The 114579-nt window shown below is 67.2% G+C and carries 95 protein-coding genes and 1 riboswitch (2 of these 96 running past the window's edge); of the genes, 52 read left to right on the top strand and 43 right to left on the bottom strand.

Annotation, left to right across the window (positions count from 1 at the left end; translation table 11 throughout):
• On the top strand, positions 1-1061 hold the 3' portion of the coding sequence (locus ACEN9H_RS07835) for a PLP-dependent aminotransferase family protein (protein ID WP_413674316.1). It extends 133 nt beyond the left edge of the window; 1061 of the gene's 1194 nt are visible here — the last part of the coding sequence; the start codon falls outside the window, past its left edge; its stop codon occupies positions 1059-1061.
• Between the two features lie 188 nt (positions 1062-1249).
• Positions 1250-2590: a diguanylate cyclase gene (locus ACEN9H_RS07830; RefSeq protein ID WP_371768162.1), complete on the top strand. Its 1341-nt coding sequence runs from the start codon at positions 1250-1252 to the stop codon at positions 2588-2590.
• A gap of 34 nt (positions 2591-2624) precedes the next feature.
• On the opposite strand, the gene ACEN9H_RS07825 is transcribed toward ACEN9H_RS07830, so the two are convergent.
• The 4 genes from ACEN9H_RS07825 to ACEN9H_RS07810 are packed head-to-tail and all read right to left on the bottom strand — an operon-like array spanning position 2625 to position 7963.
• On the bottom strand, positions 2625-3182 hold the full coding sequence (locus ACEN9H_RS07825; RefSeq protein ID WP_413674315.1) for a GNAT family N-acetyltransferase: 558 nt from the start codon (positions 3180-3182) through the stop codon (positions 2625-2627).
• Positions 3183-3238: 56 nt separating this feature from the next.
• Positions 3239-4816 (bottom strand): FGGY-family carbohydrate kinase, encoded by a 1578-nt coding sequence (locus ACEN9H_RS07820; protein ID WP_413674314.1) that lies wholly within the window; start codon positions 4814-4816, stop codon positions 3239-3241.
• Positions 4806-6374, bottom strand: coding sequence for an FAD-dependent oxidoreductase (locus tag ACEN9H_RS07815; protein WP_413674313.1), 1569 nt, complete (start codon positions 6372-6374; stop codon positions 4806-4808). Before ACEN9H_RS07815 ends, ACEN9H_RS07820 begins: the two co-directional genes overlap by 11 nt.
• Positions 6371-7963 carry an FAD-binding oxidoreductase gene (locus ACEN9H_RS07810; RefSeq protein WP_413674312.1) on the bottom strand — a complete coding sequence of 531 codons (1593 nt, stop codon included), beginning with the start codon at positions 7961-7963 and terminating at the stop codon, positions 6371-6373. The genes ACEN9H_RS07815 and ACEN9H_RS07810 overlap by 4 nt, the downstream gene beginning before the upstream one ends.
• Before the next feature lie 95 nt (positions 7964-8058).
• On the opposite strand from ACEN9H_RS07810, the gene ACEN9H_RS07805 reads away from it, so the two are divergent.
• Both ACEN9H_RS07805 and ACEN9H_RS07800 read left to right on the top strand, forming a co-directional pair.
• Positions 8059-9072 carry an AraC family transcriptional regulator ligand-binding domain-containing protein gene (locus ACEN9H_RS07805; RefSeq protein WP_413674311.1) on the top strand — a complete coding sequence of 338 codons (1014 nt, stop codon included), beginning with the start codon at positions 8059-8061 and terminating at the stop codon, positions 9070-9072.
• Positions 9073-9175: 103 nt separating this feature from the next.
• The gene (locus tag ACEN9H_RS07800; protein WP_413674310.1) at positions 9176-11449 is read left to right on the top strand and encodes a glycoside hydrolase family 31 protein; all 2274 of its coding nucleotides are present in this window, start codon (positions 9176-9178) and stop codon (positions 11447-11449) included.
• Between the two features lie 8 nt (positions 11450-11457).
• On the opposite strand, the gene ACEN9H_RS07795 is transcribed toward ACEN9H_RS07800, so the two are convergent.
• Positions 11458-12261, bottom strand: a complete 804-nt coding sequence (locus tag ACEN9H_RS07795; RefSeq protein ID WP_056137200.1) for a YoaK family protein — start codon at positions 12259-12261, stop codon at positions 11458-11460.
• Between the two features lie 106 nt (positions 12262-12367).
• Between ACEN9H_RS07795 and dapC the strand changes: the two genes are divergently transcribed.
• The 8 genes from dapC (at position 12368) to ACEN9H_RS07755 (ending at position 21184) form a co-directional block, all read left to right on the top strand.
• Positions 12368-13588 carry a succinyldiaminopimelate transaminase gene (dapC, locus tag ACEN9H_RS07790; RefSeq protein ID WP_413674309.1) on the top strand — a complete coding sequence of 407 codons (1221 nt, stop codon included), beginning with the start codon at positions 12368-12370 and terminating at the stop codon, positions 13586-13588.
• Between the two features lie 25 nt (positions 13589-13613).
• Positions 13614-14453 (top strand): 2,3,4,5-tetrahydropyridine-2,6-dicarboxylate N-succinyltransferase, encoded by an 840-nt coding sequence (dapD, locus tag ACEN9H_RS07785; protein ID WP_160410062.1) that lies wholly within the window; start codon positions 13614-13616, stop codon positions 14451-14453.
• Positions 14454-14613: 160 nt separating this feature from the next.
• Positions 14614-15756 (top strand): PilT/PilU family type 4a pilus ATPase, encoded by a 1143-nt coding sequence (locus ACEN9H_RS07780; protein ID WP_413674308.1) that lies wholly within the window; start codon positions 14614-14616, stop codon positions 15754-15756.
• A gap of 73 nt (positions 15757-15829) precedes the next feature.
• Positions 15830-16438: a hypothetical protein gene (locus ACEN9H_RS07775; RefSeq protein WP_413674307.1), complete on the top strand. Its 609-nt coding sequence runs from the start codon at positions 15830-15832 to the stop codon at positions 16436-16438.
• A gap of 237 nt (positions 16439-16675) precedes the next feature.
• Entirely contained in the window at positions 16676-17038 is a 363-nt protein-coding gene (locus tag ACEN9H_RS07770) for an ArsC family reductase (protein WP_056137195.1), read from the top strand.
• A complete protein-coding gene (gene dapE / locus ACEN9H_RS07765; protein WP_413674306.1) occupies positions 17035-18186 on the top strand; it encodes a succinyl-diaminopimelate desuccinylase in 1152 nt (383 codons plus the stop codon). Before ACEN9H_RS07770 ends, dapE begins: the two co-directional genes overlap by 4 nt.
• A gap of 15 nt (positions 18187-18201) precedes the next feature.
• Positions 18202-19089, top strand: a complete 888-nt coding sequence (gene prmB, locus ACEN9H_RS07760; RefSeq protein ID WP_413674305.1) for a 50S ribosomal protein L3 N(5)-glutamine methyltransferase — start codon at positions 18202-18204, stop codon at positions 19087-19089.
• 127 nt (positions 19090-19216) lie between these two features.
• A complete protein-coding gene (locus ACEN9H_RS07755; protein WP_371764465.1) occupies positions 19217-21184 on the top strand; it encodes an ATP-binding cassette domain-containing protein in 1968 nt (655 codons plus the stop codon).
• Positions 21185-21401: 217 nt separating this feature from the next.
• Here the strand turns inward: ACEN9H_RS07755 and ACEN9H_RS07750 are convergent, their stop codons facing one another.
• Entirely contained in the window at positions 21402-21866 is a 465-nt protein-coding gene (locus ACEN9H_RS07750) for a chemotaxis protein CheW (protein WP_056137447.1), read from the bottom strand.
• Positions 21867-22018: 152 nt separating this feature from the next.
• On the opposite strand from ACEN9H_RS07750, the gene ACEN9H_RS07745 reads away from it, so the two are divergent.
• A complete protein-coding gene (locus ACEN9H_RS07745; protein WP_413674304.1) occupies positions 22019-23056 on the top strand; it encodes an HDOD domain-containing protein in 1038 nt (345 codons plus the stop codon).
• Here the strand turns inward: ACEN9H_RS07745 and ACEN9H_RS07740 are convergent.
• The 3 genes from ACEN9H_RS07740 to ACEN9H_RS07730 all read right to left on the bottom strand — a co-directional run bounded on the left by ACEN9H_RS07740 (position 23053) and on the right by ACEN9H_RS07730 (position 27378).
• Positions 23053-24921 carry a M2 family metallopeptidase gene (locus ACEN9H_RS07740; protein WP_371768151.1) on the bottom strand — a complete coding sequence of 623 codons (1869 nt, stop codon included), beginning with the start codon at positions 24919-24921 and terminating at the stop codon, positions 23053-23055. The genes ACEN9H_RS07745 and ACEN9H_RS07740 overlap by 4 nt on opposite strands.
• Before the next feature lie 75 nt (positions 24922-24996).
• Positions 24997-26880 (bottom strand): flagellar assembly protein A, encoded by a 1884-nt coding sequence (locus ACEN9H_RS07735; RefSeq protein ID WP_413674303.1) that lies wholly within the window; start codon positions 26878-26880, stop codon positions 24997-24999.
• A 117-nt stretch (positions 26881-26997) separates the two neighbouring features.
• Positions 26998-27378: a hypothetical protein gene (locus ACEN9H_RS07730; protein ID WP_202114494.1), complete on the bottom strand. Its 381-nt coding sequence runs from the start codon at positions 27376-27378 to the stop codon at positions 26998-27000.
• Positions 27379-27597: 219 nt separating this feature from the next.
• Here ACEN9H_RS07730 and ompR point away from each other — a divergent pair, with 219 nt between their 5' ends.
• From ompR to ACEN9H_RS07705, 5 genes are all read left to right on the top strand, one after another.
• The gene (ompR, locus tag ACEN9H_RS07725; protein ID WP_056137191.1) at positions 27598-28362 is read left to right on the top strand and encodes a two-component system response regulator OmpR; all 765 of its coding nucleotides are present in this window, start codon (positions 27598-27600) and stop codon (positions 28360-28362) included.
• 29 nt (positions 28363-28391) lie between these two features.
• A complete protein-coding gene (locus ACEN9H_RS07720; protein ID WP_056137190.1) occupies positions 28392-29738 on the top strand; it encodes an ATP-binding protein in 1347 nt (448 codons plus the stop codon).
• Between the two features lie 107 nt (positions 29739-29845).
• Positions 29846-30205, top strand: coding sequence for a YXWGXW repeat-containing protein (locus ACEN9H_RS07715; protein WP_056137188.1), 360 nt, complete (start codon positions 29846-29848; stop codon positions 30203-30205).
• A 250-nt stretch (positions 30206-30455) separates the two neighbouring features.
• Complete coding sequence (locus ACEN9H_RS07710; RefSeq protein WP_413674302.1) at positions 30456-31184, top strand: AraC family transcriptional regulator; 729 nt, start codon at positions 30456-30458, stop codon at positions 31182-31184.
• Positions 31177-31629 carry a hypothetical protein gene (locus tag ACEN9H_RS07705; protein WP_413674301.1) on the top strand — a complete coding sequence of 151 codons (453 nt, stop codon included), beginning with the start codon at positions 31177-31179 and terminating at the stop codon, positions 31627-31629. Before ACEN9H_RS07710 ends, ACEN9H_RS07705 begins: the two co-directional genes overlap by 8 nt.
• Positions 31630-31700: 71 nt before the next feature.
• Here ACEN9H_RS07705 and ACEN9H_RS07700 read toward each other — a convergent pair whose 3' ends face one another.
• The 3 genes from ACEN9H_RS07700 to ACEN9H_RS07690 are packed head-to-tail and all read right to left on the bottom strand — an operon-like array spanning position 31701 to position 34319.
• On the bottom strand, positions 31701-32261 hold the full coding sequence (locus ACEN9H_RS07700; RefSeq protein ID WP_413674300.1) for a TadE family protein: 561 nt from the start codon (positions 32259-32261) through the stop codon (positions 31701-31703).
• Between the two features lie 49 nt (positions 32262-32310).
• Positions 32311-32805 carry a TadE/TadG family type IV pilus assembly protein gene (locus ACEN9H_RS07695; RefSeq protein WP_371768145.1) on the bottom strand — a complete coding sequence of 165 codons (495 nt, stop codon included), beginning with the start codon at positions 32803-32805 and terminating at the stop codon, positions 32311-32313.
• Entirely contained in the window at positions 32802-34319 is a 1518-nt protein-coding gene (locus ACEN9H_RS07690; RefSeq protein WP_413674299.1) for a TadE/TadG family type IV pilus assembly protein, read from the bottom strand. Before ACEN9H_RS07690 ends, ACEN9H_RS07695 begins: the two co-directional genes overlap by 4 nt.
• Before the next feature lie 296 nt (positions 34320-34615).
• Here ACEN9H_RS07690 and ACEN9H_RS07685 point away from each other — a divergent pair, with 296 nt between their 5' ends.
• From ACEN9H_RS07685 to ACEN9H_RS07670, 4 genes are all read left to right on the top strand, one after another.
• Positions 34616-35227 (top strand): hypothetical protein, encoded by a 612-nt coding sequence (locus tag ACEN9H_RS07685; RefSeq protein ID WP_413674298.1) that lies wholly within the window; start codon positions 34616-34618, stop codon positions 35225-35227.
• 72 nt (positions 35228-35299) lie between these two features.
• Positions 35300-35941, top strand: a complete 642-nt coding sequence (locus ACEN9H_RS07680) for a hypothetical protein (RefSeq protein ID WP_413674297.1) — start codon at positions 35300-35302, stop codon at positions 35939-35941.
• Between the two features lie 107 nt (positions 35942-36048).
• Positions 36049-37002 (top strand): DMT family transporter, encoded by a 954-nt coding sequence (locus ACEN9H_RS07675; protein ID WP_413674296.1) that lies wholly within the window; start codon positions 36049-36051, stop codon positions 37000-37002.
• A gap of 62 nt (positions 37003-37064) precedes the next feature.
• Positions 37065-37406 (top strand): DUF4124 domain-containing protein, encoded by a 342-nt coding sequence (locus tag ACEN9H_RS07670; protein WP_413674295.1) that lies wholly within the window; start codon positions 37065-37067, stop codon positions 37404-37406.
• Here the strand turns inward: ACEN9H_RS07670 and ACEN9H_RS07665 are convergent.
• The 4 genes from ACEN9H_RS07665 to ACEN9H_RS07650 form a co-directional block, all read right to left on the bottom strand.
• Positions 37403-40363 carry a putative bifunctional diguanylate cyclase/phosphodiesterase gene (locus ACEN9H_RS07665; RefSeq protein WP_413674294.1) on the bottom strand — a complete coding sequence of 987 codons (2961 nt, stop codon included), beginning with the start codon at positions 40361-40363 and terminating at the stop codon, positions 37403-37405. The genes ACEN9H_RS07670 and ACEN9H_RS07665 overlap by 4 nt on opposite strands.
• Positions 40364-40463: 100 nt before the next feature.
• Entirely contained in the window at positions 40464-41237 is a 774-nt protein-coding gene (locus ACEN9H_RS07660) for a hypothetical protein (protein WP_056137164.1), read from the bottom strand.
• 129 nt (positions 41238-41366) lie between these two features.
• On the bottom strand, positions 41367-42218 hold the full coding sequence (locus tag ACEN9H_RS07655) for a PhzF family phenazine biosynthesis protein (protein ID WP_413674293.1): 852 nt from the start codon (positions 42216-42218) through the stop codon (positions 41367-41369).
• 25 nt (positions 42219-42243) lie between these two features.
• On the bottom strand, positions 42244-43140 hold the full coding sequence (locus tag ACEN9H_RS07650) for a LysR family transcriptional regulator (protein WP_413674292.1): 897 nt from the start codon (positions 43138-43140) through the stop codon (positions 42244-42246).
• 193 nt (positions 43141-43333) lie between these two features.
• Here ACEN9H_RS07650 and ACEN9H_RS07645 point away from each other — a divergent pair, with 193 nt between their 5' ends.
• Both ACEN9H_RS07645 and dkgB read left to right on the top strand, forming a co-directional pair.
• Positions 43334-44542 (top strand): MFS transporter, encoded by a 1209-nt coding sequence (locus tag ACEN9H_RS07645; protein ID WP_413674291.1) that lies wholly within the window; start codon positions 43334-43336, stop codon positions 44540-44542.
• 16 nt (positions 44543-44558) lie between these two features.
• Positions 44559-45365 (top strand): 2,5-didehydrogluconate reductase DkgB, encoded by an 807-nt coding sequence (gene dkgB / locus ACEN9H_RS07640; protein WP_413674290.1) that lies wholly within the window; start codon positions 44559-44561, stop codon positions 45363-45365.
• 1 nt (position 45366) lies between these two features.
• Here dkgB and ACEN9H_RS07635 read toward each other — a convergent pair whose 3' ends face one another.
• Positions 45367-46074: a glutathione S-transferase gene (locus ACEN9H_RS07635; RefSeq protein WP_413674289.1), complete on the bottom strand. Its 708-nt coding sequence runs from the start codon at positions 46072-46074 to the stop codon at positions 45367-45369.
• A gap of 250 nt (positions 46075-46324) precedes the next feature.
• Here ACEN9H_RS07635 and ACEN9H_RS07630 point away from each other — a divergent pair, with 250 nt between their 5' ends.
• From ACEN9H_RS07630 to ACEN9H_RS07620, 3 genes are all read left to right on the top strand, one after another.
• On the top strand, positions 46325-47281 hold the full coding sequence (locus ACEN9H_RS07630; RefSeq protein WP_371764443.1) for a DUF535 family protein: 957 nt from the start codon (positions 46325-46327) through the stop codon (positions 47279-47281).
• Positions 47282-47356: 75 nt separating this feature from the next.
• Positions 47357-48514: an iron-containing alcohol dehydrogenase gene (locus ACEN9H_RS07625; RefSeq protein ID WP_413674288.1), complete on the top strand. Its 1158-nt coding sequence runs from the start codon at positions 47357-47359 to the stop codon at positions 48512-48514.
• 72 nt (positions 48515-48586) lie between these two features.
• A riboswitch (TPP riboswitch) is annotated at positions 48587-48686 on the top strand.
• Between the two features lie 85 nt (positions 48687-48771).
• Positions 48772-50904 (top strand): TonB-dependent siderophore receptor, encoded by a 2133-nt coding sequence (locus ACEN9H_RS07620; protein ID WP_413674287.1) that lies wholly within the window; start codon positions 48772-48774, stop codon positions 50902-50904.
• 55 nt (positions 50905-50959) lie between these two features.
• Here the strand turns inward: ACEN9H_RS07620 and ACEN9H_RS07615 are convergent, their stop codons facing one another.
• Together ACEN9H_RS07615 and pnuC are read right to left on the bottom strand one after the other, a co-directional pair.
• Positions 50960-51568, bottom strand: a complete 609-nt coding sequence (locus ACEN9H_RS07615; protein ID WP_413674286.1) for an AAA family ATPase — start codon at positions 51566-51568, stop codon at positions 50960-50962.
• Complete coding sequence (pnuC, locus tag ACEN9H_RS07610; RefSeq protein WP_160410051.1) at positions 51565-52182, bottom strand: nicotinamide riboside transporter PnuC; 618 nt, start codon at positions 52180-52182, stop codon at positions 51565-51567. The genes ACEN9H_RS07615 and pnuC overlap by 4 nt, the downstream gene beginning before the upstream one ends.
• A gap of 170 nt (positions 52183-52352) precedes the next feature.
• Between pnuC and ACEN9H_RS07605 the strand changes: the two genes are divergently transcribed.
• Genes ACEN9H_RS07605 through ACEN9H_RS07580 form a run of 6 tightly spaced genes read left to right on the top strand, consistent with a single transcriptional unit; the run spans position 52353 to position 59531 of the window.
• Positions 52353-53615 carry an efflux RND transporter periplasmic adaptor subunit gene (locus ACEN9H_RS07605; protein ID WP_413674285.1) on the top strand — a complete coding sequence of 421 codons (1263 nt, stop codon included), beginning with the start codon at positions 52353-52355 and terminating at the stop codon, positions 53613-53615.
• Positions 53616-53634: 19 nt separating this feature from the next.
• Positions 53635-54318 (top strand): ABC transporter ATP-binding protein, encoded by a 684-nt coding sequence (locus ACEN9H_RS07600; RefSeq protein ID WP_056330580.1) that lies wholly within the window; start codon positions 53635-53637, stop codon positions 54316-54318.
• Positions 54308-55561: an ABC transporter permease gene (locus tag ACEN9H_RS07595; protein WP_413674284.1), complete on the top strand. Its 1254-nt coding sequence runs from the start codon at positions 54308-54310 to the stop codon at positions 55559-55561. Before ACEN9H_RS07600 ends, ACEN9H_RS07595 begins: the two co-directional genes overlap by 11 nt.
• A complete protein-coding gene (locus ACEN9H_RS07590; RefSeq protein ID WP_413674283.1) occupies positions 55561-56757 on the top strand; it encodes an ABC transporter permease in 1197 nt (398 codons plus the stop codon). The genes ACEN9H_RS07595 and ACEN9H_RS07590 overlap by 1 nt, the downstream gene beginning before the upstream one ends.
• A 9-nt stretch (positions 56758-56766) precedes the next feature.
• Entirely contained in the window at positions 56767-58158 is a 1392-nt protein-coding gene (locus ACEN9H_RS07585) for a sigma-54-dependent transcriptional regulator (RefSeq protein WP_413674282.1), read from the top strand.
• Entirely contained in the window at positions 58155-59531 is a 1377-nt protein-coding gene (locus tag ACEN9H_RS07580) for a sensor histidine kinase (protein ID WP_413674281.1), read from the top strand. The genes ACEN9H_RS07585 and ACEN9H_RS07580 overlap by 4 nt, the downstream gene beginning before the upstream one ends.
• 4 nt (positions 59532-59535) lie before the next feature.
• On the opposite strand, the gene ACEN9H_RS07575 is transcribed toward ACEN9H_RS07580, so the two are convergent.
• The 4 genes from ACEN9H_RS07575 to ACEN9H_RS07560 all read right to left on the bottom strand — a co-directional run bounded on the left by ACEN9H_RS07575 (position 59536) and on the right by ACEN9H_RS07560 (position 64424).
• Positions 59536-61674, bottom strand: a complete 2139-nt coding sequence (locus ACEN9H_RS07575; protein ID WP_413674280.1) for a S46 family peptidase — start codon at positions 61672-61674, stop codon at positions 59536-59538.
• A gap of 145 nt (positions 61675-61819) precedes the next feature.
• A complete protein-coding gene (locus ACEN9H_RS07570) occupies positions 61820-62476 on the bottom strand; it encodes a hypothetical protein (protein ID WP_413674279.1) in 657 nt (218 codons plus the stop codon).
• 11 nt (positions 62477-62487) lie between these two features.
• Positions 62488-64206, bottom strand: a complete 1719-nt coding sequence (locus tag ACEN9H_RS07565) for a rhamnogalacturonan lyase B N-terminal domain-containing protein (RefSeq protein ID WP_413674278.1) — start codon at positions 64204-64206, stop codon at positions 62488-62490.
• Between the two features lie 50 nt (positions 64207-64256).
• Positions 64257-64424, bottom strand: coding sequence for a hypothetical protein (locus tag ACEN9H_RS07560; RefSeq protein WP_413674277.1), 168 nt, complete (start codon positions 64422-64424; stop codon positions 64257-64259).
• On the opposite strand from ACEN9H_RS07560, the gene ACEN9H_RS07555 reads away from it, so the two are divergent.
• Entirely contained in the window at positions 64423-65418 is a 996-nt protein-coding gene (locus ACEN9H_RS07555; protein ID WP_413674276.1) for a bile acid:sodium symporter family protein, read from the top strand. The two genes, ACEN9H_RS07560 and ACEN9H_RS07555, sit on opposite strands and share 2 nt — an antisense overlap.
• Before the next feature lie 211 nt (positions 65419-65629).
• Here ACEN9H_RS07555 and ACEN9H_RS07550 read toward each other — a convergent pair whose 3' ends face one another.
• The 10 genes from ACEN9H_RS07550 to ACEN9H_RS07505 form a co-directional block, all read right to left on the bottom strand.
• Positions 65630-66028, bottom strand: a complete 399-nt coding sequence (locus ACEN9H_RS07550) for a hypothetical protein (protein WP_413674275.1) — start codon at positions 66026-66028, stop codon at positions 65630-65632.
• Between the two features lie 4 nt (positions 66029-66032).
• Entirely contained in the window at positions 66033-67463 is a 1431-nt protein-coding gene (locus ACEN9H_RS07545) for an efflux transporter outer membrane subunit (protein WP_413674274.1), read from the bottom strand.
• An 8-nt stretch (positions 67464-67471) separates the two neighbouring features.
• Positions 67472-70711: an efflux RND transporter permease subunit gene (locus ACEN9H_RS07540; protein ID WP_413674273.1), complete on the bottom strand. Its 3240-nt coding sequence runs from the start codon at positions 70709-70711 to the stop codon at positions 67472-67474.
• Entirely contained in the window at positions 70708-73824 is a 3117-nt protein-coding gene (locus tag ACEN9H_RS07535; RefSeq protein WP_413674272.1) for an efflux RND transporter permease subunit, read from the bottom strand. The genes ACEN9H_RS07540 and ACEN9H_RS07535 overlap by 4 nt, the downstream gene beginning before the upstream one ends.
• Positions 73825-73972: 148 nt before the next feature.
• Positions 73973-75313 carry an efflux RND transporter periplasmic adaptor subunit gene (locus ACEN9H_RS07530; RefSeq protein WP_413674271.1) on the bottom strand — a complete coding sequence of 447 codons (1341 nt, stop codon included), beginning with the start codon at positions 75311-75313 and terminating at the stop codon, positions 73973-73975.
• 289 nt (positions 75314-75602) lie between these two features.
• Positions 75603-77474, bottom strand: a complete 1872-nt coding sequence (gene sppA, locus ACEN9H_RS07525; protein ID WP_413674270.1) for a signal peptide peptidase SppA — start codon at positions 77472-77474, stop codon at positions 75603-75605.
• Positions 77475-77485: 11 nt separating this feature from the next.
• Positions 77486-78961, bottom strand: coding sequence for a sodium:solute symporter (locus tag ACEN9H_RS07520; protein ID WP_413674269.1), 1476 nt, complete (start codon positions 78959-78961; stop codon positions 77486-77488).
• A 45-nt stretch (positions 78962-79006) separates the two neighbouring features.
• Positions 79007-79435: a hypothetical protein gene (locus ACEN9H_RS07515; RefSeq protein ID WP_371768117.1), complete on the bottom strand. Its 429-nt coding sequence runs from the start codon at positions 79433-79435 to the stop codon at positions 79007-79009.
• A 214-nt stretch (positions 79436-79649) separates the two neighbouring features.
• Complete coding sequence (locus ACEN9H_RS07510; protein WP_413674268.1) at positions 79650-81143, bottom strand: NYN domain-containing protein; 1494 nt, start codon at positions 81141-81143, stop codon at positions 79650-79652.
• A gap of 93 nt (positions 81144-81236) precedes the next feature.
• Positions 81237-81659 (bottom strand): DUF1810 domain-containing protein, encoded by a 423-nt coding sequence (locus ACEN9H_RS07505; protein ID WP_413674267.1) that lies wholly within the window; start codon positions 81657-81659, stop codon positions 81237-81239.
• 52 nt (positions 81660-81711) lie between these two features.
• Here ACEN9H_RS07505 and ACEN9H_RS07500 point away from each other — a divergent pair, with 52 nt between their 5' ends.
• Both ACEN9H_RS07500 and ACEN9H_RS07495 read left to right on the top strand, forming a co-directional pair.
• Positions 81712-81921 (top strand): DUF3820 family protein, encoded by a 210-nt coding sequence (locus tag ACEN9H_RS07500; RefSeq protein ID WP_056137110.1) that lies wholly within the window; start codon positions 81712-81714, stop codon positions 81919-81921.
• A 64-nt stretch (positions 81922-81985) separates the two neighbouring features.
• Positions 81986-82399, top strand: a complete 414-nt coding sequence (locus ACEN9H_RS07495) for an ester cyclase (RefSeq protein ID WP_371764416.1) — start codon at positions 81986-81988, stop codon at positions 82397-82399.
• A 12-nt stretch (positions 82400-82411) separates the two neighbouring features.
• Here the strand turns inward: ACEN9H_RS07495 and ACEN9H_RS07490 are convergent, their stop codons facing one another.
• A complete protein-coding gene (locus ACEN9H_RS07490; RefSeq protein WP_413674266.1) occupies positions 82412-82849 on the bottom strand; it encodes a MarR family winged helix-turn-helix transcriptional regulator in 438 nt (145 codons plus the stop codon).
• A gap of 155 nt (positions 82850-83004) precedes the next feature.
• On the opposite strand from ACEN9H_RS07490, the gene ACEN9H_RS07485 reads away from it, so the two are divergent.
• The 7 genes from ACEN9H_RS07485 (at position 83005) to ACEN9H_RS07455 (ending at position 92355) form a co-directional block, all read left to right on the top strand.
• Complete coding sequence (locus ACEN9H_RS07485; RefSeq protein ID WP_056137105.1) at positions 83005-83706, top strand: pirin family protein; 702 nt, start codon at positions 83005-83007, stop codon at positions 83704-83706.
• A gap of 134 nt (positions 83707-83840) precedes the next feature.
• On the top strand, positions 83841-84221 hold the full coding sequence (locus ACEN9H_RS07480; RefSeq protein ID WP_056137104.1) for a response regulator transcription factor: 381 nt from the start codon (positions 83841-83843) through the stop codon (positions 84219-84221).
• Between the two features lie 10 nt (positions 84222-84231).
• On the top strand, positions 84232-85326 hold the full coding sequence (locus ACEN9H_RS07475) for a HEAT repeat domain-containing protein (RefSeq protein WP_413674265.1): 1095 nt from the start codon (positions 84232-84234) through the stop codon (positions 85324-85326).
• A complete protein-coding gene (locus ACEN9H_RS07470) occupies positions 85323-86747 on the top strand; it encodes a glycosyltransferase family 2 protein (protein ID WP_156404005.1) in 1425 nt (474 codons plus the stop codon). Before ACEN9H_RS07475 ends, ACEN9H_RS07470 begins: the two co-directional genes overlap by 4 nt.
• Positions 86747-88372: a hypothetical protein gene (locus tag ACEN9H_RS07465; RefSeq protein ID WP_413674264.1), complete on the top strand. Its 1626-nt coding sequence runs from the start codon at positions 86747-86749 to the stop codon at positions 88370-88372. Before ACEN9H_RS07470 ends, ACEN9H_RS07465 begins: the two co-directional genes overlap by 1 nt.
• Positions 88373-88474: 102 nt before the next feature.
• Positions 88475-90106 (top strand): family 43 glycosylhydrolase, encoded by a 1632-nt coding sequence (locus tag ACEN9H_RS07460; protein ID WP_413674263.1) that lies wholly within the window; start codon positions 88475-88477, stop codon positions 90104-90106.
• Positions 90107-90186: 80 nt separating this feature from the next.
• Positions 90187-92355: a putative bifunctional diguanylate cyclase/phosphodiesterase gene (locus ACEN9H_RS07455; RefSeq protein WP_413674262.1), complete on the top strand. Its 2169-nt coding sequence runs from the start codon at positions 90187-90189 to the stop codon at positions 92353-92355.
• Here the strand turns inward: ACEN9H_RS07455 and ACEN9H_RS07450 are convergent.
• Positions 92328-94613, bottom strand: a complete 2286-nt coding sequence (locus ACEN9H_RS07450) for an ATP-binding protein (RefSeq protein ID WP_413674261.1) — start codon at positions 94611-94613, stop codon at positions 92328-92330. The genes ACEN9H_RS07455 and ACEN9H_RS07450 overlap by 28 nt on opposite strands.
• Before the next feature lie 215 nt (positions 94614-94828).
• Between ACEN9H_RS07450 and ribA the strand changes: the two genes are divergently transcribed.
• The 4 genes from ribA to ACEN9H_RS07430 are packed head-to-tail and all read left to right on the top strand — an operon-like array spanning position 94829 to position 98571.
• The gene (gene ribA, locus ACEN9H_RS07445) at positions 94829-95476 is read left to right on the top strand and encodes a GTP cyclohydrolase II (protein ID WP_056137096.1); all 648 of its coding nucleotides are present in this window, start codon (positions 94829-94831) and stop codon (positions 95474-95476) included.
• Between the two features lie 38 nt (positions 95477-95514).
• Positions 95515-96939, top strand: a complete 1425-nt coding sequence (locus tag ACEN9H_RS07440; RefSeq protein ID WP_413674260.1) for a S1C family serine protease — start codon at positions 95515-95517, stop codon at positions 96937-96939.
• On the top strand, positions 96936-97904 hold the full coding sequence (locus ACEN9H_RS07435; protein ID WP_056137095.1) for an FHA domain-containing protein: 969 nt from the start codon (positions 96936-96938) through the stop codon (positions 97902-97904). Before ACEN9H_RS07440 ends, ACEN9H_RS07435 begins: the two co-directional genes overlap by 4 nt.
• 19 nt (positions 97905-97923) lie before the next feature.
• On the top strand, positions 97924-98571 hold the full coding sequence (locus ACEN9H_RS07430; RefSeq protein ID WP_371764405.1) for a dihydrofolate reductase family protein: 648 nt from the start codon (positions 97924-97926) through the stop codon (positions 98569-98571).
• A gap of 55 nt (positions 98572-98626) precedes the next feature.
• Here ACEN9H_RS07430 and ACEN9H_RS07425 read toward each other — a convergent pair whose 3' ends face one another.
• Complete coding sequence (locus ACEN9H_RS07425; RefSeq protein ID WP_371764404.1) at positions 98627-98938, bottom strand: hypothetical protein; 312 nt, start codon at positions 98936-98938, stop codon at positions 98627-98629.
• A gap of 90 nt (positions 98939-99028) precedes the next feature.
• On the opposite strand from ACEN9H_RS07425, the gene ACEN9H_RS07420 reads away from it, so the two are divergent.
• Together ACEN9H_RS07420 and ACEN9H_RS07415 are read left to right on the top strand one after the other, a co-directional pair.
• Positions 99029-100102 (top strand): sensor histidine kinase, encoded by a 1074-nt coding sequence (locus ACEN9H_RS07420; RefSeq protein WP_413674259.1) that lies wholly within the window; start codon positions 99029-99031, stop codon positions 100100-100102.
• Between the two features lie 7 nt (positions 100103-100109).
• Positions 100110-100826: a LytR/AlgR family response regulator transcription factor gene (locus tag ACEN9H_RS07415; protein WP_413674258.1), complete on the top strand. Its 717-nt coding sequence runs from the start codon at positions 100110-100112 to the stop codon at positions 100824-100826.
• Here the strand turns inward: ACEN9H_RS07415 and ACEN9H_RS07410 are convergent, their stop codons facing one another.
• A complete protein-coding gene (locus ACEN9H_RS07410) occupies positions 100827-102434 on the bottom strand; it encodes a protease pro-enzyme activation domain-containing protein (RefSeq protein ID WP_413674257.1) in 1608 nt (535 codons plus the stop codon).
• Positions 102435-102600: 166 nt separating this feature from the next.
• Between ACEN9H_RS07410 and ACEN9H_RS07405 the strand changes: the two genes are divergently transcribed.
• Positions 102601-103713: a Gfo/Idh/MocA family protein gene (locus ACEN9H_RS07405; protein ID WP_413674256.1), complete on the top strand. Its 1113-nt coding sequence runs from the start codon at positions 102601-102603 to the stop codon at positions 103711-103713.
• 41 nt (positions 103714-103754) lie between these two features.
• Here the strand turns inward: ACEN9H_RS07405 and ACEN9H_RS07400 are convergent, their stop codons facing one another.
• The 3 genes from ACEN9H_RS07400 to ACEN9H_RS07390 form a co-directional block, all read right to left on the bottom strand.
• Positions 103755-104690, bottom strand: a complete 936-nt coding sequence (locus tag ACEN9H_RS07400; RefSeq protein ID WP_413674255.1) for an SMP-30/gluconolactonase/LRE family protein — start codon at positions 104688-104690, stop codon at positions 103755-103757.
• Between the two features lie 44 nt (positions 104691-104734).
• The gene (locus tag ACEN9H_RS07395; protein ID WP_413674254.1) at positions 104735-106864 is read right to left on the bottom strand and encodes a hypothetical protein; all 2130 of its coding nucleotides are present in this window, start codon (positions 106862-106864) and stop codon (positions 104735-104737) included.
• Positions 106865-107124: 260 nt separating this feature from the next.
• Positions 107125-108078, bottom strand: coding sequence for an IS1595 family transposase (locus ACEN9H_RS07390; RefSeq protein WP_413674253.1), 954 nt, complete (start codon positions 108076-108078; stop codon positions 107125-107127).
• 200 nt (positions 108079-108278) lie between these two features.
• On the opposite strand from ACEN9H_RS07390, the gene ACEN9H_RS07385 reads away from it, so the two are divergent.
• Positions 108279-109811 carry an alpha-L-fucosidase gene (locus ACEN9H_RS07385; RefSeq protein ID WP_413674252.1) on the top strand — a complete coding sequence of 511 codons (1533 nt, stop codon included), beginning with the start codon at positions 108279-108281 and terminating at the stop codon, positions 109809-109811.
• 113 nt (positions 109812-109924) lie between these two features.
• Positions 109925-111148, top strand: a complete 1224-nt coding sequence (locus ACEN9H_RS07380) for an acyltransferase family protein (protein ID WP_413674251.1) — start codon at positions 109925-109927, stop codon at positions 111146-111148.
• Positions 111149-111168: 20 nt separating this feature from the next.
• On the opposite strand, the gene ACEN9H_RS07375 is transcribed toward ACEN9H_RS07380, so the two are convergent.
• The 3 genes from ACEN9H_RS07375 to ACEN9H_RS07365 all read right to left on the bottom strand — a co-directional run.
• Positions 111169-111732 (bottom strand): phasin family protein, encoded by a 564-nt coding sequence (locus ACEN9H_RS07375; RefSeq protein WP_056137077.1) that lies wholly within the window; start codon positions 111730-111732, stop codon positions 111169-111171.
• 186 nt (positions 111733-111918) lie between these two features.
• Positions 111919-113832 (bottom strand): EAL domain-containing protein, encoded by a 1914-nt coding sequence (locus ACEN9H_RS07370; RefSeq protein WP_413674250.1) that lies wholly within the window; start codon positions 113830-113832, stop codon positions 111919-111921.
• A gap of 84 nt (positions 113833-113916) precedes the next feature.
• Positions 113917-114579 carry the 3' portion of an ion transporter gene (locus ACEN9H_RS07365; protein WP_413674249.1) on the bottom strand. 240 nt of this gene lie beyond the right edge of the window, so the window shows 663 of its 903 coding nt (coding positions 241-903); its start codon lies beyond the right edge, outside the window; the stop codon is at positions 113917-113919.

The following is a 114579-nucleotide window of genomic DNA, read 5'->3' as shown; positions in this document are numbered from 1 at the left end:
CTTCGCCCGCCACCTTCCCCGTCGAACGCATGAAGGCGGCCTACGACAAAGTACTGTCGGAGAATGGTAAACAGGCGCTGCAATACGGCCCGACGGACGGCTACGCGCCGCTGCGCGAATGGATTGCGGATTATCTGTCCACGGAAGGCAGCAAGATCGTGCCGGAACAGATCCTGATGGTGTCCGGCTCCCAGCAGGCCCTCGACCTGCTCGGCAAGGTCCTGATCGACGAAGGCTCGCGCGTGCTGGTGGAAACCCCCAGCTACCTCGGCGCGTTGCAAGCCTTCTCGGTCTACCGTCCGGAGTTCCAGTCGGTCGACACGGACGACCACGGCCTGGTGCCGTCGTCGATCGAGCCGCTGGCCAAGGGTGCACGCCTGCTGTACTCGCTGCCGAACTTCCAGAACCCGACCGGCCGCTCGCTGTCGATCGAGCGCCGCCGCGAACTGGTGGAAACCTGCGCCCGCCTCGGCCTGCCGCTGATCGAGGACGATCCGTACGGCGCGCTGTCGTACAAGGGCGAGCCGATGCCGCGCATGCTGTCGATGAACCCGGACGGCGTCATCTACATGGGCTCGTTCTCGAAAGTGCTGACGCCGGGCATCCGCCTGGGCTATGTCGTCGCCCCGCTGCCGCTCGTGCGCCGCCTCGAGCTGGCCAAGCAGGCCGCCGACCTGCACACCGCGACCCTGACGCAGATGGTCGTGCACGAAGTCGTCAAGGACGGCTTCCTGAACGAACACATCCCGACCATCCGCAACCTGTACGCCAACCAGTGCCAGGTGATGCTGGATGCGATGGCCGAGCAGTTCCCGGAAGGCGTGACGTGGACCCGTCCGGAAGGCGGCATGTTCATCTGGGTCACGCTGCCGAAGCACATCGACGCAATGAAACTGCTGGACCAGGCGATCGCCGCCCGCGTCGCGTTCGTCCCGGGCGCCCCGTTCTACGCCAACAAGCCGGAAACGAACACGCTGCGCCTGTCGTTCGTGACGGTGCCGCCGGAGCGCATCCGCGAAGGCATTGCGACCCTGGGCAAGCTGATCAAGGACCAGATGTAAGCCCCTGTTCCAGCCCGGCGGCAGCAATGCCGCCGGGTATCAACAATTGTTGAACAGATCAGACAATTGTCAGTTGCGCAAAAGTTACAGATTTTTCCACTTGTAAAAGAAGTTGTTGCCCCACGTCAGTGCTGCGAGGTGTATGATTTTGGACGCAATATCAACGTGCAGTCCTCGCAAAGCACCGTATGACCAACCCAGTGCCCGTGCCGCTTGCCGACCCACGCAAGCCCGCCATCCTCATCGTCGACGACGCGCCCGACAACCTCGGCACGCTGCGTTCGATGATGCTGCGTCAAGGCTACCAGACGTTCGTCGCCACTTCCGGCGACCGCGCGCTGGACATCGCCCAGCGCGTCAAGCCGGACCTGATCCTGCTGGACGTCGTCATGCCCGGCATCGACGGCCTGGAGACGTGCCGCCGCCTGAAGGCGCATCCGGCCACGACGCGCATCCCCGTGATCTTCATGAGCGCGCGCGGCGAGACGGAAGACATCGTCGCCGGTTTCGACACGGGCGCCGCCGACTACATCCCGAAACCCCTGCGCCTGGAAGAAGTGTGCGCCCGCGTGCGCGCCCAGCTGCGCCTGCGCAGCGGCAGCGACACCCAGTCCGAGCAGACCGACCGCCTGCGCATGATCGTCAACAGCATGGACCAGGGCCTGCTGATCGTCGAGAGTTGCGGCCGCGTGCAGTATGCGAACCCGGCATGCGACCGCTACCTGGGCTATGCGCCGGAGGAACTGGTCGGGCAGTCGCTGAAGGATCTGCTGGACTGCAAGGAACCCGGCTGCTGTGCAGGCCTCGATGCAATGACGTACGGCACGCGCGAAGTCGAGATCCGTCACCGCGACGGCAACCTGCGCGCGATGGACCTGACGATGACGCCGATGCACGCGGCGGACGGCCTGTTCGTCGTCCTGCTGCACGACATCACGCACCACAAGCAGTCCGAGGACGCGCTGCAGCGCGCCGCGATGCTGGACCCGCTGACCAAGATCGCCAACCGCCGCCACTTCGACGCCTTCCTGGACAAGGAATGGCACCGCGCCATCCGCACCGCCCAGCCACTGTCGCTGGTCGTGCTGGACGTCGACCACTTCAAGCTGTACAACGACACGCTGGGCCACGCGGCGGGCGACGTCTGCCTGCAGAAGGTCGCGCAGACGCTGCAGGACCACGCCGCGCGCCCGACCGACCTGGCGGCCCGCTATGGCGGCGAGGAATTCGTGCTGCTGTTCGCCGAGACGCCGGCGGAAAACGCGGCGCGCCTGGCAGAGATGATCCGCGCGGCCGTGGCAGCGCTGGAAATCCCGAATCCGGGTTCGACGACGTCGACCTGGCTCACGGTGTCCGTGGGCGTGGCGACGATCGTGCCGACGCAGCTCGATGCGATCGACAACCTGTTCGTGTGCGCGGACCGCGCCATGTATGCGGCCAAGGCCGGGGGGCGCAATCGGGTGGAGTCGACCATTGTCGGGGCGGCATGGGACGTGGTGCACGACGCGGCTGTTCTGACCGCGCCCTGAACGCCCGTGGGCAGTTCCATGTAGTCCTGCAGGCCTAAACGACCGGGCCTCCCCGCGTTCGCACATGAATGCCGACCGCTTTGCCGTATATCTCGGTGTCCGCTTCGTAAGCCAGGCCAAGGCGTTTGGCGACGCGCAGCGACGATTCATTGGCCGCAGCGATGACAGCGCGGACTTTCGGTTCGCGCCGGACCTCGAGCGCATGGTGCATGGCCGCCGCCGCCGCTTCGTTCGCGAATCCGCGGCCCCAACATGCGCGATAGGTATTCCAGCCAAGCTCCATCACGGCGCAATCCTCGCGAAAGAACGCGCCGACGTTGCCGACGAGCCGACCCGTCGCCTTTTCCTCGACAGCCCACCACCCAGCACCGTGGATGAGCCACAGGCCCGCTTGCGAACAGAAGATGCGCCAGGCGGCATGGCGGTCGGCCGGGATCAGGTGGGCCGCGCTGACCGGGTCGGCCAGGTGGGCCGCGAATGCGTCGAAGTCCTCGCGCCGGTATTCGCGCAGGAGGAGCCGTTCCGTGTGAAGGTAGGGAACAGCAGTGATGAAGTCGCTATTCTCCGGGGAATCGGTCGGGTCGTCGTTCACAGCCACTCCACAGGGTAACTCGGAAGGCCCAGTGTATGAGCCAGGGCTGACGCCCGTCAACGCTGCGGATACCCGGTAATCTCCGCAATCTCCCGATACAACGGCTGCAACTGCCGATACATCTTCAAATAGACCTGCCGATACAGCCGCTCGTACACGTCGCGATGCGCCGGCACCGGCTCGAATACCCGCCCCACGCGCGTCATCGCGCCGATCGCCGTCGCGAAATCGCGGTGCAGCCCCAGCCCCACGGCCGCGTCGATGGCGGCCCCCAGGCCCGACGTCTCGTACACGTGCGGCCGCGACGTCGGCAGGCCGAAGATGTCGGCCGTCAGCTGCATCGCGCAATCGCTCTGAGAGCCGCCGCCGGACACGCGCAGTTCCGTGATCGCCACGCCGCTTCGCTTCTCGATGCGTTCCTTCCCCTCGCGCAGCGCGTACGCGAGCCCTTCCAGGATCGCGCGGTACACGTGCGCCCGTGTGTGCACGTCGCCGAAACCGACGATGGCGCCCTTCGCTTCGCGGCCCGGCACGCGGATGCCGGGCGTCCAGTACGGCTGCAGCATCAGCCCCATCGATCCGGGCGGGACGGAACGCGCCAGCTGGTCGAACAGCTGTTCCGGCGCCACGTCTTCCGCCAGCGCGCGCTGCTGCTCGCGGTGGCCGAACTGCTCCTTGAACCAGTTGACCATCCAGTACCCGCGGAACACCTGCACCTCGCTGCTGTACGCGCCGGGAATCGCGGCCGGATACGGCGGCAGAAACGGCGTCACCTCGACATAGCGCGTGCCCGTCGTGTTGATGGTCGCCGTCGTGCCGTAGCTCAGGCATCCCACGTGCGGTTCGCGGCAGCCGGCGCCGATCACCTCGCAGGCCTTGTCGGCCGCCGCGGCCAGCAGCGGCGTGCCGGCCGGGATGCCGGTCGCGTCGGATGCATCCGGGCCGATCTCGCCCAGCCGCTCGCCCGGCTCGACGAGTTCCGGCAGCATGCGCGGCTCGACGGCGAGCGCCTGCCACTTCCAGTCGCGCGGACCGGCCCAGCGGCGGCGCTTGTAATCGAACGGGACGTACGCGACCTGCGAGCCGGACGAATCCGCGAAGCGCCCGCACAGCCGCCAGTTCAGGTAGCCGGACAGCAGCAGGAATTTGTCCGTCGCGGCCCACACGTCCGGCTCGTGCGCGCGGATCCAGTTGATCTCCGCCTCGCCTCGAAAATAATCGATGGTGCCGTCCACGCGCGCCAGCTTGAACGCCGTGCGCCACCACCACGAGATCGGCGGAACGGTGTCCGTGTGGCGCTGGTCGAGCCATGTGATCGCGGGCCGCAGCGGCCGGCCGTTGCGGTCGAGGTTCACCACCGTCCCGCGCTGCGTCGTCACGGCCACGCCGGCGATGGCGTCGCGCCGGACGCCGGGCTGCGTCCACAGGCCCTGGCATGCGCGGCACAACGCCTGCCAGTAATCCTCCGGATCGTGCTCGGCCCAGCCGGGCTGCGTGGAGAAATACGGGTCCAGCATCACCTGCGATTTCGCGACGATGTTCCCGGCGAGGTCGAACAGCAGCGCGCGCACGCTCTGGGTGCCGTTGTCGATGGCGAGGATCGTCGTCGCATCACAGTTCTTTCTAGTCTTCATGTGGCAAACCGTGGTGAAGGGTCCAGTGCGCGCGATACGCCGCGTCCTCGTGCGCCCAGCGTGCGTCATCCCAGCCGAGTTCCGGCTGGCAGATCGCGCGGATGCGGTCCAGGTGCGCCGTGCCGCCGTCGCGCAGCAGCAGGCCGAGGCGCGTGCGGCGCAGCAGCAGGTCGTCCAGGTGGTGTACGGCTTCGCTGCGCGCGGCCCAGCGCAGTTCGGCCCACGCGGTCTCCGTGCCGGGGATGCGTTCCAGTTCGCCGGGCCGCGCGGCGTCCAGCAGCGCGGCCGCGCAAGCGCCATAGCGGCCGTGGAGGCGCCGCGGCACACCCGCGCCGGCGCAGGACACGGGCGCGAACACGGCGCGGGCATCGAGCGGATCGTCCCAGCCGGGCAACTGCTGTTTTACCAGCCGCAACGCATCGAGCGCGATGGCGCGGAACGTCGTGAGCTTGCCGCCGACAATCGCCACGAGGCCGGCCGAACTCCACGCGGCATGTTCGCGCCCCTCCCGCGACGGCGCCCCGCCCTCCTTGCCCGCGATGACGGGGCGCACGCCCGCGTACGTCGCCACCACGTCCTCGTCGGTTAGTTGCAGGCCAGGGAACTGCGCCTGCAGCGCCACCATCAGGTAATCGACTTCCGCGCGCGTGATGCGGGCCGCGCGGTCCATGCCCTCCGTGTGGTCGAGGTCCGTCGTGCCGACCAGCGTGGCGCCCTCCCACGGAAATGCGAACACGGGCCGGCCGTCGTGCGGATGCATCAGGCTCACCGCGCGCGCCAGCGGCAGCCGCCACGCGGGCAGCACGAGATGGCTGCCGCGCAGCGGACGCAGACGCGGGCCGGCGCCGTGCAGAGGGCCGGACCACGCGCCCGTCGCATCGACGACGACCCGGGCACGCACCGGGTAGTCCGTGCCGTCGCCGGCGAGCAGCGCCCCGCACACGCGGCCATCCGAGGCGCGCAGCAACTCGCGCACACCGAGATAATTGACGGCCGCCGCGCCATGATCGAGTGCCTCGCGCAGTACGCGCAGCACGAGGCGGGCATCGTCCGTGCGCGCGTCCGTGTAGACGATGCCGCCCGCGAGTCCGTCCCGCTTCACGTTCGGCGCCGCCAGCAGAAAATCGTCGGCATCGAGCCAGTGCCGCTCGCGCCGACCCGCCATCACGTCGTAGAGCGCGAGGCCGGCCAGGAAGCTGCGCCGGCCGCGCGCGCCCCCGTACTGCGCGAACGCGAAGCCCTGCGGTTCGACGAGGCCCGGCGCGCAGGCGAGCAGCATCTCGCGCTCGCGCACGGATTCCGCCGTCAGCCGCACGTGGCCATTCTTCAGGTAGCGCAGGCCGCCGTGCACGAGCTTCGACGAGCGGCTCGACGTGCCCCACGCGAAATCGCGGCGTTCGACGAGCAGCGCCTTGAGTCCCCGCCGTGCGGCCTCCAGCAGCACGCCGGCGCCGCTGATGCCGCCGCCGATCACGAGCACATCCCAGTCGCGCGCCAGCACGTCCGCCAGGCCCGCGCGGCCGCCCCGCTGCCACAGCGCGGCGAAGGCGCCGCTCATGGCGTCACCAGCTTGCCCGGGTTCATGCGGCCGTCCGGATCGAATGCGCGGAACAGGGTGCGCAGCGCGGCCATGCCCAGCTCTCCCTTTTCGTACGCGAGCCACGGCGCGTGGTCGCGGCCCACGCCGTGCTGGTGGCTGATGGTGCCGCCGCTCGCGACGATGGCTTCCGACACCGCCGTCTTCAGCAGCCGCCAGCGCGCGAGGTCCGCGTCGTAGTCCCCGGCCAGGCGCCAGATGAACGTCGAGTAGACGCTCGCTCCCTGCGGATACAGGTGCGACAGGTGCGTGTACGCGTGCACCCGCTCTCCGTCGCGCGCGAGCGCATCGTGCGCGGACCGTTCGATGGCGCGCATGGCGGGCGTGACGCGCGGCCAGTCGAGCGCCGTCTCCACCGTGTCGATCGCATAGCCGTGCGTCCAGGCGCTGTTGCGCAGGTAGACGTTGCGGAAGCGGTTGCGCTTCCACCGCTCGCCCAGTCCCTGGCCGACGTGCACACCGCCATCCGGACGTGCCAGCGCCAGCGCCGCCTTCAGCGCGGCGCGTGCCTGCGCCTTTTCTCCGCTCGCGCCCACGAGCAGCATGCATTTATCGGAGCCCGCGCCGCGCAGCTTCAGCCATGTCTCCAGCAGCGCCACCTGGCGGCCGTGGCCGGCCAGCGTGAGCATCGTCGCCGTCTCCGCCGCATTCGACAGGCGCAGCATCGACAGGCCGAGTCGCGCCTGCACGATGGTGCGCACGGCCCGCTCAGCCGCCGTCCAGTCGGGGAAGAACACGGCGTGGAACGCTTCGTACGCCGGCAGGCGGCTGATGCGCACGGCGGCTTCCGTCAGGATGCCGAGCCGGCCCTCCGACCCGAGCACCAGTTCGCGCAGGTCGGGCCCGGCGGCGGACGCGGGAAAGGTGGGGATGGCGAGCGGGCCGGCGGGCGTCTCCACGCGGCCGCCGGCGAACATCTGTTCGATGCGGCCGTAGCGCAGCGATTGCTGGCCCGAAGAGCGCGTGACGACCCAGCCGCCCAGGGTCGAATAATCGAACGATTGCGGGAAGTGGCCCAGCGTATGGCCGTGCGCGCGCAGCTGCGCTTCCAGGTCCGGGCCGGCCACGCCGGCTTCGAACACGGCCAGCTGCGCCTCCGCGTCGATGGATACGAGCGCACGCATGCGCGCCATGTCGACGCACAGCGTGGGCCGAGCGCCGACGGCGTCCAGGTGCCCGGCGACGCTCGTGCCGCCGCCGTACGGGACGACGGCCGCGTCGTGGTCCGCGGCCCAGCGCAGCAGCGTGCGCACGTCGGCGCCGCTCTCCGGGAACGCGACGCCATCCGGCGCCGTGCCGATGCGGCCGTAGCGCAGGCGCAGCCAGTCCTGCAGGCTCTGGCCCGCCGCATGCGTCAGGCGGCTCTGCGGCGTCGCATCGACCAAGGGATGCGCCGGCAGCCTGCCCGGCGGCAGGGAAGCGCACAGCGCGTCGAACCCGGCGTCGCGCGGGGCCGTGCCCGCGCCGATCTGCCCGCGCAGGAAATCCAGCGCGGACTCGCCCAGCGCCACCTCGATCGTATCGTCTCCCCAGCCGTTCCAGCGTCGCATTCTATTTTTCTCCGTACGCAGTGTTCACCCTGCCGCTATACTGCCTGGGGTCATCACGACCGTATTGCGGATTCATGCCAAGCGCTTGTTCGAACATGCCAGCCACGCCGCCCCGGGTCACCGCGGCCTATCTGCAGCCGCTGCTGGAGACGGCCGCCGCGCGCGGCCTCGACCCGGCCGCGCTCGCGGCGGGCGCCGGTCTCGCGGACATCGCATCGGATCCGCTGCCGGCCGCCGACTACATCGCCCTGCTGGACGCGGGCAGCCGCCTCGCGAACGATCCGCATTTCGGCCTGCACGTGGGCGAGCGCGTACGGCCCGGCACGTACAGCGTGTACGGCCTCGTGCTGCTGGCCTGCCGCGACATCGGCCAGGCGTTGGATCAGACGCAGCGCTACGAACGGCTCGCGCACGACCTCGGACGCTCGCGCCTGGAACCGCGCGGCGCGCTCGCCCGCTACACGTGGACGAGCCACTATCCGCATGCGAGCCGCCACCTGGCGGAGAGCGTGTTCGCCGGCATCCGCACGTTCGGGTCGTGGCTCGCGGGACGTCCGCTCGCGCCGCACGCGCTCGCGTTCGCGCATGCCCGTCCGTCCGATGCCGACCCGGCCGAGTACGCGCGCGTGCTGGGCACGATGCCGGACTTCGGCGCGCCCGCGCATACCGCCGACTTCGACGCCGCCCTCCTCGCGCTGCCGCTGCCCGCCGCGGACATCACCATGTACCCGCTGCTGCAGCAGCACGCCGAACGCCTGCTGCGCGAACGGGAACAGACGCCCGGCGGGATCGTCGCGCAGGTCCATGCGGCCATCGTCGACGCGCTCGCCCGCGAACCCGTGCGACTGGCCGGCATCGCGGCCGCGCTGGACCTGTCCCCGCGCACCTTGCAGCGCAAGCTGGCCGACGCCGGCGCGACGTTCCAGCAGGCGCTCGACGCGGCCCGTTACGCGCTGGCGATGGATTACCTGCGCCGGGACGGGCTGTCGCTCGTCGACATCGCCTTCCTGCTCGGCTTCCAGGAACAGAGCGCGTTCACGCACGCGTTCCGCGAATGGTCGGGCATGAATCCCGGCGCGTGGCGCGAGCGCGTGGCCGGTAAAAAATAGATGGCGCCCTGGGTGTTTTCATAAACGATGCCGCGGACGCATTTGCTATAACGACAGGTTGACCCGGCCGCTGGGCTGGACTACACACAGAGAGTCAATACAAATGTGGAAATCGTTATTCATTGGAGGCCTGTCCGCGTGCGCACTGGCGGCACATGCCGCGCCGCCGACCATGCAGCGCGTGGGCACGGGCATGGAGGTGCGCACGGACCAGGGCGTGCTGACGATCGAGCCGGTGGCGCCGCGCGTCGTCCACGTCCGCTTCGGCCCCGCGGGCTACGCGGGCAATTACAACCCGGCCGTCATCGCGCAGCCGCAAAAGATCGCGTTCGAGATCGGTGAATCCACGGACGCGTGGACGCTGTCCACGGCCGGCCTGAAGGTGCGCGTGGGACGCCAGGACGGCAACGTCTCGTTCCAGACGCCGGACGGCAAGGAGATCGTCAAGGAAGGCGGCCGCGACCTGTCGCACGGCGTCGTGCAGCGCTTTTATAACGACGACCATGGCACGGTCCTGTACGGCCTCGGCCAGCACCAGAACGGCCTGCTCGACTACGGCGGCAACATCGTGCGCCTGCAGCAGGCGAACCGCGACGTGGCCGTGCCGATGCTGGTCTCGCCCAAGGGCTACGGCATCCTGTGGAACAACGCGGCCGTCACGGACGTCGAGGTCGACATCCCGTCCGGACCTCCGATCCTGATCCGTTCGGAAGCGGGCGGCGGCGTCGATTACCATTTCATGTACGGTCCCGGGCTGGACGACGTGATCAAGGGCTACCGCCGCCTGACGGGCACGGCGCCCATGATGCCGCGCTGGACGTGGGGCCTGTGGCAGTCGAAGGAACACTACAAGACACAGGACGAGCTGCTGTCGGTCGCGGCGCGCTACCGCGCGATGAAGGTACCGCTCGACGCGGTCATCCAGGACTGGCAGTACTGGCTGCCGGGCCAGTGGGGCAGCCACGAATTCGACAAGGCGCGCTTCCCCGATCCGGCCGCGATGGTCAGGAAGCTGCACGACCAGAACGTCCACACGATCATCTCCGTGTGGGCCCGCCTCGACCCGGACACCGCCAACACGAAGGCGCTGGACGCGATGGGCGGCCTGTACCCGCCCACCTATTCGAACGTCTACCCGGCCGGCAAGGGCCGCTGGTACGACGCGTACAACCCGCGCGCCCGCGACCTGTACTGGCGCCAGGTCATGCGCGGCCTCGGCACGCTCGGCTTCGACGGCTGGTGGCTGGACGCGTCGGAAGCGGAACTCGGCGGCTGGTGGGGCCAGATGCGCGAACTGCAGACCGGTGCCGGTCCGGGCAGCGTCGTCTACAACGCCTATCCGCTGCTGCACACGACGGCCGTGCATGACGGGATGAAGCGCGACCAGTCCGGCAAGCGCGCGTTCATCCTGACCCGCTCCGCGTACGCGGGCCAGCAGCGCAACGCGGCCATCACGTGGTCGGGCGACACGATGGGCAACTGGGACGTGTTCCGCCGCCAGATCCCGGCCGGGTTGAATTTCATGCTGAGCGGTATCCCGTACTGGTCGGCCGACATCGGCGGCTTCTTCGGCGGTTCGCCGAAAGATCCGGCGTACGCGGAACTGTTCACGCGCTGGTTCCAGTTCGGCGTGTTCAACCCGATGTTCCGCGTGCACGGCACCGGCGACGGCAAGGAGATCTGGCAGTTCGACGACGCCACGCAGAAGATCATGCGCGACTACATCGACCTGCGCTACCGCCTGCTCCCGTACATCTATTCGGCGTCGTGGGACGTCACGCACAACGACGGCACGATGATGCGCGCCCTCGCCTTCGACTTCCGCGAGGACGAACACGCGCTCCACATCCCGGACCAGTACATGTTCGGCAAGGCCCTGCTCGTGGCGCCCGTCGTGCAGGCGAAGGCACAGGAGCGCGACGTCTACCTGCCCGGCAAGGACGCATGGTACGACTTCTGGAGCGGCGCGCGGCTGGCGGCCGGCCAGGTCGTGACGGCGAAGGCCGACATCGCGACCATTCCCCTCTACGTCCGCGCCGGCAGCATCCTGCCGCTGGGCCCCGTGAAGCAGTTCGCGGACGAGAAATCGGATGCGCCGGTGGACCTCGTCGTCTTTCCGGGCAAGGATGGCGCTTATGAACTGTACGACGACGGCGGCGACGGTTACGCCTACGAGAAAGGCGCGTATGCGGTCGTGCGGATGACGTGGAACGACGGCGCCAGGCGCCTCGACATCGCGCCGCGCCAGGGCCGCTACGACGGCATGCCGGCCCGCCAGGCGTTCGCGGTGCGTTGCGGTCCCAAGCCCGGCGCCATCGTCAAGGTCGTCTATGACGGCAAGGCGGCTTCCGTCGCGCTGCCGCACTGCGGCGGCTGACGCGCCGCTCAGCGCGCGCGCCTGCCAGCACGGAGGCGTGCGCGCAGGCGCGCGCGGGCGCCGGCCCGCAAATCGTCCAGCGCCGGCACGATGGCGAGGCCGCACAGCAGCAGCGCCAGCGGCACCGTCACCACGTAGCCGAAGATCTTGAAGCCGAGCGCGCCCGCGACGCCGCCGCAGAAGAAGGCCCCCAGCAGGCCGCACAGCAGGACGAGGCGCCCGCGGTTCGCGGTCACGCGCGGGTGCGGAGGGCTGGTCAAGCCATCGTCCACGTTCCAGTACATCATCTTGCCGAGTTCGATGCCGATGTCGGTGACGATGCCCGTCATGTGCGTCGTGCGGATCTCCGCATGCGAGATCTTCGTCACGAGCGCGTTCTGCAGGCCCATCGTAAAGCACAGCAGCATCACCGTGGCCGGCACGAACAGGCCCCGCACGCTGGACAGCTGGGCGCCCAGCACGCCGAAGGCGAGCAGCAGCATGGCTTCGCACAGCAGCGGCAACGCGTATTCGCTGGCCAGCGCACGGCGCCGGCCGTAGTTGACGAGGATCGCCGTGGTGGCCGCGCCCAGCAGGAACGAGACGATGGCGCCGAGCGCGTCGAGCACGAGGTCGAAGGCGCCCAGCGCGAGATTGTCGGCGGCCGAGGACACGATGCCCGTCATGTGCGACGTGTACTGTTGCACGGCGAGGAAGCCGCCGGCGTTCACGGCCCCGGCCACGCCGGCCAGTGCATAGCCGAGGTGGCGGTTGGCCCGGGCGCTGCGCGCCTGCGCGGTCAGGGTGCGGACATAGTCGACGGAGCGCTGCATGATGATGGGTCCGATTGGGATTCCTTACGTCAATACTAACGCACCCGGGGTCACGTGGCTATAATTGCCCTTCTCACCTCGAATATCGCCAGGAAAACACATCGCCGTGAATCCACATCTCGACCGCCTGCACCCGTACCCGTTCGAAAAGCTGCGCCAGCTGTTCGCCGGCGTCACGCCGAATCCCGACTACAACGCCATCAGCCTCGGCATCGGCGAGCCCAAGCACCCGACGCCCGCGTTCATCCAGAAAGCGCTGACGCACGCGATGACCGGCCTCGCCACGTATCCGACGACGCACGGCAACGAGCCGCTGCGCGCCGCGATCGCCGGCTGGCTGGAGCGCCGCTACGGGATTCCGGCGCTGGATGCGGCCACGATGGTGCTGCCGGTGAACGGCTCGCGCGAGGCGCTGTTCGCGATCGCGCAGACCGTGATCGACCCGCGCCAGCCGGGCGCGCTCGTCGTCAGCCCGAATCCGTTCTACCAGATCTACGAAGGCGCGGCCTACCTGGCGGGCGCCGAGCCGTATTTCGTGAATTCCCAGCCGGCCCGCAACTTCGCCTGCGATTACTCCAGCGTGCCGGACGACGTATGGTCCCGTGTGCAGCTGCTGTACCTGTGCTCCCCGGGCAATCCGACGGGCGCCGTGCTGTCGCTGGACGACTGGCGCGAACTGTTCGCGCTGGCCGACCGCCACGGCTTCGTGATCGCGGCCGACGAGTGCTATTCCGAGATCTATTTCGGCGCCACGCCGCCGCTGGGCGCGCTGGAAGCGGCGCACCAGCTGGGCCGGAGCAGCGGCGCGCGTCCGTACGCGAACCTGATCGTGTTCTCGAGCCTCTCGAAGCGCTCGAACGTGCCGGGCATGCGCTCGGGCTTCGTCGCCGGCGATCCGGAACTGATGAAGAAATTCCTGCTGTACCGCACCTACTGCGGCGGCGCGATGTCGCCGCCGGTGCAGGCCGCGTCGATCGCCGCGTGGAACGACGAGGCCCACGTGCAGGAGAACCGCACGCTGTACAAGGAAAAGTTCAACCTCATCACCCCGCTCCTGAAGCAGGTGATGGACGTCGAGCTGCCGGACGCCGGCTTCTACCTGTGGGCCGACGTGCGCCGCACGGGCCTGTCGGACACGGAGTTCGCACGCGGCCTGTACGCCGAATATAATGTGACGGTTTTGCCCGGCAGTTACCTGGCGCGCGACGCGCACGGCAGCAATCCGGGCCGCAACCGCATCCGCATGGCGCTCGTCGCCGAAGTGGACGAAGGACTGGAGGCGGCGAACCGCATCGTCCAGTTCTGCAACGATCTCAAGGCTTCCTGAATCACCACCTGTATAGACCAATATCATGACCCAACAACTCCAGACCATCATCGACACCGCGTGGGAACAGCGCGCGGACATCAGCCCGACCAGCGCCAGCGCCGAAGTGCGCGACGCCGTCGCCCACGTCCTGGCCGGCCTTGACGACGGCAGCCTGCGCGTCGCCCAGAAGGACACCGGCAGCTGGGTCGTGAACCAGTGGATCAAGAAGGCCGTCCTGCTGTCGTTCCGCCTCGAGAACAACACCCCAATGGGCTCGGCGGCGGGCCTCGGCGGCAGCCTGCAGTTCTACGACAAAGTGCCGACCAAGTTCGCCAACTACTCGGCCGAAGATTTCGCCAAGGGTGGCTTCCGCGTCGTCCCGCCGGCCGTTGCCCGCCGCGGCTCGTTCATCGGCAAGAACGTCGTGCTGATGCCGTCGTACGTGAACATCGGCGCCTACGTCGACGAAGGCGCGATGGTCGACACGTGGGCCACGGTCGGCTCGTGCGCCCAGATCGGCAAGAACGTCCACCTGTCGGGCGGCGTGGGCATCGGCGGCGTGCTGGAACCGATGCAGGCCAACCCGACCATCATCGAAGACAACTGCTTCATCGGCGCCCGCTCGGAAATCGTGGAAGGCGTGATCGTCGAAGAGAACTCGGTGATCTCGATGGGCGTGTACATCGGCCAGTCGACCAAGATCTACAACCGCGAGACCGGTGAAGTGAGCTATGGCCGCATCCCGGCCGGTTCCGTCGTCGTGTCGGGCAGCCTGCCGTCGGCCGACGGCAAGTACAGCCTGTACTGCGCGGTGATCGTCAAGCAGGTCGACGCCAAGACCCGCGCCAAGACGGGCATCAACGAGCTGCTGCGCGGCGTCTGATCCGTCATTCCCGCGGAAGCGGGAATCCATACTGGGCATCAGACATCGCACAGCCGAACGCACGTCGGCAGTGCAAGATGCGGCGTCGGTGCCTCAGCATGGGTTCCCGCCTTCGCGGGAACGACGTTGGGGGTATTAGCGCAAAGCAAGGAGAGAGTCCATGATGATGGAACGCCTGTTCCAGTTGATGAAGGAAAAGAACGCGTCCGACATGTTCTTCGCGGTCAATTCCCCAGTCCACATCAAGATCAACGGGAACCTCATCCCGATCAACCAGAACAAGCTCGAGCCGGACAATATCCGCGTGCTGCTGGCCGAAATCGCGTCGCCGGAGCAGATGGACGAGCTGGACCGCGAAAACGAGCTCAACATGGGCATCTCGGTTCCGAACCTGGGCCGTTTCCGTCTCTCCGCCTTCCGCCAGCGCGGCAGCATTTCCGCCGTGTTCCGTTTCGTTCCCGCCACGATCCCGCCGCTGGCCGAGCTGGGCCTGCCGTCCGCGCTGTCCGAACTGATCATGGAGAAGCGCGGCCTGCTCTTGATCGTCGGCGCGACGGGCTCCGGCAAGTCGACGACGATCGCCTCCATGCTCGACCACCGCAACGAGCAGCGCCACGGCCACATCCTCACGCTGGAAGACCCGATCGAGTACCTGTTCAAGAATAAAAAATCTATCGTCAACCAGCGCGAGATCGGCAGCGACGCGAAGAGCTTCGACGTCGCCCTGCGCAATTCGATGCGCCAGGCGCCGGACTGCATCCTGATCGGCGAGATCCGCGACAAGGACACGATGGCCGCCGCCCTCGCCTATGCCCAGTCCGGCCACCTCGTGCTGGCGACCCTGCACGCGAACAACAGCTACAACGCGCTGAACCGCATCATCAGCTTCTACCCGATCGAGAACCGCCCCGCGCTGCTGCAGGACCTGTCGTCCGCCGTCAAGGCGATCGTGTCGCAGCGCCTCGTGCGCGCGAAGGCCGGCGGGCGGCGCCAGGCGGCCGTCGAGATCATGGTCAACACGCGCTACGTCGCGGACCTGATCGAAAAGGGCGAGATCGGCCAGATCAAGGAAGCGATGGACAAGAGCCTGTCGCCGGGGTCGCAATCGTTCGAGAAGGCGTTGCTGGAACTCGTGCAGGCCGACCTCATCACGCAGGACGAGGCACTTGCGAATGCCGACTCGGCCACCAATCTGCTCTGGCTGATCAATAACGGGCCGGACAGCAAGGCCAAGGAAGAGGAAGCGCCCAAACCGGCCGAGCCGGATGGGCCGTCGTTCACGGAATTTACGCTGGATAGTTGACTTGGCTGGTCGTCCGCTATGGACCGCACTCCTGTGTGGCCTTCTCGTATTATCGTCCTCGAACGTGCATGCCGTGCCCGGTTCGCGCTGCGTCGGCGATGACTTCCTGCTGCATCGCGCTACCCTCAAGGCCGCCAAGGTGACCTTGCCGGTATTCGCCCACTTCTGCTATCGCGACAAGAGCGGCGCATACGTGGTGTACCTGACCGAAAGCGGCGACCGTCGCTACGATGACGACACCTTGTCGAGCAAGATCGGCGCGCACTTGTTCAAGATAAATGCAGGGCCAACCCTGGCGCCCATGGGCACAGTCAGCGATAGCGCACTGGCGGGGACGGCCGGTGTGCAATGGTGGACCAAGCTGACCGAGTTGAACGATATCGACGGCGATGGCCTGGTCGATCCGATCCTGGTCTACCGCTTCTACGCCGGCGACAACGGCAAGATGCTGCGCGACCCCTATGGAGGCCGGCTGAAGATGATCGCTTTTCATCGTAACGCCAAAGCCGCCATCCGGGCCATCACGGGCGACCTCGACCTGCAACGCTCGACCACCGCCAGCGCGTCGTACTTCAAGCTGCCGCCCGTTCTGCAAACGCATCTAGTGCGCAAGATGAAGCGGATGTATGACGAACAGCAGTTTGGGTTCGACAACAGCCACGCCTTCAGGCCGCAGAAGTAAGCCGGCCTCGCCGGCCAGCGTTTACTCGACGACGGCCGTCCGGCGATGGGCGTGTACCGCCGGGCTGCGCACGGCGACCCGGACGCCGCCGGCAACGCTCTCTATCCCGCCGCGCCATTGTTAACCAGGTCGTCGCAGGTCGGTGCGCCGTCCTCCCTTCGCCATTGCTAAACTACCGGTGGGATAGCCGGCCTGTGCTATCCTTCGCGCCTTCCCGAACAGCAAGACCACCCCGCCATGAAGAAGACCCTCTACGGTATTCCCAACTGCGACACCGTCAAGAAAGCCCGCACCTGGCTCGCCGACAACGGCCAGGCATTCGAGTTCCACGACTTCAAGAAGCAAGGCCTGGACCGCGCCACCGTTGCGCGCTGGCTCGAGCAGATCGATTGGGAAACGCTCGTCAACCGCAAGGGCACCACGTGGCGCAAGCTGACCGACGAGCGCCGCGCGCAGGTCGTCGACAAGGCCAGCGCCCTCGACCTGATGCTGGAAAATCCGTCCGTCATCAAGCGTCCGGTCCTCGAAGGCGGCGGCCGCGTGTCCGTCGGCTTCTCGGCCGCCCAGTACGAAGACCTGTTCGGAGACTGGCCGGCATGAAGCCGTCGCGCACCCAACTTCTGACGGAGGAGCTGATCGCGCTCGATTCCGTCACGCCGCAGGACAAGGGCTGCCAGCAGAAGCTGCAGGCCCTGCTGGCGCCGCTCGGCTTCCGCTGCGAGACGATCGAGTCGAACGGCGTGACGAATTTGTGGGCCCGGCGCGGCGATGCGGCGCCCGTGTTCGTGTTCGCCGGCCACACGGACGTCGTCCCGACCGGTCCCGCAAGCCAGTGGGCGTCGCAACCGTTCGTGCCGACGCGGCGCGACGGCAAGCTGTACGGCCGCGGCGCGTCGGACATGAAGACGTCGATCGCCGCCATGGTCGTCGCCGTCGAGGAATTCGTGGCGGCGCACCCGGATCATATGGGCTCGATCGCGTTCCTGCTCACGTCCGACGAGGAAGGCCCGGCCACCGATGGCACCGTCATCGTCTGCGACCTGCTGGAAGAACGGGGCGAGACGATCGACTACTGCCTCGTGGGCGAACCCACGTCCAGCCACGTGCTGGGCGACATGATCAAGAACGGCCGCCGCGGCTCGCTGTCCGGCTGCCTCGTCGTCAAGGGCGTGCAGGGCCATATCGCCTACCCGCACCTGGCGCGCAACCCGATCCACCAGGCGGCGCCGGCGCTGGCCGAGCTCGCTGCCGAGCAATGGGATGAGGGCAACGAGTACTTCCCGCCGACGAGCTGGCAGGTGTCCAATATCGCCGCCGGTACCGGGGCGACGAACGTGATCCCGGGCGAGCTGAAGGTCGACTTCAATTTCCGCTTCTCGACCGCCAGCACGGCCGAGAGCCTGCAGGCGCGCGTGCACGCGATCCTCGACCGCCACGGCCTCGACTACGACCTGAAATGGACGTTGTCCGGCCACCCGTTCCTCACGCCGAAGGGGACCTTGTCGGACGCGATCTGCGGCTCGATCAAGCAGGAACTGGGGGTGACGACGGAACTTTCGACCACGGGCGGGACGTCGGACGGCCGCTTCATCGCCCGTATCTGCCCCCAGGTGATAGAATTCGGGCCACCCAACGACAGCATCCACAAGATCGACGAGCACATCGAAGTGCGTTACATCGATCCGCTCAAGAACATCTACCGGCGCACGCTGGAGCGATTGCTGACCATCCCGCCGTCCGCGGCATAACGACGAGACCAGGCCATGACCACGACCCATTTCTGCACGCCCCGCGACCTGCTGCGCTACGCCGTGACCCGTTTCAACGGCGCGAAGCTGTTCTTCGGCCACGGCAGCGCCGAAGCGTTCGACGAGGCCGCCTACCTGATCCTGCACACCCTGAAGCTGCCGCTGGACAAGCTCGAGCCCTTCCTCGACGCCCGCCTGCTGCCGGAAGAAATCCTGCAGGTGATGGCCGTCATCGAGCGCCGCGTCAACGAGCGCGTGCCGGCCGCCTACATCACCAATGAGGCATGGCTGGGCAGCTACAATTTCTACGTCGACGAAAGAGTGCTCGTGCCGCGCTCGTTCATCGCCGAGCTGATCCCGAACCTGTTCAGCCCGTGGGTGGCCGATCCGGACGGCGTCGAGAACGTGCTCGAACTGTGCACCGGCTCCGGCTGCCTGGCGATCATGCTGGCGGACGCGTTCCAGAACGCCGTCGTCGATGCCGTCGACATTTCGAAGGACGCGCTGGCCGTGGCCGAGCGCAACATCCGCGACTACAAGCTCGAAGGCCGCGTGAACCCGATCGAGTCCGACCTGTACCAGCACGTCCCGTTCAAGAAATACGACCTGATCGTGACGAACCCGCCGTACGTGAACAGCGATTCGATGGGCAAGCTGCCGCCGGAATACCTGCGCGAGCCGCAGATCGCATTGGCCGGCGGCGAAGACGGCATGGACCTCGTGCGCAAGATCGTCGACGGCGCGGCCGAGCGCCTCACGCCGGAAGGCGTGCTGATCGTCGAGATCGGCAACGAGCGCGAGTATGCGGAAGCGGCGTTCGGGCACCTGGGCCTCACCTGGCTGACCACGAGCCAGGGCGATGATGCCGTCTTCCTGCTGACGGCTGAACAGCTGGCGCAGTAATTCTTAAGACAGTTCCAAAACCGTCGTCCCCGCGCAGGCGGGGATCCAAGTTTGTCAGCGGACCGCTAGCTGAAATTGGGCCCCTGCCTCCGCAGGGGCGACGTTGGTTACATTACCTCTCTTCAAAATGATCCGATTCTCCAACGTCAGCCTGATGCGCGGCACGAAACCGCTGCTGGAAGACGCCGACCTGACCCTCAATCCCGGCGACAAGATCGGCCTGATCGGCGCGAACGGCGCCGGCAAATCCAGCCTGTTCGCGATGCTGCGCAACGAGCTGCACCCGGACCAGGGCGCGATCGACTTCCCCGCGCGCTGGCGCATGGCCTATGTGGCGCAGGAGACCCCGGCGCTCGACCGTCCCGCCATCGAGTACGCCATCGACGGCGACGCCAACCTGCGCACCCTGCAGGCCGAGCTGGACCGCCTGGAAGCCCTGCCCCACACGACGGAGAACGGCCTCGCGATCGGCCACGTCCACTCGGCGCTGGCCGACGCCGACGCGTACACGGTGCAGTCCCGTGCCGAGCAATTGCTGCTGGGCCTGGGCTTCTCGCTGGACCAGATGCGCCAACCGGTCGCCAGCTTCTCCGGCGGCTGGCGCATGCGCCTGAACCTGGCGCAGGCGCTGATGTGCCCTTCCGATTTATTACTGCTGGACGAACCGACCAACCACCTGGACCTCGACGCCATCATCTGGCTCGAGGACTGGCTCAAGCGCTACACCGGCACCCTGATCATCATCTCGCACGACCGCGATTTCCTCGACGAGATCGTGAACGTGGTCGTGCACATCCACGAGCGCAGCTTGACACGCTACTCGGGCAACTACTCCGCGTTCGAGCGCCAACGCGCCGCCCACCTCGTGCTGGCGGCGGCCGCCTACGAAAAGCAGCAGCGCACGCGCGCCCACCTGCAATCGTTCGTCGACCGCTTCAAGGCCAAGGCGACCAAGGCCCGCCAGGCGCAGAGCCGCATGAAGGCGCTGGCGAAGATGGAAGAGCTGGCCCCGCTGCGCGCGGCGGCCGAGTTCTCGTTCGAATTCCGCGACCCGGTCTCGGCGCCGAATCCGCTGCTCGTGATGGAAGACGTCGACGCCGGCTACCCGCTGCTCGACGCGCATGGCGACAAGGTCGGCGGCAAGACCATCGTCCACAAGGTGAACTTCTCGCTGCAGACGGGCCAGCGCATCGGCCTCCTCGGCGTGAACGGCGCCGGTAAATCCACGCTGATCAAGACCGTGGCCGGCGACCTCGCGCCGCTCGCGGGCACGGCGACGCTCGGCAAGGGCCTCGTGATCGGCTACTTCGCCCAGCACCAGGTCGAGATGCTGCGCCACGACGAATCGCCGCTGTGGCACCTGCAGAAGATCGCGCCGACCACGCGCGAGCAGGAACTGCGCAACTTCCTCGGCGGCTTCAACTTCCCGGGAGATATGGTGACGAGTTCCATCAAGCCGTTCTCCGGCGGCGAGAAGGCACGCCTGGCGCTGGCGCTGATCGTGTGGCAGCGTCCGAACCTGCTGCTGCTGGACGAACCGACCAACCACCTGGACCTGGAGACGCGCGAGGCGCTCACCCTGGCGCTGGCGCAGTTCGAAGGCACGCTCGTCGTCGTCTCGCACGACCGCCACCTGCTGCGCGCGACGACCGACCAGTTCATCATCGTGGCCGACGGCCGCCTGCAGCCGTTCGACGGCGACCTGGACGACTACAAGGACTGGCTGTTCCAGACCAAGCTGAAGGGCGATGCCGGCACGAGCGCGCCGCTGCCGTCCTCAAGCCCGGCCGCACCGGCGCCCGCCGTCGACCGAAAGGAACAGAAACGCCTGGAAGCGGAAGAGCGCCAGCGCCTGGCCGCGCTGAAGAAGCCCATCGAAAACCGCATCAAGCGGCTGGAAGAGCAGATGGCCAAGCTGAACGCGAAGAAGGCCGAGGTCGACGCCCGGCTGCTGGAGCCGGGCATCTACGAGGCGGACAAGAAGGAAGAGCTGAAGAATCTCGTGGCCGACCAGGCGTTTTTGACGCGGGACCTGGGCAATCTCGAGAACGAGTGGCTGGAATTGCAGGAGCAGCTGGAAAGCCTGGTCGCCTGATTTTTTACGTACACGCTCGAATAACCGTCGTTCCCGCGAAAGCGGGAACCCATGCTGACTGCTCGAAGTCGACTCTTTGTGGCCAACGAGGTGGAAATGAAGAACGTAGTTAGCATACGCAGTATGGATTCCCGCTTGCGCGGGAATGACGATGCTATTTCTGACGGTTTTTGAAAACAATATTCCGGACACTAGTGCGCGAAGGCGGGAACGACGGTCAGGCGACTTGCCGAGCCCCGTCCTTCTTCGGCCTCCGCACCGACATCAACCGGTCGATATCGACCAGAATCAACCGCCGCGCCCCCATCTGCCCCAGTCCGATCAGGTAATCGACCTGCGCCTGGTCCGCACCGGGCACCGGCGACACCTGCTCGGGCGCCAGCGACACGACGCCCGTCACGCCATCCACCACCATCCCCATCGTGCAGGTCGACAGCCTGAGGATGATCACGTCCGTCATCGGATCGGGCGCGTCCGGCGATGTGCCGCAGGCGGCGCGCATGTCGACGAGCGGCATGATCACGCCGCGCGAGACGGCCACGCCGCCGACGATCTCGCCGTCCGATGTGAAGCGCTCGAGTGCCTTGAGTACCCGGAGTTCCTGCACCTTGGCGACGTCGAGCCCGTACTCGAGGCCGCCGAGGGTAAAACTCAGGAATTGGGTGGTGGTCGTCGTAGTCATGTGCATGGCGGATCCTTTCCTCAAGATCGCCATGCTAAGGCGATGACGATTGGAAATTGTTGAGTGCAGTCAACAATCAATGAGACATTTCCTACCTTGCGCTCAGCGCTTACGTCCGTACAATGTTCGGAATTGACCTAAAGGGGATGACGATGTTCCGGTGGCTGCATAGCCTGTTTTCCAGCCCGCCCGTGGCGCAAGCGCAGCCGCAGCCGGCCGTCGAGCCTGTTCCCGCCCCTGCTCCCGCGCCCGCGCCCGCGGCACCCGCGCCGCAACCGCGCACGGCCCCCGTCTCGTTCGAGCAGCTGGAACGGATCAACGGCGCCTGGCACGCGTGGCTGTTCGACCGCGCGGACGGCGGCCTCGAACTCTCCGACGCCGAGACGCGCGTGCTGGAAGCGCTGGCGGCGATCGTCGGCACGCAGCAGTCCGGCGCGGCGCTCGTGCGGCGCATGCCGGGGCTCGTCCCGCAACTGCTGCAAAGCCTGCGCAGCGAGACGTTTTCCGGCAGCGCGCTGTCGCGCACGATCGCGACCGATCCCGTGCTGGTGGCGGCCGTCGTCCGTCTCGCCAACAGCTGCTACCGGGGGACGGGCCAGTCGATCACGAGCGTCGAACAGGCCGTGATCCTGATCGGCCAGGAGGGCTTGCGCCAGCTGATCACGACGGTCGCGTTCCGGCCCATCATCGACGTTCGTTCGGGGTTTTATACGCGCCGGCTGGCGCAGCACCTGTGGGCGCATTCGGAGCGCTGCGCGATCGCCGCGCGCCAGCTGGCCGGCGCCGGCATCGAACCGTTCGACGCCTTCCTCGCCGGGCTGCTGCAGAACGTGGGGCTGATCGTCAGCCTGCGCATCATGGACCAGGAAGCGAAGGACGGCGAACGCCTCGGCACCGACGTGTTCCTCGCCCAGCTGGCCCGCGCCACGCGCGGCCTGTGCGCAAGCATCGCGCGCGAGTGGAATTTTCCCGACACGGTGGCACAGGCGCTGCTGGAACAGGGCGACTTGCGGCGCGGCGCGGTCATGTCGCCGCTGGGGCGTTTGCTCAAGCTGGCGGATTATCTCGGGAAGGTGCGGATGCTCGTCGAGCAGGGACTCGTCGACGAGGCGGATGAACATCTGTTCGCAGGGCTCCCGCCGGAAGCGGCGCAATGCTACGCCGCCCTGGCGGAAGCCGCCGCGGATTAACGCTTCGTCAGCTTCGCGTCTTCGACGGCCAGCTGCTTGTTCTGCTCATCCAGCCAGGTCTTGAGCGGCGCGAAGTATTCCAGCATCGCGGTCGCATCCATCCTGTCCGACCCCGTCACGGCCTTCAGCGCTTCCGGCCACGGCTTGCTCGTGCCCATCTCCAGCATCTGCTGGAACTTGGCGCCCGCCTTCTGGTTGCCGTAGATCGAGCAGCGGTACAGCGGTCCCGTGTCGCCCGCTTCCTTGCACAGCGCGCGGTGGAACTGGAACTGCAGCACGTGGGCGAGGAAGTAGCGCGCGTACGGCGTGTCGCTCGCGACGTGGAACTTGGCGCCGGCGTCGAAGCCGCCGTCCGCGATCGGCGCGGGACGGGAAACGCCCTGGTACTGCTGCGTCAGCGCCCACCAGGCCTTGTCGTAGTCGGCCGGCTTGACCTGCCCGCCGTAGACCTGCCAGCGCCACTTGTCGACCTTGTACGCGAACGGCATGAACGCGATCTTCTGCAGCGCCGTGTACAGCAGCGGGCCGATTTCCTGCTTCGGATCCGGGTCGGTCTTCATCAGGCCGATCTTCTTCAGGTAAGCCGGCGTGATCGACAGCGCGACGGTGTCGCCGATCGCTTCGTGGAAGCCGTCGTTGGCGCCGTTCTTAAACATGGGCGACTGGTTGCTGTACGCGAGGTCGTAGTACAGGTGGCCCAGCTCGTGGTGGATGACCCGGAAGTCCTCGGCCGTCGGCGTGATGCACATCTTGACGCGCACGTCGTCCTTGCCGTCCAGGTCCCAGGCCGATGCGTGGCACACGACTTCGCGGTCGCGCGGCTTCGTCAGCAGCGAACGTTCCCAGAACGTGGCCGGCAGCTTGCGCATGCCCAGCGACGTGTAGAAGCCTTCGGCATAGCGCGTCATCTCGACGGCGCTCGTCTTGCGCTCTTCCAGCAGCGCCGTCAGGTCTTCACCCTTTTCGAGGCCCGCGGGCTTCAGGATCGGGTACAGGTTGTCCCAGCTTTGCGCCCACATATTGCCCAGCAGGTGGGCCGGGATCGGGCCGTCGGCCGGCACGACGTCCGGACCGTAGGCCTGGCGCAGCTTGTAGCGCGTGTACGTGTGCAGCGAGTCGTACAGGGGTTTCACCTGCTGCCACAGGCGCTCCATCTCGGCCGAGAAGGCATCCGGCGCCATGTCGTAACGCGAGCGCCACAGCGCGCCCGTGTCGGCATAGCCCATCGCGCGGGCGCCCTTGTTCGACAGCTCGACATACTTCGCATAGTCCTGCTTGTACGCGGGCGACTGGGCGTGCCAGCCGAGCCAGACTTCCTTCAGGCGCGCGGGGTCGTGGCTCGTGGCCAGCACTTTTTCCAGTTCGCCCAGCGGCATGCAGTCCGGCTTTGCCGCGCCGGCGGCGGCCGCCGGACAGTATTTCGCCTTGCCGTACGCGCCCGTCATGCTGGCGGCCAGGCGCGCGTATGCGCCGCGGTCGTCGGCGTTTTCCAGCATCAGCGACTGCTGCATCAGCATCAGCTTGCGGGCGCTCGCTTCCGGGACCTTCAGGCCGTTGTAGCGGCGCGCCTTGAGGGCGATGTCGCCGCTCACGGTCAGGTATTGTTCGTTGGCCTGCGCGGTCAGTGTCTCGGTGTCGAGCGTGATGAAGTTCTCGGCCACCCACTCGGCGCGGCCGGCGTCGAGGCCCAGCTGGTCGAGCTTCTTTTCGGATTCGGCGACGAAGCGCTCTGCTTCGGCCACGGTCGGCTTGCCCTTGCTGCTGGCTGCCTTGGTTGCAGAATATGCCGGCGCTGCGAATAGCGCGCCGGCACACATCGCGGCGACCAGCGCGCCGATCGGGCGGCGCTGGAGGATGGGACGCATGGTGTTCAAGGTTTCCCCTCTGTCGGATTGGAGTCGTTATGGGTATGGCCTCGCGGCCACGCCCAAGTATAAACTTTACGACGCAGCGACGGTATCGCTGCTCCACGCGACGCTGCCCGCGCCGCCCAGGAACAGGAGTTCTCCCGCCTGCGGCCCGCGCAGCCGGGTGCGGATCTCGCGCGGCGACCACCGCCAGGGCTGGCCGCCCGCAGGGCTGTAGGCGAGGATGCGCACCTGCGTCTCGCCCTGCACCGAGGCGATCGCCACGCTGGAAATGCTGGCCGCGTCGCCGCGCTGCGCCTGCAGGTTTGCAAGCATGTGCGTGCCCGCCTGCTGCTCCGCTTCCGCGGCCTTGATCTTCGCGGAGACGTCGCCGATCGCCTTCAGCGCCGGGCCCACGTCCTGCGCCATCTTCTGGAACTGGCGCGCCTGCTCGGGCGTCAGGCTGATCTCGCCCTTGCGCACGCGCGTGGCCAGCATCAGGTAGCGGCGCACGTCCGGCTTGCCCGTCAGCGCATCCTGCGCGGCCTTCAGCTGCGCGGCCAGGGTGGCGAACTGCGCGACGCGCTGCGTCACCGCCGCGATCACCTCGTCGATCTGCTGGCCTTCCTCGCGCAGCACGGCCACCAGCATCTCGCTCTGCTTGCGCGGCACCGTGCATTCCACCGTCACGCGCCGGCCCGCGAGCGCGCAGCCCTCGGCCATGTTCACGACGACTTCGTCGCCGACGATCTCGCAGTTGACGGCATGATTGACCTCGACGCGCGTGCCCGCGATGACGCAGTTTTCCGCGCGCTCGACGACGATCCGGCCGTCTTCCGCGCACAGCACCGAAGCCGACGCGACGCCGCGCACGTGGATGTCGCCGCGCGCATTGCGGGCGCTGCCGCCCACGAGGTTCGCGCGCACGTCGACCGTGCCGCCGCGCGACACGAGGCTGCCGAACACGTCGCCGTGGACGGTGATGCTGTCGGCCTCGATCACGCGCTTTTCCTGGACTTCGCCGAACTCCTCGTAGTCGCCGGTGAGGCTCAGGTTACCCGTCGTCTTGGCGCTGACGCCGTCGCGGCTGACGACCTTGTCCTCGACCGAGATGCGGCTCGTCTTCGCATCGACCATCAGGAACCCGGCCGCGCTGGACACGAGGAACTCGCCTTCCGGCGTGCGCTCCACCTTCGTGCCGGTGCCCGCATATGCCGGCAGGTCGACGTCGCGCCCCGGCTCGGGCGGCAGCGGCGCGCCGGACATCTCGAAGCCCATCGCGCCCGCCGTCGCCGGGACTTTCTTCAACAGGCGTACGCCGGCCTGGATCTGCGGGAAGCGGTTCTGGAAGCTGTTCAGGTCGAGGCGGCCATTGCCCAGTTCGAGCGGCGCATCGCTGCGGTGGAGGTCGTCCGACACTTCGACGATGTGGGCATCCTCGCCCGGCCTCGGCTCGAGCTGGCGCGCGACCGTGACGCGGTCGGCCCTGGTGGATTCCATCGCGGCGCGGATGGCCGGCAGGTCGAGGCCGAAGCGGATGCCCTTGATCCACACGTCGGCGATGAATTCGTCGAGATCGAGGCGGGTCTGGAAGCCAGGGGCGTCGGGGTCGGCCGGGTCGGGCAGCCAGACGGGCTCGAAGTAATATTCCGCATAGCCGCGTCCGATCTTGACGGCGCGGTACAGGGCACGGCGCGCCGGATCGAAGGTCTGGATGTCGGCCGCGAAGCGCACGAGCGTCGTGCCGTCCGGCCCTTGCGGCAGCTCCGGACCGTGGCCGAACAGCGCCTTCATCAGCACGGGATAATCGATCCCCGTGAAGTAGTTCCCCGCGCGGTAGACGTTGTCGATGGCAGCGACCAGCGTGGTGCCGAGCACGGAGGGATCGGCATACACGCCGTCGTCGCGTTTGGCGATGCAATGCTCGGGACCGGTCGCGGCGAACCGGGTCGCCGTTACGGAAATGTCTGTGGTCACGATACGCTCCGTGCGGTTGATGCCGCGGCATGGGCTGGGCCGCGGCAGAATCCGGCTAGCGTATCATGTTGTCACTTGAAAATAAACAACAAGCAACTAAGTTGATGTAGAGAAATTTCAGCGACGCTGAGGGTACAGGTCCATGCCCGCTTCGTTGATCTGGCGGCGCAGGTCGCGCCGTTCGTCCGGCGTCATGCGGCTGCCGCGGCGCTCGTGCTGCTGCTCGCGCTGGTCCTGCTGCTGGGCACGGCGCTGTTCCTCGTAGGCGCGCATGTCGTCGCGCTGGTCGCGGCCCTGCGGAGGCAGGCGGAAACGCGAGAACTGCGGCTGCGATTGCGATTGCAAGTCACCCCGGTCGCCGCGGTCGTCCCGCCGGTCGCCGTTTTGCTGGGCAAACGCGCCGCCGGCTCCCAGCACCAGGGCGCACGCCAGCACAGCGAAGCGGGCCAGGCGGCCGGCCTTTTTCGCTGCGTGGTGATGTGTGAACGCACTGTTCATGGTGTTCCTCATTCGCGTTGCCGTGTCAGGAGTAAGCTGTGGTTTTGAGCTGTGGTGTAAGCTGCGATTCGATGAGGCCAGTGTATGAGGAATCGACTCCGGGCATAAGGCGAATTGGGTAAAGTTTGTAACACAATGTAATGGCTCAACGATACCCCCTTGGCGTCGAGCCATAAGACGTTACCATAGCGACATTAATCTGACAAATCCGACAGAACAATGAATGCAACGAGCTCGAATGCCGGCACGGCCGGCGCGAATGGCGGCCACTCCGCCCGGATCATGGTCGTCGACGACGACGTGCGCCTGCGCGACCTGCTGCGCCGCTACCTGACCGAACAGGGCTTCCAGGTCGTGACTGCCGAAAGCGCGCCGGCAATGAATAAACTGTGGCTGCGCGAGCGCTACGACCTGCTCGTGCTGGACCTGATGCTGCCCGGTGAAGACGGCCTGTCGATCTGCCGCCGCCTGCGCGGTGCCGGCGACCAGACCCCGATCATCATGCTGACCGCGAAAGGCGAGGACGTCGACCGCATCGTCGGCCTCGAGATGGGCGCGGACGACTACCTGCCGAAGCCCTTCAACCCGCGCGAGCTGGTGGCCCGCATCAACGCGGTCCTGCGCCGCAAGGGCCCGGACGAGATCCCCGGCGCGCCGAGCGAGACGCCGCAAACCTTCGAATTCGGCGACTTCGTGCTGGACCTCGGCACGCGCACGCTCAAGAAAAACGGCGAGACCGTGCCGTTGACCACGGGCGAGTTCTCGGTGCTGAAAGTGTTCGCGCGCCATGCGCGCCAGCCGCTGTCGCGCGAAAAACTGATGGAACTGGCGCGCGGCCGCGAGTACGAAGTATTCGACCGCTCGCTCGACGTGCAGATCTCGCGCCTGCGCAAGCTGATCGAGCCGGACCCGTCGAGCCCGCTGTACATCCAGACCGTATGGGGCCTGGGCTACGTATTCATTCCTGAAGGCCAGCCGCGCTAGTGTTCGCATCAACGTCGAAGGAACAGGCCATGCCGCGGATTTTCGGCAGGATGAAGAGTGGCCTGTTCTGGCGCACCTTCTTCCTGCTGTCCATGCTGACGGGCCTGTCGATGGCCTCGTGGATCGGCATGCTCAATGTCTTCCAGCGCGGCCCGCAGGTCGAGCAGACGGCCGAGCTGCTGGTCTCCGTCGTCACCATCACGAAGGCCGCGCTGACGCACTCCGCGCCCGACCTGCGGCGCGAACTGTTATTCGAGTTGGTGTCGAACGAGGGCATCCGCATCTACGACGTGAAGCCGACCGACACGGTCGAACCGCCGCCGCCAAATTCGCTGATGCCGGAAGTGGCCGCCCTCGTGCGCGACAAGCTGGGCCCGGACACGCGCTTCTCACGCATGGTCAACGAGATCCCCGGCTTCTGGGTCAGCTTCGACATCGACGGCGACAAGTACTGGCTCATGCTCGAGCGCGACAAGCTGCCCGGCCTCACGCGCGTGCAGTGGCTCGGCTGGGCCACGGTCGTCGGCGTGCTGTCGCTGCTGGGCGCCGCACTGATCTCGAGCCTCGTCAATCTGCCGCTCGCGCGCCTGACGGCGGCCGCGCGCTCGATCGCCCAGGGCAAGCGCCCTACTCCGCTGCCGGAAAAAGGATCGCGCGAGATCATCGAGGCGAACCGCAGCTTCAACCAGATGGTCGACGACCTGCAGCAGCTCGAGAAGGACCGCGCCGTGATCCTGGCCGGCATCTCGCACGACCTGCGCACCCCGCTCGCGCGCATGCAGCTGGAAGTGGAGATGGCGCCGCTGTCGGACGAAGCCCGCACCGGCATGCAGTCGGACATCGCCCAGATGGACGCCATCATCGGCCAGTTCCTCGACTTCGCGCGCCCCACGGAAAGCGCGACGTTCGTGCCGGTGAACCTCTCGGAACTGCTGGAAGATTGCGCGCACACGGCCGCCCGCCTGCCGGACGTGCGCACGACGACCGACATCGACGCGGACATCCACGTGATGGGCAACTCGACCGACCTGCGCCGCGTGATCAACAACGTGATCGAGAACGCGCGCCGCTACGGCAAGACGCCGGGCGCGGACGTCACCGAGATCGACATGGCCCTGCACGTCAGGATGACGGGCCACGGCCGCCGTGCCGTCGTCGAGATCAACGACCACGGCACCGGCGTCCCGGACGACCAGATCGAGCAGCTGCTGCGGCCGTTCACCCGCCTGGACAGCGCCCGCGGCCAGGCCAACGGCGCCGGCCTGGGCCTCGCCATCGTCGAACGCGTGATCACCCGCCACAACGCCGAGCTCACCGTGCGCAACCGCGACGGCGGCGGGCTCGTGCTGCAGTTCGCGTTGCCCCTGGCCACCTGACTCTTTCCCCATCGCACCTTAAGTTGCGGCGTTAAGCGAAACGCCGCACGGTCGCGCCCGCAACGCGGCAGTACAGTCGGTCTACACCTACTTATGAGGAGGCCAAGATGAAAAAACTGCTCATTGCCGCTTTGGTTGCAGGCTCCTTCGGCAGCGTCGCGCTGCCGGCCGCCGCCGACGTCGTCATCCGCACTGCCCCGCCCCCGCCGCGCGACGAGCGCATCCCGGCCGCGCGCCACGGTTACGTGTGGGCCCCGGGCCATTGGGAATGGCGCCACGGCCGCTACGTCTGGACGAACGGCAAATGGCTGCGCGAGCGCCACGGCTACGCCTACCGCGCACCGACCTGGGTCGAGCGCGACGGCCACTGGGTGATGGAACGCGGCGGGTGGCGCCGCGGCGATCGTGACGGCGACGGCGTGCCGAACCGGTTCGACGACCATCCCAACAATCCGCGCCGGGACTGACGCAGCGGCGGCACCGCGCCCGGACAGGCTGGCCGGGCGCACCCCACAAAAAAGAAACCGCCTGCGCATTGCTGCGCCAGGCGGTAAATCCAAGTTTGCACTTGGAGGAGACAGAGGAGACACGCGCCCGAAGGCGCTGAATCAGGATGGCAAATTGGGACGGCGGCCGCGCCTGCAAGAGGGTAGGCGCATATATTTTTTCCCGTCGACTTGTAGGCCTTGTCGCACAATCACTGCTAGACTGCCCGCCATGGATACCGACCTCCACCTGCGCACCTATGGCGCCGACATCGTCACCGACCGCCACGTGTTCGCCCAGCTGGTCCTGCCCGTGAGCGGCGCCGTGCTGCTCGACATCGAAGGCCGCCGCGGACGGCTCGACCCGCTGCGCGCCGCCTGCGTCGCGCCGAATGCCTGGCACGCCCAGTGCGGCATCGGGACCAACCAGTCGCTGATCCTCGACGTCGAACCGGCCGCCATGGCGCACCCGGCCTGGGACCGCATGCTCGACCGCCCGTTCATGAGCCTCGGCCCGGGCGCGCGCAAGCTGGTCGAATTCATGGGCGTGATGCGGTCGCAGTCCTTCGATCGCGGACTGCTGCGGGGCTGGGTCCCGCTGCTGCTCGACACCATCGCGCTGGACGCGCCCCGCCCCGCCTCGCGCCTCGCCGCGCTCATGGCCAGCGTCGAAACGGAGCCCGGTCTCGCCTGGACGACGGATTCGATGGCGCGCCACGCGGGCCTGTCCGTCAGCCGCCTGCACGCCCTGTTCCGCACGGAACTGGACACGAGTCCGCACGCGTGGCTGCGCGGCGTCCGCCTGGCACGCGCACAGGCATGGCTGGCGGACACGCCGCGTTCCATCGCCGAGATTGCGCTGGCGGCAGGCTTTTCGGACCAGAGCGCGCTGACGCGGGCGCTCCGGGATGCGACGGGGATGACGCCTGGGGCGTATCGACGGGCGAATCGGCATGGCTGAGCGTGTGATGTCTTGCGCACGGCTCCTTGCGGTCGTGGCCGGCCTTGGCTGCAGTTCGCCTGTGCTGGCGGATCCCGTGCCGTTTGCCGGACTCTGGCTCGCGGACGACCAGGCGGCATCGCCCTACACGACGCTTACCGTGAAGGGCGACACCATCGCCTGGCATGGGCGGGACAAGTCGGTGCCCAAATGCGTGCGCCAATTCGCGGTACGACAGGAAAAGCCGGGAACGGTGTACGTGAACGCGCGCGGCACGAAGTTCGTCGCGGGGGCCAAGGGCAGCATACCGACCTATCTGCTCCAACTGGATGACGGTACCTGCGGCAGCGGTGGCTCGGCGGTGCGGATCAATTATCCATTGATCTACGATACCCAGCATATCGAATTGATCGAGTATGCGGCCGGAAAGCCCATCGGGGCGCGGCGGTTTCATCGCAAGAAATGAAAGCTGCGGGCCGCAAACCGACGCTTCGAAAGCCTGTTGAAGCGTAGCCGGCGCAGGCGATTCAATTTCGCTCAAGGTGAAACTGGATCGCCGGCATGATAGCCCAGCGTCTCGGCGCTGACGAGCGTAGTGGATATCGGCAGCTTTACTCCCAGGTTCACGAGGGGGATCAGAATTTGGTAGTCGACAGCTTCGCAATCGGTATCGGGTTTGCATATCCGGGCACGAACGATGCGAATACAGGTATTGGATGGGCCTGTTGCGCTGCCATAAGGATTTGCCAGGCAGTTGTGACGGTTCTTGCCGGGGCTGCCGGGCATGGATCCGGCCGAGATGGGTTCGTAAGTCGTCGTGCCGTCCTGTTTCAGGTACAGGTAATCGATGCGGATGTGCTGGTCAGTGATAGGCGCACCGAACGGAAGTTCTCCTGGGGAATCTCGAAAAATCGCGTGCTGCTTCGCACGATCCAATTCGGTGGTGTCGCGCCAGTCGATATTGGCGGCGGCTCTCGCTGCGCTCCGGGTGACCTCGGCAAGTGTGTTGTACATGTACATTACCCGGGCGATCTCGATGGTGCCGAGTACGACCGTGAAAAACAGAAGCGCAACCAGCGCAAATTCAACTGCTGCCACGCCGCTCTGTGCGGCCCACCTCCGGGGCCGAATGGATGGTCTCCTCACCTCAGCCCCCTACATAGTCCGTTGCCATGACCGCCCTGAGAATGATTGGACTGCCATCGGTAAATAGCTCTGTAAATGGATCGAAGAACGGGTCGGAGACGGAAACGGTGACGCGTACCGAAACCTTCTTCGGGACGTCGTAGCCGTAGCACAGGTCCCAGTACGGGGTCGGGCTACCTACGTAACACAGGGCCGTGGCGCTGATACCCCCGCCGGGATTCAGTTCTGCGAGCTCATCCATTGCGATTTTCTGTGCCACGACGGCAACGGGTACCACGGGGCCGGCTGACGATGGCGCGATTTCCCGCAGTGTGGTCGCCGCCAGGAACCTGGCGCCATCATGCGCGGCCTTTTGTGCGACGGTGTAGCACCAGAAAACCCGGGCAAAGAACAACAGTCCACTTATCAGGAGCAGGAGAATCGGAAGTACGATTGCGCACTCGACGGCAACGCTGCCTCTTCCGCGCAAGGACGGTTTTCGAATCGGTGCGCTCATTGATAGATCTCCACGGGTCCGCCCAGTTGCGCGTCAGTCGCAATGCCGCCGAACTCCGCGTAGATGGCGCTGGAATCGGCCGGTATGGTCATCAAGAATTTCCCGATCCCGAGCACCGTCGCGGTAGAGCCGGTTACTGGACACGAAAGCAGGGGTATGTTCAGGACCCGTCTATTCTTGGCGCCGGGCCGGCGCGCCACTGTTGGCGGAGTCTGAAAATATGAGCTGCCACTGGTCGCGAGATAAGGTGTCGAGCTCGGATAGGTTCCAACCGTCGACGCCGAGCCATATAACTTGCTCCAGATGAGTGAAGTTGCATTGAAGGGGGTATACCCCCCGGCGGGTTCCGGTGCGGCCGGGTCTGCAACGGACGACCAGGGAACCGCGCGGGCAAAAGACCAGAGCGCTCCGTAATCCACCGCAGTCGGGTAATTCGTCGGCCCAATCTCGGCAACCGTCTGCAGCATTGCGGTAGTCGAGGTATCCGTTTTTGCAACCTGGACCGTAGCCTTCGTGGACATCCAGCTCACGCCGGCAAACGCGTATTGCTTGACATTGCTGTCCGGCGGCGAAGTGTTGACGTCGCAGGTCCCCGAATAAGGGTCAAATCGGGAGTTGAGATGACTGTAGTACGTACCAATTGGAAATGGGCTCTGGACGGCAACCGTCGCACCCGTCACTTTCGGGACGGCCATCGTTCCTGTGCAGATATACGGCTCGTAAATCGATTGGTTGAAATTGGTTGCAGCGCCGCCTGCCAATGAAACCGGGTCGACCTGGAAACTCATTGCTGTTGGCCCATTCGGATTGAGGTTCATGAGGTTATAGCCGACACCGCGGCGAAAGCCGTACTCGGCCAGTTCGTCGTATTGGGTCCCGTTCGAGTTCTGGCGCCTTGCTCTCGCCGTGGGAGACATAGCGCAAATGGCCAGCGGCGTAACCTGGAGCCGCGCCTTGCCTGCAATGGTAATGTGGCTGGTTTCGACGGAACTGAAAGATGAGGACAGTATGGGAGCGAAGAACATGTCGACTTTTCCGTAATGTCCGCTCAGCAGCCCGGTGTCCACTTTTACGAACACTAGCCCGGCTGGAGAAGCTGCCGCCTCTCCGTCGGATTTCCAGCCCGTGTTACCGTCAGGTGAAGCCCCAAATTTTATCGCGGCATTTTCCCAAGTAATATTGTTCAGATAGTCGTACTTGGGACCATTCGCCGGGTCTTCCACGACGCCCTGCGCAGCAGCCAGCGCCGCGCTGATTCCAGTGGTTGTTCCATCCAGTTTTTTCGCTGCGGCGATCGCAACGGCGTCAGCCAAGGTCTGCATTTCCACTTTACGGTTGTAAATCCGCGAGAAATCGAGAGCCAGCATAAAAAAGCCAAAAATTATGGGCAGAAGTATGGCGGTCATGATGGCAATTGCGCCGGTTTCCCGATTCATGCTGCGGCCAGCACAAGAGAACGACCCGTCTGTCAGGAAAGGGGAATGCCGATCGAGCGTGGGCATCTTTTCTTTCATCACGTTCCTCCTTCATCTGGCGATATTTGCGACAGATCAATTAAATAGAGCCAAGGTAGATTTTAAGGTTGAGCAACACTGTGGCATTGATTCCCAGCAATCTCGATTGGGATGCGGAGAACGTACAACACTGCCTGCGTCCAGGCAGCGCGCCTCAATTGGGCTGGTAACGACTGAGCCACATCAACCTTGGGCAGGCGTTTGCTTGAGGCAAATTTCGTAGGCGACCAGACTGGGGGTTCCTGTGATTCGAAAACGTCGAACCCGTCGCCCATTGACCTTGGAAAGCCATCATCATGGTTCGCAGAAAAATTGATTCGGCAACGGCAAACCTGACATTCAGCGTATTTTTCTGCTCGATTCTTGGGTGGGGCGTATTTGAAATCCTGCTTTTCCAGCACGGCGGGGGAATACGCTTGCATCTCACGGTCGCACTCATCGGCGGCATGATTTCTTCCCTCGCACTACGGAGGTGCAGGGCATGGTGGCCTGGATTCGGCAGTTCCAATCGCGGCGCCCAGGTGTCATCAGGTGGCTATAGCGGCAGCGACGTGTTGCCGTGCCTGGCGTTGGCAGGGATCGGGGGACTTTGGGGGCTGTCGATAAAATCCGGTTCCTGCACCCTTTTCACGTTCTGCATGGCTGGACTGATCTTTTTCCCCTGGTCCAGGATCAGCTTCTGCCTGCGGCACTTCTTCATATCCAGCGCAGTGTTGGCTCTGGGCGCCGGCGCGGCCCTGGTGTCTGGAGGCGTCCTGGCGCCTGGAGGGAATCCAGTGGCCCTGTTCCCCTACATGCTTGACGCATGGGCACTCTGGATTATCGCCGTTTCGCTCGTGGGGCTGACTTATCGGAAGCCTGGCGCGACAATGGCGGAAAGGGCCGAACCCGGCCGCTTGTTTCAGTAAGACAAACAGCCTGAGCCTCCATTTTTGATGATTTTTTGTTATTATTAATCATCGACACATCTTTTGGCGGCCATGGCTCTCGTGATTCACCCTGATCGACGCTCGGGAGATCGACGTACCGATGGCGTCACCGCAAAAATCCTGCGCACCATGTTCGCCATGCGGCGCAGTTTCGGCAACGCCGCCGCGAAAAATCTACTCCTGCGCAATGGCCTCGACGAGGCGCTGGTCGAGCGTGTGCTGGCCATTCCCGAGGAACGCCGCGCGCAGCGACGTCGTACAGATGAAGCGCCGTCCGGGTCCGCGGATCCGCATCCAGCGTCAACCGACGACGACGACCCGGTCACGCTCGACGCGGCAGCGATGGCGATCCTGCACCGTCTTCGCTTCGAAGCGGACACCGGCATGCACAGGATGACGATTGCCGAGTGTCCCGTTGAATTGCGCCGATTTGGCCTGATTCAGCTGGATGACGACGGCAAGCCCGTGATCACCGTGAAAGGCCGGCAGGCGCTGAAGCATTATGCCTGCGTGCGTGCGCTCAACAGCATTCAATGCGGCCTGGATGCGCCCATGATGAGCGAGGAAATCCGGACCTGGCTGGAATCGAATATGTTTTTGCAGCGTATCGGCAATGACTACCAGATCACGGAGCTCGGCAATAGCTGGCTCGAATTCAACCGGTCGATTTCGCAGAATCGGGCAGTGCTCTAGCGCGCAAGGCAGACATCGCGAGACGCGGTCAATTCGCCAGTAGTTCCAGCCAAGACACCCCGTCGCCCTCCCCCGACAATGGATGCTTTCCGCATCTGGAGCATCCCGTGACCACCAACAAAACCCTTCTCGGCATCGCGGCAGGCATCGTCGCCGGCGCGTTCTGGGGACTCGTCTTCCTGGCGCCCAAGCTGGCCGCCGATTTTCCGCCGCTGCAACTGTCCGCCGGGCGCTATCTCGCCTACGGGCTCGTCGCCGCCGTGCTCGTCGCGCCGTCTTGGCGCCGGCTGAAGGGCGCGCTCGGCTGGCGCGAGTGGCGGGCCCTCGCGTGGCTCAGTTTCATCGGCAACATCCTGTACTACGTCCTGCTGGCCAGGGCCGTGCAGACGGGCGGCGTCGCGATGACTGCCTTCGTGATCGGCCTGCTGCCGCTCGCCGTGACGCTCGTCGGCAGCCGCGAGCGCCATTCTCCGACACTGCGCGAACTGCTGCCCTCGCTGGCCTGCAGCATGGCCGGGCTCGTCTGCATCAGCTGGCAATCGCTTGCCACCTCCGGCTGGAGTTCCCTGACGGGCTTGCTGTGCGCCGGTGGCGCGCTCGTGTCGTGGACGACGTATGCCGTCAGCAACAGCCGCTGGCTCGCGCGGCTGGCCCACGTGTCGGCGCAGGACTGGAGCCTGTTGACGGGCGTCATCACGGGCCTCGAAGCGATCGTGCTGGCGGTGCCCGCGTTGTATGGCGACACACTCGTCCACACGAACGCGGACTGGCTGCGCTTCGCCGGTCTCGTCGGCGCGATGGCGCTGTTCTGTTCGGTGCTCGGCAATGGACTGTGGAACGTGGCCAGCCGCGCGCTGCCGCTCACGCTCACGGGGCAGATGATCGTGTTCGAGACCATCTTCGCGTCGCTGTACGGCTACCTGTGGGAGGGCCGCTGGCCGACGCCGCTCGAAGCGGTCGCGCTGGCGCTACTGGTCGCGGGGGTCGTCCTGTGCACGCGGGCACATCGCGAAGAAACGCGCGTCCCGACGGCGCTGGAGGCCGACATGCGCACTGGGTGAAGCACCGAACAGAGGCAGGCGGCCGCGCCGGGCACGATGGGAACCTAGCACAGGAGAACACCATGAAACGCCCAGTTAGACTGCTGAGCATGATCGCCGCCGCGGTACTGGCGGCGCCGGCATGGGCCGGCGAGATCGTCAAATGCGTGGACAGCAATGGTCACGTCACGCTGACGGACCAGCCCTGCGCGTCCGGTTCCGTCTCGACGCCCGTGTCGCGCGACTCGGGCCCTCTGCCGCCGCAGCGCCACGTGCTGCCCGCGGCCGAGCTGCCGCGCGTGACGTGGAAACGGCCGAATCTCGCGGCGCCCATGAAGCTGGCGCGCGACATCGCCACGCTGAAGGAAGCGCGGCGCATGCTGATGCTGCAGGATGCGCGCCCGCGCCTGGCCGGTTTGAATTAGAACAGGTGCTCGTCGCAGGGCGCGAATCCGAGCAGGTCGGACTCGTTGGCCGACGTACCCAGCGTGCGCACGAGCTGCAGCACGTCCTCGCCCTGGATGAAGCTGGCCGATGAACTCGCGGCGAGCAGTTTTTCCGGCAGCTGCGAACGCGCCACCGCATAGCCCTGCACGTAGTCGACGCCGATCTCCGCCAGCGTGCGGATCGTGGCCGCGTCCTCGGCCCACTCCGCGATCGTGCGCATGCCCAGGTTGCCGGCCAGGTTGACGATCGCTTCCACGATGGCCACGTTGGCCGGGTGCGCGTTGATGTTGACGATGAAGTTGCCATCGATCTTGAGCACGTCCGCCGGCAGCTCCTTCAGGTACGAGAACGACGTGTAGCCCGCGCCGAAATCGTCCAGCGCCACCTTCACGCCGAAGTTGCGCACCTGGTCGATGAAGCGGCGCGTGTTGTCCAGGTCGTGCAGCGCCACGCTTTCCGTGATCTCGATGCACAGGCGGCTCGCCACATGCGTGTAGCGGGCCAGGACTTCCAGCGTGTCCTGCACGAAGCGCTCGTCGTTGAGCGACGCGCCGGACAGGTTCATGCACACGAAGCGCGTATTGGTCAGCGATTCCAGGTTGTCCTCGATCCACGACAGCGTCGTCGACAGCACCCAGCGGTCGATCACGCCCGCACGCCCGCTCTTCTCGGCGGCGGCGATCAGCGGGCCGGCTGGGGCCACGCGGCCATCCGCCTCGCGCATGCGCAGCAGTACCTCGAAGTTCAGCGATTCGTACGGCGCGGAGAGCGACATGATCGGCTGCATCTCGAGGAACATGCCGTCGGTGGCGTCCGGACCCGACAGGCGCGCGACGAGGTTCAATTCGTTGGCGCGCTCCTGGAACGCGTTCGAACCGCGTTCGTACACGACGAGGCCTTCGTGGTGCCCGCCCTTCGCCTCGCGGCAGGCGCGGTCCGCGGTGGACACGGCGTCCTTCATCGGCATGCCCGGCGAGACTTCGATCAGGCCGACGGAGCCGCGCACGTGGAACGCCTTGTCGCCCACGCGGTACGGCGTGCCGCCGATGCGGTCGACGATGCCGCGGCAGATCAGCGACGCCAGCGGGATCGCGGTATCCGGCATGACGATGACGAATTCGTCACCGCCCACGCGGCCGATCTTCTGGCCGCCGGCCAGGGTCAGCTCCATGCGTTCGCACACCTGCTTCAGCACTTCGTCGCCGGCCGCGTGGCCGAACAGGTCGTTGATCAGTTTAAAACGGTCGAGGTCGATGTAGGCCAGCGCCAGCGGCTTGCCCGCGTTGAGCAGCTGGGCCGCGCCCTCGAACATCTTTTCGATGCCGCGCCGGTTGAAGACTTTCGTCAGCGGGTCGTTGTTGGCCATGAAGCGCAGTTGCTCGGTGGCCTGGTATTGCTCGGTGACGTCCTGCAGCACCGCCTCCACGCGGCCGCGCGCGAGCGTGGCGCTGACCATGAAGCGCTGGGCGCCGTCGCGGCTGGCGATCTGCATCTCGGCGTTGCTGCGCAGGTGCACCTGCTCCAGCAATTCCGACCACAGGCTGTCGGCGAAGAATTGCTTCCACGACGTGCGGCCGGGGACGATCTCGGTGATGCCCAGCATCTTGCGCATGGCCGGGTTGGCGCTCACGATGTTGCCGTACATGTCCAGCGTGAACAGGCCGACGGGCATCGCTTCGTAGGCATTTTCCAGCTTTTCCTGCGCTTCGCGGCGCTTCTGCGTTTCCATGCGCATCTGCTCGGCGACGGCCAGCGCGGCCAGCAGGCTCGACGCGAGCGCCGCCGTTACGCTGTTGATCACGTTCAGCACCTGGTGCATGCCGAGCGCCGCCGACACGACCTCGGCCAGCGAGGCGACATAGGTGAGCGCGAACGAGGCCGCGAACCAGCCCGCCACGCGGTTGCGCGAACGGATGATGATCGTGATGAGGCCCAGCGTCATCAGCGTGAAACCGAAGGCCATGATGACCCACAGCATCGGCAGGAACGTCCCGTACGGCATGGTGACGGCACCGATGAGCAGCGGGATGCACGCCCATTGCGTGATGCGCAGCGGGATCGCCCAGCGCGTCTTGACGAGCTCTTCGCGGAACAGGGCCTGGTACAGCGTGAGCGTGGACACGCCGTACAACGCGATCGTCAGCGAGCGGCCCAGCAGCATCCATTGCGGCGGCACGGTCATGCCCAGCCACTGGATGTCCCAGCCGGCCGACAGTCCGGCGATGCGCAGGTTCAGCAGCAGCCAGCCGGAAAACAGCACGTACAGCGGCTGGCGGTTGATGAGCGCCGTGATCAGGACGAACAGCGACAGCACGATCATGCCGCCGTCGAGCAGGCCCGACTTGCGGTGGTAGCCCTCGACGGACAGGTCGAACTGGGTCTCCGGCCATTGCACGACGTTCACGCGCGCGGGGCCGGCGAAGGTGCCGCGGCACAGGATCTCGCGCGGCAGATCGGTGAGTTGCAGGGCGAAGCCGGCCTTGGACGGATGCAGATAGGGCGTGCCCTGCTCGCGCGTGGCCATGCCGAGCAGTTGCAGGGTGGCGGCGTCCCAGCAGGAAATATCGACGGCGTGGCGCGACGGGAATTCGATGACGTCGCCGACGATGCTGCCGGGCGCGCGCGGACGCGTGCTGAAGCGGAACCACACGGGCGCTTCGGACAGGTGGGTGTCGAAGTACGACACCGGAACGGCGGCATGCAGGCGGGCGTTGGCCGCGGGCGGGCTCAGCGGAGCGGTTTCCTTCAGGACGCGGATGTCGCGCGCATCGCTGCTGCCCGACACGTACTGGCTGTCCCAGCACACGAGGGCGATGATGGAAACGACACCGATCACGATCGGAATCAGATAATAGGCGAACGCCTTGAACGTCAGGTCCAGCGCGGACTGCGCCATGCCCGGCAGTTTCCAGCGACCGGATGATGTGAATTGCATGAGTATCTGAGAAGCTCGTATCGCGGCCCGTCGGCGCGGGCGGCCGTTATCGTTTCGCAAGGATACAGCTTTACAGTAGTGCCGTCATGCAATTAATGGATCAGGCAACAAGTTCGTGCCATTCCGATGCCTGCCTTACAACACCCATCCCACCCGCATTGGGTAACGGCGGCCGCACACCGGCATGGCCCCGGACATCGATGTCCGGGTGGTGCGTGTGGCAGAAGAAGTTCAGCAGCGGATGCTGCGCGGCCGTCCAGCGCTCCTCGATCGTCGAGATGTCGAACGCCATGATCCGGTGCGGAATATTGCCCACGTGGCGCAGCGGGATGAAGCCCAGTTCCGGGAACACGTCGACGAAGGTCAGCTGTTCGTACTGGCGGTCGATCGGCGCGCGGCCGGTCGCCAGGGCCCAGTGGATGCCGTTCTGCTGGCAATACATGACGCCGGCCTTCAGCAGCGCGGTCTTGACCATGCGGCCGATGCGGCCGTTGTCCACGCCCAGGCGGCTCATCTCGGCCAGCGGCTGGCCACGCAGCCAGTCGGGCAACTCGACGGACGCTTCGACATGCAGCGGCTCGTCCAGGTTCGTCTGCATCCGGGCCGTGCCCAGTGGTGCGCCGTCCAGCTTGGATTCGGCGAGGAAAACGATTGCGTCGTCGCCGTAGTCGGAAGATTCGGGCTTGACGAGTTGCCGCGCGAAGTCCGGGACGTGGCGCGCATACGCGGCGTGACGCACGCGCACGGCTTTCCACAAGTCGGCCTCGTTGTCCACGCGGCGGATGGTGAAGGGCAGGCGTTCGGTCGGCTTGCCCACGCCGGCGGCGGGGCCTGAAACGGCGGGGCGAAGAACGCCGGGGTGGCGCATTTCCATGTTGACTCCTGTGTTGATGTTCAGAAACGGATGTTTTGAACTTTATCAACGTTGCAGGGGTTAACAAATTGTCGAAAAAGCGTGTCTTTTGCCCCTATTTCAATTTTCAATAAATCATGATCAATTTCATTAGTCTTTCATCAACATTCTTGCGGTCCCGCTAACACGGATCGAACCGCCCGGTTCCGGACCGATTTCGGCCCGCAATAACGACCGCATGCCCATGTCTTCGCCCTGCACGACGTCGATCGCGCCGCCGTGCGGCCAGCCGAGGTCGCGCAGGTAGCCGGCCAGTGCGGCCGTGCCCGCGCCCGTGGCCGGGTCCTCGTAGACGCCGCCGACCGCGAACGGATTGCGGGTATGAAAACGCTGCGCGGACTCCACCCAGGCCAGCACGATCGTCGTCAGGCCGTGCTTCGCCATCAGCGCGCGGCCCGCCTCCAGGTCGTAGCGCATGGCGGCCAGCAGGTCGCGGCTGGCCAGCGCCAGCACGAGGTGGTTCGCGCCCGCGTGGGCGAGGCCGGGCGGGATGCGCGGGTCGAGGTCTGCGTCGTGGTAACCGAACAGCATCAATGCGTCCGCGACGAGTTCCGGCGCGGCCGGGCGGCTCCACGTCGGCGGCGATTGCAACGCGGCGGCCACGCGACCGCCTTCTCGTCGCCCTTCGACCGTGATGTCGGCATCGTTCAGCGCCAGCGCATACACGCCGTCGCCGTCGCGCCGGGCCAGCGCGGCGCCGAGCGCGATCGTCGCGTGGCCGCAGAACGGCACTTCGGACGCCGGCGAGAAATAGCGCACGCGCCAGCCCTTTCCTTGCGGCTCGGCGAATGCCGTCTCCGAATAGCCGACGGCGTGGGCCAGGCGCTGCATCTCGTCGGCCGGCGGCAGGGACTCCCCGATCCAGACGCCGGCCGGATTGCCGCCGGCGTCGCCGTCCGAGAATGCGGCGATGCGAAGGATGTGCGAAGTCGTGATGGTCATGCGGTCTCCTTGTCGGGATGGATGGTCAAGGTTCGAGCACGCCGGCCAGCCGGTCGGCGAGGAAGTCGACGAGCGCCTTCACGCGCGGCGCCAGCGCGCCCTGCTTGTAGAACACGGCCCACACGGGCTGGGTCCACGGCAGCGCCGCCTCTTCCAGCACGGGCACGAGGCGGCCCGCGGCGACGTCGGCGCGCGTGAGGAAGTCGGACAGGCTGACGATGCCCGCGCCCTGCAGCGCGAGGTGGCGGACCGTCTCGCCGCTGGTGGCCGTCACGTGCGGCGCGATGCGCCAGCCCTCTTCCGTGCCGGCGCGCAGCGGCCACGTATTCAGCGACGCCGGCGCGACGAAGCCGACGAGGCGGTGCTTCATCAAGTCTTCCACTTGCCGCGGCGTGCCGTGGCGTTCGAGATAGCCGGGGGCGGCGAGCACGCGGATGCGGCTGCGGCCCAGGCGGCGGGCATTGAGCGTCGAGTCGGTCAACTGGCCGATGCGGATCGCGACGTCGGCCTTCTCCTCGATCAGGTCGACGACGGTCTCGCCGCTCGTGAGTTCCACCTGCACCTGCGGGTACGCATCGAGGAAGTCCGCCAGCTGCGGGGCGATCAGGTGATCCAGGGTCGGCGTCGCGGCGTTTACGCGCACGAGGCCGGCGGGCTGTGCGCGCGCGAGGGCGGCCTGCGACTCCGTCTCTTCCAGGTCGGCGAGGATGCGGCGCGCGCGGGCCAGCAGCCAGCTGCCTTCCTCGGTGAGATCGAGGCGGCGCGTCGTGCGGTGGATGAGGGTCATGCCGAGCTGCTGCTCCAGGCGCGAGATGGTGCGCGACACGCCGGACGGCGTCTGCCCCAGCCGCTCGGCGGCATTGGAAAACGAACCCGTGTCGATCACGGCGGCGAATGCGATCAACGCGCCCACGTCCAGCATTTTTGCTCCCAGGTCAAAAGTCTATTGTACGGCGGCGGGTTTTTCTTTGTAGACCGGCCAGAGAGAATACCTCCTCGACGCAATCAACCACGTCGCCCCTGCGAAGGCAGGGGCCCAATTTTGCGAACGTCTCGACGGCGCAAAAAACTTGGGTTCCCGCCTTCGCGGGAACGACGGCTCACAGGAGAACAATATGCCACTCGCTTTATGGGCCCTTACACTGAGCGCCTTCGCCATCGGCACGACGGAATTCGTGATCGTCGGCCTGATCCCCACCATCGCATCCAGCCTGCACGTATCCGTGCCGTCCGCCGGCCTGCTGGTGAGCCTGTACGCGCTGGGCGTCGCCATCGGCGCGCCGGTGCTGACCGCCCTCACCGGCAAGGTGCCGCGCAAGACGCTGCTGCTCGGCCTCATGCTGCTGTTCACGGCCGGTAACCTGACCGCGTGGATGGCCCCCGGCTACGCCGCCCTGATGGCCGCCCGCGTGCTGACGGGCCTCGCCCACGGCGTCTTCTTCTCGATCGGTTCGACGATCGCGACGAGCCTCGTGCCGAAAGAAAAGGCGGCCAGCGCCATCGCGCTGATGTTCAGCGGCCTGACCGTGGCCCTCGTGACCGGTGTCCCGCTCGGGACGTTCATCGGCCAGCACTTCGGCTGGCAGATGACGTTCCTGGCCGTCGCGCTGCTGGGCGTGATCGCATTCGCCGGCATCGCCCTGCTTGTCCCGCGCGGCATCGCCGGCAGCAAGCCGGCTAGCCTTCTCACGCAGCTGTCCGTGCTGAAGAAACCGCGCCTGCTGCTCGTGTATGCGATGACCACGCTGGGCTACGGCGGCTCGTTCATCGCCTTCACGTATCTCGCGCCTATCCTCGAACAGGTCGCCGGCTTCTCGTCGAACAGCGTGGGCCTCGTGATGCTCGTGTACGGCGTGTCGGTCGCCTTCGGCAATATCTGGGGCGGCAAGCTGGCGGACCGCAAGGGCCCCGTGCGCGCCCTGCAGATCGTGTTCGCGTTGCTGGCCGGCGTGCTGTTCGTCCTCGACTTCACGGCCGCGAACAAGATCGCCGTCCTCGTCACCGTGCTGGCCTGGGGCGCCGTCGCCTTCGGCAACGTGCCGGGCCTGCAGGTCTACGTCGTGCAGCGCGCCGAGCGCGATACGCCGGGCGCCGTCGATGTGGCGTCGGGCCTGAACATCGCCGCGTTCAACGTCGGCATCGCCATCGGCGCGTGGGGCGGCGGCCTGATCGTCGCGCACTTCGGCCTGATGCACACGCCGTGGATCGGCGCCCTGATCGTCATCGGCGCGCTCGCCCTCACCACGCTGGCCGGCTGGCTGGACCGGCGCGATCCGGCGCCGCAGCACGCCGTCCACGGCGAACGCGCCGTCGCCATGCATTGAATTGAAAGGAGAAACCATGCATACCACTATCCCGCAACTGGGCCTCGGCACATTCCGCCTGAAGGAACAGCAGGCCATCGATGCCGTCGCCACCGGCCTGGAACTGGGTTACCGCCACATCGACACGGCGCAGATCTACGGCAACGAGGCCGAAGTCGGCCAGGCGCTGGCAGGATCCGGCGTGGCGCGCGGCGACGTCTTCGTCACTACCAAGATCTGGACCGAGCACCTGGCCGCGCACCGCCTGCGCGCCAGCCTCGAAGAAAGCCTCGTGAAACTGCGCACGGATTACGTCGACCTCACCTTGATCCACTGGCCGTCGCCGGGCGCCGCGGTGTCCGTCGCGGAATCGATGGAAGCCCTGCTGGCCGCGCGCGAGGCGGGCCTGACGCGCGCCATCGGCGTGTCGAACTTCCCGATTGCGCTGCTGCGCGACGCCATCGCGGCCGTGGGCGCGGACAACATCGCGACGAACCAGGTCGAGCTGCACCCGTTCCTGCAGAACCGCGCAGTGGACGCGTTCATGGTCGATGCCGGCATCCACCTCACCGCCTACATGCCGCTCGCCTACGGCAAGGTGATGGACGACGCCACCATCGCCCGCATCGCGCAGGTGCACGGCGCGACGCCGGCCCAGGTGGCGCTGGCCTGGGCGATGGCGAAAGGATATGCCGTGATCCCGTCGTCGACGAAGCGCGCGAACCTGGAGAGCAACCTGCGGGCGCGCGACCTGATCCTGTCGCGGCAGGACATCGCCGACATCGACGCGCTGGACCGGGACGAACGCCTCGTCAGCCCGGACTTCGCGCCGGCGTGGGACTAGACTACCTGTCCAACTCCTTGTAGTGGCGGAAGATCCCTTCCTCGTTGAAGGGAATCCGCCGCCCGGACTTCAGGTAGGCCGCAATGCGCGGCCGCGCGGCCACCCGGTCGTGCAGCGCGGTCAGCAGCGGATAGCCCGCGTCGATGCGGCCCAGCGCCTTCGGGAAGGCGTAGCGCAGGCCCGCGACGAGCTGGAACAGCGACAGGTCCGCGTAAGTGACCGCGTCGCCCAGCAGGTAGTCCTTCGGTTCGGGCCGGGCCAGGATGTTCTCGAACCAGTCGAAGAATTTCGGGATGCGCGTGTCGATGAAGTCGGCCGACCGGCGCTTGGCTTCCGGGCGCTGGTCTTCGAAATACAGCGACGTCGCGATCGGATGGTGCGTGTCGTGCGTCTCGGCGACCAGGTCCGCGATGGTCAGCTGGATCTGGTTCACCCAGTATTTACCTTGCGCATCCTGCGGCGCCAGCCCGTGGCGCTCGCCCAGGAACATGAGGATGTTGGCGGTCTGGCCCACCGTCACGTCGCCCGCCTTCAGGAACGGCGGCGCGAACGACGGGTGGTCGGCGCCGTCCATCGCCGCGATCATGCGCGCCATGCCGCCCGGCTCGCGCGCCACGTCCACGTATTGCACCCCTGCCTCTTCCAGCGCCAGGCGCACGAATTCGCCGCGGCCCTGGATGCTCGGCCAATAAAAAAGTTCATACACCATGCCATGCTCCTCAACTTGTTCGGTCTGACTCAATTATCGAGCAGGATTTTGATGTTCGGCGCGGCAATCGTGCTAGTCTTGCGTCTGGCGCTTGCCTGACAAAAGATTAATAAAAAGAGAGACATGAAAACAAGAATTGATAACGGGATGGGGCATCGGAGGCTCCGATCTTGATCTGCTGAACGATTTATTTCCGTTAAGCAAACCAACAAGACGCAACCACCGATAACGATTTTGCCCGGAGCGCATTATGATTTTCGCTCACCTGACCAAACACTGGATGGCCCGTCGCCGCCAGTACAGCCTGTCGTCGTGGGTGCTGTGCATCGCGCGCAGCCTGCGCGTGCTGGCCTATTACCGCGACCACCGCGCGCTGTGCCAGTTGGGTGTCTACCGCAACCACGTCGCGAAAGACGCCGGCGACGACCTGTTCCACCACCTCAGCCACCGCGACTACCTCATCAAGGACTTGAGCCCGCGCCAGCGCGTGCAGGCCGTGCTGAGCCACTACCGGTTCGAAGAAACGACGTTCAGCGACAGCTACCTGGACGCCGTCTACGGCCAGCGCTGCCTGCCCCTGTGGCAGCAGGAGGCCGAGGGCAGCACGTTCATGATCCAGCTCGAGATGGCCTCACGCAGCAATGCCGAAGGCGACCTCACCCTCGCCCTCATCGCGGACGGCAAATGCCTGCACCGCCTGTCCTTCAGCTGGCTCGAAGGCGACATGGTGGGCGTCAACATGCCCGTCGTCCCGTTCATCGCGCGCAACCAGGGCCGCTGGATCGATTCCGGCGCCGCGTTCGAAGCGTTCGAACGGGTCTTCCCGAACAACTCGCCCAGCTTTTTCTGCTTCGCGGCCATGCAGGGCATCGCGCTGGCGCTCGGCATGGACAAGGTCGTCGCGATCCGCAGCGAAGCGCACATTGCCTACGATCCCGATCCGGAAAAACATTTCGCCAACGCGTATGACGGCTTCTGGAAGATCCTCGGCGGCGAGGACATGCCGGGCCGCGACGGCTACCTGATCCCGCTGCCGTTCTACGTGAAGCCGTTGTCCGAGATGCCGTCCAAGCACCGCAAGCGCGCGGCGCTGCGGCGCGAACACTGGCGGCTGATCGGTGACGCGTCCCGCGCCGTCATCCAGCGCCATCTGCTGCATGCGCGCGCGCACGTGGCGCATCCGGCCGCGGTGCCCGAACCGGCCTGAATACCTGGCGGCCTGGCCCACGCCGGCAGGACACCTGCGCGATAATGATCCTCTGAGCAAAACCAGAGGATCACCTTGCACAACTTCGACTTTCATAATCCCACCCGCATCCTGTTCGGCGACGGCCAGATCGAGCGCATCGGCAAGCTGGTGCCGTCCGAGGCACGCGTCCTCGTGCTGTACGGCGGCGGCAGCATCCGCGCCAACGGCACGTTCGACGCCGTGATGGCCGCGCTGGCCGGCCGCACCGTGTTCGAGTTCGGCGGCATCGAGCCGAATCCCACGGTCGAAACGTTATCCGAAGCGATCGCGCTCGTCCGCCGCGAACGCGTGGACTTCCTGCTGGCCGTGGGCGGCGGCTCCGTCATCGACGGCACCAAGTTCGTCGCGGCGGGCGCCCTGCTCGACGCCGACCCGTGGACCATCCTCGAACAGCACGCGAAGAACGTGCGCGCGGCGCTGCCCATCGGCGTCGTGCTGACCCTGCCGGCGACGGGGTCCGAGATGAACGCGGCCGCCGTCATCACGCGCAAGCGCACGCAGGAAAAATTCGCGTTCGTCTCGCGCACCGTGTACCCGCAGTTTGCCGTGCTCGACCCGACCCGCACCTACACGCTGCCCGCGCGCCAGGTGGGCAACGGCGTCGTCGACGCGTTCGTGCACGTGATGGAGCAGTACATGACGGTCCCGGCCCAGGCCAAGGTACAGGACCGGTTTGCGGAAGGTTTGCTGCTGACGCTCGTCGAGGACGGTCCGCGGGCGCTGGCCGCGCCGGAGGACTACGATGTCCGCGCCAACCTGATGTGGACGGCCACGCTGGCCTTGAACGGCCTGATCGGCACCGGCGTGCCACAGGACTGGTCCACGCACACGATCGGCCACGAGCTGACCGCGCTGTACGGCCTCGACCACGCGCAGACGCTGGCGATCGTGCTGCCGTCGATGCTGCGCGTGCGCCGCGCGGCCAAGCGGGAGAAACTGCTGCAATACGCGGCCCGCGTGTGGGATCTCCGCACGGGCGACGAGGATGCGCGCATCGAGGCGGCCATCGCCCGCACGGAAGACTTCTTCCGCGCCATGGGCGTAGGGACAAGACTGTCCGACTATGGCCTGGGCCGCGATGCGATCCCGGCCGTGATTGCCGCACTGGAAGCGCATGGCATGACGCGCATGGGCGAGACCGGCGAGGTCACGCTGGACGTGGCGCGCGCGGCGCTGGAAGGCGCCGCCTGAGCGCGGAACCATCCGCTTTACAACATGTCTATTGGCTGAAGCATCACGACAAGGCGCGTTGTGCTACACTCGCGCCTTCGCTAGGGGTCCTGGGAGTTCGCTTCCCGGGTGAGAGATACCCTTCGTACCTGATCTGGATAATGCCAGCGAAGGAAAGCGCAACGCAGTTCCCATCCTTGTTTGCCCTTCCCCCCGTTGGCTCCGGCTTTTAAGAAAAAGCAGCGCGCCCATCGCCGGCGCGCGAAAACGAGCAAACCATGAACCGTCATTTGAAGTACACCGCAGTCGCGTACGCCATCGCGCAAGCCTTCATCGCGAACGCACATGCACAGGACACCACCCACCCCGTCGCCGAAGTCGTCGTGACGGGCAACCGCTTCATCGCCGTCGACCGCGCCAGCGTCGGCGGCTTCGGCGAAGCGTCGCTGTTCGACACTCCGGCCTCCATCATCTCCATGGGCCGCACGCAGATGCAGGACCTGTCGATCCGCTCGACGACCGAGGCGGTGCGCTTCGACGCATCCGTCGCCGACGCCTACAACGCCGTCGGCTATGCCGAGCAATTCTCCATCCGCGGCTTCGCCCTCGACAACAACTACAGCTATCGCAAGGACGGCTTCGCGATCCCGGGCGACACGCAGATCCCGCTGGAGAACAAGGAACGCTTCGAAATCCTGAAGGGCCTCGCGGGCCTCACGGCCGGCATCGCCACGCCGGGCGGCATCGTCAACTACGTGACCAAGCGCCCGACGAATGCGCCGCTGCGTTCCGCGACCGTTGAAGTGTCCGAGCGCGGCACCCTGTACGGCACCGTCGATCTCGGCGGCCGCTTCGAGGACCGCCGTTTCGGCTACCGCATCAACGCGGCCGCCGCCGACCTGCATCCTTACGTGCGCGGCGCGAACGGCGACCGCCAGTTCGTGTCGGCCGCCTTCGACTGGCAGATCACGCCGGATGCGCTGCTGCAGCTGGACACGGATTACCAGCGCAAGGCCCAGATCACGGCGCCCGGCTTCCAGCTGATCCAGGGTACGACGCTGCCGACCGGCGTGTCGGCCAAGATGCTGCTGAACGACCAGCCGTGGACGCGCCCCGTCACGACCAAGGACAGCAACGTGGGCCTGCGCTTCGAATACAAGCTGGCACAGGACTGGACCGCCACCGTGTCCGGCAACAAGCACTGGTTCAAGCGCGACGACTTCACCGCGTTCCCCTACGGCTGCAGCAACGAGGGCGCGGGCTATTATCCGGGCTACTGCGGCAACGGCGACTACGACGTCTACGACTACCAGAGCACGGGCGAGCGCAAGTCGCCGTGGGGCGTGCAGGCGCAGGTGCAGGGTAAATTCGCGACCGGCGCGCTGCGCCACGCGCTCACCCTGGGCGCATCGTATTCGGAGCGCCACGACAGCTTCGGCGACTACGTCTACGACTACGTCGGCTACAGCAATATCTGGCACCCGCTCGCGACGCCGCACGTCGCTGCCGACCGCGTGACGGGCCCCGTGTTCGAGCGCCGCAGCGACGAGGAACGCGCCGTGTTCGCGCAGGACATCGTCAGCCTGACGAACCAGCTGACCCTGCACGCGGGCCTGCGCCACGTCCAGATCAAGCGCAGCGAATTCGTCGACGACGCCACCGGCTACGTACACGCCGACGACTCGTTCCTGCTGCCGAACGTGGGCCTCGTCTTCAGCCCCGCGCGCGACTGGAACGTGTACGCTGCCGTCAGCCACGGCCTGCAGCACGGCGGCATCGCGCCGATGCAGACGACGAATGAGAATTCGGTGCTGGCGCCGCAGCGTTCGCACCAGGTCGAGATCGGCGCCAAGGCCGCGCTGGACAATGGCCTGAACCTGTCGGCCGCGCTGTTCCAGATCCGCCAGGGCCTGGAATACACGAACGCGAACAACACGTTCGTCCGCAACGGGCGCGAGACGCACCGCGGCATCGAGCTGACCGCCCAGGGCCGCGCGACGCCGGCGCTGGACTGGAGCGTGTCGCTGATGGCGCTGAACACGCGCCAGGAAGGCACGGGCCAGGCGGGCATCGACGGCAAGCGCGTCACGGACGTCCCCGCGTTCAAGTCGACGGCATGGGTGCAGTACGCCGTCGCCGCGATCCCGGGCCTGAAGCTGGACGGCACGTGGCAGTACTCGGGCAAGAAGGCGTTCGACGTCGAGAACACCGTGTTCGTGCCGGACTACCACGTGTTCGGCGTAGGCGCGTCGTACGGCCTGAAATGGGGCACGACGAACGTCACCTTGCGTGCTCGGGCGGAGAACCTGTTCGACAAGTTCTACTGGCGCGATGTGACGCCGGCGCTGGGCGGCTATCTGTTGCCGGGCGCGCCGAGGACGTTCCGGGCGTCGGCGCAGTTCGACTTCTGACCTCGTCGCCCCCGCGAACGCGGGGGCCCATGCCGACTCTCCGGAGTCTGCCCGTTTAAACAGATCGCGTTGTATCCGACGGACCGGATTCTGTAGCTCGGCATGGGTTCCCGCTGTCGCGGGAACGACGGGCGTCGGGTGGTCCTATCAATGCCTCCACCTGCCGCACCCGCGCATCCAGCTCCCCCGTCAGCAGCGCAAACGGAATCCCCCGCGCATCCAGCACGTCCACGAGCTGCGCATGCACGCGCTGCCTCACCTCCTCCGACTCGCGCTGCAACCCGTCCGGCACCCACGGCAGATCGGGCGCCGCCACGAGCGTGAACGCGTAGTCGTGTTCCGCTTCCAGGGCGAGCAGGTCCGGCGGCACGCGGCCCCAGTAGATGCGGCTGTACACGGCCGTCATCAGCGGCGTCGTGTCGACGAACAGCAAGTCCCGCACGCGCGGGTCGCGCGCGAGCAGCGCCTCGCGGGCACGCTGCGTGCGCGCGATGCCGGGCTGGTCGTCCTCGCGCGGCACGCGCGCGTTCACCTCGACGAATTCGCGCAGGTATTCCGGCACCCACAACGTGCCGTAGCGCGCCGCCAGCGCCTGCGCCAATGTCGACTTGCCCGTCGATTCGGCGCCCAGCAGCGCAACACGTACCACCGGTGCCACGGTCATCGCGCGCCCTCGGCCACCGGCATGTCCGCGTCCTGCGCGGCATGGGTCCACGCGCGCAGGCCCAGCACGGCCAGCACGACGAACACGGCGTACAGGATTGCCGTGAGGTGCAGGCCCTTGTAGATGTACAGGCCCACGTACAGGATGTCGACGACGATCCACGTGTGCCAGTTCTCGATCTTCTTCCGCGCCGTGAGCAGTTGGCCCAGCAGGCTGCCCGCGGTGAGGAAGCCGTCCATGTGGGGCACGTCCGTGTCCGTGCACGCCTTCAGGAATGCCGACAGCGCGAAGAAGCCGACGGCCCAACCGAGCAGCGACGCGAGCCGGCCCGTGTGCGACAGGCGCGTCACGGGCAGCGGCCTGCCCCCGGCGCCGCGCAGCCACTGCCACCAGCCCCAGATCGAGGCGGCGATGAACACGCCCTGCAGGCCGGCGTCGCCGTACAGGCGGGCGTCGAAGAACACGACCCCGTACGTGGCGGACGACACGATGGCGAAGAACCAGCCCCAGTGATTGCGCAGGATGGTCAGGACGACCGTCGCGACGGACAGCACGAAGCCGAGCAGTTCGAGCGGCGTAGTGGAAAAGCCCAGCAGGACCAGGGTATCGTTCATGGGCGGACAGTGACAGGTGAGTCGGCGATTATGGAAGGTGGCGCGGGTTTATGCAACCCGACGGCGAGTGTCCGTTTCCGGACACCGCTGCCCGCCAGCGGGCAATGCGGCAGTCCGCCCCCAGAGGGAAACCCTGCTGGCACGGGGCTTGCAGTACAGGCAGCATCACAATGCCCGCTTTGATCATGGACCAGGCCATCCCGCTCGACATCCTCCGCCGCCGCACCCGCATGCGCCTCGCCTCCACGCTCCTCGTGCTCGGGGCCCTGTGCGCCGCGGCGTGGGGCCTGAACCGCGCGCTGCGTCCGAGCGTGTCCGCGGCCGACGTCGTCATCGCGGAAGTCCGGCGCGGGAACGTGGACAACACGGTGGGCGCGGCCGGCGTCGTCATCCCCGTGCACGAGGAAGTGGTGGCGAGTCCCGGCGCGAGCCGCGTCGCGCAGGTCCTCGCCAAGCCCGGGCAGCAGGTCCGCGCGGGCGACCTGCTGCTCGAACTGGACGACCGCGACATCCGCCTCGCGCTGGAAGCGCTGAAGGAACAGCTCGCGCAGCAGGACAACCGCATTGCGACCTTGAAGCAGGAACTGGAACAGAAGCGCACGCAGATCACGAGCAGCCTCGAACTGCTGGAGATCGATTTGCAGGCCGCGCGCGCCACGCTGGAACGCAACGAAAAGCTGCGCTCAAGCGGCCTCGTATCGGGCGAAAACCTGCTGACCGCGCAGCTGAACGTGAAGCGCACGGAGATCCAGCTGCGCCAGCAGCGTGCGCTGCTCGAGGCCACGCACCGCACGACGGCCACCAATATCGCGGCGGCCGACCTGCAGAAGGCGATCCTGCAAAAGCAAATCGCGCAACAGGAACAGCTGCTGGACCGCACCCGCGTGCGCGCCCCGTTCGGCGGCATGCTCACCTGGCTGTTGGAGGAAGAAGGCGCGAGCGTGGCGGCGGGCCAGCTCGTCGCGCGCGTCTCCGAATTGAACAACTACCGCGTCGAGGCGACGCTGTCCGACTTCCACGCGCGCCAGCTCGCGCCGGGACAGGCCGTGCGCGTGGAGCAGAACGGCGAGATCATGGCCGGCACCGTCCACACGATCCTGCCCGAAATCCAGAACGGCACCATCAAGCTGCTCGTCGACCTCGCCCAACCGCGCAATCCGCACCTGCGTAACAAGATGCGCGTCGACGTCGCCGTCGTCACCGAGCGCCGCACGAACGTGCTCGTGGTCGACGGCGGCCCCGCGTTCAACGGCCGCGGCCCGCAACCCGCGTTCGTCGTGCGCGACGGCGTGGCGCGCAGGACGACCCTCGACCTGGGCGCCGGTGACGGCAAGGTCGTCGAGGTCGTGGCCGGCGCGCACGCGGGCGACCGCGTCGTCGTCTCCGACACGGCCGACTTCAAGCACCGCGACAGCATCGGCATCACGAACTGAATCCAAACGAGAGGACACCATGATCAGACTGAACCAGGTCAGCAAGACCTACCGCACCGACAAGGTGGAAACGCTGGCCCTGAAAGACATCGACCTCGTCGTCGAGCGCGGCGAATTCGTCGCGCTGATGGGCCCCAGCGGCTGCGGCAAGAGCACCCTGCTGAACCTCATCGGCCTGCTCGACCGGCCCAGCCAGGGCGCGATCGACGTGGACGGCATTCCGATCAAGCGCTACGCCGACCGCCAGCTCGCGAAGCTGCGCAACCAGACGTTCGGCTTCATCTTCCAAAGCTTCCACCTGATCCAGGACCTGCGCGTGATCGACAACGTGGAACTGCCCCTGCTCTACCGCAGCGTGTCCGGCGGCGAGCGGCGCCGGCTCGCGCGCGAGGCGCTCGCCCGCGTGGGCCTGTCCGCGCGCATGGACCACTACCCGAACCAGCTGTCCGGCGGCCAGCAGCAGCGCGTGGCGATCGCGCGTGCCATCGTCGGCCAGCCGCACGTGCTGCTCGCGGACGAGCCGACGGGGAACCTGGACAGCCGGATGGGCGCCGAGATCATGGACATCCTGCTGAAACTGAACGCGGAAGGCACGACCATCGTGATGGTCACGCACGACGAGCGCGAGGCGTCGCAGGTCGGCCGCATCGTGCGCGTGTTCGACGGCCAGCTCGTCCAGCCGGAGCATCTCCATGCTGCGTAACTACCTGCTGACCGCCTACAAGGTCTTCATGCGCCGCAAGCTGTTCACGGCCATCAACCTCGCGTGCATCGTGCTCACGCTCGTCGTGCTGATGGTGATCAGCGCCCTGCTCGACACGGCGTTCTGGCCGACCGGCGTGGAAGGCCGGAGTGACCGCCTGCTGCAGGTGTACGGCATGCGCAGCGAGAGCGTCAACGACAAGGGCCTGCCCACCGGCCTGCGCACCGGCCTGCTGGGCTACAAGACGATCTCGCGCTACCTCATGCCATTGACGAGCGTGGAGCGCGTCTCCGCCATCACGACGACGAGCGAGGTCTCGGTCTACCAGGGCGACCGCGTGAGCCGGCTCGACATGCGCCGCGTCGACGCGAACTACTGGAAGATCATGCAATTCAAGCTGCTGGCTGGCCGCCTGCCGGACGAGGACGACGACCGCCTGGGCCGCATGGTGGCCGTCGTCAACGCGACGACGGCGCGCCAGCTGTTCCCCGGGGCCGCCGCGGTCGGCCGACGGATCAGCGTGAACGGCCAGGTGTTCGAGATCATCGGCGTCGTCGCGGACGTCATCCACATCAACGCGTACGCGGACATCTGGGCGCCCCTGTCGACGTTCCCGTCGTCGAACTACCGCGACGAATACACGGGCATGTTCGCCGCGCTGCTGCTGGCGCGCTCGCCCGCCGACCTGCCGCGCGTCCGCGCCGACGTCGAACGGGTTGCGAAGACCATCCAGCCGGTCGGCGACAAGATCTTCGGCAAGACGACGTTCTGGGCCGATACGAAGCTCGATGTCGTCGCCCGCGCATTGCAGGGCCGGGAGAGTCATGTCGATTCCGGCGGGAGCCGGCTCCTGGCGATGATCGCGGGCGGCATGCTTGTGTTCATGCTGCTGCCCGCGCTGAACCTCGTCAACCTGAACATGGGCCGCATCATGGAACGCAGCGCGGAGATCGGCGTGCGCAAGGCCTTCGGCGCCACCAGCCTGCAGCTCGCGGGCCAGCTCGTCGTCGAGAACGTGCTGCTGTGCCTCGCCGGCGGCCTGCTCGGCCTGGCCTGCGCCCAGGGTGTGCTGTGGTGGCTCGAAGCATCGCAGCTGATCCCCTACCTGGAAGTCCACATCAACCCGACCGTGTTCGGCTGCGGCATGCTGCTCGCCTTCGTGTTCGGCCTGCTGTCCGGCGCGATCCCCGCGTGGAAGATGTCGCGCCTCGATCCCGTCCATGCCCTGAAAGGAGCCGCGTGATGCTGCGCCACCTGTTGCGACTGACCTGGAAGCGCAAGTCCAGGAACCTCATGCTGAGCCTCGAGATCCTGCTCGCCTTCGTCATCGTGTTCGGCATCGCCGCGTTCGGGCTGCGCTACTGGCAGCTGTACCGCCAGCCGGTCGGCTTCGACGGCACCGACACGTGGTCCGTGCAAATGCAGATGGGCGAAGCGCCGCCCAATTCCATCGCGCCGGACGTCTACGACACCATGCGCCGCAGCCTGCTCGAACTGCCGGAGGTGCGCGCCGTGACCTTTGCCAGCTATGCGCCCTACACCCGCTCGACGTGGACCACGACGTTCGCGTCGCCGCAGACCGGCGCCGCCGTGCAGACCAATACCATCGAAGCGGGCGACGACCTGCCGGAGGTGCTCGGCATGCGGCTCGTGGCCGGGCGCTGGTTCGGCGCCGCCGACGACGGCCAGGACGCGCGGCCCGCGGTCGTGAACCGGCGTGTGGCCGCCGAGATGTTCCCGGGCCGGCCGGCGCTGGGCCAGCGCTACACGAGCACCGACTACGGCGTCACGCGCACCTTCCGCGTGATCGGCATCGTGGACGCGTTCCGCAACCAGGGCCCGCTGATGGTGCCGACGAACTTCGTCCTCATGCGGTTCACGCCGCACACGACCGATTCGCGCGTGCGCACGATCCTGCTGCGCGTCGCGCCCGGCACGCCGCGCGGCTTCGAGGCCAAGCTGAACGAGCGGCTCAAGGCGGTCCGCAACGATTGGGGCTACCAGATCGCGCCGCTGCAATCGCTGCGCGCCTCGCTGCTGAAGGAGCAGCTCATACCGCTGGCCGTGGCGGGCGTGATCGCGTCGTTCATGCTGGTCATGGTCGCCTTCGGCCTGTTCGGCGTGCTGTGGCAGAACACGACGCGCCGGATCCCCGAGATCGGCCTGCGCCGCGCGATCGGCGCGCGCGCCGCCGACATCTACCGCCAGATCGTCCTCGAACAGCTGCTCATCGGATCCCTGGCGATGGGCGTCGGCCTCGTGCTGCTCGTGCAGCTGCCGCTCACCGGCGCGCTGGGCGACACCTTGAACTGGTCCGTGTTCGCCGGCGCCGTGGGGCTGTCGATGGCCGTTATCTATCTGCTATCCTTGGCGTGCTCGCTCTACCCCGGCTGGCGCGCGAGCCGCCTCGATCCGGCCGCGGCACTGCACTACGAATAAAAGGCTGACATGGAACCACAACGCAGGCGGCGCGTACTGATCGTCGACGACGACCACGCCGTCCAGGTCTCGCTGGCCCTGCTCCTCAAGCAGGCCGGCTTCGACGCGGCATGCGCGGACGGGCCGCGCGAGGCGCTGGCGCAACTCGATGCAACGCCATTCGACCTCGTCCTGCAGGACATGAATTTCTCGCTGCAGACGAGCGGCGAGGAAGGCCTCGACCTGCTCGCGCGCACCAAGGCCGCGCATCCGGCGCTGCCCGTGCTGTTGATGACGGCCTGGGGCTCGATCGCGCTGGCCGTGCGCGGCGTGAAGGCGGGCGCCGCGAACTTTTTCACCAAGCCCTGGGACAACGCCCAACTGGTCGACCTGATCGAAGCGACGCTCGATCTCGGCACGCCGCCGGCAGCAAGCAGCCGCACGCGCGCCGCGCTCGATGCCAGGTATGACTTCACTGCCATCGTCGGCGCGCACCCGAAGCTGCTGAAAGTGCTGGAGACGATCGCGCAGGTCGCGGCCACGCGCGCCCCGGTGCTGATCCTCGGCGAGAGCGGCACCGGCAAGGAGTTGATCGCCGACGCCATCCACCGCAACAGTCCGCGCCGGGCTGCGCCTATCGTCAAGATCAACATGGGCGCCATCACGACGTCGCTGTTCGAAAGCGAGATGTTCGGCCACGTGCGCGGCGCGTTCACGGATGCGCGCGACAACCGCAAGGGCCATATCGCCAGCGCCGACGGCGGCACGCTGTTCCTCGACGAGATCGGAGAACTGAACCGCGGCGACCAAGTGAAACTGCTGCGCGTGCTGCAGGACCAGCGCTACCAGCCCGTCGGCGCGAGCCGCGCGGAGCAGGCCGACGTGCGCGTGATCTCGGCCACCAACCGTGAACTGGCGGAGCTCGTCGCCGCCGGCGACTTCCGCGAAGACCTATTCTATCGCCTGAACCTGATCACGATCCGCCTGCCGCCGCTGCGCGAGCGGCGCAGCGACATCCCGCTGCTCGCGCGCCATATCGTGGAGCATGTCGCCGACAGCTACGGCCTGCGAGCCGTCGCCCTCGCCCCGCAGGCGCTGGACTGGCTCGCGGCGCAGCCGTGGCCCGGCAACATCCGCCAGCTGAAGCAGACGCTGGAACGCACCCTCCTCCTGGCCGGCAAGGACGTGCTCACGCAAGCCGACTTCCTCGCGACGAGCGCCGTCGACGAAGGCGTGTCCGGCGGCCGGCTCGGCGTCGACGGCATGACGCTGGACCAGGTCGAACGCCTGATGATCGAACAGGCGCTGCGCCAGCACGCGGGCAACATCTCGCGCGTGGCGAAGGCCCTGGGCCTGTCGCGCACGGCGCTGTACCGCAGGCTGGAACGCCACGGCCTCGCCGGCGCGGACGGCGCCGCATGATGCGGCTGCGCCCGCGCCTCGGCACGTACATCCTCGCGCTGCACGTGCCGCTGTTCGGCTGCGCCGCCCTGCTGCTGCCCGCGCGGCCGTTGCTGTTCGTCGGCGCGGAAGGCCTGCTGCTCGCGAGCCTGGGCCTGGGCTGGCGGCTCGTGCGCCAGGCGCTGGAACCGCTCGGCTACACGCGCCGCTTCCATGAGCTGCTGCAGGACCAGCACTACGCCAACCGCCTGGCCGCGCCCGCGTCGCGCGAACTGGACGACCTCGTGGACACGTTCAACACGATGCTGGCCGCGCTGCACCGCGAACGCCTCGCGATCGGCGAGCAGCAGGGCTTCCTCGACCGCCTGCTGGAAGCGACGCCGGTCGCCGTCCTCGTGTTCGACTTCGACGGCGCGATCAGCCTCGTGAACGCGAGCGCGGGCGAACTGCTCGGCCTGGACCGGCCCGAGGGCAAGCGCTTGTCCGCCTGGGCCGACGGCGCCGCCGGATTCGCGCGACACCTCGACGCGCGCGGACACGCGCGCGGCCGCCAGCTCGCCGCGCAGCTGGACGCCCTGCCGCTGGGCGAATCGCGCCTGCTGACGGACCCGGACGGCCGCCGCTACCGCGCCCAGCGCGGCCAGTTCTACGACCGCGGCTTTGCGCGCCACTTCATCATGGTCGAGGAACTGACGGCGGAACTGGAAGACTCGGAGCGGGCCACGTACGCACGCCTGATCCGCGTGCTGGCGCATGAAGTCAACAACACGGTGGCCGCGACGGGCTCCGTGCTCGACTCGCTGCTGTACTACCGCGACCAGCTGCACGAACGGGACGCGGGCGACTTCGCGACGGCCATCGTCGCCGTCAAGCGCCGCAATGCGAGCCTCGGCGAATTCATCGACCGCTTCACGAAGGTCGTCAAGATGCCGCCGCCGGAACCGCGCCCGACGGATTTGAAAGCCGTCGTCGACGACATCCTGTGGCTGAACCGCGAACAATGCGGCAGCCGCGGCATCGCGCTGGACTGGCACCGCTGCGATGCCGTCGCGCCGCTCGCGCTGGATGCGCAGCTGATCGAGCAGGCCCTCATGAACATCGTCAAGAATGCGATGGAAGCGATCGAGGCGGCCGGTCAATCGAGCGGCGCGATCAGGCTGGAACTGGCGGACGAAGGCCGGCGCGTGCGGCTGTCGGTCGTCGACTCGGGCAACCTGCTGGCCAGCGGACCGGCGCGGCCGCTGTTCACGCCGTTCTTCACGACGAGAAAGGGCGGCCAGGGGATCGGATTGATGTTCGTGCGCGAGGTGCTGCAGCGGCACGGGTGCACGTATTCGCTGGCACCGGGAGCGCCGGGAGAGACGCGGTTCGACATCTGGTTCCCGGCGCCGTGACGCATTACCCCTTCGGGTACTTGATCGTCATTTCCTTCAGCAGGTTGTCCGCATGGTCGACCTCCTTCATCACCCACAGCATGTAGCGGATGTCGACGTGGATCGCGCGCGTGATCACCGGATCGAAGTACCAGTCCTTCGTGATCGACTCGTAGGTCGAATCGAAGTTCAGGCCGACCAGTTCTCCGCGCTTGTTCATCACGGCGGAACCGGAATTGCCGCCCGTCGTGTCGGCGCTCGACAGGAAGTTCACCGGCACCGTGCCCAGCGCCGGATCCCGGAACTGGCCGTAGCGCTTGTCGCGGATCGCCTGCAGCAGCGCATTCGGCGCGTCGAACGGCGCCTTGCCCGTCTGCTTTTCGAGGATGCCTTCGACGGTGGTGAACGGTCCCTTGACGATGCCGTCGCGCGGGCTGTACGGCGCCACGGTGCCGTAGGTCACGCGCAAGGTGCCGTTGGCGTCCGGGTAGACCGGCTTGCCCTGCGACTTCTTCCAGGCCACGACGGCATCCATGTACAGCGGGACGACGCGTTCCAGGTTGCCGTCGACTTCCTTGCGGCGCTCTTCCAGCGCGAGGCCGACGTCGTGCAGGTGCACGGCCAGCTGGATGAACGGGTCGTTCGATTTGCGGAACGCGTCCGCGTCCTTGCCGATCCAGGCCAGGCGCTTCGCCGTGTCGCCCAGCTCCGTGCCCTTGTACAGCGGGGCCAGCGCGTTCTGCGCGGGCAGCAGCCCGTCCAGCCCGTGCGGCCGCACCTTCGTGTCGATCTTGCCGTAGCGGACCAGCGCGGACTGCCAGCGGGCCTGGTCGACGCTGGGCACGAACGATTGCTCGAGGCGGGCCAGGCGCGCCTTGATGAACGAGACGTCGCGGTCCTGGAAGCCCGCTTCGCGCTGCGCGTCCGGCTTCTGGTGTTCCAGCGCCAGGCGGTACAGGGTGCGCGCGCTCTTCAGCAGGTCGCTGTGCGTCGCCTCGAGCCATGCGGTCTCCTGCTGCGTCGTCGCCATGTCGGCGGCGATGGCGGCGTCGAGGTCGGCCAGCAAATTCCTCGGTCCAGTGCCGTGTTGCTTGTACCACGTGCGGAATTCGGCGTCCTGCGCATCCTTGATGGAAGCGATGTCCTTGCGCGCGAAGCCGTCCAGCAGGCCGCGCGTCTTTTTCAGCACGTTGTTCAGGCTCTTCGCCACGCTCGCGTAGCGGACGGTGTAGTCCGGGTTGCCCATCGTGGCGGCCGCGATGACCGACAGGTCGGCCGTGATCGATGCCACCTTGGCCGGATAGTCGACGTCGCGCGCGAAGCGGATCTCGGCCGGCAGCTTGTAGCGGCTCGTGCGGCCCGGGTAGCCGGCCAGCAGGATCGGGTCGCCCGCCTTCAGGCCTTCGGCCGAGACGACGAGGAAGCTCTTCGATTTGTACGGCACGTTGTCCGGCGACGGATCGGCGGGACGGCCATCCTTGCCGACGTACGCGCGCAGGAAGGAGAAGTCGCCGACGTGGCGCGGGAACTCGTAGTTGTCGATGTCGCCGCCGAAGTCGCCCACGCTGTTCGCGGGCGCGTAGACGAGGCGCACGTCGCGGATCAGCAGCTGCTTGATGCGGTAGTACTCGCCGCCGCGGTTGAACGCGGGGACCGCGCAGCGGTAGGCCTTGTCGCTCTCGCACTCCGCGATCAGCGCCTTGATGCGCGCCCCGACCTGCTCGTGGCGCTCCTTGCCCGACATGCCGGCACCGAGGCCCTTCAGGACGCGGTCCGTCACGTTCTCGACCTTCTCCGTCACGTAGACGACCGTGTTCGGACCGCCCGGCAGTTCCTCCGCACGCGTCTTCGCGAGGAAGCCGTTGGCGATGTAATTGTGTTCCGGGGTCGAGTTGCGCTGGATCGCGCCGTAGCCGCAGTGGTGGTTCGTGACGACGAGACCGTCCGGCGACACGAACGACGCCGAGCAGCCCGGCGTCGCCACGATGGCGCTCATCGGGTGTTTCGACAGGTCGGCGAGACGCTCGGCCGGAATCGTGATGCCGATGCGTTTCAGCTCGGATTTCAGCTGCGGCAGCTGGTGCGGCTGCCACTGGCCCTCGTCGGCGAGCGCACCGGCGCGCGCCCCCAGCAGGGCGACGGGAAGGACGACGGATTTGAACAAGACAAACCTCGCGAAAAAAAGCAAACACGAGTATATCGTCTAGCCGTCTTGTTCCGGAAACAAAATTGTCACGATTCGCCCTGGGAGAGTATGTACAGACCCCATAACGGCGTCGCGCGGACGCCACATCCCGCAATTCCGCCGATCAGGCGTATTTACGTTTGCGTCGTCGCAGCGCTGCCGCCATCCCCGCCAGCGCGGCCGCGCACAACGCCGGCGACGCCGGCTCCGGCAGGCCGACGCGCACCTCGTCCAGCGCGGGCGCGCTGTAGCCCGCCTGCCGGTTCGCGGTCGAGAAGGCGAAGTAGCGCACCTCGTCGAAGCCGTTCCCGTCGACGAGTCCCAGGATCGCGCCGCGCGGAGAGCTGAAGTTGCCGCTGCCGGTGCGCTGGCCATCCGCATACGTGGCCCAGTAGCCGTTCAGGGACTGGTAGCCGCTGCCGGCCGCGAACTCGATCCGGTGGATATCCGCGCCGTCCGCGCGGCGCACGCTGATGTACGCGTTCGTGCCGGACGTGGCGAGGTAGTTGCCGGAGAATGCGGGGCTCAGGTCGGACACCGCGTCGTAGCAGTCCACCCCCGCATAGCCGCAGCCGTTGTTGGCGCCGTAGCCGCTCGCGTGGAACAGCAGGCCGTCCTCGACCCAGTCGTTGGCGAGCGCCGTGTTCAGGTCGAAGTGCGCCGCGTTGGTGACGGTGCCGACGGCCGTGCCGGCACCGAGGGTCTGCAGCACGGCGGCGCCGGCCCATTGCGCGACCAGGGTTAGCGCGGCGGCGCACAGCAGGCGGTTCTTGAAATGCATGGTCGTCTCCATCATGGGGCGGGAATCAGGTCGAGCGCGTCGTAGCTGTAGCCGGGGCTCAGGAAGCGGATGCCGCTGGAGCCGCTGATCGCCGTCAGCGTCAGCACGTTCTGGCCTACGACCAGTTCGGTGGCAGGGATGTCGAACGAATACATCGTGTTGTTGCCGCGGTAGGTGCCGACCGTCAGCGTGCGCGACGACGGCTGCGTGGAAGCGGGCGGATTCGCCGACACCCAGCCGTTCACCTGCGCCTTGGGCCGTCCGCCCGCGAAGGCGTCCGTGATGCCGACGCGCAGCCGCAGCGGCACGATCTGGCTCGCGCGCAGGTTGAAGCGCACGGTCAGCGTGCCGTTCACGTCCTTCCACTGATACGCGGGGAAGCCGGTCGCCGGTGTCGACGTGCCGACCACGTAATCGCCCGGCGTCCACGACGCCATGCGCACGTCGGACGGATGCATCGTCGCGACCTTGCCGCCGTTGATGAATTCCGCCGGCGTGCCGTCCCACTCGCCGATGCGCCAGAGCGCGGCCGCGCTGCCCGGATCGCCCGTCACGGCGACGGAGCCCGCGTCCGTCGTGGCGCCCGCGCCGACCGTCACCGTGCGCGTGTCGACCGCCAGCTCGTTCTTGTAGACCTTCATCGTATAGGTCCCGGGGATCATGCCGGTGCTGGCGAAATGGCCGTCCGTGGCATCGGCCGCCGTCCAGTACTGGGCCGTCGCATTCGCGAAGCCGACCGTGTAGGCGAAGCGCGGATCGCGGCCCGTGATGGCCGCCCCGCTCACCGCACCGCGTGCTTCCGGTCCCACCCACCCCGTGAGGCCGAGGGTGCCGAGCCAGGACGTGTCCACCGGTGCCGGTGCGGAACCGTCGTTGAACACCATCGTGTACGTGTTGAGGATCTTCGTGCGCAGCGGCTCCGTCTGGCCCTCGCCGTAGTTGATGATGTAGGTGATCTCCTGGTTCGTCGCCGTGGCCTGGTTCAGCAGGCTGCGGTAGAACGGGCCGCCCGAATTGCCCTCGTTGTTGTCACGGACGATCCACAGGCCGACATTGGTCCCCGTCGCGCCGATGAACTGCCAGTCCTTCAGGCGCATGTTCGAGTAGTGCTTGGAGCGCGTTTCGCCGTTCGGCATGCCGAAGACGTCGCTCGCTTCGATCGCCCCGCTGGTGCCGCGCAGGTCGGACGGCGCCGGGCCGTTGGGCAGCCGCGCGATCGGCACGCGCACGATGAAGCGCGCGAGGTTCAGCGTATCGGGCTCGCTCGTGAAATACGTCCCCATATAGATCTTCGCCTCGCCGCGGCGCGCGATGTAGTAGTGAGTGAGGCCGCCCGCCTGCACGGTCACCTTGACGACGTCGCTGCCGATCGTCTCCGCGTTCACGTCCACGGCGGAGATGCCCTTGTACAGGTAGTCGAAGCCGGAATTGACCTGCGTGCCGCGGCCCTGGTCCTGGTACTCGACGCCGTTGTAGACCAGCGACGCGACGTCGCCGGCCGACTGCGTGCTGACGCCGTTGTCGAGGCGCCGCACCTTGAAAACGAGGCCCGCGCCGGTGTCGATCGTGTAGAAACTGGCATCCTGCGTGAGGCCGAACGCGGATGCCGTGGCGACGGTCGCGAGCGTCCGGGTGGCGCCGGCGGCGGCGGTGTTGCCGGCGTCGCCGCAGCCGGCGGCCAGCAGGCATAACGTCGAGGCGAAAGCGGTCCTGCGCATATACATGTGCATCGTCTGTCTCCTGTTTGTCGGTTTGTCGGGACGTCGGTCCCGATTGTCAACTATGTACGCACCCGGGTTTGCACATCAGTATTGACGGGCTGCACGCGGCGGGTCAACGGCGTGGAATGCTTGCCACGCAAAGAATCACGCGCTTGAGCGGAGGCCGGCAGATGCAGATAGAATGGCGGGTCCGGCGCCGTCCGGAGCTTCTCGCCGACCATCACCATGCCCAGTCTCCTCGCACCCGTTTCCGCCCTCCTCCGCCGCCTGTCGATCGACACCTTCACCATCCTGCTGCTGTGCACCGTCGCCCTCGCGAGCGTGCTGCCGTGCGCGGGCGCGACGGCCGTCGTCCTCGGCAAGGTCACCACCGTCGCCATCGGCCTGTTGTTCTTCCTGCACGGCGCGAAGCTGTCGCGCGAAGCGATCGTCGCCGGCATGACGCACTGGCGCCTGCACCTGCTGGTGCTCGCGTCGACCTTCGTCATGTTCCCGCTGCTGGGTCTCGCCCTGAAGCCGCTGGCAGGCAACGTCGTCACGCCCGAGCTGTACGTGGGCATCCTGTTCCTGTGCACCCTGCCCTCCACCGTGCAGTCGTCGATCGCGTTCACGTCGATGGCGCGCGGGAACGTGGCGGCGGCCGTGTGCAGCGCGTCGGCGTCGAATTTCGTCGGCATCTTCGTCACGCCGCTGCTCGTGTCGACCCTCATCGTGCAAGGCGCGGCGGGCGGCTCGTCGCTGGACGCCGTGATCACCATCGTCGAGCAGCTGCTGCTGCCTTTCCTGGCCGGGCAATTCCTGCGTCCGTGGATCGGCAAATGGGTGGACAGCCACAAGCCGATGCTGAAGATCGTCGACCAGGGCTCTATCCTGCTGGTCGTCTACACGGCGTTTTCCGAATCCGTCAACGAAGGCCTGTGGCACAAGCTGTCGGGGGAATCGCTCGTTGCGCTCGTCGTCATCAGCTGCGTGATGCTGGCGATCGCGCTGGGCCTCGCCACGTGGACGAGCCGACGCCTGGGCTTCAGCCGCGAGGACGAGATCACCATCGTGTTCTGCGGCTCCAAAAAGAGTCTCGCGAGCGGCGTGCCGATGGCCAAGGTGCTGTTCGCGCCGAGCGCGCTGGGCATGGTCATCCTGCCCGTGATGCTGTTCCACCAGATCCAGCTGATGGTCTGCGCGGTGCTGGCCCAGAAATGGGGCCGCGAAAAACGCTCCTGAAATTCGGGGTCAGAGCACATTTTTCGCCAAATTCGGGGTCAGAGCACATTTCGGTTTGGCGCAAAATGTACATGTCGGCAGCCAGGCTCCCGACTTCCGGCCCCACGAAGGGCGATAATTCATTCGCAGGAGAACTTGCGCCAAAAAGTGCTCTGACCCCGAATTTTTGGCGAAATGTGCTCTGACCCCGAATTTATTGCTGACCCCGAATTTATTGGGGCACGTGCGCCAGCGCCAGGCCGCCCCACCACACTTCGGGGAGCGCGGCTGCGAGCATCATGCCGGGGCCCAGCGCCGTGATGAGCCAGCGCCGGCGCGGCGGCAGCCAGGCCGTGCGCGGATCATGCAGGCTCGCGCGGATGTCGCGCCAGCCGAAGCTTGCCAGCGCCACCATCCCGAGCGCGAACAACGACCACAGCGTCGCATCGTTCAGCAGCGCCGCGAAATCCGTGTCGAGGTAGGCGAGCGCCGGCAGCGCGAGGCTCACGCTGCCCAGCAGTTCGGCCGTCGCGACGACGGCCGCGCGGCCGCGGCGGCGGAAGTCGTGGCGCAGCATCCAGACCGACAGCGCGACATCGCCGGCGAGGTACAGGGCGCTCCATGCGGGCATGGTGTTACTCCTGCGCGGTAAGCTGGTCCGCGTGCCAGCCGCCGCCCAGCGACTGGATCAGCGCCACGGCCGTCGTCTGCCGGTTACCCTGCGTCTGCACGAGCGCGCGGCGCGCGTTCAGGGCCGTCACCTGGGCCTGCACCACTTCCGAATAACTCACCTGGCCGGCCTTGTAGCGGTTCAGCACCTGCTCCTCGACCTTGTCCGCCGCCGCCGATGCCTGGCGCTGCAGTTCCTGCTGCTGCGCCAGCACGCGCGTGGCGTTCAACTGGTCCTCGACGTCGGCGAAGGCATCCAGCACGGTCTGGCGGTAGCGCGCGACGGCCTGCTCGCGCGCCGCGTCGGCCCCCTGCACCGCCGCGCGGTTGGCGCCGCCGTTGAAGATCGTCTCGGTGGCCGACAGGCCCAGTGCCCACGCCATGCTCGATGCCTTGAACAGGTCGCCGATGGCGCTGGCGGACGGGCCGTACGACGCCGTGAGGCCGATCTGCGGGAAGTAGGCGGCGCGCACGAGTCCGATCTGCGCGTTGGCCGCGGCCACCGCGCGTTCGGACACGGCGATGTCGGGCCGGCGCTCCAGCAGCGTGGACGGCACGCCCACCGGCACGTCCGGCACCGTCACTGTCCACGGCGCCGGCGCCAGCGCGAAGTCGGCCGGCGCCTTGCCGACGAGGACCGCGATCGCGTGCTCCAGCTGCGCGCGCTGGCGGGCCAGCGTGAGGTCGTCGCTCTGCGCGCTGGCGAGCTGGGTCTGGGCCTGGTAGACGTCCGAGTGCGGCACGATGCCCACGTCGAAGCGGTTCTGCGTGATCTTCAGCACGCGCTGGTAGCCTTCGATGGTCGTGGCCAGCAGCGCGCGCTGGGCGTCGACGGAGCGCAGCGAAAAATAGTCGGCCGCCAGTTCGCCCTGCGCGGACAGGCGTGCCGACGCGAGGTCGGCCGCGCTGGCCTGGGCATTGGCCTGCGCCGCGGAGATGCCCGCGCGCAGGCGCCCCCACACGTCCGGCTCCCAGCTCGATCCGATGTTCAGGCGGAAGCTGTTCGACGTGCGGCCATTGTTGTTGTCGTTGCCACCGCCGTTGCCGTTCCGGTTCGCGCCCCCGGTCAGCGTCACGGTCGGGAACAGCGCCGCGCGCTGCTGCGCGACGACGGCGCGCGCCTGGCTGTACGCGGCGACGGCCGCCGCCACGTTCTGGTTGCTGACCTCGACCTGGCGCACCAGGCCATCGAGCACGGGGTCGTCGAACAGGGTCCACCATGGACCGCGGTCGAGCGCATCTGCCGGCGCGGCGGGCGCCCAGCCTTGCAGCTCCTTGAACGCTGCCGGCTGCGGCGTCGCCGGGCGCTCGTACGTGGGCGCGAGCGCGCAGCCGGACAGCACGGCGGCGGCGAGCAACGCGGAGATCAGCGGACGAATGGTCGTGGTAGATCGCATGGTTCGGTTCATGGCTGGGAAGTCGTGGGCTGGTCCTCCAGCGGATGGCGGACCAGGTGGTGCTCGTCCGCGTTGCGGCGGCGGAGCTTGTCGAGGTAGACGTAGACGACGGGCGTGGTCAGCAGCGTCAGGAGCTGGCTCGCGACCAGGCCGCCGATGATGGCGATGCCCAGCGGCTGGCGCAGCTCGGAGCCCTCGCCGAAGCCGATCGCCAGCGGCAGCGCGCCCAGCGCCGCCGCCAGGGTCGTCATCAGGATCGGGCGGAAGCGCAGCAGGCACGCCTCGCGTACGGCCTCCGTGGCCGACAGGCCGCGCGCGCGCTCCGCTTCCAGCGCGAAGTCGATGATCAGGATCGCATTCTTTTTCACGATGCCGATCAGGAGGAACACGCCGATCAGCGCGATGATGGAAAACTCCATGTGGAACAGCAGCAGCGCCAGCACGGCGCCCACGCCGGCCGACGGCAACGTCGACAGCACCGTGATCGGATGCACCAGGCTTTCGTACAGGATGCCGAGAACGATGTAGATGACGACGATGGCGGCGAGGATCAGCAGCGGCTGCTGCTGGTTCGATTCCTGCGCCTGCTTGGCCTGGCCCTGGAAGCTGCCGCGCACATTGGTCGGCATGCCGATGTCGGCCTCCGCCTGCTTGACCGCCTGCTGCGCTTCCGACAGCGAAAAGCCCTGCGCGAGGTTGAACGAGATCGTCGTCGCCAGCTCGCCGTCCTGGTGGTTGACTGAGCTCGGCGTCGAGCGCTCCGCGAAATGGGCGATGGCGGACAGCGGCACCATCGTGGTGGCGGACGACGACAGCGCCGCGCCGCCGGACGGATCGCGCGCGGCCGTCAGGTTTGCGGGCGCGGCGGGCGTGCCGGCGGCCGCCGTGGGCGAGTTCTTCGCCGGCACATACACGTCGTCCAGCGCGGCCGGCGAGCGCGCATACTGCTGCGCGACGCCCATGATCACGTGGTACTGGTTCAACTCGTCGTAGATGTTGGCGACCTGGCGCTGGCCGAACGCGTCGTACAGCGCGTTGTCGATGTCCTTCGCGCTGATGCCGAGGCGCGCGGCCGTCTGCTTGTCGATGTCGACATAGGTCTCGACGCCGTTGTCCGCCTGGTCGGTGTCGACGTCGGTCAGCGCCTTCTGCCCCTTCATCGCGTCCGCCAGCTTCGTCGCCCACGTTTTCAGGTCGGCGCGGTTGTCGCTTTTCAAGGTGTACTGGTAGGTGGAGTTCGACTGGCGCCCGCCCATGCGCAGGTCCTGCACGGGGTTCAGGAACAGCTGCACACCCGTCACCTGCGCGAGCTTCGGCCGCAGGCGCGCGATCACGGCCTGGCCGCTCTCGCCCTTGGCGCGTTCGTCGACGGGTTTCAAATTCAGGAACATGAAGCCGCCGCCCGCGCGCGAGCCGCCCGTGAAGCCGACGACGGTGTCGACGGCCGGATCGCTCTTGATGATGTTCACGAGCTGGCGCAGCTTGCCCTGCATGGCCTGGAACGAGATGCTCTGGTCCGCGCGCAGGCCGCCATTGACCTGGCCCGTGTCCTGCTGCGGGAAAAAGCCTTTCGGCGCGGCCGAGAACAGATACACGTTCAGGCCGACGACGAACACGAGGATCAGCATCACGAGCGGCTTCATGTCGAGCGCCCAGTCGAGCGCGTGCTCGTACGACTTCAGCACGCCGTCGAAGGCCCGCTCGGCCCAGCGCGCGAGGCGTCCCTGCTTGCGGCCCACGTGGTCGTGCAGCGTCTGGCCCGGTTTCAGCAGCATCGCGCACAGCATCGGCGTCGTCGTCAGCGAGATCACGAGCGAGATCATCACGGCGGCCGACAGCGTGACGGCGAATTCGCGGAACAGCCGGCCCACCTGGCCGCCCATGAACAGCAGCGGGATGAACACGGCCACGAGCGACAGGCTGATGGACAGCACCGTGAAGCCCACTTCCTGCGCGCCCAGCAGCGCCGCCTTCATGCGGTCCATGCCCTGCTCGACGTGGCGGCTCGTGTTTTCCAGTACGACGATGGCGTCGTCGACGACGAATCCCGTCGCCACCGTGAGCGCCATCAGCGACAGGTTGTTCAGGGAGAAGCCCAGCAAATACATCACGCCGAAGGTGCCCAGCAGCGAGACGACGGTCGCCACGGCCGGCACGACGGTCGCGCGCACGCTGCGCAGGAACACGGAGACCACGAGCACGACGAGCAGGATCGAGATCATCAACGTCATCTCGATCTCGTGCAGCGACGCGCGGATGGAATTGGTGCGGTCCGACGCGACCTGCATGCGCACGTCCTGCGGCAACTGGGCCTGCAGCTGCGGCAGCAGCGCGCGCACGCCGTCCACGGTCTCGATGACGTTGGCGCCCGGCTGGCTCGTCACCAGCACGATCACGGCGGGCTGGCCGTTGAACAGGCCCAGCGTGTTGATGTTCTCGACACCGTCCCAGACCGTGGCGACGTCCTGCAGGCGGATGGCGGAACCGTTGCGCCATGCGACGACGAGGCCCTTGTAGTCGGCCGCCGTGCGGCCATTGGTCGGCGTGTTCGCCTGCGAATAGATCTGCAGGCGCATGCCCTGTCCTTCCAGCGCGCCCTTCGGCCGGTTGGCATTCGTCGCCTGGATGGCGGCGCGCACGTCCTCGGTCGACAGGCCGTACTGGTTCAGCTGGTACGGGTTCAGGTCGACGCGCACGGCCGGCAGCGAGCCGCCGCCGATCTCCACGTCGCCCACGCCCTTTACCTGCGCGAGCTTTTGCTGCACGACGTTCGACACGTCGTCGTAGATCTGGCCGGGCGAACGCGTCTTCGACGTCAGCGCCAGGATGATCACGGGCGCGTCGGACGGATTGGCCTTGCGGTACGTCGGATTGCTGCGCAGGGTGGCCGGCAGGTCGGCGCGCGCCGCGTTGATCGCGGCCTGCACTTCGCGCGCGGCGGAATCGATCTGGCGCGTCAGGTCGAACTGCAGGTTGATGCGGGTGGAGCCGTTGCCGCTGCTGGACGTCATCTCGTTGACGCCCGCGATCACGCCCAGCCGCCGTTCCAGCGGCGTGGCGACCGACGTCGCCATCGTGTCCGGACTGCCGCCCGGCAGGTTGGCCGACACGGAGATCGCCGGGAAGTCGACCTGCGGCAGCGGCGACACGGGCAGCACGAAGAACGCGCCGATGCCCGCCAGCGCGATGCCGATGGTCAGCAGCACCGTCGCGATGGGCCGCTTGATGAACGGCTGCGAGAGACTCATGCGCCCGCTCCGCCGGGTTTCACCGCGCCGCCTGGTTTGGCGGGTTCCGCGCCGCTCCAGCGCCGCGCGAGGCGGTCGAACGCGAGGTAGATGACGGGCGTCGTGAACAGCGTGAGCAGCTGGCTGACGATCAGGCCGCCGAAGATCGCGAGGCCCAGCGGCCGGCGCAGCTCGGCGCCCTCGCCCCAGCCGAGCATCAGCGGGATGGCGGCGAACAGCGCCGCCAGCGTCGTCATGATGATCGGACGGAAGCGCAGCATCGCGGCCTGGTGGATCGCCGTCCGCGGGTCCTTGCCCTCGTCGCGCTCGGCCTCGATGGCGAAGTCGATCATCATGATCGCGTTCTTCTTCACGATGCCGATCAGGAGGATGATGCCGATGATGCCGATGACGCCGAGGCCCTGTCCCGTGATCCCCAGCGCCAGCAGCGCGCCGACGCCGGCCGACGGCAGGGTCGACAGGATGGTCAGCGGGTGGATGTAGCTCTCGTACAGCACCCCCAGCACGATGTACACGCAGACGACGGCCGCGAGGATCAGCCACAGCTGGTTCGACAGCGACGCCTGGTACGCGCCGGACGCGCCGAGGAACGTCATGGTCACGGAGCCCGGCAGGCCGATCTCCTGCGCGACTTCCTTGATCGCGGCGACGGCGGTGCCCAGCTTGATGCCGGACGCGGTGTCGAAACCGATGGTCGTCGCCGGGTATTGCGCCACGTGCGTGATCTGCAGCGGCGCGGCCTGCTCCGTGATGGAGGCGATCGCGGACAGCGGCGTCGGCGCACCGGAGCCCGTGCGCAGCTGCAGGTCCGACAGCGCGTCGAGCGACATCTTGTCGTCCTGCTGCGCTTCCAGGATGACGCGGTACTGGTTCGTCTCCGTGAAGATGGTCGACACGATGCGCTGGCCGAACGCGCTGTACAACGCGTCGTCGACGTTCGACGCCGTCACGGACAGGCGCGACGCGCTGTCGCGATCGATGTTGACGTAGGCGGCCGCGCCGGTGGCGCCCGCGTCCGTGACGACGTTCGCCAGCTCCTTGCGGCGCGCCATCGCGTCGACCATCTTCTTCGCCCACTCCGTCACCGTCTTCGTGTCCGCGCCCTCGATCGACAGGCGGTACTGGGTCGGTCCCGTCTCGGCGTCGATGGTGAGGTCCTGGGTCGGCTGCAGGTACAGCGTGACGCCGGCCACGTTCTGCGCCACGCGGCGGCGCAGGCGGTTCATGACGTCCTGCTGGTCGTCGTGCTTCGCCTTCAGGTTGATCAGCATGGTGCCCGTGTGGAGCATCGTGTTATTGGCGGCGTCCACGCCCACGGTCGACGCGAGCGATTCGACGTCCGGGTCGGCCAGGATCTCGCGCGCCGCGGCCTGCTGCATCTCGGCCATCGAACTGTACGAGATCGCCTGGCGCGCTTCCACGCGCGCCTGCAGCTGGCCCGTGTCCTGCGTGGGGAACAGGCTTTTCGGGATGAACGTCCACAGGATCGCCGTCAGCACGAGCGTCCCCAGCGCGACCAGCAGGGTCAGGCCCTGGCGCGCGAGGACCCAGTTCAGGCCGCGGTCGTAGTGGCCGACGGTCCAGTCGAAGAACGACTGGAACTTGCGGGCGAATGGGGTTTCGTGCGACTTGTCGTGCTGCTTGAGCCAGCGGGCCGACATCATCGGCACGAGCGTCAGCGACACGACGGCCGAGATCAGGATCGTGATGGCGAGCGACACGGCGAACTCGCGGAACAGCCGGCCCACGACGTCGCCCATGAACAGCAGCGGGATCAGCACGGCGATCAGCGACACGGTCAGCGAGATGATGGTGAAGCCGATCTGCGTGGCGCCCTTCAGCGCGGCGTCCATCGGCTTCTCGCCTTCCTCGATGTAGCGCGAGATGTTCTCGATCATGACGATGGCATCGTCGACGACGAAGCCCGTTGCGATCGTCAGCGCCATCAGCGACAGGTTGTTCAGGCTGTACCCGAGCAGGTACATGATGCCGAACGTGCCGACGAGCGAGATCGGCACCGCGAGGCTCGCGATCACGGTGGCGCGAATGCTGTGCAGGAACGCGAAGATCACGAGCACGACGAGGACGACGGCCAGCACGAGCTCGATCTGCACGTGTTCGACGGAAGCGCGGATGCCGTTCGTGCGGTCCGACAGCACGTCCATGTGGATGCTCTGCGGCAGGCTGGCCTGCAGCTCGGGCAGGCGCTGCTTGATGGCGTCCACGGTGGCGATCACGTTGGCGCCCGGCTGGCGCTGCACGTTCAGGATGATCGCCGGCTTCATATTCGCCCATGCGCCCAGCTTGACGTTTTCCGCGCTGTCGACGACCTTCGCCACGTCGCCCAGGCGCACGGGCGCGCCGTTCTTGTACGCGACGATCAGATTCGTGTAGTCGGGCACCGTCACCAGCTGGTCGTTGGCATTGATGGTGTAGGCGCGCAGCGGGCCGTCGAAGCTGCCCTTGGCGCTGTTGGCGTTGGCGTTCGTGATCGCGGTGCGCAGCGTGTCCAGACCGAGGCCGTTGGCGGCGAGCGCCTCGGTGTTGGCCTGGATGCGCACGGCCGGACGCTGGCCGCCCTGCAGGGTGACGAGGCCCACGCCCGTCACCTGGCTGATCTTCAGCGCGAGCCGCGTGTTGACGAGGTTCTGCACCTCCGTCAGCGGCATCGAATCGGACGTGATGGCGAGCGTCAGCACGGGCGCGTCGGCCGGGTTGACCTTGGCGTAGACGGGCGGCGCCGGCAGGTCGGTCGGCAGCAGCGAGCCGCCGGCATTGATCGCGGCCTGCACTTCCTGCTCGGCCACGTCGAGCGTCTGCCCAAGCGTGAACTGCAGGGTGATCACGGAGACGCCGGCCGCGCTGTTGGAACTCATGCGCGCCAGGCCCGACATCTGGCCGAACTGGCGTTCCAGCGGCGCCGTCACGGTGCGCGCCATCACTTCCGGACTCGCGCCCGGGTACAGCGTCTGCACCTGGATCGTCGGGAAGTCGACCTGCGGCAGCGCGGACAGCGGCAGGAATTTATAGCCGACGAGGCCCGCCAGCACGATCGCCAGCATCAGCAGCGACGTGGCGACGGGGCGGCGGATGAACGGTGCGGATGGGCTCATCGAACATCTCCGTCACACGCGAGACCGTCGCCCCGGCGCAGGCCGGGGCCTAAGTTTTTCGAGCCGACGCGGTGCGAGCAGTACTTGGGTTCCCGCCTGCGCGGGAACGACGTGCTGGTGGCGCGGGCCCCGGCGACTGCGAACGACATCATTGTGCCGCCCCTTCCTGCTGCTGGCGGCGGCGGTGCTGGCCACCCTGGCCCTGGCCCTGCTTCGCGCCAGCGGCACCGGCGCCGCGCGCCGGATGCTCGCCCGGCAGCGTCACCTTCGCGCCATCCTTCAGGCGGTCGGCGCCTTCCGTGATGACGGTCTCGCCGCCTTTCAGGCCGCTCGTGATCTCGACGCGCTCGGCATCCTCCTCGCCCCGCTTCACGTTCGTCAGCTTCACCGTGCGGGTCTGCGGATCCAGCACGTAGACGTAGTCGCCGTTGGCGCCGTGGCGCAATGCCGTCACCGGCACCGTGATCGCGTTCTTGATGACGTTCACCTGCAGGCGGACGTTCACGAACTGGTTGGGGAACAGCTTGGAGGCCTCGTTGCCGAAGCGGGCCTTGGCCTTGACGGTGCCGGTCGAGGTGTCGACCTGGTTGTCCAGCGCCATGAAGCGGCCCTGCGCCAGCTCGCGCGTGCGGGTGCGGTCCAGCGCCGTCGCGGGCAGCGTGGCGTTCGCGTTGATGCGCTCCTGGATCGCGGGCAGGTGATCCTGCGGCACGGCGAATTCGACGTCGATCGGCGATTGCTGGGTGATGACCGCGATGCCGTTCGCGTCGCTGCTGGCCACCAGGTTGCCGATGTCCACCGTGCGCAGGCCCACGCGGCCGGCGATCGGCGCGCGCACCTGCGTGTAGCCGAGGTTGATCTGGGCGATGCCTTCGGCCGCCTTGTCGGTCGTGACGGCGCCCTGCAGCTGTTTCACGAGGGCCGCCTGCGTATCGACGTCCTGGCGCGCGATCGAGTCCTGCTGGAGCAGCGTCTGGTAGCGGCCCAGGGTGACCTTGGCCGATTCGAGCTGGGCCTCGTCGCGCTGGCGCTGGCCCGTCGCCTGCAGCAGCGCCATCTGGGACGGGCGCGGGTCGATGGTCGCCAGCACCTGGCCCTGCTTGACGAGCTGGCCTTCCGTGAACAGGATCTTCTGCAGCACGCCGCCGACCTGCGGCCGCACGGTCGCGACGGCGGCCGGGGTCACGGTGCCGAGGGCGTCCAGCACGATCGGGATGTCGGCATGCTCGGCCTTGCCGACGCCGACCGTCGTTGCCGGCATGCCGCGCCCGCCGCCCGGACCACCGCGGCCCGCCCCTGGTCCGCCCGCGCCCTGCCTGCCCGCGCCGCCGGGCGCGCCCTGCGGCTGCTGGTGCACGAGGTGCCAGGCGAGCCAGCCCAGGCCGCCCATCGCGACGATGGCGATGAGGATCCCGATGATGCGGGTGCGGCGCGAGCGCTTGGGTTGGGTCGGGGTTTTATTCTTGTCGGGTGTGACGGTCGAATCCATGCTGATCCCTGGTGGCCGAGTGTTCAAAAGCACAATAAAAGTTCCCTTGAATGTAGCACGCCCGAGAAGGACTTTATGTTTCGTAACGTACGGACAGCCAATCGTTCAGCCTGGTGAGCGGGCGACGTGCGCGGGCGTGGATAGTTGCATCTTTACATCGCTTTACACCAAAGCCGCCTACATGCGGGGAGATCGAAACAAAACGGGCGCGGGAAGATTCCCGCGCCCGTTTTGCTGTGTATGGTTGCCCGACTACATGCTGTTACAAAGATTAACGCTCCGGAAAGGTTCAGGGCACCCCGCACAGGCAGTGCGTGACGGCCGCGAACGGCTGTTTGCGGTCCGCGACGGCCGACAGCCAGCCGAGGTCCCTGGTGATGCCCGCCGTCGCGTTGCCGCCCAGCGCGGCCGCGCCGAGGTCGACCGGCAGCAGGCCCAGCTTCACTTGCACGTTCAGGATCTGCGCATTCGACAGGCCCATGCGCTCGAGCACGCGCTCGGCCAGCGTGGTCGGCTGCTCGGCATACATGACGCGGAAATCGTCGCCCAGCCTGGCGCGCTTGGCGGCCGAGCGCAGCGCGTCGCCGTAGCTGCCCAGGCGGTCGACGAGGCCGCGTTCCTTGGCCTGCGTGCCCGTCCACACGCGGCCCTGGCCCACTTCGTCGATCTTGGCCGGCGTCGTCTTGCGCGCGATGGCGGCCTTGGTCGTGAACTCGTCGTACACGTGGTTGATGCTCGACTGGATCAGCTGGCCGAAGCGCGGATCGAGGGGGCGCAGCGGATTGTAGGCGTCCGCGAGCCACGTGGTCGTCACGCCGGCCGTGTGGATGCCGAGTTTGTCGACGACCTTGTCCGCGGTCGGGAGGATGGCGAACACGCCGATCGAGCCGGTGACGGTGGACGGGTCGGCGATGACTTCGTCGGCCGCCATCGAGATCCAGTAGCCGCCCGACGCGGCCACGTCGCCCATCGACACGACGACGGGCTTGCCGGCCGCGCGCGTCAGTTCCAGCTCGCGCCGGATCAGTTCCGAACCGTAGGCGCTGCCGCCCGGCGAATTGACGCGCAGGACGACGGCCTTCACCGACGAATCCTCGCGCACGCTGCGGATCAGGTTCGCCGTCGAGATGCCGCCGACCATGCCGGGGCCGCCCGTGCCTTCCGTGATGTCGCCGGCCGCGACGACCACGGCGACCGCGTCGCCGAACGGCTTCTCCGGATTGCGCGCCATGTAGTCGCCGAAGCTCACCTGGCGGAAGCTCTTGATGCGGTCGTCGTACGCACCGCGCTTGATGAACATGTCGCGCACTTCGTCGCGGGTCTTGACGCCATCGATCAGCTTCCAGTCCAGCGCCACCTTGGCCGCGTTGCCGTTGGCCGCCTGCAGGCGCTGCGGCAGCTCGTCGATGCCTTTCGCGATCGACCCGGCCGGCAGCTTGCGCGCCTTCTCGACTTCGGCCGTGTACGCGGTCCACAGGCCGTTGTACAGGAACGCGTCCGCCTCCTGCGCGGCCTGCGACGGGCCGTTGCCGATGAACGGCTCCGCGAAGCTTTTATACGTGCCGACCTTCATCAGGTTGACGGTGACGCCGACCTTGTCCAGCGCGTCGCGGTAGTAATTGCGGTGGCGGCCGAAACCTTCGATCAGCACCATGCCCATCGGATGCAGGTAGATCTCGCTGGCGTGCGCGGCGATCAGGTAGCGCTTCTGGTCGAAGTTGCCGCCCCAGACGACGACGCGCTTGCCGGCCGCCTTCACGCGCTCGATGCCCGCGCCGATCTCGCGCACGGAAGCAAGACCGCCGCCATCCAGCTCGTCCAGCAGCACGAGGACTTCGTTCACGTTGCTGTCCTTCGCGGCGCCGTCCAGCGCCTTCAGCACGTCCGGCAGGCGCACGAGGCGGCGGCCGTTGCCCGCCAGGCCAGCGACGACGGAATCGCGCACGCTGCCCGCGCGTTCCTCGACCAGTTCGCCCTTCAGGTCGAGCACGAGTGCCGTCTTGGGCGCCAGCGGCTTGAGGCCGCCGCCGAACAGGGCCCAGAAGAAGGCGATCAGGATGACCAGGAAGATGAGGTTCAGCACGAAGCGGCGGGTGGCGTCGAGGCCGCGCCACAGCGCGCCGATGCCGCGGCGCAGGGAGGAGAAAGGCTTGAATGACATTGAGGCTCCGGCTAGTTGAGTTTCGGTTCGGTCAGTGCGGACGGCTCGGCGCGGCGCGAGATCGCGAACAGGCCGGCGAATACGAGGGCGCCGTTCACGATCAGCAGTTCGAGGCCGAGGCGGTAACTGCCCAGCAGCGCATGCTGGTTATACTCCAGCAGCGCGCACACGACCGGCGCGACTATGGTCACCACGGGCACGAGGCGGTCGTGCAGCGTCCGCGTCGTCATCATGCCGAAGGCGAACAGACCGAGCAAGGGTCCGTATGTATAGCTGGCCAGTTTCAGGATGACGACGATCATGCTGGGATTGTCCACCCATTTGAACACGAGCACCATGGCCAGGAACAGCGCGGCGAACGCGAGGTGCACGTGGCGGCGCACGCGCATGCGCTGCCTTTCCGTCAGGTCGGTGCGGCGCTTGATGCCGAGGATGTCGATGCAGAACGTGGACGTCAGCGCCGTGATGGCGCCGTCGGCACTGGGGAACAGCGCCGAGACCAGCGCGACCAGGAAGATGATCTGCACCGCGGCGGGCAGGTGGCCCATGACGACCGCCGGGAAGATCTTGTCGCCCGTCGCCGTCACGCCGGCGATGGGCGCGTACAGGTACAGCAGGCCGCCCAGGAACAGGAAGGCGCACAGCACGACGACCAGCACGGCCGTGAGGCTCAAGAGGTTCTTCTGCGAATCCTGCAGGGTCTTCACGGAGATCGTCTTCTGCATCATTTCCTGGTCCATGCCCGTCATCGTCAGCACGATGAAGACGCCGGCCACGATCTGCTTGAGCCAGTAGCCGGGGCTGTCCGGGTCGTGCGTGAACACGCGCGCGAGGCCCCTGTCCTGCATCTGCCGCAACGCCTCGGGGATCGTCAGGTCGAGCTGGCCCAGCATGAACGCGACGCAGGCGAACAGGCCGGCCAGCATGCACGTCGTCTGCAGCGTATCGGTCCAGACGATGGTCTTCACGCCGCCCTGGACCGTGTACAGCAGGATCATGCCGAGGATGACGAAGGTCGTGAGCCAGAACGGGACGCCGAGGCTGTCGAGGATGATGGTCTGCAGGACCGCGACGACGAGGTACAGCCGGGCCGTGGCGCCGAACAGGCGCGACAGGATGAAGAACCCGGCGCCGCTCTGGTAGGCGCGCCGGCCGAGGCGCACGTCGAGGTAGTGGTAGATCGAGGTCAACCGGAGGCGGTAGTACAGCGGCAGCAGCAGGTAGACGACGGCGATGTAGCCGATCACGTAGCCGATGAGGATTTGCGCATAGCCGAAGCCGTCGGCCCCGACTGCGCCAGGCACGCTGATGAAGGTGGCGCCGGACAGCGTGGTGCCGACCATGCCGAACGCGACGAGCATCCAGTTGCTGCTCTTGTTACCGATGAAAAAACTGTCGTTGTTGGCACCGCGCCCCGTGGCCCAGGCGACGCCGAGCAGCAGGGCGAAATACGCGATGAGGATGCAGAAAAGTAAAGCCGGGGACATCGGGGATCCAAAAAGTTATCTGATCGCCCGGCAATATACCTGATATTAGATCCCCTGCCCCGGCATCCGCTCGAACGGCCCGATGCACGCCTCCATCGTCTCGTCGCGGCACATCACGAAGCGCGCGCCGGACGGGTGGAAGCGGATGTAGTTGGTGGCGCGCGTGCCCGGCTTCATGATCTCGCCGGAGCAATCCTGCTTGCCGTTGTCCTTCACGATCTTGTCGTCGAGTTTATAAAAACCCTTGGCGCTGGGCTGTTCGGCGACCGTGAATTCGCTTTCCGACACTTCGTCCGCGCTTTTCACGAGCGTGGTGCCGTCGCCGCGGAAGTGGTACGTCTCGGAACAGCCGAGCTGCGGGATCGCGAGGATCCAGATGCCCAGCAAGGGATGCGCCGCGGAAGGTGCGGCGGCCTGGGACGGCAGCGCGGCGGTGGCGAGGAGGCAGGCGAAGAGACCGGTGAGCGTGCGCATGGTGGGCCTTTGCATGACAGTGGACGCGGGGGCGTTATTGTCATTATTGCACAGGCCCGGATGGGACGCGCGCGCAGCTAATCGTCGTTCCCGCGACAGCGGGAACCCATGCTGAGCGACAGAAGATCGCTACGTCGGATGCCTTGCGGGCCTGTCCGACGCGCGAATCCGGAAATTCAGCATGGATTCCCGCGTGCGCGGGAATGACGGTGTATCAGCCGTTCTCCGGCGGCGTCTTCGGCTTGGCCGGCCGGCGCGGCGCGCGCGCGGCCGGCTTGCGCGACGGTGCCTTGTGCGACGGGCGGGCCGACTTCTTGCGGGCCGATTTCGCGCCCAGCTCCTCGTCCTCGCCTTCCGCCGCAACGGACTCGGCGGGCGCAGCTTCCGCGACCGCAGCCTGCGCGTCCAGCGCCGCGGCGCTGTCTTCCTGCGCCACTGCCTCCGCGGTCACGGCCGTGCCGGCGGCCTCTTCCTTGCGCTTGCGCGGCGCGCGCGTCGCGCGGCGGCGTTCCTTCACCGGCGCGGGCGCGTCTTCGGCGGCGGCGACGGGTTCCTCGGCTGCAACAACAGGCTCAGGCGCCTCGGCCAGGTCCGGCGTCGGCGCGGGCCAGGTGGCGATCGCGGCTTCCTCGGAAACCGGCACGGCGTCCTGCACCGCTTCCAGCGCAGGCGCGGATGCCTGTCCTTCGCGGCCCTTGCGTCCGCGGCCGCCGCGGCGGCGCGGTTCGCGGGCGGCGGCCGGGATTTCCGTCGGCTGCTCGCCCTGGGTTTCCGCGGCCAGTTCGTCGCCGGCTTCCTGGGCAGCCGGCTCGGACGCCACCTGCGGCTGCTCGACGGGCGGCTCCAGCGGCGCGGCATCGACCGGCTGCAGGTCGACCTGGGCGTTGGCGCCGCGGAAGACATAGGTGCCGGATTTTTCGTCGCGGCCGAATTCGAACAGGCCGCGCGTCTGCGCCTCTTCCAGCAGGTTGCCGAACGTGCGGAAACCGTAATAGGTCTCGGAGAAGTCCGGACGGCGGCGCTTCAGCGTGTCCTTCAGCAGCGAGGCCCAGATCTTGCCGGTGTCGCCGCGTTCCGAGACGAGCGCGTCGAACGTCTCGACGACCATCTCCAGCGCCTGCAGCTTGCGCGCTTCCATGTCTTCGCGCTTGCGGTTGTTCTCGTCCGACGGACGGCGGCCCTGCTGCGGCTGGGCCTTGCGCTCGTCGCGCTTGGCGGCGGCGCGGCGCTGTTCGCGCACGAGGTCGTCGTAGAAGATGAATTCGTCGCAGTTGGCGACCAGCAGGTCCGACGTCGACTGCTTGACGCCCACGCCGATCACCCGTTTCGCATTCTCGCGCAGCTTGGAGACGAGCGGCGAGAAGTCCGAGTCACCGGAGACGATCACGAACGTGTTCACGTGCGATTTCGTGTAGCACAGGTCGAGCGCGTCCACGACCATGCGGATGTCGGCGGAATTCTTGCCCGACTGGCGCACGTGGGGGATTTCGATCAGTTCGAAGTTCGCTTCATGCATCGTCGCCTTGAAGCCCTTGTAGCGATCCCAGTCGCAATAGGATTTCTTGACCACGATGCTGCCCTTGAGCAGCAGGCGTTCGAGGACGGGCTTGATGTCGAACTTCTCGTAATTCGCATCGCGCACGCCGAGTGCGACGTTTTCGAAGTCGCAGAACACCGCCATGCTGATATTGTCTGGAGATGAAGCCATGTGTGTTGTTGTGTGGTTGGTAGACAAGCTGACCACGGATTATACGCAACAACGTCGGCGGCGCCGTCGCGGACGCGTCCGGTGTCCGCGCGGTCAGCCCAGCCGCTCCAGCGTGGCCGGGTCGGGACGGCCGTCGAAGAACTGGTCCAGGCAGGTCTGGAAGATCGCTTCGTGGGGCGCGACGTCGGCAAACAGGGTCATCGAGGAATGGAATTTCAGGTTGTCCGGGTGGCCGAAGATCTCGTCGACGCCGCGGTCGTCGTGGCCCGCGACGGCCGTCGCGCAGGCGCGCAGGCGCGGGCCCAGCACGGGGTGCGCGAGATAGGCCGCGGCTTCGTCGGCGGAACGGATCGCGTAGCGCTGCGCCATCGCGCTGTGGCCCAGCCCCGCGATCTGCGGAAAGATGAACCACATCCAGTGGGTGCGCTTGTGGCCGGCGCGCAGCTCGGCCAGCGCCGCGTCGTAGACGCCGTGCTGGGCTTCCACGAAGCGTTCGAGGTTGAAGTCGGTTGCCATCGAGTGTCCTCCTGACCGCATGCTACGCCATGTTTGTTAAAGTGGCGCCACCATGAAACCCGAACACCTCACCCTCCTCCTCACCCGCGAAATGCCCTACGGTAAGTACAAGGGCCGCACGATCGCCGACCTGCCCGGCCACTACCTGGGCTGGTTCGCCCGCGAAGGCTTTCCCAAGGGCGAGCTGGGCGAGCTGCTCGCCCTCATGTACGAGCTCGACCACAATAACCTGCGCAGCCTGCTCGATCCGTTGAAGCGTTGACTATACAGTCCAGCCTGTATATTATCGGACGCGTCCACCGTCGGACAGTGATCGAGGAATTCCCATGCCCCATGCAGACCCGAAGGATGTCGTACGCCGTTTCAACCTGGATGTCATCGAGCGCGGCGACCGCGCGGCCTTCGAGGCGTTGATGCTGCCGTCGTTCGTCAACCGCACGGCGCCGCCCGGCGCGGCGGATGGCCCGGAAAGCATGTGGCAAACGTTCGACCGCGTGCTGCGCCCGGCGCTGTCGGACCTGCGGGTCGAGATCCACGACCAGGTGGCGGAAGGCGCGAAAGTCACGTCGCGCAAGACCATCCGCGGCCGCCACACGGGCACGCTGCTGGGCGTCGCCGCGACGGGCCGCGACGTGGCGATCGACGTCATCGACATCGTCCGGGTCGAGGACGGCCGCTACGCCGAGCACTGGGGCGTGAACACGCTGGCGGCCGTGCTGGCCGGCCTGCGCCAGGGCTGATCGGGGAAAAGCTCAGCGTGCCGGATCGCCCAGGCGCTCGATCAGGCGGACGGCCGCGCGCAGTTCGGCGCATTCGCCGGGCGTCAGCCGCTCGGCGATGGTGTCCGCGATGTGGGCGACGCGCGTGGCGCGCATCGCGCGCAGCCGCTCGCGGCCCTGCGCCGTGACGGCGAACAGCACGCTGCGGCCGTCCTGCGGGTCCGGCGTGCGCTCGACGAGACCGTCCTCTTCCAGCTGCGCCGTCACGAGGCGCATGCTCTGGTGCTTGACGTTGCGGACCTGGGCCAGCGCGGCGATGTTCGCCGGGCCGCCACGGTCGAGCAGTTCCAGCGTGTCCGAACCGGCGGAACGGGGCGTGTCCGTGTCGTAGCGGACGGACCGCACGAACGCGCTCACGGCGCTGCGCAGCGCTTCGGCAAGGTCGACGACGTCGGGGCTCGGGCGGGTCATGGCTTTCCTTTACACGGGGCCGCGGGAGTGTACCGCATCGGCCCGAACCATCATCGAATTTTTCGATGCAAGAACGGAAAATAACTCGTTTTTCAACGGCGCAGGCTGTCCCTATACTGGCTTCCATCGACACCCGAACACACAAGGAGCAGATCATGATGGAAGTCCGCAGGAGCGAAGAACGGGGCGCCGCCCACCACGGCTGGCTGATGTCCAAGCACAGCTTTTCGTTCGCAGATTATTTCGACCCGCGCCACAGCGGCTTCGGCCCGCTGCTGGTGATCAACGAAGACCGCGTCGCCCCGGGCGCCGGCTTCGGCACGCACGGCCACCGCGACATGGAGATCATCTCGTACGTGCTGGACGGCGCGCTGGAACACAAGGACAGCATGGGCACCGGCTCCGTGCTGCACTACGGCGACGTGCAGCGCATGAGCGCCGGCAGCGGCGTGCGCCACAGCGAGTTCAACGGGTCGAAGACGGATCCCGTGCACTTCCTGCAAATCTGGATCGAGCCGGACACGAAAGGCATCCCGCCCAGCTATGAGGAAAAGCATTTTTCGACCGACAGCAAGAAGGGCAAGCTGCGCCTGGTCGCCTCGCGCGACGGCCGCCAGGACACCGTGCTGATCCACCAGGACGCGTCGATCTACGCCGCCATCCTGGACGAAGGCGACAAGGTCGAACATGCGCTCGACAGCGAGCGCCTGGCCTACGTCCACGTGATCCGCGGCGACGTCACGGTCAACGGCGTGCCGCTGAAGGATGGCGATGCGCTCAAGATCGGTGGCGAGGAACGGGTCGTGTTCGACAAGGCCGAGGCGGCGGAACTCCTGCTGTTCGACCTGCCGGCCTGACCGGCTGCGTGCCAGACTGCCAACGGGTCGCAAAAAAGCGGCCGTTGGTAGTCGTGCGCCCGCCACAATCGCGCGTCGAATGTTAAATGCCCCCGGTATAATGAAGCCCTACAGCAACTTTCGACTCCAACAACATGAGCGCACAACCCAGCGTCCTCGTCGTCGAGGATGACGTCCACATCGCCCACGTCCTCGGCTTCATGCTCGAGCGCCAGGGTTATCGCGTCATCCATGTGGCCGACGGCCGCGCCGCCGTCCAGCACGTCGTGTCGCAGCCGGCGCCGGACCTCGTGCTGCTGGACGTGATGCTGCCGTACGTGGACGGGTTCGAGATCGTGGGCCTGATCCGCGCGCAGGCCGGCTGGGAAGCCGTCCCCGTCCTCATGCTGACCGCCAAGAACACGGAGCGCGACACCGTGCGCGCCCTCGACGCCGGCGCCAACGACTTCATCATCAAGCCGTTCCAGCCGCAGGAATTGCTGGCGCGCCTGCGCCGCTTCCTCGCAGTGTCGTGAACCCGTCCGCATGATCCTGCCGACGGGAGGCGAAATTCCCACCCACGCGCTGGCGGCCGCGTTCACGGCGCCCGCCGATCCGGTCCTGGCGGCGGCGTACTGGACGGGCATCGGCGCCCTCCTCCTGACCCTGCTCCTCGGCGCGCAGATCATCCGCCTGCGCATGGCCCTGCGCCGGCGCGAACGCCGCGCCGCGCGCGCGCTGGCGCGCTGGCGTCCCGTCCTGAATGCGGCCATCGTCGGCGAGACGCCCGCAACGCTGCCGTCGCTCGGCAAGGCGGAGCGTCCGCACTTCATCAAGCTGTGGGTCCATCTGCAGGCCTCGTTGCGCGGCGAAGCGGGCGCCGCCCTGAACGACGTCGCGCGCCGCCTCGGCGTGGAGCGCGACGCGCGCGCCATGCTCGCGCGCGGCCCGCGCACGGAACGCCTGCTCGCGACGCTTCTCCTGGGCCACCTGGGCGACCGCGACTCGTGGGACACCCTGCGCGCGCTGGCCGAAAGCCCCGACGTGACCCTGTCGCTGTCCGCGCTGTGGGCGCTCGTGCGCATCGATCCGCACGCGGCCGCGGACTACCTCACGCCGCTGTTCGTCGCGCGCGACGACTGGGCGATGTCGCACGTGGCCGGCATCCTGAAGGAAGCGAGCGCGCCCGTCGCCGGCGTGCTGGCGGACCTGCTGCCGGCGCTGCCGCCGGCGCGTTTGCCGCGCGCGCTGCGCATCGCCGAAGCGCTGCGCATCGACCTGCCCGCGGACACGCTGTCCGCCGCCCTCGCCAGCGCCGATCTCGAACTCGTGACGGCCGCGCTGCGCATCGTCGCCACGCCCGGCCTGCGCGACCAGGTGCGCGGCCTGCTCGCGCATGCGGACTGGCAGGTGCGCGTGCTGGCCGCCAAGGCGCTGGGCCGCATCGGCGAGGCATCCGACGTCGACCGCCTCACCGCCCTCCTGGCCGACCGCGAGTGGTGGGTGCGCTACCGCGCCGCGCAGGCCATCGTCGACCTGCCCTGGTTGGGGCGCGCCCAACTCGACGCCCTGCGGGCATCGCTCACCGACCGCTTCGCCGCCGACATCCTGGGCCAGGTCATCGCCGAAAGGACCGCATGATGACGCACCACCTGCTCATCCAGTTCGTCACCTGGTTCGTCCTGTGCTACTTCATCTTGCTCAACGGCGGCTACCTCGTGCTGAACATGCTGTCGCTGCGCACGCTGCACCGCAAGGGCCAGGAAGAGATGCTCGACGATTTGCCGCGCGCCTATTCCGGCCTGGAGCCGCCCGTCAGCATCCTCGTGCCCGCGTATAACGAGGAAGCGACGATCGCGGCCTCGGTGCGCTCGATGCTGCAGCTGACGTATTCCGAATACGAAGTGCTGGTCGTGAACGACGGCTCGAAGGACGACACGCTCGCCGTGCTGAAGCGCGAATTCGGCCTGCTGCCCTTCCCCGAAGCCTACCGCCGCCAGATCAGGACGAAGGACATCCGCCAGGTCTACCGCTCCACGCGCTTCCCGAACCTGCGCGTGATCGACAAGGACAACGGCGGCAAGGCCGACTCGCTGAACGCGGGCATCAACGCCTCGCGCTACCCGCTCGTGTGCGGCGTGGACGCCGACTCGATCCTGCAGCGCGACAGCCTGGAAAAGGTCACGGAGCCGTTCCTGCGCGACCCGACCGTCGTCGCGACGGGCGGCACGATCCGCGTGGCCAACGGCTGCGAAGTGACGGGCGGTTTCCTCACGAAGGTCGGCCTGCCGAAGAACGTGTGGGCGCTGTTCCAGGTCGTGGAATATCTGCGCGCGTTCCTGTTCGGGCGGCTCGGCTGGTCGTCCGTGAACGGCATGCTGATCATCTCCGGCGCGTTCGGCGTGTTCCGCAAGGACACCGTGATCATGGCGGGCGGCTACCGTCCCGACACGATCGGCGAGGACATGGAACTGATCGTCCGCATGCACCGCCTGCTGCGCGAGAAGCGCCAGCCGTACAAGGTCGAATTCGTGCCCGATCCCGTGTGCTGGACCGAGGCGCCGGAAGACTACAAGACGCTGAAAAACCAGCGCATCCGCTGGCAGCGCGGCCTGGCCGAGAGCCTGAACGCCAACTGGGGCCTGATGTTTTCGCGCAACGGCGGCGTGCCGGGCTGGCTCGCCTTCCCGTTCATGCTGCTGTTCGAGTGGCTCGGCCCCCTCGTCGAAGTGGGCGGCTACATCTTCATGACCTGGTCGTTCCTCACGGGCGAGATCTCGTGGCAGGCGTTCACCACGTTCATGTTCGTCGCGATCGGCCTCGGCATCCTGCTGTCGGCCTCGGGGCTGCTGCTGGAAGAGATGTCCTTCCACATCTACCCGCGCGGCAAACAGCTGCTGGCGCTGGCTGCCGTCGTGCTGCTGGAGAACCTCGGCTACCGGCAACTCAACACGATGTGGCGCCTGATCGGCCTGTGGCGCTGGGTCATGCAGAAGGAATCGACGTGGGGTACGATGAAGCGCAAGGGCGACTGGCAGGCCAGCACGCCGAAAGGTCCCTGATGATCCATCGATTCCTGTTGCCCCTGCTCGCCATGTCCCTGCCGGCCCACGCCGCCACGCTGCACCAGTGCGCCGCCGACGGCAAGGTGCGCTACGTCGTCGACGACCAGCCCCGCAGGCCGGGCTGCACGAGCGTGGCGCTGCCGCCCGGCGCGCAGGTCGAGACGGTGTACCCGCTCGCGCCCGGCGAGACCCCGGAGAACACCATTCTCCTGCACGGCAACGTGGCCGACGGCCGCTTCGCCGTCAGCGAGCACGAACTGCCGTCGTCGAAATCCGGTCCGGAACGTCCTGGACCGATGCCTCTTCACGCGAACCTGCTGGCGCGCATGCGCGCACGCACGTTCGGCGTCGAGGAACGCGTGCAGGCGACATTGACGGACGGCCGCCTGCAAGTGACCTGCCGCCCCGGCCAGCGCGCCGCCGGCGTGATCCTCACGGGCCCGTGGTTCATGACGCGCGCGAACGCGCTGCTGGCCGCCACCTGGACGGCGCAAGGCGGATCGTTCACGTGGCAAGTGGCCGACGAGGCCCGCCGCGCGCGCGACGACGCGTTCGACCTGGGCACCGCCGCGCCGAACGCGAAGGCCGCGCACTTCGTGCTGCCGGCGCGACTGGACCGCGCCGGCTGGCGCCAGTTCGTGCTGTTGTGCCCCGCATCGCAGGCAGGCATCGACGTGGACTCGCTCGCGCTGGAACCGGCCGCGGCGTCCGCACCGGCACCCCGTTCGACGTGGGTCTGGCGCCCCGGCGACTGGATCGACGGCGGCCCCGCCCTGCTCGACTGGGCCGCGGCCCAGGGCATCCGCGAACTGTTCGTCACGGTGCCGCTGAAGGACGGCGCCGCCGTGCGCGCGCCCGACCTGCTGGCCGCGTTCGTGCGCCAGGCGGGCGCCAGGGGCATCGGCATCCATAGCGTCGACGGCGACCCGCACATGGTGCTGGCGGACGCCATCCCGGCCGTCGCGAAGCGCGTGCAGGCCTATGCGGCCTACAACGCCGCGCAGCCTCCGGAAGCCCGTTTGCGCGGCGTCCAGTTCGACGTGGAGCCCTATCTGCTGCCGGACAACGTGCTGCCCGCGGCCAGGCGCGACGCCGCCTATATCGACATGGCACGCGCCGTGAAAGCGGCGGCCGGCGAGACGCTGCGCGTGGAATTCGTCGTGCCGTTCTGGTGGGGCAAGAACCAGGCGCTGCTGGATGCGCTGGCGCCCCACGCGGACGCCCTCGCCGTGATGGATTACCGCACCGACCGCGAGCAGATCGTCGATTTCGCGATCCCGTTCCTCGACTGGGCCGGCGCCCACGGCCGCCGGGTGCGCATCGCGCTCGAAGCGGGGCCCATCGATTCGGAAGTCCAGCGCCGCTACGTGCGGGCCGCGGACGGTCCCGGCGACCTGCTGACCGTGGACGTCGCCGGCCGCCAGGTGCTGGCCCTGCTGCGCCAGCCGCTCGCCGCAAAGGATGCCCGGCTGTACCGCCTGCAATCGACGCGCGACATCGACGGCAGCGCCACCACCTTCCACAAGGACAAGGCCGCCCTGCTGCGCCTGCTGCCCGGCCTGGAAGCGGAATTCGGCGCGTGGGACGGCTTCGGCGGCATCGCCGTCCACGAGCTGCGGTAACGGCTTCGCGTCAACTGCGGCAGGCGCCGGCCGGCCTTGTCTATGAAATCGTTTTCATATAATCTTGACGACGATCATCACGCACAAGACCTGGAGACCCGCTTGACCAACCCATCCCGCCGCAACGCCTTCAAAACCCTGCTGGCCGGCGCCGGCGCCGCATCGCTCCCCATCCTGCCCGCGCAAGCCGCTGCATCCGGAACCGCCGCCTGCGCGCCCGCCTTCCCGGGCTGGGGCCGCGGCATCGAAGGCCAGCGCAAGGCCGACCGCGGCGACGGCACGTACGTCAACCCGATCATCGCGGGCGACCACCCGGACCCGACGATCCTCAAGGACGGCAAGGACTATTACATGACCTTCTCGTCCTTCTTCTCGTACCCGGGCATCGTGATCTGGCATTCGACGGATCTCGTGAACTGGGCGCCCGTCGGCCCGGCCCTGAAAAAGCCGCTGGGCACGATCTGGGCGCTCGACCTGTGCAAGCACGACGGCCGCTACTTCATCTACATCCCGGCCGCGCCGGACGGCAATGCGTGGTCGATCTACGCCATCTGGGCCGACCGCATCGAGGGGCCGTGGAGCGACCCGGTCGACCTGAAAATCTCGGGCTGCATCGACCCGGGCCACGTCGTGGGCGAAGACGGCAAGCGCTACCTGTTCGTCAACGGCATCCGCCGCATCCGCCTCACGGACGACGGCCTCGCGACCGCCGGCGCCGTCGAACCGGCCTATCAACCGTGGCGCTATCCGGAAGACTGGGTCACGGAGAACTTCGCGCCGGAAGGCCCGAAGCTGCTGCGCCATGGCGACTACTTCTACCTGATCACGGCGGTGGGCGGCACGGCCGGTCCGGTGACGGGCCACATGGTGATCGCGGCCCGCTCGAAGTCGATCGACGGGCCGTGGGAGCACTGCCCGCACAACCCGCTCGTGCGCACGACCAGCACCAATGAACCGTGGTGGTCGCGCGGCCACGCCTCGCTCGTCGAAGGACCGGGCGGCGACTGGTGGATGATCTACCACGGCTACGAGAACGGCTACCGCACCCTGGGCCGCCAGACCTTGCTCGAGCCGATGGAATGGACGGCCGACGGCTGGTTCCGCGCGACCGGCGGCGACCTCTCGAAGCCGATCAGGAAGCCGCGCGGCGGCAAGGCGGGGCCGAACGGCTTCGCGCTGTCCGACGACTTTTCCAGGGACCGCTTCGGCGTCCAGTGGTCGTTCCACGACCCGGCGCCGGACGAGATGACGCGCGTGCGCTTCGCTAACGGCGGACTGGAAATCCGGGGCAAGGGGTCGATGCCGGCCGACAGCACGCCGCTCACGTGCGGCGTCGGCGACCGGTCGTACGAGGCCGAGATCACCCTCGACCTGGTCGGCCCGGCCGAGGGCGGCCTGCTCCTGTACTACAACCCGAAGGCATTCGTCGGCGTGGGCTTCACGCCGGATACGGTCAAGACGTACCAGTACGCCGAGGAGCAGCCGTGGGCGCGGCGTCCGCAAGCGATTTCCAGCGTGCGCGTGCGCCTGACGAACGATGCGAACGTGGTGACCTTCCGTTACTCGTTCGACGGCGGCAAGACATGGATCCTGCACGGCACGCGCATGGAAGTGTCTGGCATCCACCACAACGTGTTCGGTGGCTTCTTGAGCCTGAAAGTGGGCGTGTACGCGGCGGGCAAAGGAACCGTGCGCCTGCGTGATTTCCGCTACCACGCGCTGCCGTCGGGTTGACGCGACAAAAGCGGCCCGGGCGCGCGCCACGGGTGTTCCGGAACTGCTAGCATGCGCGGGAATCGTAACCAAAAGTCCACATGACAGCGAACCCGCCAAGCACCCGCCGCGCCGGCGACGTCCCCGACGACGCCCAGCGCCGCTTCGACGATCTGCTCGCCCACCTGCCGGCCGGCGTCGTGATGCACGATGCCGCGGGCCGCGTGGTGGCGGCCAACCGCCAGGCGCTGGCGCTGCTCGGGCGCACCGAGTGCGAGGCGCAGGAAGCGCCGGGCGGCGACGACGCCTGGCATTTCGTGCGCGCGGACGGCTCGCGCATGCCGCCCTCCGAATATCCCGTGAACGCGGTGCTGCGCACGGGCGCCAAGGTGTCGGACTTCGTCGTCGGCGTGTCCCGCCCGGCCCACGGCGACGTGCGCTGGGCGATCTGCAACGCGTATCCGGAGCGCGACGAGCATGGCGCCATCCACTGCGTCGTCGTCTGCTTCACGGACTGCACGGCCCTCAAGGACGCGGAACAGTCGCTGCACAAGTCCGAGGAGCGCATGCGTCTCGCGCTGCAGGGCTCGACCGATGCGCCGTGGGACTGGGACCTCGTCACGGGCGAACTCTATTACTCGGCGCGCTACTGGGAAATGCTCGGTTACGTGCCCGGCGAGATGCGGGCCGATCCCGAGGCATGGGTGCGCCTGACGCATCCCGAGGACCGCGCCTGGGTGGCCGCGTTCCTGGAAGACCTGCTGGCCGGCCCGCGCCAGGCCTACAGCATCGAATTCCGCCTGCTCCACCGCGACGGCCACTACGTCCCCGTGCTGAGCCGCGGTTTCATCCTGCGCGACGGCGCCGGCAAGGCGCTGCGCCTGTCCGGCACGAATACCGACCTCACGGAACGCAAGCAGGTCGAACACCGCATCCACGAACTGGCGTACTTCGACCAGTTGACGGGCCTGCCGAACCGGCGCTTCCTGATCGACGAGCTGGGGCAGATCCTCGCGCGCAACGGCCGCGCGGGCCGCCACGGCGCCCTGCTGTTCCTCGACCTCGACAACTTCAAGCTGCTGAACGACACGATGGGGCACGACGTCGGCGACCTGCTGCTGCGCGAGGTGGCGCGGCGGCTGCGCCGGGCGCTGCGCGAAGGCGATCACCTGGCGCGCCTGGGCGGCGACGAGTTCGTGATCGTGCTGGAAAACCTGGGCGCCAGCCCGGACGAGGCGACTGTCGAAGTCCATGCCGTGGGCCGCAAGATCCTCGACGTACTGGGCGAGCCCTTCGACCTGGCCGGGCGCCAATGCGCCAGCAGCCCGAGCATCGGCGTCACCCTGTTCGACGGTGCGCCCACCAGCATCGACGCGCTGCTGCGCCAGGCCGACCTCGCGATGTACCGCGCCAAGGAAGAGGGCCGCAACACGCTGCGCTTCTTCGATCCCGGCATGCAGGCGGCCGTCGACCGCCGGGCCGCGCTGTCGGCCGCGTTGCGCACGGGCCTCGCGCGGCGCCAGTTCGTGCTGTACTTCCAACCGCAGTTCGGCCACGACGGGAGTCTCGTCGGCGCGGAGGCGCTCGTGCGCTGGCAACGCGGCGTCGATGAACTGGTGGCCCCGGGCGAATTCATCGGCGCGGCCGAATCCGGCGGCCTGATCGCCGCGCTCGGGATGGACGTGCTGGAACAGGGCTGCCACGCGCTCGCGCGCTGGGCCAGGGCGCCGCATCTCGCCACGTTGAAGCTCGCGGTGAACATCAGCGTGCACCAGTTGCGCGACCCGGATTTCCCGCACGCCGTCGCCACCCTGCTGGCCGCGACGGGCGCGCCCGCCGACCGCCTCACGCTGGAACTGACGGAGAGCGTCTTCGCGCGCAACCCGGACGACCTGGTCGACCGCATGCAGCAGCTGCGCAGGCTCGGCGTGCACTTCGCGCTGGACGATTTCGGCACCGGCTATTCGTCGCTGGCCTACCTGGCCCGGTTTCCGCTGGCGGCGCTGAAGATCGACCGCTCGTTCGTGCAGGACGTCGACCACGACCCGAACGCGTCGTCGATCGTCGAAGCGATCATCGCACTGGCACGCAAGCTGCACCTGGCGACGATCGCCGAAGGCGTCGAACTGGATGCGCAGCACGCGTTCCTGGCCGCGCACGGCTGCGACGTGATGCAGGGCTATCTGCTGGGCCGTCCCGTCGCCATGGACGAATTCGAGCGGCGCTACGGCCGCGCTCAGGCTCAGGCCGCGAGCGGCAGTTCGACGTAGAACGTGGTGCCGATGCCCTCGGCGCTGTCGAACCAGATATTCCCGCCGAGTTCCTCGACGATCGTCTTGCAGATCGACAGGCCGAGGCCCGTGCCGCCCTGGCGGCGCGAATCGGCGCCGTCGGCCTGGGCGAAGCGCTGGAACACGCGCTCGCGGAACGCTTCCGGAATGCCCGCGCCTTCGTCGGCCACGGCCAGGCGCACGTGCTCCGCGCCCGCTTCGACCTGCGTGCGCACGGTAGATCCCGGCTCGGAAAACTTGATCGCGTTCGACAGCAGGTTCGTGAGCACCTGGGCCAGGCGGTCGCGGTCGACGTCCACGCGCGCGTGTTCCGCGCCGGGCGCCGCCACGCACGAGAGTTCGATGCCGGACTGCGTGGCGAAGCTCTGCATCGCGGCGACGGCATCCTCCGCCAGCGGCAGCAGGGGCTGCACTTCCTTCTCGAACGCCATGCTGCCGGCGTCCATCTTCTGGATGTCCAGCACGTCGCCGACCAGGCGCACGAGGCGTCCCGAGCTCGCGTTGGCGACGTCGACGAGGCCTTTCGCATCGGGCGGCAGCTCGCCCGCCATGCCGTCGGCCAGCAGCGCCAGCGACGCCGAAATCGCCGTCAGCGGCGTGCGCAGTTCGTGCGACACGGTCGACACGAATTCGTCCTTCATCCGTTCGACTTCCTTGCGCGCCGAGATGTCGTGCACGAACGCGGAGAAGAACAGGCCGTCGCCCGTGCCGGCCAGGCCCAGCGTCATTTCGACGGGGATTTCGCGGCCGTCGCGCGCGAGCAGGATGCGTTCGACGCGCTGGCCGAGGATGTCCAGTTCGCCCGTCTCGAGGAAGCCGGAAAGCAGTTCGCGCGAGCGGGCGCGGAAGCGCTCCGGCATCACGAGTTCCGAGACGACGCGCCCCAGCGCCTCGTCGCGCGACCAGCCGAGCATCTTCTCGGCCGCCGAGTTCCAGTCGCAGATGCGGCCGCGCATGTCGATGCCGACGAAGGCGTCCTGCGCCGTCTCGATGATGGTGGCGATGCGCTGCTCGTTGGCGCGCACGCTCGCCAGGGCCTGTTCCAGCTCGCGCGTGCGCTGGGCGACGCGCGCTTCCAGCGTCGCGTTCAAGTCTTCCAGCGCGCGCCGGCGCCGCACGAGGTTCGCCACCAGGGCGTTCAGCGTGGTGGCCAGCGCGCGCACCTCCGCATAACCGCCCCGCCGGATTTCGATGGGGGTCGTCTCGCCCGCGCGGATGCGCTGCGCGGCGTCGGCCAGGTCGCCCAGCGGCCGCGTGATGCGGCGCGCCAGCCACATGCCCGCCAGCGAAAACGCGCCCGCCAGCACCACGCCGGAGGCCAGGCCGTATTCGCGCAGGCGGCGCACGGGGGCGAACGCGTCGTCGACGTTCTGGCGCACGAGCACGGTCCAGCCCAGGCCGGGATACGCGCCGTAGCCGTGGCCCAACTGGTAGCCGACGAGGTACGAACGGCCGTCCGGCCACGTCTCGACGACGTAGCCGCCGCGCCGCTGCGCATGGGCCGCCTTCAGGCTCGGCAGGGTCAGGCGCCGGCCCGTCACGTCGGCCGGTCCGAGCAGCACGTTGCCGTCCGCATCCACGATCAACGCCTCGACCTGGCGCCTTGCGGCAATCCCGGCCATCACGGAACGCTCGACGTCGCGCGCCCATTGCCAGGACAGGTGCGCGCCCAGCACGCCGCGCGTCACGCCCTCGTCGTCGACGTAGGGAAAGGCGACGTCGACGAAGCGCCAGGGCTCGTCCTGCCTGGGCAGGTAGCGCGCGAGCAGCACGGCTTCGTGCACGTCGCCCGCGTGGATGCCGCGCAGGGCATTGCGGAACCACGGGCGCTTGGACACGTCCGCGCCTTCCAGCAAGCCCTCGGCCGAGACCTGCACCTTGCCATCCAGGCCGGCCAGGCCGATCCAGCTGTAGTAACCGAGGCTGTGCTGGATGCCGTCCAGCGTGGCGCGGCGGCGCTCCTGCGGCTGCCCTTCGGCCAGCACGCGGCGCCGGGCCAGCAGGCCCACCTCGCGGTAACGTTCGAACATGCCGCGTTCCAGCTTGTCGGACGTCTGCATCGCCAGCTCGGCCAGGCCGTGGCCGATGCTCGTCTGCACCTGTTCCGCCGACTTGCGTTCGATGATGGACGTCAGCACCAGCGTGAGGACGACGGACAGCAGCACGAAAGCGAGGGCGAGCCAGGCGCCGAGGGCGCGCGGGAGCAGGCGGCGGATGGATTTCAGGGGATTTGGCATGGCGATTTGGAGCCTAGCACAGCCAAGATTCCGTGCGGGAATTGTGTTGCACCACGTGAACACCCGGGATGCATTGTTGTATTTCCGACCAGCAGCACCCATATCGGATGGAGAGGCGGAGGGGCCGCGAAGGGGCCGATTACACGGCCATGTCCGATTTCCGGTAAACTCGCCTGTTACGTAACCATTATTCGCGCTATCGCCCAGGAAAAGCCATGCAAGACAATGCCACCGCGCCGTCCAACCTCGTCGACTACGTCACGTCGTGCTCCCTGCCGACGCCATGGGCGCAGTTCACCCTGCATGCGTTCGTCGAGCATTCGACCGGCAAGGAGCATCTGGCGATGACGCTGGGCGACCTGTCCACGGGCGACGCCCCGCTGGCGCGCATCCACTCCGAATGCCTGACGGGCGACGTGATGTTCTCGCAGCGCTGCGACTGCGGCGCCCAGCTGGAATCCGCGCTGCGCCGCATCGCCGACGAAGGCCGCGGCATCCTGCTGTACCTGCGCCAGGAAGGCCGCGGCATCGGCCTCGTGAACAAGATTCGCGCCTACCGCCTGCAGGAAGCCGGTGCCGACACGGTCGAGGCGAACCTGCAGCTGGGCTTCCACGCCGACGCGCGCAACTATGAACTCGTGCTGCCGATGCTGGAGCAGTTCGGCATCGAGGCCGTGCGCCTGATGACGAACAACCCGCGCAAGATCGACGCCCTCGGCAAGCTGGGCATCAAGGTCGCCGAGCGCGTGCCGCTGCTCGTCAACCGCAACGTCTACAACGAGAATTACCTGAACACCAAGCAGGCCAAGCTGGGTCACATGATGACCTCGGCCACCGAAGCGGTGCTCGACGGCGAAGCGTAATCCCTCGCCGCGGGCGGTTCTGGCAAGATGGAGGCACCATGCGCCTCCCATCCGCCGCCCTTGCCACCCTCTTCTTCGGCGCCGCCGCTTCGCTTGCCGCCGCTTCACTAGCCGGTGCTGCGGGCAAGGCGGATCAGCGCGCGAAACCGGCGCCGCAGCCGCCGCTCGTGATCCCGCCCGCCACGCCGCCCGCGACGACGCCACCCGCGCCCGGCCCCGGCGAGACGGACGAAACGGCCGCGCTGCCCACGCCCTCCAGCGCCGCGCAAACCCTCTATTCCGCCGCCAGCGCCGACCTGCTGCAGATCCGCATGTTGCTGCGCAACGGCCGCAGCCAGTCCAGCGTCGGCTCCGGCTTCCTCGTCGGCACGGGCAACCTCGTGCTGACCAATTACCACGTCGTGTCGCAGATGGCGCTCGACCCTGACGTCTACCTCGGCGAATACGTCGACACGGACGGCAAGAGCGGCCCCATCGAACTGCTTGCGGTGGACGTGCTGCACGACCTGGCCGTCGTGCGCGTGAACCGCAACGGCACGGGCTTTTTCCAGGTCGGCGACAAGCCCGTGAAACTCGTGCAGGGCCAGTACCTGTATTCGCTCGGCAATCCGCTCGACCTCGGCTTCGCGATCTCGGAAGGCTCGTACAACGGCATCGTCACGCGCAGCTTCTACGAGCAGCTGATTTTCACGGGCCCCATCAACTCCGGGATGAGCGGCGGGCCCAGCGTGACTGCGGCCGGCGTCGTGGCGGGCGTGAACGTCTCCAAGCGCCGCGACGGCGAGCTGGTCAGCTTCCTCGTGCCCATCAAGTATGCGCAGGCGCTGCTGCGGCAGGCGTCGGCACAGCCGCATCCGCCCAAGGATTTCAATCCGCTGATCGGGCAGCAGTTGCTGGCGCACCAGCGCGCGCTGATCGACCGCCTGCTGGCCGAGCCGCTGTCGATGCGCGCGATGGGGCCGTACCAGGTGCCCGTGCGCGAATCGCAGCAGTTGCGCTGCTGGGGCCGCTCGAACTTCCGCGCCGAGGCCGAGTACACGGTCGACTCCGTCAGCTGCGCGATGGAAGCGGCGATCTACGTGTCGGATACGCAGCAGACGGGCCACGTGTCGATGACGCACCAGGTGCTCCGTTCGAGTTCCCTGCACCCGTTGCAGTTCGCCGTGCTGGCAAGCAGCCGGTTTCGCGTCGACAGCATCGGCACCGGCCGCGACACGCGCCTGACGCGGCCCGCCTGCGCCGAGATGTTCGTGCACACGGCGACCTTGCCCGTGCGCGCCGTGACATGCGTGCGCGCCTACCGCAAGTTCGCCGGGCTGTACAACTTCACGTTGCTGGCCGCCAGCACGGACGATCCGCACGCCAGCCTGCAGAGCCGGCTCGACCTGGCGGGCGTCTCGTACGAGAACGGCATGCGCGCGACGCGGGCATTTTTAGCGGCACTTGGACGGAGCCGCAGATGAACGGCCCATGGTTCGTCGAGCTGCTGGCCAGGAACGGCGACGTGCTGCACCGCCAGCGCGTCGACGGCCTGCCGATCCGCATCGGGCGCGGCTACGACAACGACGTGATCCTCGACGACGACTACGCGGCCGCGGCGCACGCCGTCGTCGAGCAGGATGCATCCGGCCGGCTGCTGCTGCACGACCTGGGCACCCGCAACGGCATCGTCATCCAGGGCAAGCGCCGGCAGGACGCCGAGCTGACGGGCGGCACGGTCGTCCGTATCGGCCACACGGCGCTGCGCGTGCGCGCGGCCGACTTCCCCGTCGTGCCGGAACTCCTCGACCGCACGTTCCACGGCTGGGAAGGGGTGCTGCCCGCCGCCGCGGGCCTGGCGCTCGCGGGCGGCGTGGCCCTGCTGGCGCGCTGGCTCAGCGACACGGAATATTTCCAGCTGGCGCGCTACGCAGAGGCGCTCGCGGGCGGACTCGCGGCCGCGCTGCTGTGGGGCGGCATCTGGGCGTGCGCCAACCGGCTGTTCGCGCGCCACGCGCGGCTGGGCCGGCACGTGTTCGTGTTCGGCTGCGGCGCCGCGGCCCTCGCCGGCTATGCGCTGCTGGGCAGCACGCTCGGCTACGCCTTGTCCGCCGAAGGGTTCACGCATTACGCCTCGCACGTCGCGACGGTGCTGCTGGCCGGGATGATTTATTTTCACCTGTGCACGATTCGCCCCCGCAATCGCACCCGCTACCGCTGGGTCTGCGCCGGCCTTGCCGTGCTATGCTCCGGGCTGATTCTGGCTGGCAATGTGCAGCGCACGGGCCGTCTATCGGACGAGTTGTACATGTCCGTGCTGATGCCGCCCGCCATCCGCGTGAGCCCCGACCATGGCGTGGACGAGTTCATGCGCGACGTGGAAGCGATGAAGGGCCCGCTCGACCGCAGCCGCGGGCGCAAGCCGGGCGACGACGAGATCAACGATTGACGCACGGAGGAGACGAACGATGTCCAGACTGAAGGTCCAGAGCTTTTCCATTTCCCTCGACGGCTTTGGCGCCGGCCCGAACCAGAGTCTGCAGAATCCGATGGGCGAAGCCGCCGGCGGCTTGCATCAATGGTTCCGCGGCACGCGCACGTTCCAGCGCATGCTGGGCGATGCATCGAAGGGAACCGATGGTCCGGACGAGGACTTCGCCGCGCGCGGCTTCGAGAATGTCGGCGCGTGGATCCTGGGCCGCAACATGTTCGGTCCCGTGCGCGGCCCGTGGCCGGACGACGAGTGGAAAGGCTGGTGGGGCGACGAGCCGCCCTACCATGTGCCCGTGTTCGTGCTCACGCACCACGCCCGGCCCCCGCTCGAAATGAAGGGCGGCACGACCTTCTACTTCGTCACGGACGGCATCGAGGCCGCCCTCGCCCGCGCAAAAGAAGCCGCGGGCGGCAAGGACGTGCGCCTGGGCGGCGGCGTATCGACCATCCGGCAATACCTGCAGGCGGGTCTCGTGGACGAGATGCACCTGGCCATCTCGCCCGTGCTGCTGGGATCCGGCGAAGCGCTGCTGGCCGGCATCGACCTGCCCGCGCTCGGGTTCAAGGTCGCCGGGCATGTGGCGACGGAGGCGGCCACGCATGTGGTGTTGAGCAAGGACTAAGATCCTGCGACGCTGGCACGTCGCCCCCGCGCAGGCGGGAACGACGGGGCAAACGTTACGACAGCGGGATCGTCAGCCGCGCGATCTCGACCGAGCCGCCCTCGTCGAAGATGGGACAGCGCTCGCCGATCTCGACGGCTTCGTTGAAATCCGCCGCCTCGACGACCGAATAGCCGCACAGCGAACTGGCGGATTCCTTCGGCCCGAGCAGGCGGCGCGGCACGTCGACGGCGCTGTGCGTGAGGCTGCCGCGCTCGAGGACGCGCGAGCCCATGCCGTCGAACCACGCGGCCCAGCGCGACAAATCGTGGCGCGTATCCGCATCGGCGCCCGGTTTGCCGTGGTACACGAACAGGAAACGTTCCATGGCTTTCTCCTGGGGTTGGTTTGATCGGCTCGACGTTAGCAGAAGCGCGGCGGCCGCGACGCACCTGTGCCTTTTGACAATCACCCGAGGATGGCCGATCATCCCCGCATGACCTTCCTGCGCCGCAACGCCGTCTTCGTGTCCGCGTGGATCCTGTTCTGGATCCTGATGATGCTCGTCGCCGTGCAGGACTTCATGCGCAACGAGCACAGCCACGCGATCTGGAAACCGCTGCTGTGGGAGGGCTCGTCGGCGCTCGTCGTGACCCTGCTCGCCCTCGTGCAGCTGCGCTGGTCGCACACGGACGATCACCTGCTCGGCACGCCCTGGCGCTGGTTCGCGCGGCAGGCGCGCTGGCTGTCGATGTACTGGATCGCCTTCGTCCCCCTCGCCTTCGGCCTGCGCCATGGCGTATATGCGCTCGTCGGCGAAACCTACCGGCACGACCCCGTGCCGCAGCTGTTCCTGTACGAATCGATGAAGATCACGATCTTCTTCGGCCTGTTCATGGCGATCCGCTTCGGCGTGCAGTCCTACCGCGCCCTGCTCGACGCGCGGCTGCGCGCGGAACGTTCGAACACCCTGCTGCGCCAGGCGCAATTGCAGCGGCTGGGCCAGCAGATGCAGCCGCATTTCCTGTTCAACGCATTGAACACGGTGTCGGCACTGATCTGGACCGCCCCGGCCCGCGCCGACGCGACACTGACCCAGCTGGCCGACGTGCTGCGCGAAACACTGGCCCTGGGCGACCGCCACGCGGCGCCGCTCGCCACCGAGCTGCGCCTCGCGCGCGGATACGCGGACGTGATGGCCGAGCGCTTCGCCGACCGCGTTGCCATCGCGTGGCAGGTCGACGATGCGCTGCTCGACCGCGAAGTGCCCGTGATGAGCCTGCAGCCGCTGCTGGAAAACGTGTTCAAGCACACGGTCGAGCGGCGCCGCGGGCAGACGCACATCGCCGTCTCCGTCCGCCGCGAGGGCGACGAGCTTGTGCTGGGCGTCGAGGACGATGCCGGCAAGCTGGCCGCGACGGAACGCCCCGGCGGCATCGGCTTGTCGAACCTGCGCGCCCGTATCCAGGCCTTGTACGGCGACGCGGGCCGGCTCGACATCACGGCGCGGCCGCAAGGGGGCGTGCGCGCCGTGATGAGGTTGCCTTGCTGAGGTTCGTATGCGTCTGCTGATCGTCGACGACGAGCGCCCTGCACGCCTAAAACTGCGCCACCTGCTCGCGCAGCAGGACGGCATCACGGCCGTCGAGGAGGCGGCCGACGGCATCGCTGCCCTGGAGCGGATCGCCAGCTTCCGCCCGGACGCGCTGCTGCTCGACATCGAGATGCCCGAGCTGTCCGGCATCGAACTGGCGGCATCCCTGCCGGAACCGGCGCCGCTCATCGTGTTCGTGACGGCGTACGAACGCTACGCGTGCCAGGCGTTCGACTGCGACGCCATCGATTACCTGCTCAAGCCCTACGACGGCGACCGCCTCGCGCGCGCGCTGGCGCGCCTGCGTCGGAAGTTAGCGGCCGGCGCCGACGGGCAGCCGGCCGCGCTGCCGCGCTCGCCGCTGGAGCAATTGCTTGTGAGTGAACGCGGCGTCACGCGTATCGTGCGCGTCGCGGACATCCAGTGGATCGAGACGGCCGACAACTACGTCGTGCTGCACACGGCCGCGGGCAGCCCGCTGCTGCGCCAGACCCTCGCCGGCCTCGTCGACCGGCTCGGCGCCGGCTTTATTCGCTGTCACCGGCGCGCCGCCGTACAAGTCGGGTGGATCGAACGGGTGGTCACGCTGGACAAGGGCGACGGCGAATTGCTGCTGCGCGGCGGCGCACGGGTGCCGTGCAGCCGCCAGTACCGCGCCGACGTGATGGCGCGGTTGGGGTGATCAGCTTTCGAGTGCGGCCAGCAGCGTCGAGCCGACGGGCACGCCCCAGCCCGTGCACGCATCCCAGCCCGCCCCGGCCGCATAACCGCCGTTGTCGCCGCTCGTGATGTCGCGCATCGCGCCGCTGCCCGCCAGCGGGCCGTACAGCAGCGGATTGAGCCAGCCCACGTGCTGCGGCAGCTTCTGGTTCAGCAGCGCGACGAGCCCCGCATACAACGGCGACACGGCGCTCGTGCCCCCGATCGTGGTCGTCAGGAAGTCGACCCGCACCCGGTAGCCCGTCGCCGGCGACGCATTGCCGGCCACGTCCGGCACGCCGCGCCCGACGCGTCCGCCCGGGTTGATCGACGCCGGCACGCGCGCATCCGCCTGCCAGGACGGCAGCGCGAACTTGTCGCTGACGCCGCCGCCCGTCGCACTGGTGGTGGGATCGTCATTCCACACGGTCTCGCTGGTGATGGTGTGGCCGCTGACCGTCAGGCGCGTGCCGCCGCAGCCCAGCACGTACGGGCTCGACGCGGGGAAGTCCGCATGCGCGAGGCCGTCCGGCGTACCGTTCTGCGGGTTCTGGTCGTGCGCGCCGGCGTCGCCCGCCGCGCAGCACACCGTCACGCCCAGCGCGGCCGCGGCCTCGAACGCCTGGTCCATCGCGGCCAGGCCCTGGTCCGTCCATTCCGATTCCGGCGCGCCCCAGCTGATCGAGATCACGGACGGCTTGCGCACGTCGTCGTGGACGGCGGCCGCGATCGCATCGACGAAGCCCTGCTCGCTGTTCGGCGCGAAATACACGGCGATGTCGGCCTTCGGCGCGACGGCGCCCGCGACCTCGATGTCCAGCATGACCTCGGCATCGGCGCTCCACGGCAGCGACGGGCTGTTCTTGCCGCCGTCGACGGACACGGCCGTCACATGCGGCGCCGGCAGGCCGAGGCTCTTGAAATAGGCTTTCAGGTCGGTGCTGCGGTAGCCGCCGCCCAGTTCGATGATGGCGATGCACTGGCCGCTGCCGTCCAGGCCGGTCGGAAAGTCGTACAGCTTCGCCATGTCGATGCCCGTGAAGCCGGATGCAGCCTGCGCGTCGGACGGCTCGGCGCCGGGTGACATCGAGGCCAGCATCGCGGCCTGCGCGGATTCTTTGGAGAACTTGAAATGCGGCTTCGCGATGGGGACGTCGTCGATGCCGAACACGCCTTCGACGATGCCGTCCAGCTCGGGCGGCACGTGCACGGGCGCGGTGCGGCGGCGCGAGATCCCGGCCGCGTGCTCGACCCGCTCGATCGCCGTGCCGAACGCGGCGGTCACCTGGCCTGCCGTGCCGGACAGGACGATGCTGCGCGCGGCCGGCCGGCGCTCGACGACGACGAGCCCGGCGCGCTGCGCGAACGCGGCGACGGCGTCGAGGTCGGCATCGCTGGCGCCGTGCTGCGCGGCGAATTCAGCGCGCGTGAGATAGCGCCGCTGCCCCGGTTTCGCGTCGAGCGAATGGGGCGCAAGCGGCGCGCGGCGGCGCACGAACACGGTGACGTCGATGCGTTCGTCGTCCGGCGCCGGTCCGAGGGACCGCATGTCGGCGCTGGTTGCGGGCACGCTGCCCTGGAGTTTGACCATGATTCACCTCGCTGGAAGATGGCCCGGCCGGTCCGGGCACCATTTGTCAGTGTGCGCCTCGGGGTGGGTTGACTCTTGATTGGCGCCAATTGTGGGCGAGCCCGTGCATTCGTATTAAAATGAGAACGCGACTGTGAGCGCTAACATCGATAACAAAGGAGACGTGATGATCGACAGGAATCGGCGAGGTCTGGTCCTTGCCGCCGGCGGCGCGCTGGCGGCGGGTGCGGTGGGTGACATGGCATGGGCGGCCCCGCCCGATCGCAAGCTCGGCTATGCGATCGTCGGGCTGGGTTCCTATGGCCTGGGCATCATCATCCCGCAATTCAAGAACTGCAAGAACAGCAAGCTCGTCGCGCTGGTCAGCGGCGATGCCGCCAAGGCGAAGCGCGTGGCGCAGGAATACGGCGTTCCGGAAAAGAACCTCTACAACTACCAGAACTACGACGAGATCCGCAATAACCCGGACATCGACATCGTCTACGTCTGCCTGCCCGTCTCGATGCATGCCGAGTACACGATCCGCGCGGCCAAGGCCGGCAAGCATGTGCTGTGCGAAAAGCCGATGGCCGTGTCGTCGGCCGAATGCGAGTCGATGATCGCGGCGTGCCGCCAGGCCGGCAAGAAGCTGATGATCGGCTACCGCTGCCACTTCGAGCCGTACAACCTGGAAGCGCGCCGCATCGCGCGCGCGGGCGAGATCGGCAAGCTGCGCTACTTCCGCTCCGAGCACGGCTTCAACTTCCGCGACCCGAACGCCTGGCGCCTGAAAAAGGCGCTGGCGGGCGGCGGCTCGATGATGGACATCGGCATCTACGCCCTCAACGCGGCGCGCTACATGACGGGCGAGGAACCGACCGCCGTCTATGCCCAGGAAACGACGGACCGCAAGGACCCGCGCTTCCGCGAGGTCGAAGACATGATCGGCTTCCAGCTGGAGTTCCCGTCCGGCGTGATCGGCTCATGCCAGTCGATGTACAGCGCCAACCAGAACCACATCCTGCTGGTGGGAGATAAAGGCCGCGTCGAGATGGAACCGGCGACCGGCTACCACGGCAACCGGATGTGGGTCGGCGGCAATGGCCGCGACAAGGAAGTCACGCCGCCGCCGGGTCCCGGCGCCACGCAATGGGCCGGCCAGCTGGACCACATGGCGCAATGCGTGCTGCAGGACCGCGAGCCGATCGTCGGCGGCCAGGAAGGCCTGCGCGACCTGCGCATCATCGAGGCGATCTACCAGTCGGCGCGCGAGCAGAAGCGCATCGTGCTGAAGGCCTGACGCCATCACGTGCGCGTGCGACCGCACGCGCACCGCGTCTGTCAGTACGGCGATCCGGTGACGTCCAGCCGGATCTGCCACACGGCGCCGGCACCCGTCAGGAACAGGGTCTTGCCGTCGGCGCCGCCGAACGCGGCATTCGTCACGTTGGCGTCAGTGCGGATCGTCGCCAGCTCTTTCCCCTGCGGCGAGAACACGCGCACCCGCCTGGCCGGGTGCTCGGTCACGTAGATATTGCCGTGGCAATCGACGGCCATGCCGTCCGGGATGTCGAGCCCTTTGACGAGGTCTTTCCCCTGCCCCGGCACGCCGTTCACGATCGGGTGGGCACGCAGGAAGCCGTCGCCCGCGTTCACGTACAGCACGTCGCCGGCCGGTGACAGCGCGACGCCGTTCGGATTCGGCCGGCTGCCGTCCACGAGCGTAATCTTGCCGTCCGTGCCCACGCGATAGACGCCCGTGACGGGCTGCCCGCCGGGCGCCGCCGCCTTCTGGAAATCCGGGTCCGTGAAATAGATCGTGCCATCTTTCGCGATGGCGATGTCGTTCGGCGAGTCGAACACCTGGCCGTTATATTCCCCGGCCAGCGTCGTGCGCTTGCCGTCCGCGATGGCATAGCGGGACAGCGCCTTGTACTTGTGCGTGGCCGCGACGAGGTCGCCGTGCGCATCGACGGCCAGGCCGTTGCTGCCGCTGTCCTCCACCACCGTCGTCACCGTGCCGTCCGCCGCCAGCTTGCGGATGCGCGACGGGAAGCCGGGCCCGAGGCTGAAATCGGAAAAATACAGCGCGTCCTTGATCCACACGGGGCCTTCGTACAGGCCGGCCTCGGTGCGCGACGGCTTGACGCTCGCGACGCGCTCCGCGCGCAGTTCGCCGGACGGTGCCGTGCCGCAGGCGGACGCGGCGTGGCTGCTTGCCGCATACGACAGGGCCAGCAGGAGGCCAGGGAGGGCGAGGACGGTACGCGCTTGCATGGAAAGCCTTTCGTTCGATGGTCGGAGAAATTGATTGTAGCGCGTCAATCGTTTTCCGTGTCCAACGCAATCTTGCGATCCTCCTTGTAGCGGCACAGGTCGATCCGCGGCGAGGCGTCCGCCCGGCACCAGCCCAGGCCCTGGCGCCGCCCTTCGCCATCGATGCCGCCGACGAAGATGAGCTTGTCGGCCACCGGCCACTGGTACGCCCCGTAGTGCCATGTGCCGCGCATGGGGGCGGCGTGGGCGGGTACGAACACGCCGTCGCCGTGCGCCTCCCCCTGCACGAACGTGGCTTCCAGCCGCCCTTCCTTCGTCACGAGGACGCCGGGGCCGGATGGCACGGCATCCTCGACGCCGCCCTCGTACGAGACCATCTTGCCGCCGGCCGGGAAACTGATGCGCCCGGTGCCACGGGCCATGCCCGCCGCGAACGCGCCCTCGTACGCGACGCCCCGCTCGCTCACCAGCTTGCCGTGGCCCGACGGCTGGCCCTGCACGAAGTCGCCTTCGTAATAACTGCCTTCCGGACGCAGCCACTTGCCCTTCCCGTCCGGTTTGCCGCTGGTCACGGGGCCTTCGTAGACGGCGCCGCTCGGGTAGCGCAATCCTTTGCCGTCCGGCGTCGCACTGGAGGCCATGTCGGCGACGAGTTCCAGGTTTTCCATCAACAACGCGTCGAGCGGATTCTTGCCCGCCGCATCGAACGCGACGGCGCTGCGGATGCTCTTGACCGCTTCCGGCAACTGCTTGTTGCGCAGGTAGAGGTGCGCCAGTGCGCGCAAACTGCCTGGCGCCGGTTCGTAGATGACGAGGGTGTCCAGGCCGGCGATTCCTTCCTGTACCGGTCCGATGTCGGGCGCAAGCTTGTACACATTGCCCAGGGTAAAGTAGGCCAGCGGGTTGGACGGATCCGCCGTGATGGCGCGCCGGGCCAGGTCGCGCGCCTCCTTCAGCGGCGCTTCCCAGCCGGGCACGCCGGTGTCGTGCATCGCGGCCGCCGCCATGTCCAGGCCTTCGGCGCGCGCGGCGAGCAGGTTTGCATCGTTCGGGTAGCGCTTCAGCAACGCATCCAGGCGCGCCATGCCGTCGTCGACGACGTGGCGATTGACGGCAAGGATGGTCGCCTTCGGATCGTCCGGGTGGAGCTTGAGATTCGTCTCGACCAGTTCCCGCATCATGTTGGCGTCGTGCTTCGCGAAGCGGGGCACCACGTCGGCCAGGACGGCGTAGGTCGCAGGACGGTCGAGCTTCGTGACCTTCACCTGGACTTGCGGCAGGTCGAGCCCATCCTTGCCCGTCGAGAATCCGCGGGCCATCAAGCGGCGCTCCACGTAGCGCCGCATGTCGACATCGAGTTCCTCGTACGACTTCTTGAAAGCGATGCGCACGGCCTGGTCTTCGGACAGCCCCATATTATGCAGGCGCAGGTAGTGCGCGAGTTGCCTGCGCAATTCGGGGCTCGAATTGAAGTAGTGGATCGCGTACTTCGCGCAGGCATAAAAGCGGGCCATGTCGATCTTGCCGGCCCGCGTGCTGTTGTCGTAAGAGAGTTTGTTCGTGTTGAACAGCCATTTGGTATCGAGGTTGACCCGGCCCGCCCGGTCGACCAGCCAGTCCTCGCGATGGCTGCCTTCCACCGGATGGCCGAACCATGCCATGCCGTCCTGGATGACCAGCGACGACCAGTACTCCGACATCCCTTCGTCGTACCAGCGCGGATACGCCGTCGTCTCGGGCGAATAGTGGAGGAGGAAATGGTGGTATTCATGCAGGATGATCGCGCGCGACACGTCGCTTGCCGCCGCCGACGTGACGTAATCCTCGATCCTTGCGACGGCCGCGTAACCAAGGCGCGACAACTGGAACACCCCGGCCATGTTCTGGGGCAGCCCCAGCGTCGCGAAGCTGCTCCGGCCCATCGCGACGATCGTCAGCGGCGGCCCGGCCAGTGATTGCGCACCGCGCACGCGGTTCGAGATGTATCGCAGGTTTTCCAGGTCGACGATCATGTGGCGCGCAACGTCTTCCGGCTGGTCGGTGACTACCCGAAAATTCGGGCTGTCGATTTCGATCCAGTTGTGGTCGACGAGATCGTTGATGTTGCCGGCTTGCGCCAGTGGCATCGACAGGAACAGGATGGACAGGGCGCGGCCGAGAAGAGTAGTTTTCATGAGCGGGAACAGGAATTGAATGCTTGCAATACAGCATTCCATTCTAGATCGTACGTACGCGCTCAAACATCACCAATTATCTCAGCCATATTATTCGAAATTTGTATGATAGATATCTAAAAATCAAATTGGATTTATTTCTTGTGCCCCCGCATACTCCGAACCGTCTCCTCTATCTTCCTCCAAGAAAATAGATTCAAGCCCGCCGCAAGCGGGTTTTTTTTTTGGCTGTGTTCGCGGTAGTTCGGTAACCCGCTCGCCTAGCCGAGCTGGACCGCGGCAGACAGCAGATGAGCCGGCTTCGTGAGCCGACGATCGTCCAGCACGCGCTGCCAACCCGAGTAATGGATCAGGTAGCGGCTCGCCACGCCGCGAAACCGCACCAGCCAGCTTTTGAACCGGCTGTGCCAGCTGTTCACGTTTTGAATGTGGATCGCGCCACGCGCCCGGTCGCCGGCTTTCACGTTCACCGCTTCATGCGTGATGCCAGCCTGCTCCGCGAAATGCTGATAGACGATGGCGCCGTCGGTGATCAAGAGGGCGTCGTCTTGCAGCACGGGTTTGAAGCACTCATGCAATTGCCCCACCGTCACCTGGCCGCGCCCCGTATGAAAATCGAGCGTGCGGCCGCTGCGGTCGCGCGCGATGAGCAGGCAATCGTGTTCTCGACTGATACCCCGCCGCTTGGCCACGCCGCCCCGTTTTCGGGGTGGCCGCGTCAGGTTGCGCGCGCCCTTCTGCGATTCGAGCCGATACGTCTCGTCGGCCTCGACGATGGCCGACAATGTCGCCGGCCGATCGCGCATGGCGCCGGGCACGAACCGGTGGCGCCACCGGAAGCTGGTCGTGCGATGCACGCCGACGACTTGCGCGGCATCGCGCACCGTGCGCGATTCGAGCACGCATTGCAGGTACGGCAGCCAGAGCTCCTTCTTGCGCAGCCGCGCCAGCGGCGTACCGGTCAATGCGTTGTGGCTGTGCCCGCAGCCGAGACAGCGGAAGCGCTGCAATCCGCTCGCATGGCCGCAGCGGTGCTTGCGGGCGCAGCGGCAGTGCGGACACGGCCGGCCCGCCGCCGCCTGCTCGATCAGGGCAATGCACTCGGCCGGATCCGCGATGCCGGCGATCCATTCCCGTAGCCGAGACAGGTCGTCTGGCGACAACTGCACCGCCAACAGCATGGCGAACAATTCGTCGAACGTCAGGCCGCGCATCGTCACTCCTCATGAGTTAACTCGACGATGCGTATGACCTCCGCAACGAATGACAGTTCACATAACTAGCGCGAACACAGCCTTTTTTCGGCCGCTTGCGAAATCCATCAATCCCCGAAGAGGATCACGCAAGTCGCCTCGTCACGCACGTCCGCTTCGCTATGATCGCGAGTTTTAATACGGATGATGGAGACGCGACGATGGCGCTGCCCCCCTTACGAGCCTTGGTCTGCACTGGCGTGCTGGCATGCTGCTTACCGGCATTCGCCGGCGAGGCATACGAACCGCCGCTGCGGCCCGGCCCATTCACCAGCGATGCCGCCTCGTTCAGGCAATACCGCGCACCGGACTGGTTCCGCAATGCCAAATTCGGCATCTGGTCGCATTGGGGACCGCAGGCCGTGCCGCGTGCGGGTGACTGGTATGCGCGCAATATGTATATCGAAGGCCATCCCCAATACGCGCACCACCTGAAGCACTACGGTCATCCATCCAAATCAGGCTACAAGGACATCATTCCGCTGTGGAAGGCCGAGCGCTTCGATCCGGATGCGCTGATGGCGCTGTACGTGAAGGCTGGCGCGAAATACTTCGTCAGCATGGGCGTCCATCACGATAATTTCGACTTGTGGAATTCGCGCTACCACAGCTGGAATGCGGTCAGGATGGGTCCGCATCGGGACATCGTCGGCGCCTGGCAGCAGGCCGCGCGGAAAGCTGGCCTGCCGTTCGGCGTGTCCGAACATCTCGGGGCGAGCTACGCATGGCTCGCGACCAGCCACGGGCACGACAAGACCGGTCCCCTGGCCGGGGTGCCTTACGACGGTGCCGATCCCGCCTACCAGGAACTCTATCACCCGGCCCACGACGAAGGCCTGCACAGCAATCTGGACAACTGGTACGCGACGAGTCCTGCGTGGCATGAGGAATGGTTCAAGCGCATCAGCGACCTGATCGACACCTACCATCCCGATCTGCTGTATTCCGATGGCGGCCTGCCGTTCGGGAAGGTGGGCCGCACCTTGCTGGCCAACTACTATAACGGCAACATGACGCTGCACGGCGGCCGCCTGACCGCCGTGTACAATCACAAAGCCCAAGGATCTGGCGACAGTTCCGCCATGGGCGTCCTGGACGTGGAACGGGGCGTGTTGAGCGGCATTCAGCCGCAGCCGTGGCAAACGGACACGTCGATAGGCGACTGGTTCTACAGCGACGGCTACCACTATAAATCGACGACCGAGGTCATCCATATGCTGGCCGATATCGTCAGCAAGAACGGCAACCTGCTGATCAACGTGGTGCAGTATCCGGACGGGAGCCTGCCACCCGAGTCGCGCCGCTTCCTGGACGAGATGGCGGCATGGATCCAGCCCAACGGCGAGGCCATCTACGGCACCCGGCCCTGGAAGGTCTATGGCGAAGGGCCGACGGAAACGGTGGCCGGCGCCATGAAGGAAAACGCAGCGTACACTGCGCAGGACATCCGCTTCACCGCCAAAGGCAATGCGGTGTACGCCATCACCCTCGGCGTGCCGGTGAAGGAGGTCGTGATTCACGCACTCGGCAAGGGTGCGGCCCAAGCAGGCGGATCGATCCGGTCGGTGCGCCTGTTGGGCAGCAACGCGAAGCTGATGTGGACGCAGCGCGACGATGCCCTCGTCGTGACGCTGCCGGCGCACCTGCCGACGGCCCACGCGACCGCACTGAAGATCGAGCTGTCCGCGCCCTGACCGGCCGGCTCGCCCCGTCCCGCCCCCGCCTCGCCACATTCCGCTCGCGCGGGAACCTGCGCGGATCTAGTCTGACGTCGTTTCCTTCATCGACCAACCGACGACGATCCGCCATGAACACCCGACATCTTTCGCGCCATCACTTCCTCGACTGGGTACGCATCATCGCCTTCTTCCTGCTGATCCTGTATCACGTGGGCATGTATTACGTGACGTGGGGCTGGCACGTGAAGAGCCCGCACGCCAGCACCGCCCTCGAACCTTTCATGATGCTGTCGTCGCCGTGGCGGCTGCCGCTGCTGTTCCTCGTGTCCGGCGTCGCTTCCAGCATCATGCTGGCGAAGCTGCGGCCCCTCGCCTTCCTGCGCAAGCGCAGCTGGCGCCTGTTGATCCCCCTGCTGTTCGGCATGCTCGTCATCGTGCCGCCGCAGTCGTATCTCGAAGTCGTCGAGAAGCTCGGCTATGCGGGCAGCTACGCCGACTTCATGCGGCTGTACGTGCGCGGCTACCACGGCTTCTGCCAGGACGGCTGCCTGATCCTGCCGACCTGGAACCACCTGTGGTTTGTCGCCTACCTGTGGGCCTATACGGCCGTCCTCGCGCTCGTCGTGCTGGCCCTGGGTCCGCGCTTCGACCGTCTCGCCGCCGTGCTCGGCCGCGTGCTCGAGGGCTGGAGGATCATCGTCCTGCCGGCGGCCGTGCTGGCGCTGGCGCGCATCCTGATGCTGAACCGTTTTCCGGTCACCCACGCGCTCGTGGACGACTGGTACAACCATGCGACGTATCTGCCGGTCTTCCTGCTCGGCGCCCTGATGGCGCGCGTTCCCGACTTCTGGCCCCGTGTCGCGGCGCTGCGCTGGACGTGTCTCGCGCTGGCCCTCGCGGGCTGGGCCCTCCTGATGCTGTGGATCGCGCTGGACAACGCCGGCGGCATCGACGGCACGCGCTGGGAAGTGCTCGCGCAGCCGATGCGCGCCGATTACGCGCTGCTGGCGTGGAGCGCGATCCTGGCCGCCTGCGGCTTTGCCCAGCGCCACCTGGACCGCGACGGCCCCGCCCGGCGTTACCTGACCGAGGCTGTGTTCCCCGTCTATATCCTGCACCAGAGCCTGATCGTCGTCCTGGCCCATGCATCGAAACCGCTGCACCTTGCGCCGGGCCTGGAAGCCGTGCTGCTCGTCGTGCTCGTGACGGTGCTCAGCTTCGCCGGCTTCGAGATCGTGAGCCGGGTGCCGTTGCTGCGTCCGCTGTTCGGCCTCGGGCCGCGCATCCGCACCGTGGCCCCGGCTGCACAGGACATCATCGCGCCGCACCAGGTAGCCGGGCGCGGCGTGTAAGATCCGGGAACTGCGCCGGGTCAGTGCGTGGCGGCCCGCTGGTCCTTGCTGCCCTGCTGCTGGCTCGGCGGCATTTGCTGCGTCTGGCCCGTGCTGCCCGATGCGTGCGGCTGGGCGGCACCGTTGCCCGGCCGGATGAACGGATCGCTGAACTGGCGCACGGTTTCCTGCTGGGCGCGCAGGCCGCGCTCCGTCTGCTCGGTGGCGTCGCGCGCCACCTCGTCCGCCAGGGCGCGCGCGGTGCGGGTCGTGTTCTGAACGTGCTGCTCCGTCACGCGGGCCAGCTCGACCTGGGAGTCGGCCGCCAGACGCGCGATGTGCTGCTGGTAGGCGCGCAACTTGTCCGTCGTGGGCTGCGTGCGCGCCGTGGCGGCGCTCAGCAGCTCGGACTGGCGGTCGGCGCTCAGCACGTGCTTGCTGGCCAGGGTCGTTTCTTCCAGCATCGTCTGCATGAGCTGGATGTTCAGGTCGCACATTTGCTGGAACGAGCTGAACAGCGACTTCGACATGTCGTTCAGGAACGCGGTCTGGGCATCGATGTGGGTGCGCACCGCCGGGGCGATCGTTTGTGGAAATGGATACATGGTTTTGCCTCGCAAAGTTTTGGGTTGAACGGGCCGCAGCAGGCGCCGCGGCGCGAAGCTCACAGACTAAGGGCGCGAGGCTGGTTACCTTTGATCTGGGCTAATCGTGCCGGGCTTGTCGGCCTGAAGTAGCGAATGTCGGTCCGATCTTTGCAGCGGTCCAAGTTCCTGCACTCATGAGACAGACTAGCGCGCAATCGCCCCCACCCTGGCGCCCCCGTTCGGCGTCAGGTTTCTCTGGTCGAGCAAGCGCGTCATCGCGTCCGCCGGCACTGCCTGGCTGTAGTAATAGCCCTGCGCGGCCAGGCAGCCGTGCGCCGTCAGGAAGGAGACGTGCTCGGGACTGTCGACGCCTTCCGCGATCAGGTTCAGGTGCAGGCTGTGCGCCATCGCGATGATCGCCGTGACGATCGCGGCGTCGTGCGCCTGCTCGTTGATCCCGATGACGAACGAGCGGTCGATCTTGAGCGCGTGGATGGGGAAGTTCTGCAGGTAGGCGAGGCTGGAGTAGCCGGTGCCGAAGTCGTCGATGGACAGCTGGACGCCCATGGCGCTCAGCCGGCGCATGACGGCGAGGTTGTCGTCGCTGGGCTGCATCGTCAGGCTTTCCGTCAGCTCGAGTTCGAGCGCGTCGGCGGGGACGCCCGTGTCGCGCAGCACCTGGGCCACGAATTCCGTCAGGTTGGCCTGGGTGAACTGGCGCGCCGAGAGGTTGACGGCGATCCGCATGTCCGGATGGCCGCCGTCGCGCCAGCGCCTCAGTTGCGCGCAGGCCTGGCGCAGCACCCATTCGCCGATCGGCACGATGATGCCGGTTTCTTCGGCGATGGCGATGAATTCCGCGCAGGAGCGGGCCGCCTTGCCGGGTGGCGTCCAGCGCAGCAGCGCTTCCGCCGAGAAGATCCGGCCGCTCTCCATGTCGACCTGCGGCTGGTAGTACACGGAAAACTCGTCGTGGGCGAGCGCCTGGCGCAGCTGGCTGGTCGCCGCCATCCGCCGCTTCGCCGCTTCGTGCAGGGCCGGCGTGAAGAACTGGTATGTGTTGCGCCCCTTCTGCTTCGCCTGGTACATGGCGGCATTGGCCGCGCGCAGCAGCGCGGACGCGTCGCTGCCGTCGGACGGGAACAGGCCCAGGCCGATACTGGCGCTGACGTGCAGTTCGTGGTCTTCGACGTGGAACGGCCGGCTCAGGGTCTCGAGGATCTTGCCCGCCACGAGCGCGGCGTCGTTGCTGCACCGCAGGGCCGCGAGGCAGATCCCGAACGCGTTCCCGCCCAGGCAGCCGAGGCTGTCGCCCTCGCGCGTGCATTGCTGCAGGCGCGAGGCGACGGCCTGCAGCAGGCGGTCGCCGATCCGCTCGCCGAGGGAATCGTTGATGGTCTTGAAGTGGTCCAGGTCGATGTGCAGTTGCGCGACCATCTCGTCCTGGTGGCGCCGCGCCTGGGCGACCGCCTGGTTGACCCGGTCTTCCAGCAGCAGGCGGTTGGGCAGCCCCGTCAGCGCATCGTGGTGCGCCATGTAGTCGATGCGCCGCTCCGCCTGGTTGTAATCGGCGATCTTCTGTTCCAGCCTGGCGTTGGTCCGGACCAGCTCCGCGGTGCGCTCGGCCACGCGCTGCTCGAGGAGATCATTGGCGGCCAGCAGCTCGGCTTCCGCGCGCCGCAACTGCGCGTTCTGTTCGGCGAGACGTTTCTGCGCGCTGCGCAGTGCCAGATGGGTCGTGACGCGCGCCCACACTTCGTCGATCTGGAACGGTTTGGTGACGTAGTCGACGCCGCCCGCCGCGAAGCCGGCCACCTTGTCGTGGGTCTCGGACAGCGCCGTCATGAAGATCACGGGGATATCGCGCGTACGGGGAGACGCCTTGAGGCGCCGGCACGTCTCGAAACCGTCCATGCCGGGCATCATCACGTCGAGCAGGATCAGGTCCGGCTGCACGAATTCCGCGCGGGCCAGGCCCTCCTCGCCTTCTTGCGCGACCGCCACCCGGACCTGGCGTCCCTCGAGATACTCGACGAGGATGCCCACGTTGGCCGGCGTATCGTCGACAATCAGGACGGTCGGGGTGCCCACATCCTGGGGCGCGACAGAGGTCGTCATATCGGTTCCGTCCACTGGTCCATCGATTCGCGGAGACTTACGCTGTAATGACGATTCTATCCGATTCTAACATTAGAGCAACCCTCATTTTGCGCCAGCGCGGTGCACCGGCAGCGCCGTCCCGCAATCCTTGCAGAACCGGGCGGTGGCGTCGTGGCCGCCGCTGCCGCACGCAGGACAATGCAGGGCCGCGCGCGCCGGTCCGGTGCGGCGGTCGCCGCGGCGCAGCGTCATCTCGGCCGTCACGATCCCGGTCGGCACGGCAAGGATGCCCCACCCCATCAGCATCATGAACGAGGCGATCGCCTTGCCCAGGTTGGTATGCGGCGTGATGTCGCCATACCCGACGGTGGTCATGGTGACGGTCGCCCAGTACATCGCGACGGGAATGCTCGTGTAGCCGTTCTTCGGTCCCTCGACGACGTACATGACGGTGCCGAGGATGAGGATCGCCATCAGCACGACGGACAGGAACACGAGGATCTTGCGCCGGCTGGCTGCGAGCGCTTCGCCCAGGCGCGTGTATTCCTCGATGTACAGGGTCAGCTTGAAGATGCGGAAGACGCGCAGCAGGCGCAGGATGCGGATGTCGAGCAGCAGTTCGGTGCCTGGCATGAGTAGCGAAAAATACGACGGCAGCACGGCCAGCAGGTCGATCACGCCGTAGAAGCCGCCGGCATAGCGCCACGGCCGCTGCACGCACACGAGGCGCGCCACGTATTCCACCGTGAACAGCGCGGTGAAGCC

It is taken from the genome of Massilia cellulosiltytica (genome assembly GCF_047325105.1).
Lineage (GTDB): Bacteria > Pseudomonadota > Gammaproteobacteria > Burkholderiales > Burkholderiaceae_D > Telluria > Telluria orientalis.
This window is presented reverse-complemented; position numbering and strand designations above follow the sequence as displayed.

What these genes read in the sequence shown, in the direction of transcription:
- ACEN9H_RS07545 (WP_413674274.1), bottom strand. Translation starts at nt 67,463, where the DNA reads ATGCGATCTACCACGACCATTCGTCCGCTGATCTCCGCGTTGCTCGCC.
- ACEN9H_RS07375 (WP_056137077.1), bottom strand. Translation starts at nt 111,732, where the DNA reads ATGTATCCATTTCCACAAACGATCGCCCCGGCGGTGCGCACCCACATC.
- ACEN9H_RS07565 (WP_413674278.1), bottom strand. Translation starts at nt 64,206, where the DNA reads ATGCACATGTATATGCGCAGGACCGCTTTCGCCTCGACGTTATGCCTG.
- ACEN9H_RS07435 (WP_056137095.1), top strand. Translation starts at nt 96,936, where the DNA reads ATGAACGGCCCATGGTTCGTCGAGCTGCTGGCCAGGAACGGCGACGTG.
- ACEN9H_RS07820 (WP_413674314.1), bottom strand. Translation starts at nt 4,816, where the DNA reads ATGAAGACTAGAAAGAACTGTGATGCGACGACGATCCTCGCCATCGAC.
- ACEN9H_RS07780 (WP_413674308.1), top strand. Translation starts at nt 14,614, where the DNA reads ATGATGATGGAACGCCTGTTCCAGTTGATGAAGGAAAAGAACGCGTCC.
- ACEN9H_RS07450 (WP_413674261.1), bottom strand. Translation starts at nt 94,613, where the DNA reads ATGCCAAATCCCCTGAAATCCATCCGCCGCCTGCTCCCGCGCGCCCTC.
- ACEN9H_RS07370 (WP_413674250.1), bottom strand. Translation starts at nt 113,832, where the DNA reads ATGACGACCTCTGTCGCGCCCCAGGATGTGGGCACCCCGACCGTCCTG.
- ACEN9H_RS07690 (WP_413674299.1), bottom strand. Translation starts at nt 34,319, where the DNA reads ATGAAAGAAAAGATGCCCACGCTCGATCGGCATTCCCCTTTCCTGACA.
- ACEN9H_RS07385 (WP_413674252.1), top strand. Translation starts at nt 108,279, where the DNA reads ATGGCGCTGCCCCCCTTACGAGCCTTGGTCTGCACTGGCGTGCTGGCA.
- ACEN9H_RS07805 (WP_413674311.1), top strand. Translation starts at nt 8,059, where the DNA reads ATGCCAGCCACGCCGCCCCGGGTCACCGCGGCCTATCTGCAGCCGCTG.
- ACEN9H_RS07730 (WP_202114494.1), bottom strand. Translation starts at nt 27,378, where the DNA reads ATGAACAGTGCGTTCACACATCACCACGCAGCGAAAAAGGCCGGCCGC.
- ACEN9H_RS07420 (WP_413674259.1), top strand. Translation starts at nt 99,029, where the DNA reads ATGGCCGATCATCCCCGCATGACCTTCCTGCGCCGCAACGCCGTCTTC.
- ACEN9H_RS07535 (WP_413674272.1), bottom strand. Translation starts at nt 73,824, where the DNA reads ATGAGCCCATCCGCACCGTTCATCCGCCGCCCCGTCGCCACGTCGCTG.
- ACEN9H_RS07400 (WP_413674255.1), bottom strand. Translation starts at nt 104,690, where the DNA reads ATGCAAGCGCGTACCGTCCTCGCCCTCCCTGGCCTCCTGCTGGCCCTG.
- ACEN9H_RS07480 (WP_056137104.1), top strand. Translation starts at nt 83,841, where the DNA reads ATGAGCGCACAACCCAGCGTCCTCGTCGTCGAGGATGACGTCCACATC.
- ACEN9H_RS07485 (WP_056137105.1), top strand. Translation starts at nt 83,005, where the DNA reads ATGATGGAAGTCCGCAGGAGCGAAGAACGGGGCGCCGCCCACCACGGC.
- ribA (WP_056137096.1), top strand. Translation starts at nt 94,829, where the DNA reads ATGCAAGACAATGCCACCGCGCCGTCCAACCTCGTCGACTACGTCACG.
- ACEN9H_RS07745 (WP_413674304.1), top strand. Translation starts at nt 22,019, where the DNA reads ATGTTCCGGTGGCTGCATAGCCTGTTTTCCAGCCCGCCCGTGGCGCAA.
- ACEN9H_RS07620 (WP_413674287.1), top strand. Translation starts at nt 48,772, where the DNA reads ATGAACCGTCATTTGAAGTACACCGCAGTCGCGTACGCCATCGCGCAA.
- ACEN9H_RS07520 (WP_413674269.1), bottom strand. Translation starts at nt 78,961, where the DNA reads ATGTCCCCGGCTTTACTTTTCTGCATCCTCATCGCGTATTTCGCCCTG.
- ACEN9H_RS07670 (WP_413674295.1), top strand. Translation starts at nt 37,065, where the DNA reads ATGAAACGCCCAGTTAGACTGCTGAGCATGATCGCCGCCGCGGTACTG.
- ACEN9H_RS07585 (WP_413674282.1), top strand. Translation starts at nt 56,767, where the DNA reads ATGGAACCACAACGCAGGCGGCGCGTACTGATCGTCGACGACGACCAC.
- ACEN9H_RS07665 (WP_413674294.1), bottom strand. Translation starts at nt 40,363, where the DNA reads ATGCAATTCACATCATCCGGTCGCTGGAAACTGCCGGGCATGGCGCAG.
- ACEN9H_RS07410 (WP_413674257.1), bottom strand. Translation starts at nt 102,434, where the DNA reads ATGGTCAAACTCCAGGGCAGCGTGCCCGCAACCAGCGCCGACATGCGG.
- ACEN9H_RS07650 (WP_413674292.1), bottom strand. Translation starts at nt 43,140, where the DNA reads ATGCTGGACGTGGGCGCGTTGATCGCATTCGCCGCCGTGATCGACACG.
- ACEN9H_RS07740 (WP_371768151.1), bottom strand. Translation starts at nt 24,921, where the DNA reads ATGCGTCCCATCCTCCAGCGCCGCCCGATCGGCGCGCTGGTCGCCGCG.
- ACEN9H_RS07490 (WP_413674266.1), bottom strand. Translation starts at nt 82,849, where the DNA reads ATGACCCGCCCGAGCCCCGACGTCGTCGACCTTGCCGAAGCGCTGCGC.
- ACEN9H_RS07595 (WP_413674284.1), top strand. Translation starts at nt 54,308, where the DNA reads ATGCTGCGTAACTACCTGCTGACCGCCTACAAGGTCTTCATGCGCCGC.
- ACEN9H_RS07395 (WP_413674254.1), bottom strand. Translation starts at nt 106,864, where the DNA reads ATGAAAACTACTCTTCTCGGCCGCGCCCTGTCCATCCTGTTCCTGTCG.
- dkgB (WP_413674290.1), top strand. Translation starts at nt 44,559, where the DNA reads ATGCATACCACTATCCCGCAACTGGGCCTCGGCACATTCCGCCTGAAG.
- ACEN9H_RS07505 (WP_413674267.1), bottom strand. Translation starts at nt 81,659, where the DNA reads ATGGCAACCGACTTCAACCTCGAACGCTTCGTGGAAGCCCAGCACGGC.
- ACEN9H_RS07630 (WP_371764443.1), top strand. Translation starts at nt 46,325, where the DNA reads ATGATTTTCGCTCACCTGACCAAACACTGGATGGCCCGTCGCCGCCAG.
- ACEN9H_RS07810 (WP_413674312.1), bottom strand. Translation starts at nt 7,963, where the DNA reads ATGCGACGCTGGAACGGCTGGGGAGACGATACGATCGAGGTGGCGCTG.
- ACEN9H_RS07715 (WP_056137188.1), top strand. Translation starts at nt 29,846, where the DNA reads ATGAAAAAACTGCTCATTGCCGCTTTGGTTGCAGGCTCCTTCGGCAGC.
- dapD (WP_160410062.1), top strand. Translation starts at nt 13,614, where the DNA reads ATGACCCAACAACTCCAGACCATCATCGACACCGCGTGGGAACAGCGC.
- ACEN9H_RS07430 (WP_371764405.1), top strand. Translation starts at nt 97,924, where the DNA reads ATGTCCAGACTGAAGGTCCAGAGCTTTTCCATTTCCCTCGACGGCTTT.
- ACEN9H_RS07590 (WP_413674283.1), top strand. Translation starts at nt 55,561, where the DNA reads ATGCTGCGCCACCTGTTGCGACTGACCTGGAAGCGCAAGTCCAGGAAC.
- ACEN9H_RS07645 (WP_413674291.1), top strand. Translation starts at nt 43,334, where the DNA reads ATGCCACTCGCTTTATGGGCCCTTACACTGAGCGCCTTCGCCATCGGC.
- ACEN9H_RS07705 (WP_413674301.1), top strand. Translation starts at nt 31,177, where the DNA reads ATGGCTGAGCGTGTGATGTCTTGCGCACGGCTCCTTGCGGTCGTGGCC.
- ACEN9H_RS07750 (WP_056137447.1), bottom strand. Translation starts at nt 21,866, where the DNA reads ATGACTACGACGACCACCACCCAATTCCTGAGTTTTACCCTCGGCGGC.
- ACEN9H_RS07605 (WP_413674285.1), top strand. Translation starts at nt 52,353, where the DNA reads ATGCCCGCTTTGATCATGGACCAGGCCATCCCGCTCGACATCCTCCGC.
- ACEN9H_RS07660 (WP_056137164.1), bottom strand. Translation starts at nt 41,237, where the DNA reads ATGGAAATGCGCCACCCCGGCGTTCTTCGCCCCGCCGTTTCAGGCCCC.
- ACEN9H_RS07455 (WP_413674262.1), top strand. Translation starts at nt 90,187, where the DNA reads ATGACAGCGAACCCGCCAAGCACCCGCCGCGCCGGCGACGTCCCCGAC.
- ACEN9H_RS07570 (WP_413674279.1), bottom strand. Translation starts at nt 62,476, where the DNA reads ATGCATTTCAAGAACCGCCTGCTGTGCGCCGCCGCGCTAACCCTGGTC.
- ACEN9H_RS07685 (WP_413674298.1), top strand. Translation starts at nt 34,616, where the DNA reads ATGGTTCGCAGAAAAATTGATTCGGCAACGGCAAACCTGACATTCAGC.
- ACEN9H_RS07470 (WP_156404005.1), top strand. Translation starts at nt 85,323, where the DNA reads ATGATGACGCACCACCTGCTCATCCAGTTCGTCACCTGGTTCGTCCTG.
- ACEN9H_RS07550 (WP_413674275.1), bottom strand. Translation starts at nt 66,028, where the DNA reads ATGCCCGCATGGAGCGCCCTGTACCTCGCCGGCGATGTCGCGCTGTCG.
- ACEN9H_RS07800 (WP_413674310.1), top strand. Translation starts at nt 9,176, where the DNA reads ATGTGGAAATCGTTATTCATTGGAGGCCTGTCCGCGTGCGCACTGGCG.
- ACEN9H_RS07440 (WP_413674260.1), top strand. Translation starts at nt 95,515, where the DNA reads ATGCGCCTCCCATCCGCCGCCCTTGCCACCCTCTTCTTCGGCGCCGCC.
- ACEN9H_RS07720 (WP_056137190.1), top strand. Translation starts at nt 28,392, where the DNA reads ATGCCGCGGATTTTCGGCAGGATGAAGAGTGGCCTGTTCTGGCGCACC.
- ACEN9H_RS07635 (WP_413674289.1), bottom strand. Translation starts at nt 46,074, where the DNA reads ATGGTGTATGAACTTTTTTATTGGCCGAGCATCCAGGGCCGCGGCGAA.
- ACEN9H_RS07615 (WP_413674286.1), bottom strand. Translation starts at nt 51,568, where the DNA reads ATGACCGTGGCACCGGTGGTACGTGTTGCGCTGCTGGGCGCCGAATCG.
- ACEN9H_RS07540 (WP_413674273.1), bottom strand. Translation starts at nt 70,711, where the DNA reads ATGAGTCTCTCGCAGCCGTTCATCAAGCGGCCCATCGCGACGGTGCTG.
- dapE (WP_413674306.1), top strand. Translation starts at nt 17,035, where the DNA reads ATGAAGCCGTCGCGCACCCAACTTCTGACGGAGGAGCTGATCGCGCTC.
- ACEN9H_RS07555 (WP_413674276.1), top strand. Translation starts at nt 64,423, where the DNA reads ATGCCCAGTCTCCTCGCACCCGTTTCCGCCCTCCTCCGCCGCCTGTCG.
- ACEN9H_RS07415 (WP_413674258.1), top strand. Translation starts at nt 100,110, where the DNA reads ATGCGTCTGCTGATCGTCGACGACGAGCGCCCTGCACGCCTAAAACTG.
- ACEN9H_RS07600 (WP_056330580.1), top strand. Translation starts at nt 53,635, where the DNA reads ATGATCAGACTGAACCAGGTCAGCAAGACCTACCGCACCGACAAGGTG.
- ACEN9H_RS07560 (WP_413674277.1), bottom strand. Translation starts at nt 64,424, where the DNA reads ATGGTGATGGTCGGCGAGAAGCTCCGGACGGCGCCGGACCCGCCATTC.
- ACEN9H_RS07755 (WP_371764465.1), top strand. Translation starts at nt 19,217, where the DNA reads ATGATCCGATTCTCCAACGTCAGCCTGATGCGCGGCACGAAACCGCTG.
- ACEN9H_RS07405 (WP_413674256.1), top strand. Translation starts at nt 102,601, where the DNA reads ATGATCGACAGGAATCGGCGAGGTCTGGTCCTTGCCGCCGGCGGCGCG.
- ACEN9H_RS07465 (WP_413674264.1), top strand. Translation starts at nt 86,747, where the DNA reads ATGATCCATCGATTCCTGTTGCCCCTGCTCGCCATGTCCCTGCCGGCC.
- ACEN9H_RS07380 (WP_413674251.1), top strand. Translation starts at nt 109,925, where the DNA reads ATGAACACCCGACATCTTTCGCGCCATCACTTCCTCGACTGGGTACGC.
- pnuC (WP_160410051.1), bottom strand. Translation starts at nt 52,182, where the DNA reads ATGAACGATACCCTGGTCCTGCTGGGCTTTTCCACTACGCCGCTCGAA.
- ACEN9H_RS07830 (WP_371768162.1), top strand. Translation starts at nt 1,250, where the DNA reads ATGACCAACCCAGTGCCCGTGCCGCTTGCCGACCCACGCAAGCCCGCC.
- ACEN9H_RS07515 (WP_371768117.1), bottom strand. Translation starts at nt 79,435, where the DNA reads ATGCGCACGCTCACCGGTCTCTTCGCCTGCCTCCTCGCCACCGCCGCG.
- sppA (WP_413674270.1), bottom strand. Translation starts at nt 77,474, where the DNA reads ATGTCATTCAAGCCTTTCTCCTCCCTGCGCCGCGGCATCGGCGCGCTG.
- ACEN9H_RS07530 (WP_413674271.1), bottom strand. Translation starts at nt 75,313, where the DNA reads ATGGATTCGACCGTCACACCCGACAAGAATAAAACCCCGACCCAACCC.
- ACEN9H_RS07815 (WP_413674313.1), bottom strand. Translation starts at nt 6,374, where the DNA reads ATGAGCGGCGCCTTCGCCGCGCTGTGGCAGCGGGGCGGCCGCGCGGGC.
- ACEN9H_RS07500 (WP_056137110.1), top strand. Translation starts at nt 81,712, where the DNA reads ATGAAACCCGAACACCTCACCCTCCTCCTCACCCGCGAAATGCCCTAC.
- ACEN9H_RS07695 (WP_371768145.1), bottom strand. Translation starts at nt 32,805, where the DNA reads ATGAGCGCACCGATTCGAAAACCGTCCTTGCGCGGAAGAGGCAGCGTT.
- ACEN9H_RS07495 (WP_371764416.1), top strand. Translation starts at nt 81,986, where the DNA reads ATGCCCCATGCAGACCCGAAGGATGTCGTACGCCGTTTCAACCTGGAT.
- ACEN9H_RS07655 (WP_413674293.1), bottom strand. Translation starts at nt 42,218, where the DNA reads ATGACCATCACGACTTCGCACATCCTTCGCATCGCCGCATTCTCGGAC.
- ACEN9H_RS07680 (WP_413674297.1), top strand. Translation starts at nt 35,300, where the DNA reads ATGGCTCTCGTGATTCACCCTGATCGACGCTCGGGAGATCGACGTACC.
- ACEN9H_RS07425 (WP_371764404.1), bottom strand. Translation starts at nt 98,938, where the DNA reads ATGGAACGTTTCCTGTTCGTGTACCACGGCAAACCGGGCGCCGATGCG.
- ompR (WP_056137191.1), top strand. Translation starts at nt 27,598, where the DNA reads ATGAATGCAACGAGCTCGAATGCCGGCACGGCCGGCGCGAATGGCGGC.
- ACEN9H_RS07710 (WP_413674302.1), top strand. Translation starts at nt 30,456, where the DNA reads ATGGATACCGACCTCCACCTGCGCACCTATGGCGCCGACATCGTCACC.
- prmB (WP_413674305.1), top strand. Translation starts at nt 18,202, where the DNA reads ATGACCACGACCCATTTCTGCACGCCCCGCGACCTGCTGCGCTACGCC.
- ACEN9H_RS07510 (WP_413674268.1), bottom strand. Translation starts at nt 81,143, where the DNA reads ATGGCTTCATCTCCAGACAATATCAGCATGGCGGTGTTCTGCGACTTC.
- ACEN9H_RS07770 (WP_056137195.1), top strand. Translation starts at nt 16,676, where the DNA reads ATGAAGAAGACCCTCTACGGTATTCCCAACTGCGACACCGTCAAGAAA.
- ACEN9H_RS07390 (WP_413674253.1), bottom strand. Translation starts at nt 108,078, where the DNA reads ATGCGCGGCCTGACGTTCGACGAATTGTTCGCCATGCTGTTGGCGGTG.
- ACEN9H_RS07580 (WP_413674281.1), top strand. Translation starts at nt 58,155, where the DNA reads ATGATGCGGCTGCGCCCGCGCCTCGGCACGTACATCCTCGCGCTGCAC.
- ACEN9H_RS07475 (WP_413674265.1), top strand. Translation starts at nt 84,232, where the DNA reads ATGATCCTGCCGACGGGAGGCGAAATTCCCACCCACGCGCTGGCGGCC.
- ACEN9H_RS07795 (WP_056137200.1), bottom strand. Translation starts at nt 12,261, where the DNA reads ATGCAGCGCTCCGTCGACTATGTCCGCACCCTGACCGCGCAGGCGCGC.